At 40.1% G+C, this 115,343-nt stretch carries 101 protein-coding genes (1 of these 101 running past the window's edge); 47 read left to right on the top strand and 54 right to left on the bottom strand.

All coding sequences use genetic code 11. From position 1 onward, the window contains the following. The 4 genes in view from MHN81_RS19400 to MHN81_RS19385 are tightly spaced (at most 18 nt apart) and all read right to left on the bottom strand, a layout consistent with a single transcriptional unit that may run on beyond the window. Window positions 1-784, bottom strand: the 5' end (the start) of a protein-coding gene (locus tag MHN81_RS19400; RefSeq protein ID WP_239426464.1) for a hypothetical protein. Its footprint begins 1,778 nt before the window's first position; the window shows 784 of its 2,562 coding nt (coding positions 1-784); its start codon is at window positions 782-784; the stop codon falls past the left edge of the window. Beyond that, the gene (locus tag MHN81_RS19395) at window positions 777-1,256 is read right to left on the bottom strand and encodes a response regulator (protein ID WP_023397503.1); all 480 of its coding nucleotides are present in this window, start codon (window positions 1,254-1,256) and stop codon (window positions 777-779) included. Before MHN81_RS19395 ends, MHN81_RS19400 begins: the two co-directional genes overlap by 8 nt. A gap of 18 nt (window positions 1,257-1,274) precedes the next feature. Further along, entirely contained in the window at window positions 1,275-4,115 is a 2,841-nt protein-coding gene (locus MHN81_RS19390) for a HAMP domain-containing sensor histidine kinase (RefSeq protein WP_023397504.1), read from the bottom strand. Then, window positions 4,116-5,417: a P-loop NTPase fold protein gene (locus MHN81_RS19385; protein WP_239426463.1), complete on the bottom strand. Its 1,302-nt coding sequence runs from the start codon at window positions 5,415-5,417 to the stop codon at window positions 4,116-4,118. It lies immediately after the preceding gene. 219 nt (window positions 5,418-5,636) lie between these two features. Here MHN81_RS19385 and MHN81_RS19380 point away from each other — a divergent pair, with 219 nt between their 5' ends. The 3 genes from MHN81_RS19380 (at window position 5,637) to MHN81_RS19370 (ending at window position 10,207) form a co-directional block, all read left to right on the top strand. Further along, window positions 5,637-6,083, top strand: a complete 447-nt coding sequence (locus tag MHN81_RS19380; protein ID WP_239426462.1) for a hypothetical protein — start codon at window positions 5,637-5,639, stop codon at window positions 6,081-6,083. Between the two features lie 253 nt (window positions 6,084-6,336). Further along, window positions 6,337-8,487, top strand: coding sequence for a PQQ-dependent sugar dehydrogenase (locus MHN81_RS19375; RefSeq protein WP_239426461.1), 2,151 nt, complete (start codon window positions 6,337-6,339; stop codon window positions 8,485-8,487). A gap of 889 nt (window positions 8,488-9,376) precedes the next feature. Beyond that, window positions 9,377-10,207 carry a GGDEF domain-containing protein gene (locus MHN81_RS19370; protein ID WP_052027329.1) on the top strand — a complete coding sequence of 277 codons (831 nt, stop codon included), beginning with the start codon at window positions 9,377-9,379 and terminating at the stop codon, window positions 10,205-10,207. A 164-nt stretch (window positions 10,208-10,371) separates the two neighbouring features. On the opposite strand, the gene MHN81_RS19365 is transcribed toward MHN81_RS19370, so the two are convergent. The 4 genes from MHN81_RS19365 to MHN81_RS19350 form a co-directional block, all read right to left on the bottom strand. Further along, on the bottom strand, window positions 10,372-10,719 hold the full coding sequence (locus MHN81_RS19365; protein ID WP_023397509.1) for a response regulator: 348 nt from the start codon (window positions 10,717-10,719) through the stop codon (window positions 10,372-10,374). An 85-nt stretch (window positions 10,720-10,804) separates the two neighbouring features. After that, window positions 10,805-12,958 (bottom strand): EAL domain-containing protein, encoded by a 2,154-nt coding sequence (locus MHN81_RS19360; RefSeq protein ID WP_239426460.1) that lies wholly within the window; start codon window positions 12,956-12,958, stop codon window positions 10,805-10,807. Then, complete coding sequence (locus tag MHN81_RS19355) at window positions 12,958-13,563, bottom strand: hypothetical protein (RefSeq protein ID WP_023397511.1); 606 nt, start codon at window positions 13,561-13,563, stop codon at window positions 12,958-12,960. The genes MHN81_RS19360 and MHN81_RS19355 overlap by 1 nt, the downstream gene beginning before the upstream one ends. A 299-nt stretch (window positions 13,564-13,862) precedes the next feature. Then, the gene (locus tag MHN81_RS19350; protein WP_239426459.1) at window positions 13,863-15,224 is read right to left on the bottom strand and encodes a hypothetical protein; all 1,362 of its coding nucleotides are present in this window, start codon (window positions 15,222-15,224) and stop codon (window positions 13,863-13,865) included. Between the two features lie 535 nt (window positions 15,225-15,759). Here MHN81_RS19350 and MHN81_RS19345 point away from each other — a divergent pair. Next, window positions 15,760-16,068, top strand: coding sequence for a hypothetical protein (locus MHN81_RS19345; RefSeq protein WP_023397514.1), 309 nt, complete (start codon window positions 15,760-15,762; stop codon window positions 16,066-16,068). A 100-nt stretch (window positions 16,069-16,168) separates the two neighbouring features. On the opposite strand, the gene MHN81_RS19340 is transcribed toward MHN81_RS19345, so the two are convergent. Next, a complete protein-coding gene (locus tag MHN81_RS19340; protein WP_023397515.1) occupies window positions 16,169-16,354 on the bottom strand; it encodes a hypothetical protein in 186 nt (61 codons plus the stop codon). 300 nt (window positions 16,355-16,654) lie between these two features. Here MHN81_RS19340 and MHN81_RS19335 point away from each other — a divergent pair, with 300 nt between their 5' ends. Together MHN81_RS19335 and MHN81_RS19330 are read left to right on the top strand one after the other, a co-directional pair. Continuing rightward, complete coding sequence (locus tag MHN81_RS19335; RefSeq protein ID WP_239426458.1) at window positions 16,655-17,614, top strand: ABC transporter substrate-binding protein; 960 nt, start codon at window positions 16,655-16,657, stop codon at window positions 17,612-17,614. A gap of 16 nt (window positions 17,615-17,630) precedes the next feature. Further along, window positions 17,631-18,377 (top strand): transporter substrate-binding domain-containing protein, encoded by a 747-nt coding sequence (locus MHN81_RS19330; protein ID WP_239426457.1) that lies wholly within the window; start codon window positions 17,631-17,633, stop codon window positions 18,375-18,377. A gap of 120 nt (window positions 18,378-18,497) precedes the next feature. Here MHN81_RS19330 and MHN81_RS19325 read toward each other — a convergent pair whose 3' ends face one another. The 3 genes from MHN81_RS19325 to MHN81_RS19315 all read right to left on the bottom strand — a co-directional run bounded on the left by MHN81_RS19325 (window position 18,498) and on the right by MHN81_RS19315 (window position 20,564). Continuing rightward, window positions 18,498-18,704, bottom strand: a complete 207-nt coding sequence (locus MHN81_RS19325; RefSeq protein WP_239426456.1) for a hypothetical protein — start codon at window positions 18,702-18,704, stop codon at window positions 18,498-18,500. A 410-nt stretch (window positions 18,705-19,114) separates the two neighbouring features. Beyond that, complete coding sequence (locus tag MHN81_RS19320; protein ID WP_023397519.1) at window positions 19,115-19,912, bottom strand: dermatopontin-like protein; 798 nt, start codon at window positions 19,910-19,912, stop codon at window positions 19,115-19,117. A 514-nt stretch (window positions 19,913-20,426) separates the two neighbouring features. Continuing rightward, window positions 20,427-20,564, bottom strand: coding sequence for a hypothetical protein (locus MHN81_RS19315; RefSeq protein WP_196764410.1), 138 nt, complete (start codon window positions 20,562-20,564; stop codon window positions 20,427-20,429). Window positions 20,565-20,905: 341 nt separating this feature from the next. On the opposite strand from MHN81_RS19315, the gene MHN81_RS19310 reads away from it, so the two are divergent. From MHN81_RS19310 to MHN81_RS19285, 6 genes are all read left to right on the top strand, one after another. After that, a complete protein-coding gene (locus tag MHN81_RS19310) occupies window positions 20,906-21,880 on the top strand; it encodes a DUF1852 domain-containing protein (protein ID WP_023397520.1) in 975 nt (324 codons plus the stop codon). 284 nt (window positions 21,881-22,164) lie between these two features. Beyond that, window positions 22,165-23,373: a cyclic nucleotide-binding domain-containing protein gene (locus MHN81_RS19305; RefSeq protein ID WP_023397521.1), complete on the top strand. Its 1,209-nt coding sequence runs from the start codon at window positions 22,165-22,167 to the stop codon at window positions 23,371-23,373. After that, a complete protein-coding gene (locus MHN81_RS19300) occupies window positions 23,370-24,254 on the top strand; it encodes an SAM-dependent methyltransferase (protein ID WP_023397522.1) in 885 nt (294 codons plus the stop codon). Before MHN81_RS19305 ends, MHN81_RS19300 begins: the two co-directional genes overlap by 4 nt. Window positions 24,255-24,489: 235 nt before the next feature. Then, window positions 24,490-24,939, top strand: coding sequence for an Lrp/AsnC family transcriptional regulator (locus MHN81_RS19295; protein WP_023397523.1), 450 nt, complete (start codon window positions 24,490-24,492; stop codon window positions 24,937-24,939). Window positions 24,940-25,014: 75 nt separating this feature from the next. Continuing rightward, window positions 25,015-26,547 carry a serine hydrolase domain-containing protein gene (locus tag MHN81_RS19290; protein ID WP_023397524.1) on the top strand — a complete coding sequence of 511 codons (1,533 nt, stop codon included), beginning with the start codon at window positions 25,015-25,017 and terminating at the stop codon, window positions 26,545-26,547. Between the two features lie 270 nt (window positions 26,548-26,817). After that, window positions 26,818-27,150, top strand: coding sequence for a hypothetical protein (locus MHN81_RS19285; protein WP_155250708.1), 333 nt, complete (start codon window positions 26,818-26,820; stop codon window positions 27,148-27,150). A gap of 82 nt (window positions 27,151-27,232) precedes the next feature. Here MHN81_RS19285 and MHN81_RS19280 read toward each other — a convergent pair whose 3' ends face one another. The 8 genes from MHN81_RS19280 to MHN81_RS19245 form a co-directional block, all read right to left on the bottom strand. Continuing rightward, complete coding sequence (locus tag MHN81_RS19280) at window positions 27,233-27,706, bottom strand: peroxiredoxin (protein ID WP_239426455.1); 474 nt, start codon at window positions 27,704-27,706, stop codon at window positions 27,233-27,235. Between the two features lie 147 nt (window positions 27,707-27,853). Beyond that, window positions 27,854-29,524 (bottom strand): asparagine synthase B, encoded by a 1,671-nt coding sequence (gene asnB / locus MHN81_RS19275; RefSeq protein ID WP_239426454.1) that lies wholly within the window; start codon window positions 29,522-29,524, stop codon window positions 27,854-27,856. A gap of 201 nt (window positions 29,525-29,725) precedes the next feature. Further along, window positions 29,726-30,388 carry a pyroglutamyl-peptidase I gene (gene pcp, locus MHN81_RS19270; protein WP_239426453.1) on the bottom strand — a complete coding sequence of 221 codons (663 nt, stop codon included), beginning with the start codon at window positions 30,386-30,388 and terminating at the stop codon, window positions 29,726-29,728. After that, window positions 30,381-31,403 (bottom strand): DUF979 domain-containing protein, encoded by a 1,023-nt coding sequence (locus tag MHN81_RS19265; RefSeq protein ID WP_239426452.1) that lies wholly within the window; start codon window positions 31,401-31,403, stop codon window positions 30,381-30,383. Before MHN81_RS19265 ends, pcp begins: the two co-directional genes overlap by 8 nt. Then, window positions 31,400-32,131, bottom strand: a complete 732-nt coding sequence (locus MHN81_RS19260) for a DUF969 domain-containing protein (protein ID WP_023397530.1) — start codon at window positions 32,129-32,131, stop codon at window positions 31,400-31,402. Before MHN81_RS19260 ends, MHN81_RS19265 begins: the two co-directional genes overlap by 4 nt. Then, complete coding sequence (locus MHN81_RS19255; RefSeq protein ID WP_239426451.1) at window positions 32,128-33,066, bottom strand: biotin-dependent carboxyltransferase family protein; 939 nt, start codon at window positions 33,064-33,066, stop codon at window positions 32,128-32,130. Before MHN81_RS19255 ends, MHN81_RS19260 begins: the two co-directional genes overlap by 4 nt. Beyond that, the gene (gene pxpB, locus MHN81_RS19250; RefSeq protein WP_023397532.1) at window positions 33,060-33,716 is read right to left on the bottom strand and encodes a 5-oxoprolinase subunit PxpB; all 657 of its coding nucleotides are present in this window, start codon (window positions 33,714-33,716) and stop codon (window positions 33,060-33,062) included. The genes MHN81_RS19255 and pxpB overlap by 7 nt, the downstream gene beginning before the upstream one ends. Before the next feature lie 163 nt (window positions 33,717-33,879). Next, entirely contained in the window at window positions 33,880-35,394 is a 1,515-nt protein-coding gene (locus MHN81_RS19245; protein ID WP_023397533.1) for a leucyl aminopeptidase, read from the bottom strand. Between the two features lie 390 nt (window positions 35,395-35,784). On the opposite strand from MHN81_RS19245, the gene msrA reads away from it, so the two are divergent. Then, on the top strand, window positions 35,785-37,002 hold the full coding sequence (gene msrA / locus MHN81_RS19240; protein ID WP_155250710.1) for a peptide-methionine (S)-S-oxide reductase MsrA: 1,218 nt from the start codon (window positions 35,785-35,787) through the stop codon (window positions 37,000-37,002). Window positions 37,003-37,226: 224 nt separating this feature from the next. Here the strand turns inward: msrA and MHN81_RS19235 are convergent, their stop codons facing one another. After that, window positions 37,227-37,448 carry a hypothetical protein gene (locus tag MHN81_RS19235; RefSeq protein ID WP_239426450.1) on the bottom strand — a complete coding sequence of 74 codons (222 nt, stop codon included), beginning with the start codon at window positions 37,446-37,448 and terminating at the stop codon, window positions 37,227-37,229. Between the two features lie 462 nt (window positions 37,449-37,910). On the opposite strand from MHN81_RS19235, the gene MHN81_RS19230 reads away from it, so the two are divergent. Both MHN81_RS19230 and MHN81_RS19225 read left to right on the top strand, forming a co-directional pair. Further along, window positions 37,911-38,222 (top strand): hypothetical protein, encoded by a 312-nt coding sequence (locus MHN81_RS19230; protein ID WP_023397535.1) that lies wholly within the window; start codon window positions 37,911-37,913, stop codon window positions 38,220-38,222. Then, window positions 38,219-39,838: a PepSY-associated TM helix domain-containing protein gene (locus MHN81_RS19225; protein ID WP_239426449.1), complete on the top strand. Its 1,620-nt coding sequence runs from the start codon at window positions 38,219-38,221 to the stop codon at window positions 39,836-39,838. Before MHN81_RS19230 ends, MHN81_RS19225 begins: the two co-directional genes overlap by 4 nt. A gap of 37 nt (window positions 39,839-39,875) precedes the next feature. On the opposite strand, the gene MHN81_RS19220 is transcribed toward MHN81_RS19225, so the two are convergent. After that, entirely contained in the window at window positions 39,876-41,648 is a 1,773-nt protein-coding gene (locus MHN81_RS19220; RefSeq protein WP_239426448.1) for a diguanylate cyclase, read from the bottom strand. A 105-nt stretch (window positions 41,649-41,753) separates the two neighbouring features. Continuing rightward, the gene (locus MHN81_RS19215) at window positions 41,754-42,278 is read right to left on the bottom strand and encodes a TetR/AcrR family transcriptional regulator (protein WP_239426447.1); all 525 of its coding nucleotides are present in this window, start codon (window positions 42,276-42,278) and stop codon (window positions 41,754-41,756) included. A gap of 133 nt (window positions 42,279-42,411) precedes the next feature. On the opposite strand from MHN81_RS19215, the gene MHN81_RS19210 reads away from it, so the two are divergent. The 5 genes from MHN81_RS19210 to MHN81_RS19190 all read left to right on the top strand — a co-directional run bounded on the left by MHN81_RS19210 (window position 42,412) and on the right by MHN81_RS19190 (window position 48,212). Then, a complete protein-coding gene (locus MHN81_RS19210) occupies window positions 42,412-42,630 on the top strand; it encodes a hypothetical protein (protein WP_343224734.1) in 219 nt (72 codons plus the stop codon). Between the two features lie 190 nt (window positions 42,631-42,820). Continuing rightward, complete coding sequence (gene purE, locus MHN81_RS19205; protein ID WP_023397540.1) at window positions 42,821-43,303, top strand: 5-(carboxyamino)imidazole ribonucleotide mutase; 483 nt, start codon at window positions 42,821-42,823, stop codon at window positions 43,301-43,303. Window position 43,304: 1 nt separating this feature from the next. Then, window positions 43,305-44,453: a 5-(carboxyamino)imidazole ribonucleotide synthase gene (locus MHN81_RS19200; protein ID WP_239426446.1), complete on the top strand. Its 1,149-nt coding sequence runs from the start codon at window positions 43,305-43,307 to the stop codon at window positions 44,451-44,453. A 57-nt stretch (window positions 44,454-44,510) separates the two neighbouring features. Next, window positions 44,511-45,449 (top strand): putative sulfate exporter family transporter, encoded by a 939-nt coding sequence (locus MHN81_RS19195; protein WP_239426445.1) that lies wholly within the window; start codon window positions 44,511-44,513, stop codon window positions 45,447-45,449. A gap of 279 nt (window positions 45,450-45,728) precedes the next feature. Beyond that, complete coding sequence (locus MHN81_RS19190; RefSeq protein ID WP_239426444.1) at window positions 45,729-48,212, top strand: prolyl oligopeptidase family serine peptidase; 2,484 nt, start codon at window positions 45,729-45,731, stop codon at window positions 48,210-48,212. A gap of 246 nt (window positions 48,213-48,458) precedes the next feature. On the opposite strand, the gene rrtA is transcribed toward MHN81_RS19190, so the two are convergent. Then, the gene (gene rrtA, locus MHN81_RS19185) at window positions 48,459-49,055 is read right to left on the bottom strand and encodes a rhombosortase (protein ID WP_239426443.1); all 597 of its coding nucleotides are present in this window, start codon (window positions 49,053-49,055) and stop codon (window positions 48,459-48,461) included. 90 nt (window positions 49,056-49,145) lie between these two features. On the opposite strand from rrtA, the gene ggt reads away from it, so the two are divergent. The 4 genes from ggt to MHN81_RS19165 all read left to right on the top strand — a co-directional run bounded on the left by ggt (window position 49,146) and on the right by MHN81_RS19165 (window position 55,320). Then, entirely contained in the window at window positions 49,146-50,909 is a 1,764-nt protein-coding gene (gene ggt, locus MHN81_RS19180; RefSeq protein WP_239426477.1) for a gamma-glutamyltransferase, read from the top strand. Window positions 50,910-51,081: 172 nt separating this feature from the next. Next, a complete protein-coding gene (locus MHN81_RS19175) occupies window positions 51,082-52,776 on the top strand; it encodes an NAD-dependent malic enzyme (protein ID WP_023397546.1) in 1,695 nt (564 codons plus the stop codon). Between the two features lie 408 nt (window positions 52,777-53,184). Beyond that, entirely contained in the window at window positions 53,185-54,003 is an 819-nt protein-coding gene (locus MHN81_RS19170) for an ABC transporter substrate-binding protein (protein ID WP_239426442.1), read from the top strand. A gap of 510 nt (window positions 54,004-54,513) precedes the next feature. Further along, the gene (locus MHN81_RS19165) at window positions 54,514-55,320 is read left to right on the top strand and encodes a hypothetical protein (protein WP_023397548.1); all 807 of its coding nucleotides are present in this window, start codon (window positions 54,514-54,516) and stop codon (window positions 55,318-55,320) included. Window positions 55,321-55,392: 72 nt separating this feature from the next. On the opposite strand, the gene MHN81_RS19160 is transcribed toward MHN81_RS19165, so the two are convergent. Next, on the bottom strand, window positions 55,393-59,574 hold the full coding sequence (locus tag MHN81_RS19160; protein WP_239426441.1) for a hybrid sensor histidine kinase/response regulator: 4,182 nt from the start codon (window positions 59,572-59,574) through the stop codon (window positions 55,393-55,395). Window positions 59,575-59,815: 241 nt separating this feature from the next. Between MHN81_RS19160 and MHN81_RS19155 the strand changes: the two genes are divergently transcribed. From MHN81_RS19155 to MHN81_RS19140, 4 genes are all read left to right on the top strand, one after another. Continuing rightward, window positions 59,816-60,514, top strand: a complete 699-nt coding sequence (locus MHN81_RS19155) for an SIMPL domain-containing protein (RefSeq protein ID WP_023397550.1) — start codon at window positions 59,816-59,818, stop codon at window positions 60,512-60,514. Between the two features lie 69 nt (window positions 60,515-60,583). Continuing rightward, on the top strand, window positions 60,584-60,958 hold the full coding sequence (locus tag MHN81_RS19150; protein ID WP_023397551.1) for an MAPEG family protein: 375 nt from the start codon (window positions 60,584-60,586) through the stop codon (window positions 60,956-60,958). Beyond that, the gene (locus tag MHN81_RS19145; protein ID WP_023397552.1) at window positions 60,955-61,590 is read left to right on the top strand and encodes a sulfotransferase; all 636 of its coding nucleotides are present in this window, start codon (window positions 60,955-60,957) and stop codon (window positions 61,588-61,590) included. Before MHN81_RS19150 ends, MHN81_RS19145 begins: the two co-directional genes overlap by 4 nt. A gap of 73 nt (window positions 61,591-61,663) precedes the next feature. After that, complete coding sequence (locus tag MHN81_RS19140; protein ID WP_023397553.1) at window positions 61,664-62,236, top strand: tRNA-(ms[2]io[6]A)-hydroxylase; 573 nt, start codon at window positions 61,664-61,666, stop codon at window positions 62,234-62,236. Window positions 62,237-62,525: 289 nt separating this feature from the next. Here MHN81_RS19140 and MHN81_RS19135 read toward each other — a convergent pair whose 3' ends face one another. The 4 genes from MHN81_RS19135 to MHN81_RS19120 form a co-directional block, all read right to left on the bottom strand. Continuing rightward, window positions 62,526-63,488 carry an endonuclease/exonuclease/phosphatase family protein gene (locus MHN81_RS19135; protein ID WP_023397554.1) on the bottom strand — a complete coding sequence of 321 codons (963 nt, stop codon included), beginning with the start codon at window positions 63,486-63,488 and terminating at the stop codon, window positions 62,526-62,528. Window positions 63,489-64,018: 530 nt separating this feature from the next. Further along, window positions 64,019-64,435 carry an aegerolysin family protein gene (locus MHN81_RS19130; RefSeq protein ID WP_239426440.1) on the bottom strand — a complete coding sequence of 139 codons (417 nt, stop codon included), beginning with the start codon at window positions 64,433-64,435 and terminating at the stop codon, window positions 64,019-64,021. A 601-nt stretch (window positions 64,436-65,036) separates the two neighbouring features. Beyond that, window positions 65,037-65,246 carry a hypothetical protein gene (locus MHN81_RS19125; protein WP_023397605.1) on the bottom strand — a complete coding sequence of 70 codons (210 nt, stop codon included), beginning with the start codon at window positions 65,244-65,246 and terminating at the stop codon, window positions 65,037-65,039. A 5-nt stretch (window positions 65,247-65,251) separates the two neighbouring features. Further along, window positions 65,252-66,847 (bottom strand): tetratricopeptide repeat protein, encoded by a 1,596-nt coding sequence (locus tag MHN81_RS19120; protein WP_239426439.1) that lies wholly within the window; start codon window positions 66,845-66,847, stop codon window positions 65,252-65,254. A 492-nt stretch (window positions 66,848-67,339) separates the two neighbouring features. Between MHN81_RS19120 and MHN81_RS19115 the strand changes: the two genes are divergently transcribed. Beyond that, a complete protein-coding gene (locus MHN81_RS19115) occupies window positions 67,340-67,711 on the top strand; it encodes an SMI1/KNR4 family protein (RefSeq protein WP_239426438.1) in 372 nt (123 codons plus the stop codon). Window positions 67,712-67,830: 119 nt separating this feature from the next. Next, window positions 67,831-68,058 (top strand): hypothetical protein, encoded by a 228-nt coding sequence (locus tag MHN81_RS19110; RefSeq protein ID WP_239426437.1) that lies wholly within the window; start codon window positions 67,831-67,833, stop codon window positions 68,056-68,058. 471 nt (window positions 68,059-68,529) lie between these two features. Here MHN81_RS19110 and MHN81_RS19105 read toward each other — a convergent pair whose 3' ends face one another. Continuing rightward, complete coding sequence (locus tag MHN81_RS19105) at window positions 68,530-68,940, bottom strand: Mor transcription activator family protein (protein ID WP_239426436.1); 411 nt, start codon at window positions 68,938-68,940, stop codon at window positions 68,530-68,532. A gap of 4 nt (window positions 68,941-68,944) precedes the next feature. After that, a complete protein-coding gene (locus MHN81_RS19100) occupies window positions 68,945-69,145 on the bottom strand; it encodes a DUF1737 domain-containing protein (RefSeq protein WP_239426435.1) in 201 nt (66 codons plus the stop codon). 359 nt (window positions 69,146-69,504) lie between these two features. Here MHN81_RS19100 and MHN81_RS19095 point away from each other — a divergent pair, with 359 nt between their 5' ends. The 3 genes from MHN81_RS19095 (at window position 69,505) to MHN81_RS19085 (ending at window position 72,317) form a co-directional block, all read left to right on the top strand. Then, a complete protein-coding gene (locus tag MHN81_RS19095) occupies window positions 69,505-71,202 on the top strand; it encodes a BBE domain-containing protein (RefSeq protein ID WP_239426434.1) in 1,698 nt (565 codons plus the stop codon). Window positions 71,203-71,421: 219 nt separating this feature from the next. Further along, the gene (locus tag MHN81_RS19090) at window positions 71,422-71,637 is read left to right on the top strand and encodes a hypothetical protein (protein ID WP_023398764.1); all 216 of its coding nucleotides are present in this window, start codon (window positions 71,422-71,424) and stop codon (window positions 71,635-71,637) included. A gap of 323 nt (window positions 71,638-71,960) precedes the next feature. Continuing rightward, window positions 71,961-72,317 (top strand): DUF1428 domain-containing protein, encoded by a 357-nt coding sequence (locus MHN81_RS19085; RefSeq protein ID WP_023398765.1) that lies wholly within the window; start codon window positions 71,961-71,963, stop codon window positions 72,315-72,317. A gap of 71 nt (window positions 72,318-72,388) precedes the next feature. Here MHN81_RS19085 and MHN81_RS19080 read toward each other — a convergent pair whose 3' ends face one another. The 3 genes from MHN81_RS19080 to MHN81_RS19070 form a co-directional block, all read right to left on the bottom strand. Next, window positions 72,389-72,784 (bottom strand): hypothetical protein, encoded by a 396-nt coding sequence (locus MHN81_RS19080; protein ID WP_239426433.1) that lies wholly within the window; start codon window positions 72,782-72,784, stop codon window positions 72,389-72,391. A gap of 406 nt (window positions 72,785-73,190) precedes the next feature. Beyond that, window positions 73,191-73,748 carry a hypothetical protein gene (locus MHN81_RS19075; protein WP_239426432.1) on the bottom strand — a complete coding sequence of 186 codons (558 nt, stop codon included), beginning with the start codon at window positions 73,746-73,748 and terminating at the stop codon, window positions 73,191-73,193. Then, window positions 73,748-74,251, bottom strand: coding sequence for a sigma-70 family RNA polymerase sigma factor (locus MHN81_RS19070; protein WP_023398769.1), 504 nt, complete (start codon window positions 74,249-74,251; stop codon window positions 73,748-73,750). The genes MHN81_RS19075 and MHN81_RS19070 overlap by 1 nt, the downstream gene beginning before the upstream one ends. A gap of 207 nt (window positions 74,252-74,458) precedes the next feature. Between MHN81_RS19070 and MHN81_RS19065 the strand changes: the two genes are divergently transcribed. Together MHN81_RS19065 and MHN81_RS19060 are read left to right on the top strand one after the other, a co-directional pair. Continuing rightward, window positions 74,459-74,737, top strand: a complete 279-nt coding sequence (locus MHN81_RS19065) for a hypothetical protein (protein ID WP_239426431.1) — start codon at window positions 74,459-74,461, stop codon at window positions 74,735-74,737. Between the two features lie 20 nt (window positions 74,738-74,757). Then, entirely contained in the window at window positions 74,758-74,991 is a 234-nt protein-coding gene (locus MHN81_RS19060; RefSeq protein WP_239426430.1) for a hypothetical protein, read from the top strand. 185 nt (window positions 74,992-75,176) lie between these two features. On the opposite strand, the gene MHN81_RS19055 is transcribed toward MHN81_RS19060, so the two are convergent. The 3 genes from MHN81_RS19055 to MHN81_RS19045 form a co-directional block, all read right to left on the bottom strand. Further along, window positions 75,177-75,731 carry a DinB family protein gene (locus tag MHN81_RS19055; protein WP_023398772.1) on the bottom strand — a complete coding sequence of 185 codons (555 nt, stop codon included), beginning with the start codon at window positions 75,729-75,731 and terminating at the stop codon, window positions 75,177-75,179. 253 nt (window positions 75,732-75,984) lie between these two features. Next, window positions 75,985-77,985: a hypothetical protein gene (locus MHN81_RS19050; protein ID WP_023398773.1), complete on the bottom strand. Its 2,001-nt coding sequence runs from the start codon at window positions 77,983-77,985 to the stop codon at window positions 75,985-75,987. Between the two features lie 137 nt (window positions 77,986-78,122). Continuing rightward, a complete protein-coding gene (locus MHN81_RS19045) occupies window positions 78,123-78,461 on the bottom strand; it encodes a hypothetical protein (protein WP_023398774.1) in 339 nt (112 codons plus the stop codon). 664 nt (window positions 78,462-79,125) lie between these two features. Between MHN81_RS19045 and MHN81_RS19040 the strand changes: the two genes are divergently transcribed. Beyond that, a complete protein-coding gene (locus MHN81_RS19040; protein WP_023398775.1) occupies window positions 79,126-79,443 on the top strand; it encodes a hypothetical protein in 318 nt (105 codons plus the stop codon). A gap of 81 nt (window positions 79,444-79,524) precedes the next feature. Here MHN81_RS19040 and MHN81_RS19035 read toward each other — a convergent pair whose 3' ends face one another. Further along, window positions 79,525-80,433: a hypothetical protein gene (locus MHN81_RS19035; protein ID WP_239426429.1), complete on the bottom strand. Its 909-nt coding sequence runs from the start codon at window positions 80,431-80,433 to the stop codon at window positions 79,525-79,527. A gap of 238 nt (window positions 80,434-80,671) precedes the next feature. Here MHN81_RS19035 and MHN81_RS19030 point away from each other — a divergent pair, with 238 nt between their 5' ends. Beyond that, window positions 80,672-81,013, top strand: a complete 342-nt coding sequence (locus MHN81_RS19030; protein ID WP_023398777.1) for a hypothetical protein — start codon at window positions 80,672-80,674, stop codon at window positions 81,011-81,013. Window positions 81,014-81,305: 292 nt separating this feature from the next. On the opposite strand, the gene MHN81_RS19025 is transcribed toward MHN81_RS19030, so the two are convergent. After that, window positions 81,306-81,818: a peptide-methionine (S)-S-oxide reductase gene (locus MHN81_RS19025; protein WP_239426428.1), complete on the bottom strand. Its 513-nt coding sequence runs from the start codon at window positions 81,816-81,818 to the stop codon at window positions 81,306-81,308. A 173-nt stretch (window positions 81,819-81,991) separates the two neighbouring features. Between MHN81_RS19025 and yddG the strand changes: the two genes are divergently transcribed. Continuing rightward, window positions 81,992-82,927 carry an aromatic amino acid DMT transporter YddG gene (gene yddG, locus MHN81_RS19020; RefSeq protein WP_239426427.1) on the top strand — a complete coding sequence of 312 codons (936 nt, stop codon included), beginning with the start codon at window positions 81,992-81,994 and terminating at the stop codon, window positions 82,925-82,927. Between the two features lie 46 nt (window positions 82,928-82,973). Then, a complete protein-coding gene (locus MHN81_RS19015) occupies window positions 82,974-84,182 on the top strand; it encodes a tyrosine-type recombinase/integrase (RefSeq protein ID WP_023398780.1) in 1,209 nt (402 codons plus the stop codon). Window positions 84,183-84,480: 298 nt separating this feature from the next. Here the strand turns inward: MHN81_RS19015 and MHN81_RS19010 are convergent, their stop codons facing one another. Beyond that, window positions 84,481-86,031, bottom strand: coding sequence for a PAS domain-containing methyl-accepting chemotaxis protein (locus MHN81_RS19010; RefSeq protein WP_239426426.1), 1,551 nt, complete (start codon window positions 86,029-86,031; stop codon window positions 84,481-84,483). 226 nt (window positions 86,032-86,257) lie between these two features. On the opposite strand from MHN81_RS19010, the gene hemH reads away from it, so the two are divergent. After that, complete coding sequence (gene hemH / locus MHN81_RS19005) at window positions 86,258-87,277, top strand: ferrochelatase (RefSeq protein WP_239426425.1); 1,020 nt, start codon at window positions 86,258-86,260, stop codon at window positions 87,275-87,277. 37 nt (window positions 87,278-87,314) lie between these two features. Here hemH and MHN81_RS19000 read toward each other — a convergent pair whose 3' ends face one another. From MHN81_RS19000 to MHN81_RS18990, 3 genes are all read right to left on the bottom strand, one after another. Continuing rightward, window positions 87,315-89,879 carry a GGDEF domain-containing phosphodiesterase gene (locus MHN81_RS19000; protein ID WP_023398783.1) on the bottom strand — a complete coding sequence of 855 codons (2,565 nt, stop codon included), beginning with the start codon at window positions 89,877-89,879 and terminating at the stop codon, window positions 87,315-87,317. A gap of 273 nt (window positions 89,880-90,152) precedes the next feature. Beyond that, complete coding sequence (locus MHN81_RS18995) at window positions 90,153-91,559, bottom strand: TIGR00366 family protein (RefSeq protein ID WP_023398784.1); 1,407 nt, start codon at window positions 91,557-91,559, stop codon at window positions 90,153-90,155. Window positions 91,560-91,680: 121 nt separating this feature from the next. After that, window positions 91,681-93,261: a sensor domain-containing diguanylate cyclase gene (locus tag MHN81_RS18990; RefSeq protein WP_239426424.1), complete on the bottom strand. Its 1,581-nt coding sequence runs from the start codon at window positions 93,259-93,261 to the stop codon at window positions 91,681-91,683. A gap of 228 nt (window positions 93,262-93,489) precedes the next feature. Between MHN81_RS18990 and MHN81_RS18985 the strand changes: the two genes are divergently transcribed. The 5 genes from MHN81_RS18985 (at window position 93,490) to yfaE (ending at window position 98,390) form a co-directional block, all read left to right on the top strand. Further along, window positions 93,490-93,687: a hypothetical protein gene (locus MHN81_RS18985; RefSeq protein WP_023398786.1), complete on the top strand. Its 198-nt coding sequence runs from the start codon at window positions 93,490-93,492 to the stop codon at window positions 93,685-93,687. 41 nt (window positions 93,688-93,728) lie between these two features. Next, complete coding sequence (locus MHN81_RS18980; protein WP_023398787.1) at window positions 93,729-94,196, top strand: nuclear transport factor 2 family protein; 468 nt, start codon at window positions 93,729-93,731, stop codon at window positions 94,194-94,196. 182 nt (window positions 94,197-94,378) lie between these two features. Continuing rightward, window positions 94,379-96,355 (top strand): hypothetical protein, encoded by a 1,977-nt coding sequence (locus MHN81_RS18975; protein WP_023398788.1) that lies wholly within the window; start codon window positions 94,379-94,381, stop codon window positions 96,353-96,355. Window positions 96,356-96,987: 632 nt separating this feature from the next. Continuing rightward, complete coding sequence (nrdB, locus tag MHN81_RS18970; RefSeq protein ID WP_023398789.1) at window positions 96,988-98,118, top strand: class Ia ribonucleoside-diphosphate reductase subunit beta; 1,131 nt, start codon at window positions 96,988-96,990, stop codon at window positions 98,116-98,118. After that, window positions 98,118-98,390 (top strand): class I ribonucleotide reductase maintenance protein YfaE, encoded by a 273-nt coding sequence (gene yfaE, locus MHN81_RS18965; protein ID WP_023398790.1) that lies wholly within the window; start codon window positions 98,118-98,120, stop codon window positions 98,388-98,390. The genes nrdB and yfaE overlap by 1 nt, the downstream gene beginning before the upstream one ends. Here yfaE and MHN81_RS18960 read toward each other — a convergent pair. Then, window positions 98,382-98,906, bottom strand: a complete 525-nt coding sequence (locus tag MHN81_RS18960; RefSeq protein WP_023398791.1) for a YaeQ family protein — start codon at window positions 98,904-98,906, stop codon at window positions 98,382-98,384. The two genes, yfaE and MHN81_RS18960, sit on opposite strands and share 9 nt — an antisense overlap. A gap of 149 nt (window positions 98,907-99,055) precedes the next feature. Between MHN81_RS18960 and MHN81_RS18955 the strand changes: the two genes are divergently transcribed. Beyond that, complete coding sequence (locus MHN81_RS18955; RefSeq protein WP_239426423.1) at window positions 99,056-101,629, top strand: TonB-dependent receptor; 2,574 nt, start codon at window positions 99,056-99,058, stop codon at window positions 101,627-101,629. Between the two features lie 262 nt (window positions 101,630-101,891). Here the strand turns inward: MHN81_RS18955 and MHN81_RS18950 are convergent, their stop codons facing one another. From MHN81_RS18950 to MHN81_RS18940, 3 genes are all read right to left on the bottom strand, one after another. Next, entirely contained in the window at window positions 101,892-102,077 is a 186-nt protein-coding gene (locus MHN81_RS18950; protein ID WP_023398794.1) for a YqaE/Pmp3 family membrane protein, read from the bottom strand. Window positions 102,078-102,420: 343 nt separating this feature from the next. Further along, complete coding sequence (locus MHN81_RS18945) at window positions 102,421-103,314, bottom strand: hypothetical protein (protein ID WP_239426422.1); 894 nt, start codon at window positions 103,312-103,314, stop codon at window positions 102,421-102,423. Between the two features lie 181 nt (window positions 103,315-103,495). Beyond that, on the bottom strand, window positions 103,496-104,425 hold the full coding sequence (locus MHN81_RS18940; RefSeq protein WP_239426421.1) for an alpha/beta hydrolase: 930 nt from the start codon (window positions 104,423-104,425) through the stop codon (window positions 103,496-103,498). 918 nt (window positions 104,426-105,343) lie between these two features. Here MHN81_RS18940 and MHN81_RS18935 point away from each other — a divergent pair. After that, the gene (locus MHN81_RS18935) at window positions 105,344-106,555 is read left to right on the top strand and encodes a serine hydrolase (RefSeq protein WP_239426420.1); all 1,212 of its coding nucleotides are present in this window, start codon (window positions 105,344-105,346) and stop codon (window positions 106,553-106,555) included. 330 nt (window positions 106,556-106,885) lie between these two features. Here MHN81_RS18935 and MHN81_RS18930 read toward each other — a convergent pair whose 3' ends face one another. The 7 genes from MHN81_RS18930 to MHN81_RS18900 form a co-directional block, all read right to left on the bottom strand. After that, window positions 106,886-107,365 (bottom strand): hypothetical protein, encoded by a 480-nt coding sequence (locus MHN81_RS18930; RefSeq protein ID WP_023398798.1) that lies wholly within the window; start codon window positions 107,363-107,365, stop codon window positions 106,886-106,888. Window positions 107,366-107,881: 516 nt separating this feature from the next. Further along, window positions 107,882-108,055, bottom strand: coding sequence for a hypothetical protein (locus tag MHN81_RS18925; protein WP_023398800.1), 174 nt, complete (start codon window positions 108,053-108,055; stop codon window positions 107,882-107,884). A gap of 285 nt (window positions 108,056-108,340) precedes the next feature. After that, a complete protein-coding gene (locus MHN81_RS18920; RefSeq protein ID WP_239426419.1) occupies window positions 108,341-109,345 on the bottom strand; it encodes a hypothetical protein in 1,005 nt (334 codons plus the stop codon). A 5-nt stretch (window positions 109,346-109,350) separates the two neighbouring features. Then, the gene (locus MHN81_RS18915; RefSeq protein WP_239426418.1) at window positions 109,351-110,277 is read right to left on the bottom strand and encodes a hypothetical protein; all 927 of its coding nucleotides are present in this window, start codon (window positions 110,275-110,277) and stop codon (window positions 109,351-109,353) included. 54 nt (window positions 110,278-110,331) lie between these two features. Further along, window positions 110,332-112,026: a thiamine pyrophosphate-binding protein gene (locus MHN81_RS18910; protein ID WP_063383330.1), complete on the bottom strand. Its 1,695-nt coding sequence runs from the start codon at window positions 112,024-112,026 to the stop codon at window positions 110,332-110,334. A 36-nt stretch (window positions 112,027-112,062) separates the two neighbouring features. Beyond that, a complete protein-coding gene (locus MHN81_RS18905) occupies window positions 112,063-113,556 on the bottom strand; it encodes an NAD(P)/FAD-dependent oxidoreductase (RefSeq protein ID WP_239426417.1) in 1,494 nt (497 codons plus the stop codon). A gap of 42 nt (window positions 113,557-113,598) precedes the next feature. Continuing rightward, window positions 113,599-114,441 (bottom strand): alpha/beta hydrolase, encoded by an 843-nt coding sequence (locus tag MHN81_RS18900; protein WP_239426416.1) that lies wholly within the window; start codon window positions 114,439-114,441, stop codon window positions 113,599-113,601. Window positions 114,442-115,343 lie beyond the last annotated feature (902 nt).

Genomic DNA, 115,343 nt, shown 5'->3' with positions numbered 1-115,343 from the left:
AGCGTTCCAGTAAAAGCTGCCGCCAAACGGTTAATAAAATAGGAATACTAATGTCCGCCCAATACTCTATTGGGAAGTCCATACCAGCCCAAACTTTAAGCTTTTTGTTGAGGCTTTCAAATTTTGTTATAGGCCAAGGTACAGATGAGTTGTATTTCGAAAGCGTATAAGTGCGTATTGCGGGTGCGATTTCGGGCCACTTTCGAGCTTTATAAGCTCGCCAAAGCAGATTGGTAATCTCGATATCTGTATTTAACTTATCTTTTAAGTTGTTGGCTATTTCAGCAGCGTTATTTTCATCATAAATTTGTAGCTGTAAACAGGCGGTCAATCGTGGTGATTGGTCGCTGGGATCAGAAGTAAGCAAGCAATTAAGTACAGATAGGTTGCTGTCAACGATAGACTTAGTAACATACCATTTAAAATAAATTGACTGACCGCCCTCTAGCATATGCGTAGAAGCGTCATCCTCAGATGCGCTATTGGCTTGTTTGTATGACTTTTTGAAATAATCAAAGAAGTCGCCTTTGATTGTTTCCAAATGGTATTCATTGGGGTAGAGCTGTTTTGCTTTTCCGCTTATAAACGAATTAATCTTGTTACGGAGTCCTGGCATTGAGAAAGCGACGGTTGTACTTATGATCTGTCCAGATATTACCGAACATAGCACTTTCGCTAGTTGCAACTCAAGATCAGATTTTTCGTAATTTTGCAAAAAATTGTTGTTTAATGCGTGAGTCAACTTTGCTTTTAAATCGTACGTTTTAATCATCTGCTCAGTCATGGTGTTTACCAATTTCTAGGCTACGTGTGAAATTTAATAGCTCAGCTTCTTCAAGGGGTTTGGTTGTGCGTTTGATTCTCCCGTCACAAAGCTGATTAATTGTTTTTTGAACGTCACTGTCGTAAAAACCTGAGATAATAAGTATGGGTGTAGTTGTATTGGACTCTTTTGGTACAGGACAAGTTTTGAGCTTTTCTAGCAGCTCCAGCAGTTGCTGATCCAAATGTACTCGTCGGTTTTTTAGCCAGCAAATAAATAAAGTCCCCATCCAAACCACTAAGTCAGAATCAATGGGCTGGCTGATATCCTTGATTTGCTGATCAAGTAAAATACCATCGTAATAATGTTGATTGAGCAACTTAGCAGCTTCGGGTATGGTCGTTGCCCAATCAAGAGTAAAACCTTCTTCTTCTAGCAACATGGTTTCGAAGAAAAAATTGTCCTTTTCATCATCAATCCACAATAGTCGCATCGTATTCTCCTTAAATTGTTATCCGCGCCAATAATGTAAAAAAGTGGCTTGGGCAGTTACTACCGCCTTATTGTTATCGCTTCTCAATGGTGTGCTTTTTAGGGTGAGTTGACCGTCAGGGTGAGCGTTGATAAGCGATGTAGCCAATGGCAAACCTATACCTTGCCCGCTGATGTTTCTGTGCATGTTATCACGCTCGCCAAAACGCATAACTTGCTTCAACTGGTAGTCGCTTAATGCATGACTTACGTTACTTATCTCTATAATTAACTTATATTTAATCGTCGTGACCCTAACAAAAATATTATGGTTTGCAAGGGTGTACTTAACTGCGTTATCCAGTAAATTGCCAATGGCAATGTCCAAGCTTAGTTCATCAAAAGTGAACTGATCTGGTGCAGTATATTCAAATTCAATCTCAGCGCCTTTGTCCGTCGCCCAGTCTCGGTATCTGTCTATCCAGCGCTCAAAACACTCTCTGAGATCTGTTTCTTTTCTATCGAGCTCTATCTGTTGATCCATCAGCACACGTTGAAACTCTTGCCAACTTTTTACTAGAAACTCGTCTCTTTTTAATAACCTAAGCTGTTTTTTAACGGCTTTGTCATCGGGTGTATGCTTGAGGATCAAATGCGCAAAGCCTTTTGCTCTGGACACCAACCCCTGCGAAGGGGCCAAAATAGCATGGCGAAAAACCCCCATATCGGATCGCCATTGAATTCGCATTGCCTCGTGGTAAATCACCTGCGATAGCTCTCTGACTATTCGGTATACTTGCTCCGCTTCCCATTGTGTGAAAGCGCGATTGTGTGATGTAACAACTAAAAAGCCGTGAACAAGCTGACTACCATGGATAGCGATACGGGTGACCATACTGTGCATACCCAGTGCGATTAATTTGCCATTTGCTCTTTGAAAAGCATTCTTTTTAGGCTTAATAAGAAAATAATTATTGTCGCTGGGGAATATACGTTCCAAGTATTTAACTGTTTTAATGTAATCGGCAGATGTCATTTGCTGGGTCTGTTTGGAAGAGCCTGACAATATTAGCTGGCCCATTTCATTATTCACCATAAGCTCTACGTGACAGTCTCGTCGGATATAGGTATCGACCAAGTGTTTTGTTCGTTTTATAAGACTGTAATTGAGGTCCTGCCCAGAGAGCTGCATTAACTCGTCCATAACCTCAGGCAACTTTGCAAACAAATGATGCTGCTGAAATTCACACCATTGAATAGCTGTGGCGGCCAGCAGCTTGTCTGCTAGCTGCTGTTGAAATAATCCAATAACTCTGGTTTGAGTAAGAAGTTTTATCATGCCAATCAGAGCAACATCACTTTGAGTAGACTTGATCTTTGGTTCAAAAAATAGGGGATGATATAGCCAAGAACGAATTTGCTTCCAGCCCAACTCATGGCTCAGGCTATCTAATTTGCTTTTATCAAGACTACGACCAGCATCTTCGTCTGTTTTTGGGATAAGGCAGGCTTCACATTTATTGATTAAATAAGCTGATGTAGATCCTTGCGCAACACCAAAATCGATTAAGTTATGTATGTCATTTCCACTTTGACAGCGCGCTTGTGTTACTTTGCCTGATTTAACCGGTTCATAGAGCAGTGCCGCTTCTGCACCAGTATACTTGCAGAGTTGATCTAGGGTTCTTGAGTGCAAAGATTCGAGGTCTTGTTCTTGGTTTTGTGCAAAATCATGTAACTCGCTGCTGAACTTTTGTACACAATAACTTTGGTAATCTTTGAAGTACTCATAAAATCGCTTACCCGATGCTTGTATAAAGGTCTCAGATTTTTCCCTTGCAGCAGAGCCTCGCCATCTGTGTAATGCATTAAAGTGAGGTTGATAGGCTTTATCAAACACAGCTAACCAGAGTGAACTGTTTTTGATGTATTTGCTGACATCGTTACGTTTTTCGGGCTCCCACATTTTAAAACAGGCACGAAGTAGTAATTCAGATTGCTTAGTTTGAGATATACCCAAGTCTTCAATCAGGAGGTTTTGTATCTCTTCCTGTTCGATTGAATCAATATAAATATCTGAGATCTGTTGTTGTGTTGAGCCGTCGCAGCTCCAATGGCTTATAGTGTACAAACGCTTTTTGTCGGCGTCGTACTCCATTAGGTTAAGAGAGTATGCTTGGATGAATTCACCAATATGCTCTAGTAGTAATGAGAGCGTTTCAAAGAATGTTTTTTTTACTCTTGGTAAGCCAATGAGGTCCTTATATGCATTTTCTGCAACATCTTTGCGTTTGAGTGCCCGAGAATGTTCGTAGGCAATATTGATGTGCGCAAAATCACTTTGATATTTGGCTATATCACAGAGCAAGAACCTGTCTTTAGCATTGTCTTCACCAATGTAAAAGCAGATAAAGCCAATTAACTTTTGCTCTAAGTTATGAAGAGGCCAAAATAGTCTGCATTTATCTTTATTGTTTAACTCGCCACACTCAATACGTGTGGTAGGAATTGATTCAGGGTCGCCATACCCCGAAGTTTTTACGGGTCTAGTTGCGAGGTCGCCGGTTGTACAACGCCAGCTATCACTGTGCTTAGCGCGCTCGGCAATGACCCACTTTTGGTGCTCGACCAAACGAGCGGTTAAATGAGGTTCTTGCTCATCGCACAGGTAGCGCCTAGTTGCTTGTGTATCTTGCTTTTCTTTCGCTGCGCATTTGAGTTTGACGTAGGGCCCATTTTTGTTTGAAAAATCAATGCCAAAAATACGCCAATAATCAGCGCCAAGCTTGTAGCATAGGTTATCAGTGAGTTGGCTTAATGTGTCTTCTAGTTTATCTGGACTGAGCAAGGCCCAGACGTCATGTCTATTATCCTCTAGCATTTAAATACCCTTACTACTGATAAATTCATCGAGAACTTTATAGTCTTGAATTCGAGTCTGAAGCCTGTATTCGTATCTGGCGCCGCCTTTGGTTGGGCTTTCGTTAAAAAACTCTCGAATATAGGGCTGTTCTAATAGTTCATCTACTGTTGCGTCTTGATTTTCTGAGCGGACACTATCGTGTTGTAGAGCGTTTTCCACTTGCTCCCAAAAAACGTTAGACTTGGCATGTAAATAGTCCCTGAGAGTCGGCCAGCGGTTGATGGCGGCAAGCCATTCCATAAGAAGTGCCGTGTCAAAGGAGGGGGTGTGGCTTTCCGGCTCATTAGACATAAGCCATTGATAGGTGTTTAAACAGCGTTTTATTAGCCTTAAATTTGCAAAACAAGGCGTTGAAAAAACGTCTTTCCACTTTTCATCAAATCGCAGTCCGCTATCAGGGTTATCTTGATCATCTTGATATCCACCTTGGCTCAATAGCTCTTGATACAATGTATTATGTGTAGCCAAAGAGAATCGCGGAATTTGCAGCATGATCGGAAAGAGTTTCTCTAAGTACCTTTGGCTATCATAGCTTGAAAGCGATGAAAATTTGCTTCTGATAGCTTGTTGCAAGGTGACCTTGTCCATTGCGACTACAAAGCGACACCCTGTATGTGTATGACTGCTTACCAATAGCCGTATTTGATCTAGTAATTCAACAGCGCTTTGCGGTGAACACCTGTCCAAATCATCAATGATGATAATTGGCTTATTATCTTTCCAAAGGGTATTAATTAACTCTTCAAATTGCTCGGTGAGTAAATCTGTCTGAGTTTTCGAAGGAGGCTGTGTTTTAACTTGGCTAATTGTGTCGAAGTCTTTTTGAATATCAGTCAGGTTACCTTTAATTCCGATGGCACCAAGCATCCCTCTGACACCCAAAGATGCAGCGGTTTTAAGTACAGCCATAAATGCATCTAAGGCTTGCTGATTCACTTTATTCTTTTCTGGCTGGCTGTTCCAAATACAGTGCAGCAGTGCGGTCATTAAGCTGCTTTCTGCTTCATAACGCCAAGCGTCAAGCCAAACAACATTTTTGTCATTGAGCTCTTTTTTTAAGCACATTAATAAACTGGTTTTACCTGATCCCCAGTCACCACTAAGCAAGATGGGCGCTGTGTTGATGAGTTCTGTGTTTTGATGACTTTGCTCAAAGTCATCGAGTTTGTTCAGATTTTCTGCAAGGTAATTTGCGAAGCCTTGCAATTCAGGCCAATTTTCTAAACTTGAAACTGGGGTATCACTAAGAAATCCTTTCATCTCATTACCAAGGGTGAATTCAATGTAAAGCTCATACTCCTAAAATAACATTTTTTTTTCAAGTTTATTTTCTATTTAACAATCAACAGAGTGGCCAAAAATACAGTTTGGATGACTCAACGTAAATAGTGGAGGGTTGATCTCATCGAAGCTTGCTTTTATTCTGGGACGTTTTTGATTTGTGGGGTTTAAAATAATCTACTCCAATAGGGATGCATTATGCATATAAAACATATAAAGCTTTTACTCATTTCTTTGCTCGTTTTAATTAGCCAGCCGTTAAAATCTAGTGAGCTTGATGTGTCCACTTTAAACCAAAGCTTCGATTCTGTTTCTATTTACGCCTTATTATCTAATCCTGCTAAGTACCATAATAGACATGTGCAGTTTGTTGGATTCTTAAATATTGAACATGAAGGAAATGCTGTCTATGCCAGCAAGTTGGATTTTGATCAAATGATTACGAAAAATGCAATCTGGATAGATGTTACAAGTAAGCGCGGTGAGGGTTTAAGTGACGAATACGTACTAATTAAAGGCACATTCAAAGCAGATGAACAGGGACACTTTGGTTTATTTTCAGGTGCTATTGAAGATGTGTTGCGCTTAGAACTTCACAAAAATAGAAAGCAGCTTGAAGCCGAGTTAAAAGCCTCCTCTAAATAATCACTGATAATCGCTTTTCTGCAAGGAGAGGAAATAAAGATGAGTATGTTTATGGGCAATATTTAACATAATGTTTAGCGGCATGCTGACGCAGTGACCGAAGATCTAACGTGCTGACGAACCGGTCTATTTCTCCTAACCAAAGAAGAGAGTTTCAACAAGAAAATAAAAGACAAAAATTATTCTATAAATCGAAATTAAATTGACTATATTTTGGTCTACTTATCACACCTCATAGTAAAGGTATCATGTCATGTATAGTCTGATCCGATTCATGCTCTGTTGCTGGGTGTTGTTTGTACCCAAGCTATATGCTGCAGATGTCTCAACCACCTTTCCAACTGACCAAACCTCAGGAACCTTTACTTTGGGGACTCAGCCCAAAACAGTTACCTTTAGCGGTGGCGAAGTGAGGATCGCAGGGATTTCCTCATTATATCGAAGTGGTAGTAGGGCATTTATGGTCCGTAATACGACGGCAACGATATCGTTTGGTACGCCAGCTGTCGAACTATTATTTTACATTCGCGGGCAATCGACGGGTAACGCGTTTGTTAGACTGTTAGATGCGGATGACAATGAGCTATTAAGAGTCGAGGCAAACAGCAGCGATTGGAGCCAAGTATCGTTGCGCCGCGACAATGGTATAGCCAAAGTTGAGTTTACCAACAATGCGAGCGATTTAGCTGCCATGGAAGATTTTGAATACACGGCAATGGCAGAGCAAAGCACCGAACCTACTCCCATCACAGATCCCATTCCCGCTATGATTGAGGAGGGGGCGTTGAAGGCAAATTTGATTCCATTGGTATCGGGCACCCTAACTTCACCTGTGACCGGTGCGACGATAAATGGACAAGATAATTTCGTATATATCGTTGATCAAGTGGGTATTTTATACGGTTTAAACCTTAGCAATAATCAGCTGAGTCAAGTTTTAACCGTAACAGATAGACTAGTCGAGATTAACCCTAATTTTGATGAGCGCGGATTTTTAGGAGTCGCATTTCATCCAAACTTTAACAGCAATGGACTACTGTATACCTATACGTCAGAGCCCGCCGCGGGAAGCGTTGATTTTTCTTTCTCTGGTAGCGTAGACCATCACACAGTGATCAATCGCTGGCAGGCGACATTGGATCCGGATATGGGTGTCAATATAAATAGTGATTCTGCGACGGAGATAATGCGTATTGCACAGCCTCAAAGTAACCATAATGGTGGTACTCTTATATTTGATGGTGAAAACATGTTATTGATTTCGCTGGGCGATGGAGGCGCAGCGGATGATCAAGGGAATGGACACAGTGACGGTGGAAATGGTCAAGACACTCAAACACCACTAGGTAAGTTATTACGGATAGATCCCCTCGGCAACAACGCCGAAAATGGCAAATACGGTATTCCAGCGAACAATCCGTTCATTGATAGTAATGATGTACTGGATGAAATATGGGTCATAGGAGTTAGAAATCCGTACCGTATTGTTGCGCATAATGATCAAGTATATGTGTGTGATGTCGGCCAAAATAAAATTGAAGAAGTCACCTTAGTGACTGGCGGAGAAAATTTGGGCTGGTCTTTAAAAGAAGGATCGTTTGCTTTTGACAATAACGGCAGCGACAGTGGATTTGTGTATGATCCCAATCTTGCAAGTTTGCCGTCTGAGCTTGTTGATCCAAATTGGCAATACGATCGAGATGAAGGGGTTGCGGTGATCTGTGGCGCTGTATATGAAGGCAATATTGAAGTTTTAAAAGGAAAATTTTTATTCGGAGACTATCGAACACCAGATCTAGATAGAGGCAGACTATTATATACATCGACGTCAGATCTGATCGCTGAAATACCAATCGAAGCGGGCATGGACGGCGAAAAGTTACTTGGATTTGTTAAGCTCAACAGTGGTGATGTGCTGGTATTGACTAATGAAACAGGTACGCCACAGGGGTCAACAGGTAAAGTGCTACGAATCGAAGCGATACCGAACAATGCACCAGTGGCAGAGGTCGCTGAGTCCAATATAACTGTCAATGAAGGCGAGTTGGTTACGCTAAGTGCATCAGGTTCAAGCGATCCTGATGGTGATACATTGTTGTATGTTTGGACTCAAACATCAGGCGCCACTGTGACTTTGAACAATGGCAACACTGCAACGGCCACATTTACAGCCCCTAATGTCGAACAACAAGCACTGTTAGAGTTTATGGTTGAAGTCTCAGATGGCCATTTAGCTCAAAGTCGAGAAGTCAGTGTAACGGTCAACAATATCAGTAGCACCAATAGCAACACTACTACTGGCAGTGACTCGGGCGGTGGTGGTGGTAGCATGTCAGTACTTTTACTATTGCTACTTGTTTGTTTAATTTACTCATATAGTAAGCGTTATAGGGACTATGATTGAGCAAAACCAGTGTCGAACATAGTCGGTTTTGTAATGAATAGATTTTTGACAAGTTTTGAAAGGGTGCTTTATAAGCTAAGCACCCTTTAATATCTGAAGCATTAATTTGTAGCTACCGTGAAATGCGCTGAAACTTTGGATACAGGACATTGACAAGCTACTTCCTTTTTTGAATATAGCTAGAGGGGAGGGAGCGTTGTCGACAAACAACATGTTGCATCCCAAAGCTTACTTCATCAAAATTTGCGGACTCTTCCTTTGAGTGGAGATTGTAATTGTAAGCATTGGCCAGGAGAGCGCTAAAACTAAATGTTCCTTCTGTTATGCCGGTTGATACCAAATTGGCACCTTTAACCGTTATGCTATCTCTCGCCTTAATATTTACTTTGAAAGAATATGAGTTTTGATCAAACGAGTTGAAAGGGCAACTGGCAAGCAAAATCGCTAGTATCGAAATAACTGAAAATGCATTGTTCAACAAACTATTGCACGGTATTTTAGAGATTGTTGTGTATTAAGCAAGGCCCTGAAATTGCCTATTTTTAAGGGGGTTAGTTAAATTTCCGCTATCAAATATGCTCAACCTGGTCATATTCACCTATACTAAGCATGTCCGGCTTTGGTAAATTTCCTTATGTATAAACGTCTTAAGTCTGTGTTTAAGAGGGTTATCAACATTGGTTGTGATGGCGATGACTACAATGCACACAAAATACGTGTGTGTAATACTTTTGCACTTTTATCTTGTTCTATCGTTTTACTCGATGCCTGTCTCTTTGTTTTTTTCTATCAATCCTTAACTGCAGTACTTATGAACATGCTTTTAGTGGTAGCCTGCTGCTCAGCGCTTGTATTGCAATATTATAGGAATCATTACATCGCGGGATTAATGTTATTTCTCAGCGTTATCAGCTTTATTTTTATTCAGGCTTATGGGGTTGTTGGAAATGAAGTCGGTGTTCAAAATACCTTTTTAACCTTGTTACCCATGCCGTGGTTGTTACTAGAAGGAAGTCGAAGAAGCACAAAAATATTGCTGTCTGTGCTTTGTTGTAGCTGTTATTTTTTTATTGAGTACCACCAGCCGATCCAACAGCTAATTGCGCTAGAAGACACCCATAAAGGTGTATTGCAAATCCTGTACGAATTACTTGCAATGCTGGTGTTAATCTTGATCGCCATTACATTTGATAATGACCGCTATAAATTCGAGAAAAAGCTCAAAACAATGGCGACGACAGATGGACTGACAGGGCTCTCTAATCGAACCAAGCTTTTCATTGAGGGAGATAGGGCACTTTGTGCCGTAAAACGGCATAAATTACCATTTTGTGTCGCATTAATGGATATCGATCATTTCAAAAAGGTAAATGACAACTATGGGCACAGTCATGGAGATGCTGCACTTCAAGTAGTCGCAAAGTTATTAGCTGAAAACACACGAGAAAGCGATATCATTGGCCGATATGGAGGCGAGGAATTTGCACTGATTTTACAAGGTACGGATCTGTCATCAGCTATCGATAAGTTGAATTCTATACGTGAAAAGATAGAAGCAGAACCCATTTGCTACGGAAGTGTTTGTATCAATTGTACTGCAAGCTTTGGAGTCACTCAGTTGACTAACCCAGGTCAAAATCTAACGGATTTATTTGACCAAGCTGACTCAGCTTTATATGACTCAAAAGACAAGGGAAGAAATTGTGTGTCTGTTTACTAGCGTATTTACTAAGGTGATCACTAAATTGGGTTTGAGAAACTGATGTTTTAACTTGATTGGAACGATCTCTTTCTACTTGTATTTATCTGAAGATAGTTTGCAACTTCATTTAAGAGATAAAGATCGTTCAAATGATATCACTGTATTTTTTGGTTTTGGTGTTGTCAGTGTAGTAGAAAGTCGAGCAAAGCATTTTTAAAGTGTGGCTTTTCAAGTAACTTTACACCCCATTCTTGGCACTTATCTTTCATAGGCAGCTGTTTATTCGCAGTAAGTAAGGCAATTTTTGCATCAGGGCATTTTTCTTTTGCCTTTACAATGACTTCATCGCCGGTGCCACCGGGCATATTAAAGTCAATGGTGAAAATGTCGTAATCAGTTTCGGTTAGCAGAGTAATTGCATCCGCAGCACACTTAGCTTCATCAATTACTATATCAGGGTACTCTTCTTTCAAGACTTTTTTTATTTGTGCTCGGGCTACTAAGCTATCGTCGACAACCAGTGCTTTCATTTAGGCTCTCCCGTTTTATTTATATTATTTAGTTTAGGATAAATCCCGGCTTTCGTTAGGAAAACGGTTTAAGTTTGCAGTGTTTTTAATCTTCTTCTCCATTTAGCGTGTCTAACCAATTCACAAACTCGTCGACTGGCATAGGCTTGGCAAAGTAGTAGCCTTGTATTACGTCACAGTTTTCAGCAGCTAAGAAATCATTTTGTTGCTGTGTTTCTACGCCTTCTGCAATCAATATAAGTCCGAGGTTTTTGGCAAGACCAATAATGCTTTTGCATACCAAAGCGGCTTCTTCATCATCCGGTAAATCAACAATAAAACTTCTGTCTATCTTTAGTGTATGTAAGGGAAAGCGAGTCAGGTATGCTAAGGAAGAATAACCCGTACCAAAATCATCAATCGAAATGACAAAGCCTTTTTCAACCAAGCTGCGCAATAGTGCAATGGTTTTATCGGTTTGTTTCATTAACATGCCTTCGGTTAATTCAAGTTCGAAGTAGCGTGTTTCTAATTGATAGCGCTCAAGCACGGTCATAAAGCGTTGGGTGAAAGTCTCGCTTGAAAATTGCCTGGGTGAAATATTCACACCCATTCGAAAGTGTGGTGGAAGTATTTGCTTATACTCTGCTAAAAATTGACATGCTTGTGTGAGCACGGTATCGAATATTTGTTCAATAAAACCACTGTCTTCAGCGATTGGGATAAAGTCCACGGGTGAAATAAAGCCTTTGGTAGGATGGTACCATCGCACGAGTACCTCTGCTCCGTGCAATATCTTGTTATCTGGTGATAATTGCGGTTGCAATACGATGGAAAACTGTTGTTCCTTAAGTGCGACCCTTAATTCAGCTTCAAGCTCCAAACGTTTCTTGGCATTCTCATTCATTTTTTCTGAAAAGAACATGTAATTATTGCGAGATGAATCTTTTACAGCATACATTGCGGTATCAGCACATTTGATCAAGTCATATGCTGTTTCGCCATTTTCTGGGTAAGTGGCAATACCTAGACTGCCCGTTACAAAAAGTTGATGGCCGTCAATGTCAAAAGCTGATTCAAAAACGGACACGATTTTTTCGGCAACATGCGCTGCATGCTCTTTATGTTCCAAGTTTTCTAATAAGATGACAAATTCATCTCCACCCAGCCTAGCAACAGTATCTAATTCTCTGATCCCTTTACTGAGGCGAGTAGCGACAAGTTGCAATAATTTGTCCCCAGTGTCATGACCTAATGTATCGTTGATTATTTTGAAACGGTCTAGGTCTAAAAATATGATCGCTACATTATTATCAAACCGCCGTGCCCGACCAATGGCAGACTGAATTCTATCCATTAGCAGTGTGCGATTAGGCAGGCTGGTTAATTCATCAAATTTAGCCATGGTTTCGAGTTGTTGCTCATACTGTTTGCGTTCCGTGATATCTCGTAACACAACTACAAAGTGTCGTTGTTCCGACAGCTCAACGGTATTAACTGAAAGCTCTGCAGAGAAGCTACTGTCTTTGCCATGTGGTGTAACCTCCAGTTCTATTGAGTCGGCATATTTTGCCCAAAGAGGCAGCATGGCAGCCATTTGGTTTGCCCCTCCGTTTGCCTCAGACAATGGTTGGTTTTTCTCCTTGAGAAACTGATGCAAATTTATGTTACTGAGTGTGCCTGTAGCGCTATTTAACAATTCATTTGCAGTGTGATTAAACATTTGGATTAAACCGCCAGCATCGACAATGATAATTGCGTCTTTGACACTTTCAAATATGCCTCTAATTCGTTTCTCTTGTGCTTCTATCTGATCGGCCTTGAGGTTGGCCTCGCTGGCGAGTTGATGTAGGGCGGTTTCCCGATTTACGCTTTCCGATATATCTATGATTTCAATCAGGCAAAATTGTCCATCAACATTGATAGGTTTAACCTTAACTACTTGAGAAATTAAAGTTCGCTCTTTTGTTGATTGCTTGTCTCGGTAAAAAGGGAATGGTGCAGGATTCAATTTATTCGATAATATGGCAGCGCGCCTGAGGTTGAGTGCTTTTTCCATAGCTCTGTTCAAACGCGAGGGAAGTTCGGGAAAGACTTCGGTGATAGGCTTACTATCGATGTTGCCTTCGACAATACAATGCGCCTTTATCCAATCATTAATAAAGACAATCTCGCTGCGACAATTAATTACAATCATGCCAACGTCAGTGCGGTTAATTGCCTCAATTAAATACCCCGGTGGGGTGTTACCTTGCGCCATTAAAGTCCCAGTTCAGACAGCATTTGGTTAGTCTTTTCTAAAAACTCTTCGATAACTCGGATGTCTTGTACAAATAAAATATCCCCTCTAACCTGACTATCTTTAATTTCAAAGTGCATACCAACAGACATCACAGTATCACCGGCATAATACTTGTCGACGAGATCTTGAAATGTGCCTGAGTAGGCAGTTGGCATTGCCGTGCTGATTGATACATGCATCATATCGCTGATTGAGGTGATGATAGCATCTAAAATGATACTAGATATTTCTGTAAGAGATTCGACCTCCAAAGCTGTCAGGGTATCTGCACCACTGGTTTCCTTGAGAACTTTTCGAACCAAATTAAGACTATGCTGGGCGGGGAACAGCAATATGCCATTACATTCCATCTCCCCTTTTATTGGCAACACGACTGCTGTGATATTACGACCTGACTCAATTTGAAGTTTGTCAAAAATCGCATTTTTTTCAAACAAGTCAAAGCTTGGGACTGACATTAAAATTTCTTCATTAATCATGTCGTTAAGCTCAACAATTGCCTCACCTAAACCGACGTTGAAAAGTTCTTTTATGTAGTCTATTTGTAATTCTGAAAGCTGCATCCAAATACCTGCTATGCGTGGATATCTTTGATATGCCAATGAGGTAACCTTATATAGCAAGCCTAGCAAACATTTGTACTAATACCAGTCTACTAGATAACAATCAGGTTGGTAATTTAATTTAAATAACCTGAAATTGTCATACAATTATATGGTCAAGTTTAGCTTGGTGGTTGTTAGCTAATTGAAGCTCCTATTAAATAAACTCAAAGGTTGCTAGTGTTCATACTCTGAGGTGTACTAGTACTATTGAGTCAAAAAGCGACAATGTAAAATTATCAAAAAACCACATCTATTTTCTATTTATTTGCTAACCACTTATACCAAGCGTTTTGTTGGGTTTTGGCGTTCATTCTTTGCTGTATCAGGGCATCAATTGAAGTGGAGTTTAGAGCTGCGCTAAATTCAAAATCTGGACTGCTTTGCTCTAAAGTAACGCCATTCTCACGGCCTTTATCTGTCACTTCACAGTGACCATTTTTACAAACTACATCTGGCTCAGGTTTGTTAACGACAGTGTCGGATTTCGTCATGATATAGCGTTCACTTACATTAGCAGGACTGTGAAATTTGCTGAATTCACTTGCAGGTATACTTGGATCAGTTTCTGCGGTTACTTCTACCATATGTTGTAAAAACTGAAAACTGCCTTGATGGGATAAAGCACTTGTACCGGGCTCTGTGATAAATGAAATAAACCCTTTATCAATTGATGAAGCAGAGAGTGCGTCACTTGCAAGTAAGTCAGTGATTGTTGCCTGATCTTTCTGTGTAAACTGGACGGTCAGCTGGTGGCCATGCTCATCGAAATGACCCTGGTTAAAATTGCTCAGTAGTTTACCATCATTGTGTTTTCTATAATTGCCCAGATCGTTGGCAAATTGGTGAATAAATTTAAAATCTACGTTATTTTGCTCACCATATTGATACATCTCAGACAATAAGTTTCTATCTTCTTTGGTTAAGAATTCATAAGGGTGAGTGTTCAAATTAGATAAAGACATGCCATCGACTTTGCTGCTAACATCAGGTTCATGTCCACCAAATAAATCTTCCACCATGAGTGCATAATACTTGTTTGACTGGACAGAACCTACCGTAGTGTCACGCTCAAGACGAGTTACGTTAGATGCAAACTGTGATAGTGCTTGTTCTTTGTATTGGTTTGAAACCATTAATTTTCCAAGTGAAGAAAACCCCTCGTAATGGGTATCTAGCGACTGTTTAAACAGTGCTTTTGCATCAATATCACTGTCCATTTTAACGGCATCTCTCTTAAATTCTGTTTGAACATTCTGATCATGCATATGCCACATTTGATAAGCCGCTAGTTTCTCTGAATCGGAAAAAGTGCCGCTTGGGTCGAGCGCAATGATTTCCAGTTGTTGCTGAGACAACTTTTCAAACTCTCTTTTTGCTGATCCAACAGCTTTCTGGCTGATATGTTTAGTTGTTGGGTTGTTTTGCTGGGTCCAGCTCTGAGTTAATTGGTTTAGTTGCTTTCTATCAATGGCTTGCTGTGCGCCTCTTAGCTTTGATGCTAGCGATGATATTGAAATGTTGTTATGAGAAACTGATTGATGTGTGTTTGTGTGCTTTTGCACATAGGCTTTTGGAGGTAGTGTCACATTTGCATTCAATTTAGAACCTGAAATATCCATATTATCCGCTCTCTTTGTGGCAGGTTAAACACGCGATTGACTGCGAGTACTAAAGAAGAAGCCATGTCCATTCTCTGGCGTAGTACATTTGTCGTATCTAATATGGTAACAAAGTAAGAGGGTTGAAGCTCTTTGTCAAGTTGTGGACTTTATTTTAGAGATAGGTTTATTGGTAGAATAAAGCATTATTTATGGTCTGTTTTCATTCGATATAATCAGTTGCTTTTTTATCAAATATCTCGGCGTTATAAGCCGAATTTTATAGAGTATATTGTGGTTTAAATCGCAACTATTATAATTTCTCATTTGGTTTTTGTTGATCGCTTGTGAGGTCAGTGTTAAAAAATGTTCGCTTTGTCGGCTGTTGTGACAAGTTATTATAATTTCTTATTATTGTTGATAATGCCATTTATAAAGATCCTGTTACGAGTGATATTGTCTTTAAACTTGCCTTAGTAGATAAAGCTGACTATTGAATGAGCTATCAGGAAATAGCTTATACCTGTTAATACGTAATAAAACAAAAGGAGTTATTATGAAAGTTGCAATTATTTTATTATCTAGTTTGCTTGCCTTGTCATCTATAAATGCGAATGCTGCGATGGGATTTGATGAGTTTTTTGAACTTAGTAGGAGTAAATGGTTTGAACCTTGTATGTTTCAGTCAACTTTGAGTTTTTCCGAATATTTGGCACTTTTGGTGGCTGATGGTGCAATTACGCCAGAAGTCGTACCTTATGCACTTAGCAACGGTTATGTTCCCGAGACTGCTTGGCCTTTTGCACCGGAGATAGTCGTTGATATATGTAAAGCAAGGAGTCGGAACTTTGCCTCTTTGGATTGATAACAAGGGCGACACGCAACTGTAAGCTATTTCAATATAAGGTTGCCTTGTATCTGGCAACCTTTTTGATTGCAATTTATCTTCGACCTAAAGGTGTTTATTAAATGCAGCGATTCTGTGTGTAGCAATCAGCATCCCAAGTCATACAATACTGCTTTTGCTCTGTCCAGCATGCATAGTACGACACGTATCCAGCCCCCGCAACCTGAGGAGTCTGCCCTTGTTTTAGTGTATTGTTGGCACTGTCTAAGCGTTTAAGTGACTTTTTGTTAAAGTGAAGTTTCATATCGCCTCCTTGTTCTCATTTTGGTGAATTTCACCCTGAATCCTATTAGTAATCTATGACGATTTAATTTAACTTTTATTTCACTGTTTAGTAACTGGTGAGTTGTAAAGTACTTGAAAGCTGTGGGAATCAAACTGCTCTAAGCCTAAATCGATACTTAATCAAAATAATTGTATTGCAGATCTTAATTGTCGTGATCACATCTATACTTGAAATAGTGAACTCGTTTGTCTGCCATGAGGGAGAAGCACATAGGCAAACTAATAAGTTTTTGTCGTTTGATAGAGAAGATCGATTTATATGCGCTTTGTTGTCAAATTTACAAATTGGTTATTGTTAGTGTATGTTGTTTTGTGTTGTGCTCATGCTAATAACAAATCAAATGAAATTTCAATTCCACTGAATAACTGGACTAGCCAGCGAGTATTGTCATACGCAGTTGGCACTATGATTCAAAAGTATGGTTACAATGTTATTTACCATGATATGCCTGCCAGTGATCAGTGGGGGGCAATGAAAAAAGGGCTCGTACACTTTCAAATAGAAATTTGGCAACAGTCGATGTCTGGCCAATTCAATAGAATGATAGAAAACAACTATATAGTAGATTTGGGTGTCCACGATGTGGTGGTTCGAGAAGAGTGGTGGTATCCAAAATATGTCGAGGAATTGTGTCCGGGCTTGCCTGACTGGCAGGCGTTAAATCGATGTGCAACGCTCTTTTCCAGTCAATCAGGTTCTTCTAAAGGTGTTTTTTACACGATAGATTGGGACTATCAAGATGCGGATCTTATCCGCGCATTAGGATTACATTTCACCATTGAGCGACTCAGCAATGAAAATGAGCTATGGCGGTTACTTGAGCAAGCTTGGGAGAAAAAAGAGCCTGTGTTGATAATAAACTGGACACCAAACTGGACGGATCTTCATATGCCAGGGAAGTTTGTCCAATTTCCCAAATACTCGCCAGCTTGCGAGGTAGATGCAAGCTGGGGGCAAAATAGCAATTTAGTCAATGATTGCGGAAATCCACAAAAAGGTTGGTTGAGAAAAGCTGGCTGGACAGGTCTGCAAAGTACCTACCCATGTGTATACAATTTACTAAGAAAGCTTAACTTCTCAAAAAACATGATAGCTGATGCTTCAGCACTGGTTATCGTAGATGGGCACTCAGAGCAAGAAGCTGCAAAAAAGTGGCTGGAAAAGTATAACCTTGATATAGCCCATTGGCTCGAGTCGTCCTGCGTATCAAAAACATGAACAACTAAGGCTGAGTATGAAGCACGCTTTAGTGTGTACTTTACTACTATTTAACTCAAATTATATTGCAGCTTTAGAAGTTGTATTTGAGCACAACCCTCCATTTCAAATGGTTGACGAGAGTGGTACGGGATATGGTCCCGTTTACTTTTTCGCTAAGAAACTCTTAAAAGCGGCAAACCTAAATGCTAAGTTTACGGCCAAACCTTGGGCTAGGATCATGAATAAAGATGCTCAGAGGCAAAATGTGATGATCTTGTCGATGTCAAAAACTCCACAAAGAGCCAACCGTTTTATCTGGCTAACATCAGTGTATACAGGGCAACAATATTTTTGGAAAGTTCGGTCTAGAGCTGAGCCTAATAACGGAGTTATTAACGTCGCGATCGAAAGAAATTCTCACAAGATGAAGAGTGTCATTTCTCATTTTCGTGAAGATAACGTGTTGCAAGTTATCAATTCAACACAAGCGTTACAGGCATTAATTAAGGGTCGTGTGAATCGCTTTGTGGGAACGACTTTTGCTGTATCGGGAAAGCTTGCAGATCTAGGTTACGATATGTCGATTTTAGAACGTCTGACTGTGTTTGATGAAGCGGGATTTGAAAGCAAAGGCTTATATTTAACCCTCACGCTTAACACACAACAGAAATATGTGTCAGCTATCAAAGAGGCACTAGCAAGTTCAGAAATTAAACGTGCGAGACAGGAGTTGTTTACAGGTTTTATTGAAGCCGAAAAAGCTCTATTAGCGCAGCAGTAAATTGAGGGGTTATTATTTGTCCTGATTGTATATCGTTGGCTTATTTAACTACAATGGTTTTGGACCAATAGGCGGCATGGTGACTTGTATTAAAATAAAAGTTAAAAACGTATTCTTATCTTAAAAATAGACAATTTTAGGTAATCCACCTTCATCGACACAACGATAATAGGCTGTTTGAACAGAGTGCGGGTTATAGTGCTCTTCGCTCCAAGCGACTTTACCGGCCTTGTAACACAAAACATATGCTGTTGTTCTTGCTTCAATTGCAGATGATACGGACATTGCAACAAGCGTTACTAATGCGATGAGCGTTGCCTTTTTCATTTTGAACCTTTGTTATTGTGTTAAATCGCTTTGAAAAGTACTCCGACGCATTCTCATACAAAACGAATGTGTTGTAAATGTAATTGTTAAATATTTTATTGGGTTTGTTATTTTTTGAGTGCGTATGGCAAGGAGGTGTCTTTAAATCGCTTTGAAACATCCCTTTGAGTTATTTTTTGGCATTTCAGTCATAACTTAACTCTCTTCGTAAGCTAATAATTAAGCCGTAAGGCCACTGTGCCTTTTCATTAAAGTTACACTTATCTTTATATAAAATATAAGCAGTGTAAGCGAACCTATCATTTTTAGTAAAATAAATAGCAAACCAAAAAGCCACGCCTAGTATTATTGTTTATAAAAAAAATTTAGACGTGACTTGAACATTTAAAAAAATAAAGAATAACCGTTTATTACCAGCCGCTGTTTGCACTCATACAGTAAGTGACAGTCGTTTTTCTGTCTTCAGCCCAGTTTACATGTTCGCTTTTCATACCGATTAAAGCGCCACGAGAAGAACCTAAATCCCACGGGCGGTCGAGTGAAGAAGGACCATCTTCTAGACATTGTTCTGGCTCTAATTGCGTGCCGTATGCAGAACCTTCGTTCATTGCTGCGCAAGCAAATTTGAATCTGCGATCTTCAGCCCAGTTTTCATGCTCAGCATAAACACCAACTAAAAACTCACCATAGCGGCAAGTGTAATTTACCGCATGATCAAATTCGTTTGCATAGCCAGACCAGCTTACGCGGCCGCGGTATACTTTGCTACCAGAAGCGGTTTTAAACTTTGCACATTCAAAGCTAAAACGGCGGTCCTCAGCCCAATTTGCATGGTAGCTAGATACGCGTTGTAAAAACATGTTGCTCGGGCAAGTAAATCTGAATGTTGCGTCAAACGCGTTGACGTCAGTAGCGCTGTAACCACTAAAAACAACCAAATTTCCAGACTGAATGTTGAATGATGAACTAGATACTTGTGCGCTTTCTAATTCGAATGTGTTTACGCCGAATTCAGAGACATCATTGTTAGAGTCAATTAACTCGAGTATTTTATCGACATTATCTGATTGGCTAGAAGGGATTTTATATACTTTATTACCTAGCTTATATTCCATGTCTCCAGCACTTTTTAATTCTTCAGAAAATGCGAAAGAAGAAGTGATTAAAGCTGATACCATAGCAGCGCTGAAAAGTAACTTTGTATTCATTTAAATATTCCTTTTAAATTTAAATAACAAATTCGGCTTAGAACTAAGTGTGAAAGAGCCGATTATGATTATATATACTTGGTTCCGATACAGCTTTATATTTCGGAGTCCTATTTATAGGTGTTGAATATTTCAGCTAAATGACGGTTATTTATATTAATTTTAAGGGTGTTGCGCTTAGTGCAATTCGATTCACTAAGGTAGTAATTTAGTTCTGTATGGTAAAAAATTCCCCAAAATAGTGATGTTTTGCTCAGAACGAGCAACCATATTTGGCTAAGTTACGATTTAGGAACAGCTATATTTTTATCGTTATAAAACTTTTCTACGAATAATGTTCTATGTATAAACACGATACTAGTGCAATTCATGAGATAAAAATTTTTAAAATTTTTTGAGGGTGCTTGTGCATTTTAGACTTTGTACTGTTTGGTAGCATCTTTAGAAAAGGCAGCTCTTAGCGCCTAAGGAGGCGGTAAACCAAGATATGCATACAATGCCTATCAATTGCAGACTACCCGCCAGTGAATGCTGCAAGAGTTGTCAATAAGCCTTTATTGGCATTTGCTTTTCTTCTAAGTCGTTTTTTTCGTGCCGCTGTATCACATTTTAACCGCAATTGAGGGGCACTGACATCGAATCGAATTCCCATTCCAATTTCTTACGGGAGTAGAGTGGCTAAGAAGCCAGTGATCAATGCGCCCAGTGAAACACTTGTCATGCTCCACGGTGCTAGCTCCCAAGGAGCATTACCATTTTTACTGTTATGAATTTTATTCACGTTCAATTTGAAATAATAACATTTTTATTTACTTAGCTATCCAAGTATAAATAGTTCATCGAAAGCTATAGACGTCTAGATTGCTAAAATAATTTTAGGCTAGTTAGTAATAATTGCTCGAAGAGGTTAATAAGGTCTTGAATTAGGGAAACAAACCTAAGTAGAGCAGGAATTACATTTAGGGTTTACCTAAAACATTTGGATACCAGATCATGAAAAAAGATTTTACATTTACTATCAAGAACCTTCGCCTAGACGAGAACTATCACCCGTCAAATAACACGCGTATTACGACGAACTTTGCAAATTTAGCAAGAGGCGAAAGTCGCCAATCTAACTTGCGCAACGCGTTGCAAATGATTGATAACAGTTTTAACGCGCTTGCGCATTGGGATAATCCGCAGGGTGATCGTTACTCAGTTGAACTAGAAATTATCTCAGTAGATATGGATATTGATGGTAGTGGTGAAACATTTCCGTCAATTGAAGTACTAAAAACCTACATTATTGATAATAAAACAGGCGAGCGCACCGAAGGTATTGTTGGAAATAACTTTTCTTCTTACGTAAGAGACTACGATTTCAGTGTACTACTGTTGGACCATAACAAGGACAAACCGCAATTCAGTGTTCCGGAAAATTTTGGCGAGTTGCACGGAAAACTGTTTAAGTATTTTTTAAACTCAGACACATACAAGCGCAATTTTAGTAAACTACCGGTTATTTGCCTGAGTGTTTCGGATAACAAAACGTACCACAGAACTGAAAACCAACATCCAGTATTAGGTTATGAGTATCAACCGAATGAGTCTTCATTAACCGAGCAATATTTCAAGAAAATGGGCTTGCAGGTACGTTACTTTATGCCACCAAATAGTGTTGCACCGTTTGCATTTTACTTTTTTGGTGATTTGCTAAATGACTACTCAAACCTAGAGCTGATCAGCACAATTAGCACCATGGGGACGTTCCAAAGAATTTATCGTCCAGAAATTTATAATGCTAATGCAGTAGCAGGAGCACGTTACAAGCCAAATTTAAAGAATAAAGACCATTCGCTGACACAAATTGTCTATGACCGCGAAGAGCGTAGCCGTTTAGCAATTGATCAAGGCAAGTTTACCGAAGAGAACTTTATCAAACCCTATCAAAATATTTTGCAGCAGTGGTCGGCGAATTACGCTTAATGTCTAAAAAACCAATAAAAACAGATAGAAAGCATCAGCTTTTGTGCTTTCTATCTGTTTAATGAGATACAGTCGTGAAGTAATTGAATGACCTAGGTGCATCTCACGGCATCGTTGGCTAACTTATATACTAGGATGCACACGCTTTTAGTCCACTCAGTTAGCATGCTCTTTTTTGGCATGCTAAAAACAAAGTCTAACTTTATAATTATTTAGGTTTTGCTGATTGTAATAAAAAAGGGCTACAATCGGACTTTATAATAATTAATAAAAAGTTCCGATCAATGTCTATTAGAGTAAAAGTTGCTTCCACCCCGGTTGAGCTCAACCATGTTTATCAACTCAGATATCAGGTATATGTAGAAGAGTACGCATACATGCAGGCCAACCCGCAACGTATTATTATGGATATGTTTGACGGTATGCCTGATAGTTATAATATCATCGCATATGATGGCGAAACGCCAGTGGGTACCATACGTGTTGTTATAGATGGTGCTCTGCAATTGCCAGCCGACCAAATGTACGACTTTAATCAATACCGTAGCCAACTGATCTTGCAGAATCACTCTCAAAATTTACCTCCGCCGTTATTAGCGAATTCTGGCATGTTTGCTATTGACGCTAATTGGCGAAACCGTCGTGACTTATTTAGAGCGTTATTTAAATTGAGCTGTGATATCGGTGAATCCCGAGGTGTGACAGATATTATTACTACTGCCAATATAGAAACGCTTGCTATATACAAAAGAATGGGTCTAAAAGCACTTGGTGCGAAAATCCAACATGAGCATATTTCGGTTTCTATGATACCTATGCATTGCTCTATGCAGCAGATCACCCAATGGGCTTTCGGTGGGCCAAGAGCTCGTACTAAACTGACAGAGTTATTTTCTGAGAGTTTCGAATATTTACTGGTCAGTGCAGGTACGCCAATCTTTAATGCGTCAGAAGAGAATGCTGAAGAAGCGTACCTGATAAGTAGTGGCGCGATAAGTATTGCAATGGACAGAGCAGATCAACAACAGCAGTTTGACTTAGCTACATTGACCGCAGGTGAACTGTTCGGTGAATCTTGCCTTTTTGATGAACAGGGGCGTACAGTCAATGCCGCTGCTATAGTCAATACCGACCTTCTAGTGCTAAAGAAGGATAATTTTTGGCAAAAGGTAAATAAAGATCCAAGCTATATGAAAACTATCCTTAAAGTTATGGAACAGAAACTACGGGATGTGGGGCGCAGGGCACTTATATATGCCCATGCATCACAAGAAGAAAGACTGGAGTTTTTTTTGGATCAGCTGTCAAAGACAGCCAAGCCTATGTTGAAAAAGCCGCATCAGCGAGTAGTTAGAATGGGAGGACACGCATTCTCGGTCATTTCGGGTGTTGAACGGGATGAAAGTCAAGCATTCCTTGAACAACGAGCACTAACAGGCAATATTGGATTAACAGATAAGAGCATTATTTTCTACAGTGAGGCAAGCTCATGAAAGACAACGAGGCCAGTTCAACCGCTTTTACCGTCGCCCAAGGCATTTTGTTTGCAGCAAAAACCTCAAAATACAGCGATTTGGTAGATGAGCAAGTCATCTCTGTATCTCGCCAAATCTTACAAGGTAGTGAGCAAGGTAAGCATAGACTAAAGCAGCTTGACAGCTGGTGGTTTTGTAAACTTGCCAAAGTCAGAGAGCGCCTGCTACTGCCGGGCATATCACTACATTATGTTTTGCGTAAACGTCATATCGAGCAGTTAACATTAAAAGCCTTATCTGAGGGGGTAACTCAAGTTGTTGTGCTGGGGGCTGGGTTTGATTCACTGTGTTGGCGCTTGCAGCAGGCATTTGTTGACGTTAATTTTATCGAAATTGACCACCCAGCCACGCAGTTGCAAAAAGTGAAAGCGTTAGAAGAAGATACGCTTGATAGCTCGAACATGCACTTTTTGGCTGTAGACTTTGAACGTCAACAGCTAAAAACAGCACTATCTGAATTTAAAGGTTTTAGCCCAGAAAAACGAACACTGTTTATCTGCGAAGGTGTTTTGATGTATTTAAATCAGCAGGACGTAGACACCGTCTTTGAATCAATTCGGGCATTAACTGGAAGCGGTACTCAATTTGTCTTTTCGACACTGGAGCCTAGAGAAAGCTCCAAAAATACAGTTCCCAAGCTACTTTATCGTCACCTTGAAAAACTCGGTGAACCGATTATTTGGGATATCGACAGCAGTCAAATGCAGGCTTATTTACAAAAGCACCAATGTCAGCTTCACTCTATAGCAGGCGGTGCAGAGCTAGTAGAGCAACAGATAAAGGAAAAATTGAATCAAAAAATGTATCAAGGCGAGTATTTTGTTCACTGCTCTTTTTGATTAAGTCGACCGCTGATTTAGTCAGTGGTCAGGTTTTTTCAACGGTTGTATCGCTTACTCTTTGATGGCAGCCCAAAATAGTTTGAGGCGGTGTATTTTTGTTGGTTTCATGCCTATTCTCAGTTCCACAACACCCTAATTAACTCTCTTTTCAGAGTACTTCTTCTTGTGCTCTGGCGAGATGTGTCATTGCTTTGAACGAATGAGTCAGTTTATTCTATTCACGGAGGGAAAAATGAAAATAGATAAGTTTAATCAAATCATATTGCGCGAATTGTCCAAAGATGGTCGCCTGTCAAACGTAGAGCTTGCGGAAAAAATAGGGCTTTCTCCCTCTGCGTGTTTAAGACGTGTTCAAGATCTGGAATCACAAGGGCTGATCAAAGGATATCGTGCGGTGTTGGATTCAGAAAAACTTGGAACAGGATTCATAGCGTATGTTGGTGTTGGACTGAGGGAGCATTCAACCGAGTCTCAAAAATCGTTTGAGCTTGCGATTGAACTGGCCAGTGCAGTAAAAGAGTGTCATAACGTCACCGGTGAGTTTGAATATTTACTGCGAGTAGAAACAACAGACTTAAATGCTTATAAAGCTTTTCATGCCGATGTACTTGGATCTATTCCACAAGTTCGAACTATTACGACGCACGTCGTCATGGAATCGACAAAAGACGAAAGGGCCTAAAACGAGTTCTTAATAAATTGGAGAGTTTGTTCGTCTAATAAATCTAACCATAGTGAAAATCAAAAAAGGAATTTTATGGCATCTTACCCACGAGTTTTGTTTATAGCTCCATTTGCGTTTTTAATGGCTATAAGTACAAGTAGCAATGCAAATGAAGATAAATCAATAAATGCTAAAGTTCTGATGATGGAAAATGGACTAAGAGATTCAGTCCTCAACAAGTCCAATCCGACAACATGGTCTTTATCTCAGCGTATGGCTCATTTTAATGTACCGGGTGTGTCAATTGCGGTGATAGACAATTACAAAGTTGTCTTTGCTAAGGGTTATGGTGTAAAAGAAGTCGGTACAGTACAACCTGTTGATGAAAATACAGTGTTTTCTGTTGGCTCGTTAAGTAAAGTTGCAACAGCGGCAGCAGCACTCAACTTAACATCCCAAAAACAGATAGAATTGGATACGGACATCAACACCTACCTAAAGCAGTGGCGGGTTCCTGAAAGCCAATTTACAAATAAAGATAAGGTTACTCTGAGAGGGATCTTGTCTCATACGGCGGGGCTTTCTCTATGGGGCTTCCCTGATTTTAACCCTCACGAAGACACACCGACTGTATTAGACACGCTAAAAGGGACAGGACTTTCCCGAACCAAGCCTGTACGCACGTTTTATCAACCAGGAACAAGCTGGCGTTATTCTGGCGGCGGCACCACGATTGTTCAGCTGTTATTTGAAGATGTTTTAAATCAGCCTTTTGAAACAGCCAGCGAAGATTTACTGTTTAAGCCACTTAACATGACTCGTTCTACTTTCGAAAACCCTTTACCCAAAGCATTTGGCAATATTGCAAAAGCACATGATGCATCTGGACGATTAGAAGCAAAACCGCGCGGGTGGCATACCTTTCCAGAAATGGCGGCATCAGGCCTTTGGAGCACACCAAGCGACTATGCTCATTTGATGATCGCACTGATGCAAAGTTATCAAGGCAAACATACTTATCTAGAACACGATTTAGCGCAACAAATGATGACTGAAGTTGGATTCGGCAAGTTTGGATTAGGCCCAAAAATGTCAGGAGCTGGGGAGTTAAGGCGCTTTCGTCACGGAGGCTCAAATCAATCATACAAAGCTTGGATGGAAGGTCATTTAAATCTAGGAACTGGGCTGGTGATATTCACCAATGGGAGTAACGGCGATAACTTGTACGAAGAAATAAGAAGAGCTGTTGCCGATGCCTTCGACTGGCCGTTTTACAGACCATTCTATCGCTATGAGCCTGCTATTAACGCTAAGTGGCTTAGCCAATTTACGGGTCCATTCACTGTGTCGAGAGATAAATATACAGCGTTGGAAAGGGGCTTTATCAGTGCAGATGAACCTCGGCCAAAAACAAGGCATTTCTCGCTTAAAAATAACACGCTTTATGTCGGTGAGCGTGCGTTGGCGCCAATAGCCCCCAATCAATTTGTACTTCAAGGTGATGATGCAGAAGAGCAAACCTATGTCGAGTTTATACAAAATACGCAAGGGCGATTCGAGACTGTAATTATAAGAGAGGGTGCTAACAGTGTTGTTGCCAAAAAGGAAATGGCAAAGAAACTTTAATAACCAAACAGGATTTAAGGCGCTAACGCCGTAAACGACTTTGAGTGCTCTGTGTTTTATATCCACAGCTGAACGTTTTTCAGATTTGTTTGATGGGTCCAATCAAATCTGAACAGCATTTATAGTTAAAACCCATAAACTAGTGAGATCCCAGCTCTGCAGGAGTTTGGCCTTAGACCTTTACGCCCTTTTGCTGTCTTGGACACAAATATAAGGGGGCCTATACCTGAACAGGGCAATTTAACCTTTGTGCCAAGCGTAGAAAATTTTGTGCAGTTTCATCAAGACGCTAGATTTAAAAAAGCTAGGCCGATCCGTGATGAAGGGATGGAGTTTTTAACCGATGGAAACCTATTTGAATCTATTGAAGAACAAATAACATTGGATTCAAATTCAGACTACGCATTGATTCTATCTAGCAATCAAATTGCTAAAAGCGCATCATTATTTGAACTAAATCTCAGCCAAAATAGCCCTAGCCAACGATTTAAAGGTCAGTTATTAAGATTGTGCCCTTGGAGTGAAGATACTGAGGGCTTGTTACGTGCAGTTACCAACGAAGCAATAGTATTAAAGATCCGTTTTTTTCCTGAAAGCAGCTAATAACGTAAGCTCGAAGAAATGCTTTAATAAACTCGCTCATAACTGTTGGATAGAATAGTTATGAGCGAAAATACCTTTGTGATTACAGCGCTTCTAAAATTACTTCAGCTTTACTGATCTCAAAAGTTTTTGGTGCTTCAACGTTCAACTGAGTAACTACACCGTTTTCAACGATCATAGCGTAGCGTTGAGAGCGCACACCGCCAAAGCTTGCCGTGTCCATATCTAGGCCCAGCGCTTGCGTGAAACTTGCATCGCCGTCTCCAAGCATTAAAATTTTATCTGCGTTTTGCGCATCACCCCAAGCTTTCATCACAAAAGCGTCATTGACTGAAACACAAATGATGCTGTCGACACCTTTAGCTTTGATTTTGTCTGCCAGTGCAACAAATCCTGGTAAATGTGCTTGCGAGCAAGTTGGTGTGAAAGCACCTGGCACTGCAAAAACAACGACTTTTTTGTTTGCAAAAAGCGCTTCAGACGTATGGTTTTGCATGCCATCAGCTGTTAACTCAGTTAATACCGACTCTGGAATGCTTTGTCCTTGTTCAATCATTGGTTTTTCTCTTTTAGATTAGAATGCTTGCAAGTGTAGTATGTAAAATGGCATATAAAAACCGATAATTATTAGGGTTATTAAAGTGGCCTCAAGATGAGGGTCTGTAGACCACTTTAATCATTACCCTATGATGTTTTTATTATATCACTGCTGTTTATACGCATCGTTGTGCACATTTGCGGCGCGACCCGACGGATCCGCATTGTTTTCAAAACTCTCGTCCCAAGCTAGTGCTTCAGGAGTAGAGCAGGCGACAGACTTGCCATGAGGTACACACTTAGCTGCAGCTTCTCCAGGAAAGTGCTCTTCAAAAATGGTCCGATAGAAATACGCTTCTTTGCTATCCGGGGTGTTAATTGCAAAGCGATAGTGTGCATTGGCCATATCTTGATCAGATACTTGGGCCTCGGCATAGTCACGAAGCGAATCTATCCATGAGTAACCTACACCATCCGAAAACTGTTCTTTTTGACGCCATAAAACATCATCGGGAATGTAACCACTAAACCCTTCACGAATAACATGCTTTTCTATTCGACCGTCTTTACACATTTTGTATTCAGGGTTGGTGCGCATGGCGATATCAACAAACTCTTTATCTAGAAATGGCACTCTTGCCTCAACGCCCCAAGCGGCCATCGATTTGTTCGCACGCAGACAATCAAACATGTGTAATTTAGAGACTTTTCGGTTAAGCTCATCATGAAACTCTTTACTATTTGGGGCCTTATGAAAGTAAAGGTATCCACCAAATAGTTCATCTGCGCCTTCACCGGATAGCACCATCTTGATACCCATAGCTTTGATATACCTTGCCATCAAATACATAGGCGTGGATGCGCGAATGGTTGTAACATCATAGGTCTCTAAGTGATAAACCACTTCTTTCAAGGCATCTAACCCTTGTCGCACTGTAAAATGAATAGGGTGGTGAATTGTGCCTATTTGATCCGCTACTTTTTGTGCAGCTGCTAGATCTGGTGAGCCTTCTAGACCAATTGAAAATGAGTGAAGTTTAGGCCACCAAGCATCACTGGCGTCATTATCTTCGATACGCTTTGCGGCAAATTGTTGGGTTATAGCTGAGATAACTGAGGAATCTAGCCCGCCGGAAAGTAATACGCCATATGGTACATCACACATCAGCTGCCTTTTTACTGCAGCCTCCAAACCATTTTTGACATCAAGGGCGCTTGCTGAGTTGTTTTTCACCGCATCAAAACTTTGCCAATCTCTTTGGTAATATTTGTGATAAGAACCTTCTTTGGAATACAAATAGTGTCCTGGGGGAAACTCCTCGATGTGATTACATATAGGTGTAAGCGCTTTCATTTCACTGGCAACGTAGAAGTTACCGTGCTGATCCCGGCCCGTGTACAAAGGTATAATACCGATATGGTCACGACCGATTAAATAAGCATCTTGTTCTTCGTCATACAGACAAAATGCAAATATGCCATTTAAATCATCTAAAAACTCAGGCCCTTTTTGTTTGTATAAGGCTAAAATGACTTCGCAATCAGACTTTGTTTGAAACTCAAACGGGACTTCCAATTGCTCTGCAAGTGTCTTGTGGTTGTATATTTCACCATTTACTGCAAGTACGTGGGTTTTCTCTGGGTTGTACAAGGGTTGAGCGCCACTGGCAACTCCAACAATAGCGAGTCGCTCATGCACTAAAATTGCTTTTTCGCTAGAGTATACACCGGACCAGTCAGGCCCTCGGTGTCTTAATTTTTTCGACATTTCGATAGCTTGCGCTCGTAACTTATCAGCCGAGCCTTGGATTTCTAAAACACCAAATATTGAACACATAGTACCCTCATTCCTGTTGCGCCCGTTACCTGTTAGCCGTCGGCCACGGGCTAATCACTGTCATAAATATAGTTATTTTTGTATAAAACTAAGTCTATAACTAACAGAAAATTATGATGAAGTCACACGGAAAATACTAAATATCGTTGGGGGGAAGGGTGTAAATTTTGGTGCATTTCTGCACCAAAATATTGCAAGATATTAGTGAGTTGTTCCTGCCGCTATGGCTAAATCCTGATCATGGCTTAAAGCCGAGGCAATCATGGATTTTAGCGCTGCAATGACGGTTGACTCAGCCATACTGGGTGCACCGCTATGGTGCACTGCTTGCTCAGGCAAATATGGAATATGGATAAAGCCACCTTTTAAATTGGCTTTGTGTGTTTCTATGTAATGACATAGACCATACATGACATGATTACATACATAGGTACCGGCAGTATTGGAAATACTCGCTGGGATCTGCGCTTCATGCAGGTCCCAAAGCATATGTTTTATCGGTAACTTTGCAAATACCGCCGCTGGACCGTCTTTAACAACTGGCGTATCGATAGGCTGGTGGCCTGCATTGTCTTTAATTCTTGCATCATTAATGTTTATCGCAATACGTTCAATTGTAATATCGCAGCGACCGCCTGCTTGGCCAACACATAATACGAGGTTTGGTTCATGCAGTGCGATATTGTTGTAAAGTGATTCCAAAGAGGTGTCAAACTCACAAGGAAGTTCTCGCGTTACGACTAAATGACCTTCGATAATAAGGCCTTCTAACTTCTGAACCGCTTGCCATGAAGGGTTAATTGCTTCGCCACCAAAAGGTTCAAATCCAGTGATTAACACGGTAGGGTGATTAGGTTTAGTCATTAAAAATAACCCCATACATTAAAAAGATATTGATGATTAATAGAGCGATCGCAGTTGGTATTTGCACCTTGATCACCTGATATTTGTCTTTTAAATCGAGTAGTGCGGCTGGGATAATATTAAAATTAGCAGCCATTGGCGTCATTAACGTGCCGCAGTAACCGGAGTACATACCAATCGCTACCAGTGGCGCAGGACTGGCGCCATGTCCTTGAATCAAGAATGGTACAGCAATACCCGCTGTCATGACTGGGAAAGCCGCAAACGCGTTGCCCATGACCATAGTAAATAAAGCCATACCGACACAGTAAAGTACAACGAGCATAAAACGGTTATCCGGAGATATAAACAGGGTTACAATATCCTGTATCGCAGTGCCAGTATTTGCCACGATGAAAACGCCGCCCAGCATGGCCAGCATCTGTGGTAAAATTGCTGCCCACCCGATTGAGTCTACAAGGCGTCTAGATTCGCCTATCGCCTGAATAGGGCTACCTGAAGTGAACTTCCATGCAACCAATAAAGCACCGCCACAAGCAAGTGTTAGCGACGCCAATGTTAAATGGTTTTGGTCAAATAAATAGGTCCCACCAATATTAATACCACCTAAAAAAAGTGTACAAACCACAGTTATAACGGGGATAAGTACAGCTGGAATAAACAGCTTATTGCCGATCGTCTGAGCGCTTTTGTCTAGCTCTTCTTCGCTTGGGGTATAGTATGTGCCCATTGAAACCTTGCCCATACCAGCCAATAGGGCGATGGCGATAACACTGACTCCCACCCACTGGTAAGTTAGCGTTTCACCAATGAGCGAAATTGATAAATCACCAAACAAAAATACGTTGCCAAAGAGCATCCAAAATAGGGCTGTTGTGAGGCGTTTTGGGTGTTGCTTGTCTTGTAGAGTTTTAACAACTAAAAACAGAACCAAAAAGCCGATGAGTAAATAGATATTGTCAATAGAGAGTATTGCAGGTTGTTCTGAGTGTGTAGATTGGCTTACTGCGCTCATGCTAACTCCTCAGTACTAACGGATTTGTTTTGTTGCTGCTTGATCTCAGCAATTTTGTTGCAAATTTTTGCTTCGAGGCGAGCAAGACGGAAAAGGTGTACGATTAATGCAAAAATTGCAGTGGGTATGGCCCAAAGACCAATGTGTAATGGCTCGATACCTTGGATCCCATTTTCTTTTAAAAATGCATCCATTAATAAAACGGCTCCAAAAGCAATAAATATGTCTTCGCCAAAAAATACGGCAATGTTGTCACATGCGGCTGAATGTGCGCTGATCATGTCTTTGACTTCTTTGGGAAGTTCGCCATGAATATTTGCAGCAGCACCCAATGCCATGGGTGCTAGCAAGGGCCTAACGGTTTGAGCTTGACCAGCTAAGCTAAGCAGACCCAAGGCTGCCGAAGACTCACGCACCACGAAGTACACGCTAAGAATTCTCGCGGTAGTGGCTCCTTTTATATTGGCAATCCAATTTTTTGCGCGATTTTGCAGCCCGTAGCGCTCCAAAATTGCAATAACAGGCAAAATCAACAAGAAACTAGCCAGTTGTCGGGAGTTCATAAACTTTTCACCAAAGGTGGCTAGCAGTTCAGCAAAATTCAAGTCAACTGCCCAGCCGGTGATTAATCCTGCCGCAGTGACTACTAATAAAGGGTTAAACCGCAGGGCAAAGCCGACTACGACAACCAATATCCCGGTTAACGGGAGCAAGTTTAGTTCAGTCATATATTTTTCTTATCATGATGTAGCACAGCAATTTTCAATTGTGCTAGGTGTTGTTGTTGTTGGTCTAATGCTTGTTGAGCTTGCTGTCTATTTACGATTTGAAATTGACAGCGTGCTCCTGCATGCAATTGGCCTAAATGACGTAAATCAGCTTCAATTACATGAGCGATAATTGGGTATCCCCCTGTTGTTTGGCAGTCATTAAGCAATACGATAGGTTGGCCATTGGGTGGTAATTGAATCACACCAGGACTTACTGCTTGGCTAGTAATACTTAGGTTGTGGCTCATATCAATATCACTTGCGACTCTTAACCCCATGCGATTACTGTTTGGCTGTACTTGCCATTGTTGGTTGTACAAACGCTGTTGATTGTCTTTGGGTAACAAATCGATGTGTGGCCCTGGAATAACGCGAATTGTGTTCACATAATCTGGCAGAGCAGCGCCAATGGAACCGAGCGGGTCAAACTGAGTGTAGGGCAGTACGTCACCGTCTTGCAAAGCCCTGCCGCTGAGGCCACCAAATCCCGCTTGTACATCTGTTGCCAACGAATTCATCACCGGGGTGACTTCATTGAACCCACCTTGAACCGCAAAGTAAGCACGCAAACCATTTTTGCTCGACGCAAAAGTTAATGTGTCGTTAGCTTCAGCGTAATATCGCCACCCTGTGGCTACGCTTTTTCCATTAAGTTTTGCACCAAGCTCCGCACCAGTGATCGAAAAGTTGGTTGGACGGTCAAACTTAAACTTACATAAGCCGACGGTTATCTCAATAACAGCGGTATCTGGGGAGTTATTAAGGAGTATGTTAGCGCTTTTAGCTGCTAGTGTGTCTATCACGCCAGCTTGTGACACGCCTAAATGTCTGAAACCACTTCTTCCTAAATCTTGTATGCACGTTTGAATACCAGATTTTAAGATTGTTAGCATATTCCCTCCGTGCTTGGTATGAACTTTACAACATCTCCTGGTTGCAAAATACTTGGTGATTCTAATTGATGATTAAACAAAACGGTGTCTGTGTGACCGATAAGTCGCCATCCTCCTGGTGATTCACTCGGATAAACTGCCGTAAGGTCTTGTGCTATCGCCACTGAACCCGGCGGCACGTGTGTTCTAGGTGTATCAAGGCGAGGTAAATGTAGTTTTGGGTTTAGATCCCCCAAATAGGCAAAGCCAGGTAAAAATCCTAAGAATTTGACTTGATAACTTTGTTCACTGTGTAGCTCAACCACTTGAGATGGGTTCAAGCCGGTTAGAGATGCGACGGAATCTAGGTCTGGTCCGTCACTTTTTCCATAGCGTGTGATGATTTGGTGAACAGTTGGTTGAAATGCCTCTGGTTCAATGTCTTCCCAAGCCTCTCTTAGTCTATCTAACCAGTATTCTGGATCTTGAGAGTGCATTAAGTAGCCTGTGATGGTCGTTTTGGCCGGTACGATATCTATGAAGACTTTTTGTTCACGCATCCAAGCGTGTAACGCAAACAATTTATTTTGTTGGTGTTGCGAAAGATTAGTCTGAAATATTTCTAAAACGAGTGCACGCTCGCCCAGAATATAGGTCTTGTTGTTTGTCATTATGTTGTCTTTATAATAATTTGAAACACGACTTTTTTATTATTTATAGTGTTGTCATTACAGGTGCTGTTGCGTGTTTAATATACATAGTAATAGTGTGGGAGGCCACATAAATAGAAATAAGAAAAAGGCCATGCAATGCATGGCCTTTTTATTGGAGGGGTTAGTTACCGCTCAATAACCATTCACTAAGAATACGGACGCCGTATCCAGTGCCACCGGCAGGAACTTCATCTTTGGTTTTTTTAGAGATTGCATTGCCCGCGATATCAATGTGAACCCAGCGTGTATCGCCAACAAACTGTTGTAAGAAGGTCGCTGCTGTAGTCGCACCTGGACCGTAAGAGCCAATATTAGTTAGATCTGCTATGTCAGAATTTAGCGCGTCTTTATATCCAAGAGGCAGACGCCAAACTTGCTCGTTAACTGTTTGACCTGCGATCGTAAACTCTTTAACAAGCTCATCGTCTTCTGAGAAAATGGCCGAGTAGTTATTACCAACTGCACGGATTTTAGAACCAGTTAACGTTGCAAGATCAATCATAATTTCTGGTTTGTAGTACTGACGTGCATACCATAGCGCATCACTTAAAATAAGTCGGCCTTCAGCATCTGTGTTAAGTACTTCAACACTTAAGCCTTCAGCTGTACGCAGAACATCGCCAGGCGCGAAAGAGTTTTCAGATACCATGTTGGCAGCCATTGGCATCACTGCAACCACGTTTACATCTGCTTTTGCTTTGGCCATCGCTTTAACTGTACCAAGTACGGCAGCTGCACCAGCCATATCAACTTTCATTAGCGCGATTGACTTACCAGTTTTAACGTTATAGCCACCGGAATCAAAAGTAATGCCTTTGCCTACAAGCGCGATTGGTGTGTCGTTGTTACCTTTGTAATGTGCAATTACAAGTCTTGAGCCTTGTGCACTGCCGCGACCGACAGCTTCAAGGGCGCCCATTCCAAGCTCTTTAATTTCAGCTGGCTCTAATACTTTTACTTCAACACCATATTGCTCAAGCTGTTTTGCAGCCTTTGCAAAATCGACTGGTGTCATTTCAGAAGCAATTTCAGAAGTTAAGTCACGAGCAAGAAACACACCTGATTGAATATGCTCAAGCGGGATGTATTCTTTGGCAGCTTTGCGTTTACTGTCTACATCTATGCTGTAGCTAATATTAAAGTTATTTGGTTCTTTTTTATAAACTTCAAAAGTGTGGTCACGTAAGTTAATACCGTGAGCAAGCTGAGCAGCTAGCTGAGAGTTATTAATTTCACCATCAAAGTCTTCAAAAGCAACAGCAACACTTGCGGACTTTTTATCTTCCAACTTTGCGTGCAGATTGCCGCCAAGTTTAGTCATTTTACTTGCGTTTAGTTCATCTTCTTTGCCTAAACCCACAACGATGATGCGCTTATAGTCAGAGGATACAGGCGCTAGCACTTCAACGGTTTTTCCAAATTTGCCTTGAAAGCCTTCACTTTCTAACGCTCTGTCTAATTGCGCTCTAGTCGGCTTGTCTAAAAATTTGAAAGCAGCTTTTTTGTCTTCTGCTTTGAAAATTACGAGTGACTCAGCGTTTTCAAGCTTAGATGTGAATTGGATGTCCGCAGCTTGGGCTGAAATTGAAGCACCAAGTGCAACTGCGATCGCTGAAAGGCGAGAGATAAAAGACATTTTTAAAAATCCTCTGGATATTGCGTGCCAACGTTTTACCCTATTTTCAATGGCATATTAATCTAATGTCGTTGAACTGCTTGGATTCTAGGGTGAGTTGCAATTGCAAAGGGTGTGGTATCAGTGTAGCAAGTTGGTGCACAAGGTGTTATTGCGTTTAACTTTCTTGGTAAAGCAAGATTATTTGTATAAGGCGAGTGGTGCAGCAATGACGAAGTTTTTACTAACATTGAACAAGTTTGCCAGCTTGTTATGCAAAATTTTGAAATTGTTTTATTCGAAGCTCGGTCCAAATGGATAGATAATTATTAAAGGAGCACTTACGTGAAGAAGCAGCTTAACTTTACTTTGTTACTCGGTCTGTTTTCAGCTATTTCTTTCGCCGCTGATATGCCGAAACCTGAGATGGATAATGCAAGTGTAAATATCAAAACACTTGTATTAGGATCTGGCTGCTTTTGGGGCCCAGAAAAGCGCTACGAAGCAATGATTGGCGTGATTGATGCGGAATCAGGGTATGCCGATGGTAGGGGCTTTAAAGCCACCTATAAAAATATAATCAGTCCTCGTCGTCGTTATGATGAAAATAACTACGCTGAAGTGGTTAAGGTGACGTATAACGCAAACTTACTGTCCACTGAGTCATTAATTAAGTCTTATTTTGAAAGCCATGACCCGACTCAAAAAAACAGACAAGGTAATGATGTAGGAACACAATACCGTTCCATCATTTTATTCGATACAGAGAACCAAGCAAAAGTGGCCCATCAGCTCAAAGGGGAGTATCAGCATTTGCTGCAAAAAGCAGGATATGGTGATATCCAAACAAAGATCAAGCCGCTTGAAAAATTTGTGTCTGCCGAGGAATATCACCAAAATTATTTGGCGAAAAACCCTAATGGGTATTGCCCTGATCATAGTACGGGTGTGACTTTTGACAAAGTGGATCAAAAGAAAGTGAGTAACGCTGCGCTTTTAAGAGGTAAACATATAGTAGTGTTAGATTCAAAAAGCTATTGCCCCTACTGCGAAAAGTTTAAAAGTACAGTTGTAAATGATTATAAGGGCTCAATTCCATTACATTACAGATTTGCGGACCAACTGCAAGGCATTGACATTATGTCTGCTACTTGGGCGACGCCAACTATTTTACTTATTGAAAATGGAAAAGAGGTTGCTGGATATCAAGGCTTTATGAATCGAGAAACCTTTTACAAGGTACTGGGAGCGTTTAAGCTTGGCAAAACAGAAGCTTACAAAATTGCCTTTCAAAAAGGCACTGAACGTCCATTTTGCAAGCAATATGATATTTTCAAAAACACAGGAGAGGGCGTTTTTGTTGACAAGCTCAGTGGTGCACATTTGTTTGATACCAAAGATCGCTTTAACTCGGGCACAGGGTGGTTGTCTTTCAAGTATCCAGTCAAAGGAAGCGTCACCTACCATCAAGATTTAAGTCACGGTATGGTACGAACAGAAATCAGATCCAAGTCGACGGGTATCCACCTTGGTCATGTATTTAAGAATGAAGGACCGAGAGGCACGGATAGGTATTGCATCAATGCGACTGTTCTAGATTTTATTCCTAGCCAAGAGCTTGTGAACTGAAATTGAGCTACATACTTAGCTGTTTAAAACACTAATATCGGTCATCGTTGCACATCATGTCGAAACCGTCATTGAGGGCTTGCCCCGCAATCCATGTTTTAGATGAATTTGAAGGAGATATAACTTTAAGATCCTAAATGGACCCTGAAGTAAATTCAGGGTGACGGGTTTTGGGGTGGCCAGTTTGTGAGGCGGTGGCTTTGTGAGGCGGTGGACTTGTAGGCTCACACTTCATGATTTAATGCCGCCCTTGTTTTGCAACAAATCGATACCTTGTTTTGCAACAAATCGGTACCTTGATTGCTGCTCAACAAGTCAATACCGTCGTTTTTACTCAACACATCCATACCGTCATCGTTGCACATCATGTCGAAACCGTCATTGCGGGCTTGCCCCGCAATCCATGTTTTAGGTGAGTTTGAGGGAACTACAACTTTAAGATCCAAAATGGACCCTGAAATAAATTCAGGGTGACGGGTTGTTGGAGGTGATAGGTTTTTGGTCGACTGGTTTGTGGGAATACGGCTTTATTCTCTCCCACCTTATGTTGAAAACAATTCTCATTACAATTTAACGTGTAATGTTGTTCCTATTATGTTTATAATCTTGCTCCCACAACTCTAATTAGCTAAGGACAGGAGCATAAGTTTGTACTCTTTTCTAATGGTGCTATTGATAGGCATCGGTACACTTCTTTTATATTTATCAAATAGACATCAACGACTTTTGGATAAGCCTTTAGCAAAACCAATGCAAAAGGTGGGGTATGCGTTTGCGGCCATAGCTATCGTTATTGGTGCATATTACTTTGTTGGCTCGGCTGGATTTTTTATCTGGCTTCTGATGTTAATGGTCGCACTATTTTCACTGCCTTTACTTATGCTCTGTCTTAATAGGAAGTAAAATCCATGACTCAACATAATAAAATTCAACCCCATTGGTGGAGTAAAACATTTGCGGGAGTGATCGGTGGGTTTTTCTTAACGCTTGGGCTTGTCGGTATTTTTGCGTGGTTGGGGCCAACGGGGTTAACTGAGCAGATCACAGAAGAACAAAGGCTTTGGAAAACGCAATTTAACATGTGGATCATAACGCCAATTTGGCTTTTAATCCTGTGTTTTGTTTATATGTTTAAAACTGGGCGTCAGGCATGGTTGTACTTAGGTGTTAGTGCTGTTATTTCCAACGCTATTGTCTATGTATTAAGGAGCCAATTATGAAAATTAGAAGCGATATTCTAAGGACATATCAATCACTGCATACATGGACTGGGATCACCGCCGGGTTGTTACTTTTCATTGGATTCTTTGCAGGCTCACTGACGATGTTTAGTGATACAATTAACGATTGGGCTACGCCTCCAAATTACCAATTGGATCAGGTTCATTCAGATAAACACGAGTTGTTACTTAAACAAGTGTTATCACAAAACCCGGATTCACTCAAAGCTGTCACGGTTAGTTATGATGAAAATAGCTCCCCAATTCACTGGTATGGACAAGGTTCTGCTCGCGGCTTTTCAATGGATGACCAAATCTGGCATGGTACGTTGAATGAGCAAGGTGAGTTGGTAGCGGAGTTACGACATGTCAATGAGTTATCAATGTTAATAGATTACTTGCATCGTTCAGCTGGGATTATCGGAGAGATTGGACACGATCAAGCTGGTGTGTATGTGCTAGGTATTGCCGCATTTTTGTATTTTCTTGCTCTCGTGTCAGGTGTTATTTTTCTCTTACCGAGCTTAGTAAAAAGCTTTTTTGCGCTTCGCAAAGAAAAGGGAGCAAATCGCTTTTGGCTAGACTCACACAACTTAGTTGGTATCGCGAGCTTACCTTTTCATATCATTATTGCGATCACCGTGGTTGTTTTTTCATTTCATGACTTGTTTTACGGCGGATTAAGCCAAGTATATGGAGACAAACCCATGTTTGGTGGTGGTGAAAAACATGAAGAGGTTCGATACGATATTCGAGAACTTGCGACATTAACTGAAATAAAACAAACCATTCATGACTATGCACCAGGCTATGAAGTAAATAGCATCAGGTTAAGCGGGTTGTCATCGGCCCACCCGTCTGCAAGCATATCTATCATAAGCGATAGAACTTTGATGCGTGGCCCTCACAATGACTATGTTTTTTTGAATCCATTTACGCTAGAAATTGACTCCAGCACCGTGAGGAATGAAAGTGGTGAGCAAAGTATATGGGCTGCCGTTGTCACGAGCTTTTTTGGACTTCACTTTGGGAGCTACGGTGGTGAACTTGGTCGATGGTTATATTTCGTTATGGGCTTAGGCGGTGCATTTTTGTTTTATAGCGGTAACTTGATATGGCTAGAGAAGCGACGCAAAAAGCAGTCATTAAAGCAAAGTCGTTCAAGCCACTTTATGGCTAATCTGACTATAGGTGTATCTTTGGGTTGCGCTATAGGTATTGCAGGCGTATTTGCAGCAAGCAAATGGCTAACGTTAACCAGTTGGAACATCAACATAGCCTATATGTGGGTTTATTATTTGTTGTTTTTTGTAACACTGGCTGGTGCATTTGTTTATGGTGCTGCAAGGTTTAGCATATTGAGTTTACAGATTTTAGCTGTTCTGTGTTTGATCATACCGACAAATTCTGTGATAGCGTTTGTACTCCCTTCAATTGGTATTTGGGCGCCAGACTCTCTTGGTGATCTAGGGATTGAACTTGGCGCAGTAGGTTTTGCTTTAGCTTCATTGTATGCCCTGAAACATGCAAAACGCCGTGTATATCACGGTGAAGAGAACAGCATTTGGTATTGCTCTAAACTCAGCAAAAAAGAGGTTGTTGAAAGCTTCAGCTAATGTATAAGTGGTCAGTTGAGTGCTGACCACTTCAATTTCACGAGTCTAAAATTGAGCCGAGTGAGACTTGGTTTCTGCCATGTTGTTTGGCGAAATAAAGAGCCATATCTGATTGCTTTACAAGTTCATGAGGCTCTAAATCAACTCCCCACCTAGTTGCTATACCAACACTGATTGTCAGTTTTATAATTGAGTCTTCGAACTTAACTACAGAAGCTTCAGTATGTCTTCTGATCAGTTCTGCTAGGTCAAATGCATCTCCCTCGTTGCACTCAGGTAGCAAAATACAAAACTCTTCTCCGCCGTAACGTGCCACAATATCACCCGCACGAGTACAGGTTTTTTTTAATACGTTGGCTATATGTGTAATACACTTATCACCACACTGATGGCCATATGTGTCGTTGATTTTTTTAAAATGGTCAATGTCGACCATTAATAAACTAACAGAGTGACCAAAACGCTTTGCTCGCAAGCATTCTGTATTTAAAGCGTCATTTAGGCTTCGCCTATTGAGCACTTGAGTGAGCTCGTCAATTCGAGAGATATGTTTAAGTTTGTCATAGGCAGTCTGAAGTTCCTGTGTTCTGTTGATTACTTCAGTTTCGAGCTGCATATTTGCTTTGCGGATTTCGGTCATACTTTTAGCTTGAGCTATGAAACGTTTTTTTCTCTCTGAATTGATTCTCTCTGCCATTGCGAATGACAAGCATGCTACCTCTATTGAGGTGCCTATTGTCAACGCATGTTCAGTAAACCAATTATTGGGTATAAAATTCAATTTGTTGGCCGCAAGGATTATTCCCCCGCAAAGTGCGGCGTTCCAAGCTAATGAGTAGTAAGTCGAAAAATGTGTACCCTCAAACAGTTTTATTGTTCTCGTGATCACGCCCCACAAACAAGCTATTGACGCATACAGAATTATGACTCTGATCATTGTACCGTAGGAGAAGTACATTGATGCAAATAGCAGACAGACTCCGATTACGAAAAGTGACAAGCAACCTCTATACAGAATTTTACTATTTTTCTGTAATTCGAGTAATTTTACGATAAAAGAAGTGCCTGCAAGCACAGCCGCGAGTAAAAAGAATAATATTGATTGATCATTCCACCATAAGCTTCCTTGCCACAAGTATCTAAACCCTAGACCTGACAAGCTAAAATAGAAGGCGATAATGGCTGAAACGTACACAACATAGTAAAGAAAAGTTGTATCTCTTAGAGAGAAATACATGAGTACATTGTATATGGCCATAATGCTCATAAGGCCAAAATAGATCCCTAAAAAAAGTGTGGCTATTTGGTCGCTTTCGTAAAAGCTTGGTTGACTCCAAAGTCGGATAGGTAACTGTAGGGCACTGGTCGAATTCACTCTAACATATAGGGTGAGCGGTCCTTGGGTGTTTTCGTCTATAGGGAGGATAAAGTTATGGTGTTTGATCTGCCGATCTTCAAAATGCTGTTTATCGCCCAGTTTTGAATAACTGAGTACTTCATCTCCTTGCATCAAATAGAGTTTTATACTGTCCAGAACAGGGTAGGCTATTTCCAAAAAGTAACCGTTTGTGTCCCGAGGCAAACTAAAACTAACTTTTACCCAATAGGTCTCGGGGGTGTATCCAAGGTTAAAGTTGTCTGTTTCATTGATTTTCCAGTGATTGTCCGGTAAGGACATTACGTCGACAATGCCAAATTGGTTATCTTGTAAATAATAGCTACCAGCACTTAAATTGACATACTTTTCGTGTGTCAGTGTTAAGTCCGGTGCAGCGCTATGAGCAATTGAAGCGTAAAAAAATATAAACACAAACAGGGTTTTCACAAGCGTTATATGCGTATGGTGATTCTATATAAAGCTTAGAAGTGTATAGAAGATAGAGCAAAGTTATATAAAAGAACACATCATACAGCTTTATGTATGTATCATCTGGAGCTTAGCGGTAAGTAATGACACCAAGTCAACAGGGGATAGTTGTTCGTTGTTAAGTCCGTATATTAGAGTCATAAAGTAGCAATCCATCATAGCTGTTGCTTTGATTTCATCATATTTATGGCCTTCAAAGAGCATATGTTTAAAGTCGTTCAATTGATCTTCAAAAAAGGCACTGTGCCACATTAAATCCTGTAATAGCGCTTTACTAAAAGGGCGGTTCTCGCAGTAAAAGCGGTAAAGAAATTTTGCGTAATGTCTGAGTCGTAGTCGAGGGCTCGTCTGCTCATTTTCTTGATGGGCTAATCTCAGTACCTCATCAATTCGTTGGTGCATCGCCAATTTTAATATGTCGATTTTATTTGGAAAGTGACTGAACACAGTGCCTGTAGCAACAGAAGCCTCCGCCGCTATTTGGCGAGTAGTTGTCTCGGCGTACCCATGTTTTTGGAATAATTGCCAACTAACGTCAAGTATTTTTTGGGCTGTAATTTCTCGTTTTTTCATACTAAATCAACATATTGAGCGCACCAAAGAGCTTACCACAAAATACGATACAGTGACAAAGTAATCTACACACTTGACAAAAATGAGCGCGCTCATTAAATTAATTGAGCGTGCTCAATAATTAAGGAGGTGTATGATGCTTACGCGGTTAATTGGTTATATTCTGTTTATTCCATTTATTGCTTTTTATAGTTACGTATTGGGGCCAGCACTGAAACTCGTACTGGTGCCAGGCGGTATGATGCTTTTCTTTTTTATTCTCGGTCCCGATGAGTTTTCAAAGCATTGGCAAAAAGCATTTTCCAATACTCAAAATGGGTGTAAAGATATGGCTGTAAAACAAGTCAATTAGCAAGACTCGTAGTCAGCTCAAAAAGCCATTGCTTGCAATAAGTTATATTTCTAGATAAAAGCCGCTATAAGCGGTTTTTTATGTATTGAGGCTCGCTTTCAACTATCACTCGGGTATAATACTCACGATTTCGGCGCAACCCCTTTAGCGCTGTAGTAAGTATCGTTTAATTTAGAATTGAGGAATTATTATGACGGTTGGCATTATCATGGGTTCTAAGTCTGATTGGCCTACAATGCAACATGCGGCAGATATGTTAGATAAGTTTGGCATTGAGTATGAAACAAAAGTGGTTTCGGCGCATCGCACTCCTCAATTATTGGCCGATTATGCAACAACGGCAGCAGAGCGTGGTATCAAAGTGATCATCGCCGGTGCGGGCGGCGCAGCACACCTTCCTGGTATGGCTGCTGCTTTCACAAGTTTGCCTGTATTGGGTGTACCAGTAAAATCGAAAACTTTAAATGGTGTTGATTCATTACTTTCTATCTGCCAAATGCCAAAAGGTGTTGCGGTAGGTACATTAGCGATAGGTGATGCAGGCGCAGCGAATGCCGGTTTATTAGCAGCACAAATATTAGGTTGTCAGCAACCGGAAATATTTGAAAAAGTTGAAGCGTTTAGAAAAGCTCAGACTGAAACTATCTTAGCTAACCCAAACCCAGCTGAATAACATGAAAGTATTAGTACTAGGCGCGGGTCAGTTGGCCCGAATGATGAGTCTGGCTTCTACTCATTTGGGTATAAATGTTTTAGCTTACGATGTAGGTTCAAAACAAGTAATTAACCCAGTTACTTTTGAAGTGAAGCACACAACACTCGAACAGGAAGTAGAGCAAGCATATGCGATTACCGCAGAATTCGAGCATATTCCTGAAGACGTACTCGACGTATGTCAACAAAGTGGTAAGTTTTATCCTGGTGCAGAGTCAATCTCTAACGGTGGTGACCGCAGTAAAGAAAAAGCTCTTTTAGACAATGCTAAAGTTCCGTGCGCTCCTTATGCATTGATCACAGAGAAAAGCGCTTTTATTGAAGCAATCGAAAAGCTTGGTCTACCACTCGTAATTAAAACGTGTCAGGCGGGTTATGATGGTAAAGGCCAATGGCGTCTTAAATCAGCTGATGACGCAGAGCAAGTATGGTCTGAGATGAAAGGCTTTCTAGATACTGGCACTGAGGCTGCACCACACTCAATCATTGCTGAAAAAATGATCCCATTTGATAGAGAGGTTTCTATCATAGGTGTGCGTGATAAAGATGGACAATGCAAGGTGTATCCATTAACTGAGAACCAGCACACAAATGGCGTTCTGACCTTATCTATTGCTGGAAAAGAAAAGGCAGCGATACAAGCCCAAGCTGAAGCTGCATTTGAAAACTTGGCGTCAGAGCTAAATTATGTGGGTGTATTGGCAATTGAGTTTTTCGACGTTGACGGTAAATTACTAGTGAATGAAATTGCGCCTCGCGTTCATAATTCAGGGCATTGGACACAACAAGGTGCACACACCAGCCAATTTGAAAACCATATGCGCGCTATCACTGGCTTACCAATTGGCAGTACTCAACTTGTGCGACCGACTGCGATGGTAAATGTATTAGGTCAGCCTTCAATTCCTCAAGCGGTATTGTCTGTCGCAGATTGTACTAGTCACTGGTATGGAAAAGATGCTAAGCCAGGCAGAAAAATGGGCCATATTAATGTCTCAGCTGCTAATTTGCATCAGCTAGGAGAGCGGTTGGCAGAGCTGGCAGAACTACTACCTGAAGAAGATTACCCAGGAGTTAGCGCAACCAGCCATACATTAATATTAAATTAGAAAAAGCCGAGCAACAGCTCGGCTTTTTTATGCAACATATACGCTAGAAGTTTTTATATGGTTAATATTAATTCAAATGTACTTAAGCTCTTGTTTATAGCTTGTTTCATTGCGTCAATTACTCCTCTAATTGGCTCCGCGATGGCATTGTTTATGGGGATCACTTTTGCTCTTTTATTTGGTAACCCATTCGACTTGCAAAGTGCACAGCTATCAAAGCTACTTCTCAAAGTATCTGTGATTGGGTTGGGTTTCAATGTAGATGTCATGCACGTCCTAGAAGTAGGTAGGAGCTCAATTGTATTAACGATTGTGAGTATTACCGCAATTATTGGACTTGGTGAAATATTGACCCAGCTATTCCGTTTGAATAAAAATACTGGCACGTTGATCTCTTTTGGAACGGCAATTTGTGGCGGTAGTGCTATTGCTGCGATGGCGCCTGTGATTAAAGCAAAACAAGATGAGATAGCAGTAGCATTAGCAATCGTATTTTCATTGAATGCGGTAGGTTTACTCATATTCCCATGGTTGGGGCACTATTTTGAGCTGACCCAAAGCCAATTTGCGCTGTGGAGTGCATTAGCAATTCATGATACGAGCAGTGTTGTGGGAGCTGCAGCTGCTTATGGTCCGGCTGCGTTAGCCATGGCTACAACCATTAAACTTACGAGGGCAATGTGGATAGTGCCATATACTGCACTGGCTGGGGTATTCTGGCGCTCGGAAGAGAAGGCGAGTATCCCTTTATTTATTGTTGGCTTTTTACTTGCAGCAGCCATCAATACTTGGCTTCCGGAATACAAGCCGTTGTGGCAAATTGGTTACGAGTGCGCAAAAGCTTTGCTTGTAGGTACTCTATTTTTAATTGGTGCGGGTATTTCAAAAAAAGTGCTTAAACAATGCGGGTGGCAACCCTTTGTTATGGCGATAATTTTGTGGACGATTGTAAGCGCGGTCATACTTTTATTAATTATTGACGGTTTTATTCAATAAATTTACTAAATTTTTTTGAACCTTTTGAATAAGCGTCAGTCTGATTATTTGAGGCTTGGATATGCCTCATTTCATACTCGTTGTCCATCAACGACTATGTGAGCGCAGAGAGTATTTGGCCAGTAGCTTTACTGGCCTTTTTTTATACCTGTATGTTACTAAATTGTGTACACCTCCGCCACCAAGCTAAAAACTTTGGGTGTTTATCTAAAACCTGTCGAATATTGTTCTATCTTTTGATTAAATTGCGCTGATTAATAAATTAAAAGAAGAGCTCTGATGAAAAAATCCCTATTGAGCATTGCCGTCGCAGGCCTGCTGCTGACTGGTTGTCAAACAACAAGCAAACAATCAAACACTGAGGAAGCGAATAGTAACTCAGCTATTGTTTCGCAAGCCGTACAAACTCCGCTAGATTTTGGTAGTGAAAATATCACTCTAGAACAAGCGATGGCAGATCCGGATTGGATTAGTCGCTCTCCGGAAAGTGCATTTTGGGGTGCAGATAGCAATACCATTTATTTCAACCAAAAGCAGGTTGGAAATCAACTCAGGGATACATTTTCAATAAATAGCCAGGGTACAGAGCAAGTCGCCTTGGCTAGCTTGCACGAGATTGGCAGTAACAATGCTACTTTTTCTGCAGATGGCAAATACCAAGCATATACATTCCAAGGCAATATTTTTGTCAAGAACTTAGCTACCAAACAAATTAAGCAGATCACACGTTCAAGTGAAAAAGAAACGATTATCCAGTTTATGGTTTCTGGTGAGTTAGCATTTCGTGTTGCCGATACCTTTTTTACTGTTAATGTCGAGACTGGCTTGACCAAAGAGCTTGTTAAGATAAACGAGGGCAATACACCACAGGGTACACAAGAGCCAAGCACTTATATTGCCAAAGAACAACACAAGTTAATTGATTATGTGGCACTTACACATAAAAACGCGCTAGACAAAGAAGGTCGTCAGGCAGAATTAAAATCTCAAAATAAAACCATCGCTGACAAGCAAATTTATATTGGCGAAGGGAATAATCTTGTTGAAGCAAGTATCTCTCCAAGCGGCGACAAACTTATTGTGGTTGTAAGTAAAGATAACGTCTTTTCTCAATCAACGAAAAAAGACATGATGCCAAATTACATTGGTCAAGATGGCAATATTGTACCAGTGCCAGCCCGAAGTCGTGTGGCTGACAATAAGCCTGTCGAAGTTGAAGTGCTTTATTATGATTTAAAAGCTGATACACACAAGTCAATTAGCTTTGATGCATTACCTGGCTTTGACGAAGATGTGTTAGCAGACGTTAAAAAAGAGAATGCGGCAGCTATTGGTGAATCATACACATCTAAAAAAGAACCAAGAGCGATTAAAATGATGCGCGACTGGTATTGGTCTCAATCACCAATTCAGTGGAATAGCAATGGTGACCAAGTAGCCATGATGTTTAAAGCGTGGGATAACAAAGATCGCTGGATTGCTACATTAGATTTCGAAAACGGCGAACTTGAGCCTCAACATAGATTGCATGACAAGGCATGGGTCAACTATGCATACAACGATTTTGGTTGGTTGAACAACGAAGATGCATTATTTTTCCTTTCTGAAGAAAGTGGTTATAGCCACTTATATGTAAAACCAATTGATGGTAAAGCTAAGCAAATCACGTCGGGTAAGTTTGTAGTCTCAGATCCAAAATTGACAAAAGACAATAGTAAGTTTTTCTTTAAAGCGAATGTAGAGCACCCGGGTATCTACGAAATCTATTCAGTTGATGTCAATACGAAAGAGAAATCTGCTATTACAGATTTAAATGGTATGACGGACTTTGTATTAAGCCCAGATGAGTCAAAAGTGTTACTAAAGCACTCAAAGATCATGATGCCAACTGAGCTTTATGTTGCAGATGCAAAACCGAACGCACAACCTAAACGATTGACAAATACGGTCTCAGATGAGTTCTTAAATAAGAAACTAATTGCACCTAAAATTGTAGCCGTTCCATCAAGCCATACTGATGAGCCTATCTACGCAAAAGTGTATTACCCAGCTGATTACAAACCAGGCGAATCAGGTAAAAAACGAAAAGCTATTATCTTTAACCATGGCGCAGGTTACCTGCAAAACTCGCATATGGGTTGGTCTGTGTACTTCCGTGAATTCATGTTCCACTCATTACTTGCAAGCGAAGGCTATGTAGTAATGGATATGGACTATCGTGCGTCTAAAGGATACGGCCGAGATTGGCGTACAGCAATTTATCGCCAAATGGGTACGCCTGAAATCCAAGATTTGGCCGATGGTGTTAAATGGATGACGCAAAATGCCAATGTAGATGAAGGCTCTGTAGGTACATATGGTGGCTCTTACGGCGGCTTCATGACATTTATGGCTTTGTTTACCCAACCTGAGTTATTCCAAGCCGGTGCTGCGTTACGTCCGGTAACCGATTGGGCATATTATAATGACCCATACACGTCAAATATTCTTAACAGACCTGATGTTGATCCAATTGCCTATAGAAGAAGCTCACCAATCTACTTCGCAGAAGGTTTAAATAAACCGTTGCTTATTAATGCGCCAATGATCGATGACAACGTATTTTTCCAAGACGTTGTGAGATTGGTACAACGTTTTATCGAGCTAGAAAAAGAAAACTTTGAAACAGCCATCTATCCAGTTGAGCCTCATGGATTTGTGCAGCCTTCTGGTTGGTTGGATGAATACCGTCGTATTTATAAGTTGTTTAAAGAAAATCTTTAGAAACTAGAATTTAAGGCCAGCGTCAAGCTGGCCTTTTTGGTGTTGTGTAACTTTCGGTTACGGCCTGAGTTACACGTTCTACTGCGCAAAACGTTACGTGAATTAGCTCTGTTTTCTAAATGATATATTTAACGCTTAATTTTTGTTGAAGATCAAAAACATTAAAAATGCAGATAGGGCGTGAATGTACAGTAGATTGCGTTTGTGGATTACGGCCTGATATATTACAGGCCGCATTTTAAGACTTTACTGTTTGACAGCGAATCCCAGCTTATCTTTAAACAATGGCAATGCTAAAACTAAGCCTCCTATAGCGCCAATCAAGTGGGATTCGATGGCAACACGTGAGTCGATAAGATTGCCAACGTCAGCACTTGGCCCTGCATATTGTTCCCAAGCAAGTTTTCCAGCTATGCCCAAGAATAAAAGAATTCCTGTTGGCTCTTTAACCTGAATATCTTTTAGCGCGCCCCAAACAATAATTCCATGTAGCAATCCGCTTAATCCTGTGTATACTCTGATGTCGGGACAAAATAGCCAAATACCTATCCCTGTCCACAAGCCAAGAAATAAAACATGAATAAAATAGCGGCGTATTGAAGTATGCTCCGCGTGTAGTACCCATATAAATAGAATACCCACAAGGTTTAGGGCCAAATGAGTCCAATTGGTATGTATATATTGACTACTCCATATCCGCCACACTTGACCTTCACTGATCAATTGGCGGTGAAACTCTAGAGTATCTCGCATATCGAATGCCATTAACAAGGTAGCAATTGTTGCTAAAACAATTGGTGGGACAATATATTGGCGGCTTATTGGAAGGTTGAAACCAAACATGCTATGTCTACAATAATAAAGGTATTTTTGTATATTGTGCCTGTTAACTTTTATGATGCCAACGAAGATTGAAAAGAAATAATGAATACATTGAATTTTAAGCACTCATTAATTGCGTTAATATTCGCATCTAGCTTACCTGTTGCGGCGGAACAGGCAGACCCTAAAAAGCGAGAAGCGCGCGAGCCTGAGGCCGCTACTGGTTTTACGGAAAAGAAAGACAAAATCTCAGAAAAATACATGGTGGTTGCAGCTAACCCTCATGCAAGTAAAGCTGGTCAGATCATGTTACAACAAGGCGGTAGCGCTATCGATGCCGCAATAGCTGCTCAACTTGTTCTAACATTGGTTGAACCTCAATCTTCAGGTATTGGTGGGGGAGCGTTTATCCTCCACTATGATAAAAGCAATGATTATCTAACAACATTTGACGGCCGTGAAACTGCCCCTAAAAAAGCAAATCATAAGCTATTTTTAGATAAAGAAGGTAAGCCTGTTAGGTGGATCGAAGCTGTTGTCGGTGGCCGATCTGTTGGAGTACCCGGCATTATACATGCGATGAAACAAGCTCATGACAAGTATGGTGTTTTAAAATGGCGCCAATTGTTTAAACCGGCAATTGAGCTCGCCAACAAAGGCTTTAAGGTATCGCCACGTTTGCATATGCTCCTTAAGAAAGAGTTTAATCCAGGTTTAACAAAGCTATCCCCAGCAAAAGAGTATTTTTACCCAAATGGCAAACCCTTGGCTATTGGCACTGTTGTCAAAAATCCACAACTGGCAAAGTTGTACAAAGAAGTTGCTGAGTATGGACCAAAGGCCTTCTATGAAGGTAAATACGCCGAAGATATGGTCAAAGCTGTACAAAACTCAAAAATTGCACCTGGCCGTTTGTCCATGACAGATTTAGAAAATTACCAGAGTAAAGAGCGTCACCCTGTCTGTACTTCTTATCACGGCTATAAGGTTTGCTCTATGGCACCGCCAAGTAGTGGTGGTTTGACTGTTTTACAAATTCTAAAATTGCTGGAAGGTAAAAAGCTAGCGCAATACAAACCAAACGACCCTCAAGCGATCCACCTATTTACCCAGGCTTCTCGCCTTGCCTTTGCGGATAGAAATTTTTACATTGCAGATCCGGACTTTGTAGATGTTCCAACACAAGGATTATTAAATCCGGTTTACCTTAAATCTCGAGCTCAGCTTATTGGTGAAAGAGACAACCCTAGTTTTCCGGTGGGTGATCCATCTATGGGCAAGCTGTCCTATGCACAAGATGATAGCTATGAGTTACCTTCTACAACACACCTTTCGATTATTGATAGCAAGGGCAATGCTGTATCTATGACAAGCTCAATTGAAATGGGCTTTGGATCAACGGTTATGGTAAATGGCTATTTGCTTAATAACCAATTAACTGATTTTTCATTGTCACCAAAAATTGGTAATAAATGGGTGGCAAATAGGGTTGAGCCGAATAAACGACCTCGCAGCTCCATGGCACCTGTCATGGTATTCAACAAAGATGGTAGTTTGAAGCTTGTAGTGGGCTCGCCAGGTGGCAGTCGCATTATTAATTATGTTGCTCAAACCGTCATCGGTGTACTCGATTGGGGGTTAACGCCACAGCAAGCGATTAACCTTCCACGTGTGACGAACAGAAATAAATACACCACGCTTGAAAAAGGTACTAACTTAAAGGCAATAAAGCCTTGGCTTGAGTCAAAAGGACACGTCGTACGCATTTCAGACCTAAATTCAGGTATTCATGCAATAGAAATAAAAGAAGGCCTTTTATTTGGCGGAGCTGACCCAAGAAGAGAGGGCATTGCGCTTGGAGAATCTAGCGAGTAACCATAGGATATTACAGATTATTCAGTTATAATGTACGACCCTGTTTACGGATCTCTCATCCGTTTACAGGGTCGTTTTATTGGTCTGATGTGCATTAAATATATTGAAAATTTGTGTACTTAGACAATAATGATCCCTTATATCAAAAAATTAAGAGTCACAGCTTGTAAATATGACTAAACAAACCGATCCTAATTACCTCTACATCCCATATTCTGGCCCAACGTTATTAGAAACGCCTCTTCTAAACAAGGGAAGTGCATTTAGCCAGCGTGAGCGTGAAAACTTTAACCTAGCAGGTTTAGTTCCTCCTCGTTATGAAACCATTGAGGAGCAGGTAGAGCGTTGTTATCAACAGTTTTCAAGTTTTAAAGACAACCTCAACAAGCATATTTATTTACGAGCTATTCAAGATAACAATGAAACGCTTTACTACCGCTTAGTAAGAGATCACTTAGAAGAAATGATGCCTATCATCTACACGCCAACAGTGGGTGACGCATGTGAAAAGTTCTCTGATATCTATCGTAGTTCTCGCGGTCTATTTATTTCCTACGAAGACCGTCACAACATAGATGATATCTTACGCAATGCTACAAAAGGCAAGGTAAAGGTTATCGTTGTTACTGATGGCGAGCGTATTCTTGGTCTTGGCGATCAGGGCATCGGCGGAATGGGGATCCCAATTGGTAAGCTTGCGCTGTACACTGTATGTGGCGGTATTAGCCCAGCTTACACGTTACCTGTTATGTTGGATGTCGGCACTAATAACGAAAAGCTGCTGAACGACCCAATGTATATGGGCGCGAGACACAAGCGTATTAGCCAAGAAGAATACGATGAGTTTTTAGATCTATTTATAAAAGCCGTAAAACGCCGTTGGCCAAATGTGTTGCTACAGTTCGAAGATTTTGCACAGCCAAATGCTATGCCACTTTTAAAACGATACCGCGATGAGATCTGCTGTTTCAATGATGACATTCAAGGTACTGCATCTGTTACTGTCGGATCATTGCTAGCCGCTTGTCGGGTTAAAGGTTCTAAGCTATCTGAGCAGAAAGTGGTCTTTGTGGGTGCGGGCTCTGCAGGTTGTGGTATAGCAGAGCAAATCATTGCGCAAATGGTGTCAGAAGGTATCTCGGATCAACAAGCTCGTAGCCAAGTATTTATGGTTGACAGATTCGGCTTGCTTACCGAGGGTATGGAAGGGCTAAGAGATTTCCAAGCTGCGTTAGTTCAGTCTTCAACTAACTTAGAAAGCTGGAACTACAGTGGTGAATTTGCTTCTCTATTGGATGTCATGCACTGTGCTCAACCAGATATCCTAATTGGTGTCTCTGGACAACCTGGTTTGTTTACTGAACAGGTTATTAAAGCGATGCACGCTGGTTGCTCACAACCTATTATTTTCCCACTAAGTAATCCGTCTCGCCAAGTTGAGGCACATCCAAAAGACGTGATTGAGTGGACTGAAGGTAATGCAATTGTTGCGACTGGCAGCCCGTTTGAGCCAGTAGAATTTTCAGGTAAAACACATGTAATACCGCAATGTAACAATAGCTATATCTTCCCAGGCATTGGCCTAGGCGTTTTAGCAGCTAAAGCATCTCGTATTACGGAATCTATGCTCATGGTTGCCAGTGAAACACTTGCCGAGTCTTCTCCATGGGCGAACACCGGCAAAGGAAGCCTACTGCCGTCATTAGTTGAAATTGAGCAGCTAAGTAAGCGTATAGCTTTTGCTGTGGCTAAGAAAGCAATGGAAGAAGGTGTGACTTTAGACATGCCAGATGAGCGAATTTGGGCTGCGATAGACAAAAATTATTGGATGCCTGAATACCGCAACTACAAACGTTGCAGTATCTAGTCTAGAAAGTTTGCATAAAAACATAACGCCATGACTGAAAATTATTTGGTTATGGCGTTTTTTTATATAAGCCGTCAAACAAGTCTCATGCCCAAGTAGGCCGTCAATCTCTTTTATAAGTGTCAAAGTACGATTTGTTATTAGGTTAGGTGATTTACCCATCCATGAACGCAATCTAAACGTCAGACCTTCATAAAACAGAAACAATAAACCCCTCGGATTACATAGTTAACAAAAGTTAGGTACACTCATTCAAATCAAAATTATATTCACTTTTTTAATTGCTTGTTATTAATCGAGTTTCCTGTTTAAGAAAGCCGTTATTTCCGTTCTACATAGAAAACTAATTTATAAAAGCTATACTCAAGAGATAACTTTTCGCAAGGACTGCATACAGTAGGAGTAGCTATGCTGTCTAAATTTGCGTTTGTTGTATTTGTATTTTTGTCTTTTTCCGGCTTTGCCAACCCAATAAAAATCGAGATTGTTTCAGACTATAACCCTTCTTTTGGTGAAGCGCCCGGAGACTTGGCGACTCAGTTGCTGCTTATCATTACGCGTAATCTAAAAAATGATATGAAAATTGATTTTGTCCCAGCGAGTAGGGAACGTGAATGGAGGGAGCTGAAAAATCAAGAAAACGTGTGCTTGTACAATAAAGTAAAAACACCAGAGAGAGAAGCTATGGGCGTATTTGTGTCTTTTCCTCTAATGGCTTTCCCTTCAAACAGGTTGATTTTGCGAAACAAGAAATTTGTTTCAATCGAAGTTTCTCTAAAAGATGCCTTGTCTATGGGTCTGAGGATCGGTGTGACACAGGGCCGCTCGTACGGGTTAGAAATTGATGATTTTATTAAAGCTAATGCGGACAGACTGTTTATAAGTGAAGGCAATGACAGCGCATTTCGATTACGACAGATGTTGGTGCAAGGCAGGCTAGACGGTATTATTGAATACAGTTCGGTGTTTGTGACTGATTTCCCCTCAGAGGAGGTTCTTAAAGACATATCTTTTCATGCAATTGGAGATACTACCGCAACTATTTTTGGATATATTGCTTGCTCTGATACTCGAACAGGCCGAGCAGCAGTGGACTTATTCGAAAGAACACTGCAAAAGCGTACAATTCAAGACTTGATCATTCAAGCACATGCAAACCTATTCTTACCTCAAGAGGAAGTCTTTATCAGTAATTCACTCAAATCCGCGTTCAATATTAAAAATTAGCCGTATAAAACAAGAAATATCTTACAAAAAGGTGATTTGTATTGATGAAATAAATTATCAAATCACAATGCTTAATTATTAATAGTATTATTATTTAATAGTGTTGTTTTAATACTATTTAGCTGTTTAGTTATACTCCATTATGATTCATTTCGATTCTCCATACATTCATTAGTCTTGCCTCACCATTAATTTACCATATTGAATTCTTATTTATTTTTCAAGTTATTGAAAAATGGTGTTTTATATTAATTTTGGAAAAGTCCGAACGCTTTTAACCCAGTTGTTTTTTAGTTTCAGAATGCTCATACACATTCAAGGGGATTACTGTTTTTATACTGAAATGACGATATTTTACGCATTTACAAGGCCAATTTTAGCCACTAACTTATGTTGCGAGAAAACGACGGGGTAGATAAATAATTTTACGACCCCCGTTAAAACAAATTTATATTTTCCTTTCAATTAGAGAGGAAGTTTTAATTAAACCAAAGTAAAAAAGGGATCAAAATGAAAATTAAACTTCTCGCAGCTGTAGTATCTTTATTTGCTATGAACAACGCAGTCGCAAGCGTTACAGTTAACGATGTAGATGGTTATGATCGTGAGTCTAACTATACGGGTGGATTTATGGACCGTATCGTAACTGACTCAGATCACTCACGTACTTTTGGCGCTTGGGCTTTCCGCGCTGATACATATGGTTCATGCTCTACTGGTGCTGTTTATGATGAAGTTTCAGGCGAGTTCATCGCGAACGTAGCGATTGCACCAGCTGGACATAACACTTGGCACATCGATAGAATCGTATTACAAGGCCAGTTTACTGAAGCTCAGTTGCAACGTACTCGTGTTCTATCTCTAAATTGTGAATCAGAAGCTGGTGAAAGCTTCACTGTAAAACACAAAATCCCAGCGGTACCAAAAATCACTTGGGATGCAACTCTAACGGGTGTTGGTGAATGGCAATCACCGGCTTGTGGCGGTCAGTCTTCACACTGTGGTGGTGCAGGTTGGTACGAGCAACTTAGCTATACATCATCTATTTTAGTTAACAATGGAACTGAAGACGGTTTCTGTACTTCTCAGATTAACGACGGCTTAGTCTCTAAAGTATTTAACGGCTATGATTCAACTCCTTTATTCCACACCAATCACTATGCCTTGAATAATGAGGTATATAACTACAACGGTCGTGTATTTAGACAAACAGTTTCTTGCCAAAACCCAGCTGGTACAACTGAACATGTAACTATTTGGGAAGTTACTGGTGAAAATGACATCAACCTAGTTATTGACCAAGTTAACTACAAATAAAATTGAACACCGATTAGAAAGCGATAAATAAATGGGCCAATAGGCCCATTTTTCGTCGTGGGGGCAAAAAACTCAGGCCGAACGATTACCGTTGTTGTTAATCCAATATTCTAGCTTCTCTATTACCTTGTCTGTTTCAATAGGCTTCGTTATGTAGTCATCCATACCCGCATCAAGGCATTTTTGCCTATCACCTTGCATAGCATTGGCAGTCATCGCAATGATAGGTATATTCGAATGAATTGCCCCGGCATTGGCCGCTCTAATATTTTTGGTGGTCTCATAACCGTCCATTTTAGGCATTTGACAATCCATTAAGATAGCTGTGTAGGGCTGTTCACCTTCCGCAGCTTTAATTTTATCAAGTGCTTCGAGTCCATTTTCCGCAATATCAACCACTAATCCGATGCTATCTAAAATGCGCATAGCAACCATTTGATTTACTTTGTTGTCCTCAACAAGCAAGATCCTCGTTTTCGCAGCCCAACTTCCTTGATTTTTACCACCTTTGTTACTTTCTTCAATGATCTTTGGCCTGTCTAAATAATGCCTAATATCGGCACAAATAGTTGACAATGCATTAAGCAAATCCTGTTTGGTGGTCGGCTTAGAAAAATAACCGTCTAACTTAACCGTGCAAGATTCAATAGCTGTGTATTGTTCTTTTAAGAGCGTCATCATAACTAATTTAACATTGTTATTTTGCTCATGCTTTCTTATCTCTTTAGCCAGTAATTCACCATCCATGCTCGGAAGAGATTTGTTAAAGAAAACAATATCAATTTGCCGTTTAGAGATCACGCGAAGTGCTTGGTCGGCATTGGTTGCGTCAAAAACAGTGACACCCCAAACCTCCAATTGCCTGCGAATTGCTTTGTTACTAGATACGATAGAATCAACAAGTAAGGCAGTTATGTTATAGCCCGATAAATTCACCGTGGTTGGGCTTAGCTCATCACTTTTGGATACGGCACAAGTTACCTCAAAGCAACTTCCAACCCCAACAGTACTTGAGACATTAACGTCCCCATTGAGCAGTTGGCATAAATTTTTGGTGATACTTAACCCAAGGCCAGTGCCACCGTATTTCCTTGTTGTAGAAGCGTCCACTTGTATAAATGAATCGAAAAGAGTGGTTAACTTTTCTTCGGGGATCCCGATGCCGGTATCTTGGATTTTACACGTAAAGATATAGCCTTGAGCTTCTTTGTCTGGCTCAAGCGTCGCGGATAGCACTATTTCGCCTTGATCGGTAAACTTGATTGCATTACTGACGATATTGGTAATAATTTGTCTTATTCGGCCAGGGTCCGACTTCACAATTGAACTGTCAAGATCAGCAAAATCCAGAATGATGCTTACGCCTTTCGTCTGAGCTGATAGAGCCATCGATTCAGCTAAATTTTCCAATAACTGACGAAGATCAAAATTGACATACTCTAATTCAAGCTTATCTGCCTCAATCTTGGAGAAATCCAATATATCATTAATCAAAGAGAGCAATGAGTGGGCACTGGTACTTGCAATATTAACGGAATGAGCTTGAGTTGAAGATAAACCGCTCTTTTTAAGCAGCTCAAGCATACCTATCACTCCGTTCATAGGTGTTCGTATTTCATGGCTCATATTAGCGAGAAATTCAGATTTTAACCGTGTCGCTTCCTCAGCCTTTTTCAAAGCTTCTTCGAGCCTTCTTGCCTGAGTTTCCAATGAGGCAGTTTTCTCGGACACTTGCTCTTCTAGTTGGACAACAAATTGTTTTTGTCTGCTAATTTCTGCTTTTTGTAGTTTGGTCCGTAAATATATGACCGCAAAAATACTGCTGGCAACCAATAAAACATAAAGTGAATAGGCCCACCATGTTTTCCAAGGGGGAGGAGATACATGCACATTAATAGATAAAGTTTTAGATCCCCACTCACCGTTACTATTGGTCGCTTTCACTTGAAATTTGTAGGTGCCACCATCGAGATTCGTAAATGAAGCGGTATTTCGATTACCTATTTCTATCCAGTTATCATCATAGCCTTCAAGTTTATAAGCATATTGATTCTTATTTGGTGAAAGAAAGTCCAGCACAGAAAACTCAAGAGAGAAAATGTAGTCGAGGTATGAAACATAAATGTCTGTCACGTAGGAATACGGGGTATCTAAGTTGATTGGTAGGCCCATCTTGTTAAACCCGGTGAGTACAATGCCGGGATCGTTAAGCGTAGACTGCTGAACCAATGTACTGAAATACTCAACACCTCGCTGGCTATTTGTAAACAGTGTGTCATTTTTGCCTTTGATAAGGCTACTTGGGTAGTAATTTAAGCCGAGCAACCCGTTTCGGCTATCGAAGTTTATGACTTGACCAGAGGAAGGGGAAAACTTGGTTACGCCTTTGTTAGTGGTTAACCACAAATTGCCTTGCCGATCATCTGATATTGCTCTTATTAGATTGCTTGGTAATCCGTTTTGCATGTTAAAGTGAGTAAAGTTGTCTTGATCTGCTTGGTATAAATTAAGCCCTTGTTGCGTCGCTACCCAGATACTACCATCTTTAGTTTCATAGATATCTTGAACAATACTGCCTAATAAACTATTGGCCTGATAGGGGCTATTTACAAAAGATTGAAACTCTTGACTGCTTTCAACCCAACGGTTTACACCATTTCCAGTTCCAACCCAAATATTTTTGGAATTGTCTTGATAGATCGTGAGTACTTCCAAGTGAGACAAGCCAAATGAAGTACCCATATGCTTAAAAGTCTTTTTTAAAGGATCGTATAAATAGACCCCATTTTTGTATGTGCCAATCCATAGTATTCCCTGATTATCGACACATAAAGCTCTGATCTCGCGAAATTGTTCATGATTCATCGCTGTTTTTGGATAGGTAATAATTTCGCTTTGTTTGGTCTCTAGGTTAATTTTAGCTAAACCTTCATCCTGAGCCATCCACAGTGTGTTCTCCTGATCTAAATACAAAACAGGGCGCTCCAACAAGCGATTTTCACTAAAGCCTTTTTCAGAAGTGAAAACTGCGGGAATTAACATATCTAAAGTTTGGGACGCAACGCTCCACTTAAACAATTCAGATTTAGAATTCGCAACCAGAATATCTCCTTGATGGTCAACGGTAATCCCATTTGGAGTGGTTAATTCAGGGTTGTCGATGGACTTAAACTTGCGATGGGGCACAAGTTTAAAGATCCCCTGAAGTTCGTTTGTTATCCAGATCGTATTTGCATTGTCTTCGAATATAATTCGTAGTCCACTGTTATGTTCCAAATCAAGTTGAACTAGCTGCCCATTGCCCTGAGATAGTCTAAAAGCTCCTCTGCTTGTGATAAACCAGATGTAACCTTCATGATCTTCTATCATTGAGTTGACCTGACCAAGATGTTTACCATCCACAACGCCGATCTCTGAAAATGTTCCTCTTTTGTGATCAAGAATAAAAGGTCCTTGCTGGGTGCCGACGTAAATGTGTCCCTTTGAGGATTTCAATACATGCCGTATTTCGTTGGCGCCCGTTGGCGTGCTATTTTCAGGGTCTGGAAAAAAGTAGCGGTAAGTATTATTTTCTTTGTCGTATAGATTAAGCCCGTAGCTTGTAGCAACCCAAAGGCTCTGTATGTCGTGATTTTCAATATCCCAAATACGATTGTGTGATAGACCCAATGAAGTATTTGTGGTTTTCTTTATGTGTTCAAATTTATCGCCACCTAAATACCGACTCAAGCCATTATCATAAGATCCTAGCCATATTGAACCATCCAAGTCGTGAAGCAAAGATTGTATCCTGTTCGCTGCTATTGAATCGGTCCTTTTCGAATCGTGAATAAAGTTCTCAAACTGACCAGTTTTTGGGTCATACCTATTTGCGCCACCTCCCCAGGTACCTATCCATATATCGCCATTTCGATCTAACATCAAGTTACCCGCGTCATTGTGGGACAAACCGTTCATCGTCTCACTATCAAATTCAAACAACGTGACTTTTCTGCCATCATAACGCATTACGCCGTTCTCAGCGGTTCCGAACCACAGCAATCCTTGTTGGTCTTGGATAATAGAATAGATCTCTGATGACACAAAGCCATCCTCGGCAGTGAGTTTTTTGACTGAATATTGATTTGACAGTACAGGGATATTCCCAAAACAAATAGAAGGGGCTGCGGTTACTATCACCCAAAAGGTGTACAATACTATAAGCCGTTTACCCATAAGCAATTTAATTAACCGGAGAGAGTTAAGTCTACTCATATTAGGCTAGTTTATATCGTGAACAATTTCTACGCTCAATAATGAAATTCGTTAAAAATTAAGTGTCTAATTTACCTGTGTCATTGAGTGGGACAGCGAAAATAGGGTACTGATAGTATTAAAAGACAAGTCAAAATGTACTGCTCATTCAAGAATGAAATATAGCATTCAGTAATGATTAATTTTAATATGGTTCAATAAGCCCGTTACCAACATCAGATTCAGGAATTTTGGAGAGTTTATGCGTTTACTCACAGCTGTTTTCTCAGTTTTATTAAGCACTTCTGCTGCTGCGGGAAGTATTCCGAATACTCCCCATTTATATGTGAAAGGCTATTCGGAAGTTTCGGTACAGCCGGATACTGCAATTATCAATGTAGCGATAAACGAAAAAAGTAAAAACCTTAAAGACGCAAAATCAAATGTCGATCGTGTTGTCGCCAAAGCGTTAAATATAGCAAAGAGCTTTGGTGTTAAAAGCAATCATATTCATGCGGAGCAACTGAACGTATACAAGCAAACAAGGTACAATAGAAGTACAAATGAGGAAGAGTTTACTGGCTTTAAAGTTTCGAGAAACATAACGTTGAAGCTAAAAAACATCGATAGATATCCGGAGTTACTACAGGCATTTGTTGATAGTGGTATCAACCAGTTCAACAATACTCAGTTTGTTGTAGAGGACAAAGCCGAAATCATGAAAGAACTCAACCAAACAGCTATTAAGCAAGCACAACTGGGTGCACGAGAGCTGGCAGAAGGGTTTGGTGTGAAAGTTGGGGGACTATACTCAGTGTCTTTTTCACCGATGAATACGCCTACTCAACCTTATGCAAGAGGTAAAGTAATGGCTGCAGAATCTATGAGCTTGCAAGATGCATATAGCACCGGGGATACCAAGCTTACAGCTGAAGTTTACGCTGTTTATTACATTGATTAAACGACACTTTTAAAGTCCCTTAAAAACAACGTATACTGTCCGGTATAAAAAGGAATAGGGGACTTTATTATGTTCAGCGGATTGTTTGCTGCAATTTGTACACTTTTCTATATCAAGCTCAGCCTCGATGTTATAAAATTGAGGAAGGGTCACCAGGTAGGCTTAGGTGATGCTGGGCATAAAGATTTGCAGGCCCGTATTAGAGCACATGCAAATTTTATTGAGTACACACCACTTGCCGTTATTTTAATTTTTATACTTGAATACCAATTGATAAGCGAAGCAATATTGCTCCCTTTTGCTGCGCTATTTTTAGCTGGAAGAGTTTTACATGCGCAGGCCTTAGCCAAAGCTAATATAAAAATGAGAGTCGTCGGTATGGGCTGTACATTCTTATCTTTGATTGGAATGGCGTTAATGAACGCATATTTATACATAATATGAACAAGAAATTTTTCGTTTTAGGTCTACCCAGGACCGGAACGACGAGCCTATGTGTCGCGAGTCTGGATATTGGGCTTAAAACGGCACATACGGCATATACCCAGCACACGTTGAAAACCGCTGAATTTATTGCAGACACCCCAGTCTTTAATGATTACAAACAGCTTCATGAGAAGTTTCCTGACGCCAAATACATCTATTTGGAGCGTGAACATGAGCTATGGGTCCCTTCCATTCGTCGCTTGTTACTGAGAATGTTGCCTAAATTAACAAACCAAAGTGGCGGCTTTAACGATACTCTAAAACGTTGCTATTTCGACGTTTTCCCAGAGCTATCTGAAGGGAAAATTCATTGTGATGAATACTTAATCGAGAGCTACAACAGACATAAAAAGAAAGTTTATACATTTTTCGAAGATTCAAATGTAGAACATATTTCAATAAACTTGTCTGATCCTGTGTCCTGTGAAACATTTTCACGGTTTATGTCTGTGCCAATGGCAAATATTCCTCATTTAAATAAAAAGGGAAAAGTAACTGCTTGGAATGATATTAAACATCCACTAAAGATTGAGTCAACAAGAGTTGGTAAAGTTGATAAAGACGTCAGCTTATACGATTTTTGTAAGTAATAATGTCCGATATTAAATAATTAATAAAGTTCTGCTTTACATAGCAGTTGTAGTAAGTGAGATAGAAATACCTATGTTTGAATTGAAGTATCACACTCCATTCGAGTGGACACACAAAGTAATGGATGATTTTGTAACATTTTTACAGGATCATGCAGCCGCAGAGAAAAAAGCCTCAGGAATGGCCATGTCAATGCTAGGGCATTACCCTGATAGAACTAAGCTTGTAAAAGCGATGGCTGACCTAGCGATAGAGGAAATGATTCACTTTAAACAAGTGCTTAAACTTATAAATGAACGAGGCTTAGCACTTGGAAATGATAAACAAGATCCTTACATCAAAAAGATGCGCTCTTTATTTCGACAAGGTAGCGATGAGTTTTTAATTGATAGATTACTTGTTGCTGCTGTTATTGAAGCCAGAGGACATGAACGATTTTCTTTGGTTGCGCAGGCATTGCCTGAAGGTAAAGATAAAGACTTCTATGTTGCGATTGCCAAGTCAGAAGAAAAACATAAAAACTTGTTTGTTGAATTAGGTTATGAATATTTCGATAAAGATATAATCGATGCGAGACTGGAAGAGATATTGATAGCAGAAGCACAAATATGTGAAAGTATTCCATTTAGTGCCGCATTACATTAATCTGGTTTCAAATAAAAGCACTCGTTATTAGAGTGCTTTAAATTATGTTAAATTGAATCGTTTATTAAATCCATCTAGAACAAAGTGGTAGAAATAGATCCACAACGAGGCTAAATCTAAACTTGTAAAGCGATTTTGATCGTCGTCTCTTCTACTTAAAAACACACAAGCGGCAAAATTATTTTGACTAAATCTAGTCATTAGCTTTTCAGTTCATAGGTTGGCTGAGATCTCAGGGTAGGGGCGATATCAGCCAATCAAAAGAAATATGGTTTGTACGCTTTAAACTCTAAACGTCGCTACCGATAATATTATCGAGCCTAACTTGATCATTATTTGTTTTTATCTGTAACCAAAGAGGAAAGTGGTCGCTGAGTTGAAATGTTGCCTCTTTGAAAGTTAACTCAGGAAATAAGACTGTTTCCATGAATTGGTCCTTAGAAAAATCAATTACGCCACCTCTACCTGAAAAGCTCACTTGATCACAGCGATGTAAAATTTGGTCATAATTTTTAGGTGTCCCTTGAGCTGCTGCAGTATCATTTATTCCTTTTAAGTTGTCGGGCATTTTCAATTTACTTTCGACTGTCAAAGCTTGATAAAAACGATCGTCATTAGAAGGAATATTGAAATCGCCAACTACAATTAAATCTTTATCAAATACTTTATCCTCATTGTCTTCCCATCGTTTTTTTATCCAGTTTCCAAACCCATTTAATTCGTCGATTCTGCCTTCGGTAGTTCCCCAACGAGCATGCATGGCCATTAAGATAAAATCAAATTGACCGGCTGAAAAACTCGCAAAGTAAGGGGAGCGCCACCAACTTTGGTTTGTATAATAGTCGCCATCAATTTTTTTTCTAGCTGGTGCTGCTTCAGCAGCCAAACCGGTAAAATTTACCATTCGTTCATCGTATAAGAAAGCTACACGCTCTCGATTTCCAGCTCTATCAGGTTGCCAGTCATTGATTACAAATTTCCAATTGGGGCCAAGTAAATTTAAAACTCGCTTAAAATCAGTTAAATCATCTCTAACCTCAGTGATTGCTATCAAGTCGAATTGGTAGAGAATTTGGGCGATGAACAAAATCCCGTCATCTGAACGACGCGATTTACCAAAATCTCGAATGTTCCATGTTGCCACATTGAGTGATTCATCTAGTGAAGATGAAGGTATGTTGGCCAACTCAATACGATTATTGAGTTGCCGAAGTTTGATAGCTTGATCTTTAGAAACTTTTGAATAGTCCATAACGGTTTCCTTGCTGTTTAGTTAACAACCATGTAGGTATAACACGAGATTTCCATATTTCAAGATGAGCTACGCTTAGGTTAATTGAGAAGTAAGTTGGTAAAATATCTAGAAGAGGTATCTCACGTTCACATCAATACAGAGTAGCTGAGTACACCAATAGCCTTGAAGCAATTAGTTTATTTACAAAGATACCGTACTTAATGTGAAAAAGTACTCATGTTATCTATCATATAGAGAATCAGGTAAATTATAAAAATCAGGAAGAGTTAACACTCAATGTCGTTAATGGATTGACTTTCAAGCTATTGAATTTATACAGATAATTACGAAGTAAGAGGTACGGTATTATCAACTGCCCAAGGTATAACAATCATTAAATATATCCCATAATTTACGTTATGTTAAATAGGGTTTTTATCTAAATATCAAAGATAACACCTCTGCTTTTGTGGGGCTGTGAACGTCAAATCCAAGGTATGTCCAATACTAGACGGTATCGGACATATTAAGATTTCTAAAGTTCTCTCTTATTTTTCTGTCACTTCCCACGTTACATACAACGGATGTCCGCCACCAGGCACATAACCAGGGTTGGCAGTTTCCATATCTTCAAACCCGTCGTCACCAGACCCAGCTTTGATGATGACGTCTAAAGAATTGTCTGAGACAGACGCTTTTGCAAAATTACTTTGTGCATACCCGCATTGAAAATCTATTTTTACTGTCGTTAGAGCTTGGTTACCAACAACCAAAGAAATACTACCTTCTGAACCAAGTGCTGCGCCAGTTGGATCCTTTTGTGCAAACGAACATACGTCACCGGGTTTGATTGTTGTTGGCGTAGGTTGTTTTGACCAGCTTCCATGCGTCGCGTGAAAATTGGTAATTTTGATCGTTGAACTTGTGGAGTTTTTTATATATCCGTAAGTAGAGAAATCGGCCATGATACTTTCCTTTTCTTGTTTAATATATGCCAGCAGTTACAGCGCTAGCTCAAACCTCAAAAGAAAGTTTAGATAGGAACACCTAAATAACTATTACACAGTATTACCGTATAGTAAGTTATTGTTTTCAGTAAATTTCAATAGCCAGATTTGCCATAGTTTTTAATTTTCATATCAAAGATATTGAATCGCTGTTGCCATAAGAGCACAAAGCATTGATAAAAAATAAAGTTAGGCTCCCTATCAGCTCAGGCTTTTATGGAAATAGAATTTAACACAATAACACTAAGCAGATCACCAACCAAACCCCAATTTTGTATTAAATATATACTGTCACTGACCAACACTCAAGGTTAATCTACTAGTAATTTTTACCATAAAAATTACTTACTGCTTTTGTCATCTACCTAAAAAAGCCTATTTAACATAACTTTAAACCTGTGTGCTTTGCTCTGTTTCCTGGTTTTACAGCGGATGTATTCCAATAGCGGATTATCAAAACTTCAAACCAAGTGGTAATAATATCGTTCAGTACGGAACGGATAAATTGTTGAGCCAGGATAAAGTAAAAACAGTTTGATTTAACATAAAATGGTAGCTGCTACTTTTTCGGCAGCTCACCTTTGTTATCTCCGCCTATTTGTACGGCGTTTTTAATATTGTTACCCGATATGCTCTGGTTAACGGATTTTAGCGGCTCACAGCGCCCTGACTTTTTGAATATAGCAACAAGTACCCCGACAATGCTCACCAACAGCGTCGATGCACCAATTTGCTCACCAGTACCAAGTGAGGTAAACCACTCAATCATAGCTCTTACTCCTTTGTATTCTCTAGTTCTGCAAGCCAGATAGACACTTGCTCAATTTGAGGTTGTGCGCCCACTTGCTCGAATAATGCCAAGGCCTTTTCCCAATGCGCTTTTGCTTGATTGAGGTCGTCCTGTAGTTCAGATAATATGCCCATATTGGCATACTGATTTGCCATGCCTTCTTTGCTGCCAAAAGATTCATTGATTTCAAGGCTTTTTTGGTAATACTCAAGCGCCTTATCCAATTCGCCTTTTTCTAGGTAAACGTTCCCCATATTACCATACTGGCGCGCCATGCCTTCTTTGCTTCCTAGAGGTTCATAGACTTCAAGGCTCTTTTGATAATACTCAAGCGCCTTATCCAATTCGCCTTGTATTTGGTAAACATTACCCATATTGCCATACTGGCGCGCCATGCCTTCTTTGCTTCCTAGAGATTCATTGACTTCAAGGCTCTTTTGGTAATACTCAAACGCCTTATCAAGTTCACCTTGTGTTTTGTAAACAACCCCCATATTCCCATACTGGCACGCCATGCCTTCTTTATGACCCAAAGGTTCATCGATTTCAAGGCTCATTTGGTAATATTCAAGCGCCTTATCTAGATCGCCTTGTGTTTGGTAAACTGTCCCCATATTACCATACTGGTTAGCCATACCTTCTTTACGACCTAGGGATTCATTGATTTCAAGGCTCTTTTGGTAATATTCAAGCGCCTTATCTAGATCGCCTTGTGTTTGGTAAACTGTCCCCATATTGCAATACTGGTTAGCCATACCTTCTTTACGACCGAAGGATTCATTTAATTCAAGACTCTTTTGGTAATATTCAAGCGCCATATCTAGCTCGCCTTGGATTCGGTAAACAACCCCCATATTACCATACTCATTGGCCATACCTTCTTTACGACCGAAGGATTCATTTATTTCAAGGCTCTTTTGGTAATATTCAAGCGCCTTATCAAGTTCGCCTTTTATTTGGTAAACATTCCCCATATTACAATACGATACAGATTTACTTTCATTATCACCTGTCTTTTCAGCCAAGTTTAAAACATGTTGATAAGCTTGCAATGCGTTGCCTAATTCACCAATGCGCTTATAAATATGGCCTGCCCGATTCCTGGCACTTATATGCTCAGGGTTTAATTGCGTTGCCCTGACAAAATCCTTTAGTGTTTGTTTAGACTCATAAAGATACGTTAACGAACCGCGCTGATAATAATACTCGGCCTGTTTGAGAATGATGTCTTCGTTATCGTCAATCAGCTTTGAAAGTAGCGCTTTTGCTTTATCGACATCGCCACTACGTATGATTGCTTGTAATGCAGTATCAACATCCTCGGCGGGTAATTCATTATTCTGTTTGCTTTGGCTTAAATTAGATATGATGTCTAGATAGGTTTGAAGCTGCTGCTTGTATTCAGAAATTTCAATGTGCTTTTTATCTAATTCAGCTTTTAAAGCGTCGAATGCTTTCACTGCTATCGGGTCATTAATGACAATATCACCTGAATTATTTCCAGCAATTTGGACCACAGTTGAGCCATCTGTTTGCACAGTCTGTATTATGTCATTGGATTTTTTAATCAGAGAGTTCATCAACGTTATATCCTTGTATTGCTTCACAATACAACTCTACTTAACTGTTTACTAAAATCAATGCAAACATGAAAGAATTAATGCAGATATGAAATGGTAACTGAGGAAAGGTTTCAACTCACTTCGGGATGTCTAAAAACAAATGTAATTTTATCCAAAATCGAAACGCGCGTTACATTTACGGTGCTTTGAAGTAAAGCCGATATATTAGGCTAAAGTAAAAATTTAGCAGCCGCAACACTAGTTTTTTGAGAACGTTGCTTTTTAGTTCCTTAGCTAGCAACTTGCCCCTATAGACATGGAAACGACCAAATGAGTCTTTTTTATATTTGGTAAAACATCATGACCACAAATGGTGATATGTAGTAACATGTTATTATTTATGTTAAAACTGGACCAATCAGATAAACGACCCAGCTAGTCTAGTGGTAGAAAAACGACCAATTGGGTCGATATTAAATTGTTAGTTGTACTCAACCCGAGTCAGAGTAAATGAAAGAATTCGAAGTGAAAATACCTACCGACATTGAAATTGCAGAAGCTCAAGAAAAGCTAGGTTTCACTTTTCCACCCGAATATGTGGCATTCATTAAATCTGGATATGATCTAGGAGATGCTCCACTTGAAGCATTGGAAATCGTCGATCCTCCTAGTTATGCTGACATATACGAAGCATTGGTGAGTGCTCGAAAGTTTTATGATTTACCTGTTGAGCTTATGCCTATCTGTGAAGACAACTCTAATTACTATTGTATCAATAAAAATGGTGAGGTGGTGTTTTGGTCGTACAATGGAACTACCAATGAAAAGTGGGCAAACGCGACCGCATGGGCTAAGCAAATGACTCTAGAGGCTGGCGAGTAACGTACAACTAACAAGGTTGTAAACGCGGACAAATAACAGTTGGCTTTGTTCGTGCCTCACAAATTTTAGCCAACTATTATTAGCCGGTTACAACGGCGTTATATTTTTAGGTGGTTCACATGGAAAAAGTAGCAAGCCTTGAAAGTCATTTAGATATGTGGATGGCTGATACTTGTAATAGGTATTTTCATATACTTACCGAGCTGGGCGTCGTGGATAAGAAAAAAGCATCCAAATTGACTAAAGAAATATTGGAACAAAGAAATGAGATGCTAGATGAATACGTTCCATTTTTCGTAGAAACTATATTTAAGCTTCTTGAAGATGACGATAATAAAAAAACATAACAAGGCCATCAAAACCGGACGAATAAAGGTTTGGCAACGTTATATGCCAAGGGGGGATGGGCTAAATGTTAAAGAATATTGTTGTAATCATATTATGCTTACTATCTTTCTTTGTAGGTTCAATGTGAGGTAAGTTTAATTTTATTACTTCTAATATATTTCAAACTACAAAGCCTATAGCTGTATCAACAACAAATGGATCACAAAGAATAATTCCAGAAGGTACAGAGTTGCATTTGCACTCATCAGCCCACAAAAGAGAAAGATACTTCTTGTTCATAGATGTACCTGAAAGTGAATCTGAACTAAAAGTTATACCTAGTAAACATGATAAATACAGTGGAATAAAGTTTCTGAAAAGTGCTGCTAAATAGGCACATAACAAACCGCTTCTGGCACACAGCTGTCCTTCATCTTTCGAGAATGAAACAAACTAGCCCCCACACCTAACAATGAAGGCTGATCACAAACCTACAACTTCAACTCCATCTGCTTGTGCGCATCGCCAACTAATATCGGTGTGCCATTGACTTCGGAGGTCACTATTAAGTTGATCATTTGCCTGGTCAACTTATAGCGTCTTACTAAATCTTGGACTGAAGCGCCCTGCTTAAAATCCTCTCTTAATTTAATGTTCCGCAGCTGAATCATGATTTTGTCTAGCTTTGGTATTTGGTATGTGCTGCCAGCATGGTTATACAATGCCCTTGCCATATCATCGCTAAACCGCTTACAAAATTCGTGATTAGGCGTTGGCTTGTCGGGAATAAAAAACAAGTTACCCTGCTCTTCACTTAAGGCGTTTACTGCATCATCCAGCCCCATAACCTCTAAAAACAACTGTAAACCGTGTGGCAGCAAAGATGCATCAGGATGAAACATCGTTTCAGTATGACCTTAAATTAATCCCATCATGAAATTCTTCATCAGGCACATCTTTGACTAAAGCCTGACCCGCTATCGGGGTTTTTCCGTTGAATGTTATGGTCGGACTACCGTGCAACTGCCAGCCATCGTTAAGTGATTTTGATACGCGCATACAAAATCCTTCATCATCAGGCCCGGTAACGAGTCTATATAGTTTCATTTGGAATTTCTCCTATTCCAGTTATTTTTTGCTCACTTAAATAAGTGAACTTTGAAATGTTATTTTGTATATTATATATTGTATTCAAAAAAGGTAAAGATCAACCTATATGTCATGAGTCGCTGTAAAGCAGCTTAACGCTCGCAAGTTCTTTGGTGTTTTAAAGCTTCAATGCTAGATCCCTAGATTTGCTTCTATAAATATATTTCTTACTGTACTTTTACGTCGGGAAGGTTCAGATAAATGGAGGCAATCAACCGCGTAATATCTGTGTAATGGACTTCAACCCTCCTCTACCTATTCTAGAGTTCTGTATGGTTTATAAACAAATAAATCATTAAACTCGTGAAGGAGACGTTATGAATAAAAATGATCGAATGGCTCAACCAACTCTTAGTGATCGACAAGGTTTTAACCGTCGTTGGTTTGCAAATAATGCAGATTTGAAGGTTTATAGACCAACAAGTCGTGCGGAAGTCGTGTTGGCTTTTCAAGATATTATTGATGCTAAAGACATTGAGTCACATGAAGTTCAAATTACTTGCGGCCGTCACTGTTATGAAAGTTTCGTATATAACGGCGAAACCAAAGCGATTATAGATGTAGGGAGCTTAAACAGTTTCGAATACTCCAAAAAGTCCGATACTATTGAAATGGAAATTGGCCTCAGTAATTGGGAAATGTATCGCGTACTAAACAATATGTATAAGCGTACCCTACCCGCCGGAAGCTGCTACTCTGTTGGCTTGGGAGGCCATGTTACGGGTGGTGGTTACGGTTTATTGTCTCGAATGTATGGTCTTGCGATGGATTACTTGGTTGGCGTTTACATCGTTGTGCAAAACTCGAGCGGTGATGCCGAAGAACTTTATTGTGACCAAGATCAGCACTGTGACTTATTTTGGGGAGTTAAAGGTGGTGGTGGTGGACAATTTGGTATTATCACAAAATTGATATTTAAAGATGCACCGCCTTCACCAGAGAGAATGTACACAATAAACTTTTCATGGGATTGGCAGGACGAAAACGGCGACTATTTGTCTCAAGAACAGTTCACACAAATTATTCGCTTATTTGAAAAGTCTTTTTGTGACCAAGACCCACAAACATGGCATGTTTGGGCTAATATGCTTCTCAATCATAAAGATGCAAAAAACATTTCAATCACTGCTTTTGTTTACTATATTCCAGAGTATCATGGCGATTGGGCTGCATTTGAATTAAAGGAGCGCAATAAGTTTAGTGCGATCCTCAAAAAAGCGAATCAAATAAAGCTATTATCAAAAGGTGATTTTACTCTATTTGGCCACCCTCACATTCCAAGCTCGAGAGGGTTAAATAGCTATGCAAACAACTTAAAAGACAACTTTATTGATTATACTTTAAGAGATTACACCTATCTCAATGGTACACAGCAAGTTAGTCCCTCTGGTGCCAATAGTTTTGGTAAATACAAATCAGCGTATCTAACCAAATATTGGACTGAAGACATGATCAATAGTGCCTACGCATTTTTAAGAAAACCTATCTCTTATCAAGATGGCGATCATGCTACACGGGCAGATATGGCTCGCTCTTTAATACAGGTCGACAGCTATGGCGGAAAAATAAACACCGTAGAGCCAAAAGATACCGCAATTGTTCAACGCTCTTCTATTATGAAGCTGCAATATCAAACCTACTGGGATAACAAAATGCCTCCTGGTTTGGATAACACAGCGCAAGCTGATGCACACGTGAATTGGCTAAACGACATGTATAAGACGATATATGCCGTTTCTGGTGGTGTACCAGATCCTAGGTTCTCAGACCGTGTGGATGGATGTTATTACAATTATCCTGATGTGGATTTGGGTTCAATTAAAAACGGCCCAGAAAGTTTAGAGCATGCACTAATGTTGTACTTCGGAGATAATCTACCGCGCTTAAAACAGGTTAAAGCAAAGTACAACCCCCAGGGGTGGTTTGGCAATGTCCAAAGTGTCCAAACATATTGCCAAGAGATAACAACTGAAAATGCTCAAAGCAAATCTAAAAGTAAGGCTAAAAATATGTAAGTAAACTAAGGGCTAATGGCGGTTAGGTGTATTAGCCCTTTGAATGTTTGATGATCTGTCTCAGACGCAGTGAGTAGTTAAGTGTACTTGCTAGGATTTTTATTAGCTCCTTTATTTACAGAGGAGTTTGCTATAGGATCCCCACTCTCTCGAGTGGGCCAAATAAGATGGCTCGCTCATCATTGCAAATAAGCTCTAAGCTATTAAGAGGATTTTTCAGTGTCACCTGAATCGATGACAGATTTAATCATAACTTTAGTTTTACTTTTGGTTTCAGTAGGCATGGCATTTCAAGGCAAAGTTTTGAAGGCAAATATGGCCGATAAAGATGCGGAAAATGCGAAGAAAATTGAAAAAAAAGCAAACCTGCTCGTCATGTGTGGGTCGTTTGTTGCAATCATACAAGTTATTAAACTTGGTTCATTTTTGCTATAGATATACAGCTTAAGTTACGTAAAAAAATAAGGCCGTCGGAAAAAAGTAAAGTCCGACGCCTACTACTGCTCACCCATTCTCGCTACTTATATTTATCGTGATTGCTCAAACGGCTAATCTACATTCAATATCTTCCTCTTATAACATGCACTTGTGTGCGCAATTGCTTGTGCGGTTAATGGCGCATTGGCGTCAACTCAGAAATATTCGTGTCACGGTTTACTGTATTTCAGAAACCTTTTAACGGTAATACATGATGTGGCAAAGCAGGTGATTTGCACTACGATTAGTGGACCTATAGGTAAAAACTAATTGGAATCAAAATGGCTTATGTAGATGGATTTGTCTTGGCAGTGCCTAATCAAAATAAAAGTGAATACCTACGCATGGCGCAGCTTTCTGCTGAGATATTCAAAGAATATGGTGCACTTAGTGTGGTTGAATGTTGGGGAGATGACGTACCCGATGGCGAACAGACATCATTCCCGCTAGCAGTAAAGTGCGAAGCCGAAGAAACAGTGTGTTTCTCTTGGGTTTTTTGGCCTTCAAAAGAAATCAGAGATGAAGGTATGGCAAAGTGTCATAATGACGAACGAATGAAAGCCATGTGCGAAGGTGCAATGCCATTTGATGGCAAGAGGTTGATTTATGGTGGGTTCGAAGTGATTTTGAATGCTTAAGCCGGTTGTCGGATATAAAGCCCGAACTCAGTTCTAAACTAAGTTCGGGATGTGTGTATATCTCTAGAATTCTATGAAATTTCCACTTCTTTAAACTCGTCGCAATTGCGAATAAGCTCATGAAAAAATATAAAACATGGATCTGTCAGGGACATTTTATTTTGACCAAAAAGCCTTTGTTTTAAACTTTGACGTTTATCTATTTGGAGCACCCACTCTAGTTCCGGTGCTGAGTCTTCTTCAGGTGAATAAAATACACTTGCACCGATCAAATAGTGATTGTCTTCAAATGTTAGAGTACTATACCACCCCCAGTCTTCAGCGGCTGGATAGCAGATATCTAACTGTCCGTTTAATTTACTTTTTAACCAAATTAATAGTGATTCACCATAAATTGGATTAATAGGATTTATCTGCTCTTGTGTAACATCAAACTTTGCGGTTTTAAAGTGAATTGCCAGATGCATTGAGTATCCTTACAAAAAATTGGACAAAAAACAGTATAATGCTAAGGGTTAATATTACCAATAACCCTGCAAGTTTTGGGCTAGAAAGCCCTTCTACGCGAGGGGTTGTAGAGCGAGTAATAAAATTATAGATATGCTCTGCGCTAAATAATACAAACACTGCTCCTAAAGCTAATGCAAATGAACTTGCTTCTAAAAATATAGCCCAGCCAAACAACATCGTCAGAATAAAGGCGATAAGTACATTTGCATATTTGCTTATTAAACTATTGATAATAAATCACCTCTGAGGGTAAAAATATACCCATTTGTATACCAAAAATTAAATTGAGCACATTGAAGCGCCAATTTTAACCCCTATCAGTACCTTTGAGGCTGACGCTATTTGCCTAAAAGAGCCTATTCCCTACTGTTCCAATGCAGACAACACCTCTTTGGCTTTTTTGTTTTTGCGAGCAAAGAATACAATAGATGCAAGTAAAACCAGAAACGATATGCCAATATTAAGCATGTCTGAAATGTTACAATTCAAAAAATAGCATCTAGCTATAGCAAATACCATGAGCGCTGCAACGAATATCCAAGTCGCTTTCACACTTAATGTCCATCTAAATATTTCGTTTTTTATTAATTTGGTGTGTACTTCGATAGAAGTGCTGATCTGTTCACTTCTAAGTTGTCTTAAGCTACTTAGCCTGCTTTTGTTCATTAACACAAAGATAGTAATACCCCATACGGTTGCAAAACCTACCCAGAGCTGTTTGATTAGATCAAAGCTTTTGAATAAAGAGAGCACAAAAAACACGCTCACTGCCAGAATAGCCAACAACTCAATACAAAAGTTGACCTTCAAAACGAGGTGTTGCCTTTTGTGCCGTTTAAGTAAAGTGTCCATTTCAGGTAATTCTTTTTGCTCTGCTGACTGCCAAATTGACGATAATTGTTCAAACTCTTTATTATCCATTATTTCATTCTCGCTAATAAATTTGCTAGTTGCTCTTTCGCTCTATGTAATCGGATCCCGACATTCGAATCGCTTATTCCCAAAACATCGCCAATTTCTACATTGTTTAAATCTTCCAGCTTAAGCAGCATAACTTGCCTTAAGCTCAGTGGTAGCTTATGAATTGCAATCAATAGCTGCTGTTGTCTTTGAGCTTGCAATGTATGCGACTCCGGCGAGTCTCGCTCACATACCGTCGTATCATCAAGTTGATCTTCTGATATGCGGCTATGACGCCTGATATGATCAATGGCTGTGTTGTGTATTACTCGATAAACATATGTATTGAGTGAACATTGTTCACTAAAACCATCGAGTGAACGCCAGATTGAGAGCGCCATCTCTTGTGCCAACTCATCTGAAAGCGCTGTGCGATTTTCATACCCTGTTGCAGCTCGGCTTATTTGCGGCCAATACTGCGAGATAATGCTGTCTTTATCTAAGTCCTTGGTGGGTGTTGTCAACGCTTTATACCTCCAGTTTATTTTTATTATTAGTCGATGCAGATACCGGATCATTACACTTTTTTTGAATTATTTTTTTCTGCTTAAATTTTGATTGTTTTTGCAATTTTATAACGAAAATAAAAATCAAAAAAATATGTAATGGACTCATTTTTCTATCGACTAATCAGTACAAACTACACATTTTTAACATAAAAAGGGGTAAGCATGTCATTGCTAAACAAGATTAGGTTGCAAAACAAAACACGTTTGTTGGGTGCCGCATGGGCATTGGTTGCATTTAGTTGGCTGACCATGTTCATTGTAATTTTTATATCAGAAACTAAAAGTATTGAAATAGCCGTAACGACATTTGCAGCAGTCACTACTGAAGCTGCAATTTGGTGTACCGCGGCTGTCCTTGGGGTAAGCATTGCTGAAGGGCGAAAAGTTGCGCTACGCACTATTAAAAATAAACTGTTGGGCAAAAGCCGCCAACAAAGTTAACCTAAGATTGAGGTATTACCATGAAAACAAATAAATTTAATGACAAAACAATGCTAGTTGCTTGGCTATTTACCCTATTATGCTGGGGTAATACAGCACTGGTTATGGTTTTTTCACCATTTGTTGTGTTAGAAGTGACGGCACTTTGTTTTGCTATAGTTGCAACACAAATCACTTTTTACGTCACTAAACGCGTCGCAGAACAAAACCCATTGGTCGCGTCAGTTTATAAGAACTTATTCGGGGATTGTTAGACAAGATAAACTAAAGCCCTATTACCTCGAAAAATGTGCGCATGGTTCATTTTGGTTGTCATTTCACCATGCGTACACTGTATCAGTACTTGTATTTCATACTCAATATTGTGTAAATGTATCTTGAGCTTTGTACTCTACTTAGTCAAAACGACAAAAAATAGAGTCTCTATATTTAAATGTTGTCAGGATCCGCTTTTAAATTGTGCATCAGGAATATCAATCAAAAAATCTGTGATACCTATGTCTATCCCAAGTTGGCTAAGTAATGTTGAAAGTTGACCTCTATGGTGGGTTTGGTGATTGAATAAATGAGCTACTAATTCACTAAACTCCCTCTCACTGGTATGGCCTTTCGTATCACTATATACCAGTGTTTCGTGGAAATCAGACTCGTCAACTTCATTGTTTATCCAACAAAGAATTGCATTATCAATGCGGTTTCGTACCGGTAAATACAACTCAAAGTCTTTATAAAGTATAACATCAAGATCTGTTGGGACTGGTAGGTCATTTAAATCAGCTAGTGATTGATATCGCTTCGAATGCTGAGCAAATCGTAACAGCCAAATCATATCACCAATTAAGATATGATTGAGAGTGCCTAAGATAGAGTCAAAAAATGCTCCCCTATCTGATGTTATTTGTTCGTGGCTCAACATACTTGTGGCTTCATTGAGCTGTGTATTCATCCGTAGGTTATATTGCGCCATCAATTTAAAGTGTGACAGATAGTTCATTTCTTTGCCCCTATTTTGTATATCCATAGCTTCAGCGACTACTTTGCTACTCCTATAACCTATCGCCAGTACGCAATATATCAAACAGTTTTTATTGTCTAATGAATATTAAAGCATCATACAGAGAAAGCGGATGTATGGAACAAGCTAAGAAGTGATTGAGCCAATAACAGAGGTTTCCGTTTTAAGATAAATGGCTGAGTGAGCCGCTCAGCCATGAAAGTACCCTATAAATATTTTTGTAGACTGCTTATTAAATTAATTCTTCATTGATGAATGCTGCTAAAACACTTTGTAACGTACTCGCGTTATCGGCGATAGCCCATGCCCACATTTGCGATAGTGCATTCGACTCTTTTGGCTCTAAACCTATTTTCAAAAAGGTACTGTAGTAAGGGAAGTTTGCAAAAGGCATTGCTGGTTGCTTCAATAACGCCAAAGCCTTTTTTTCCAACGTAGGATCTGAATCCCAATACAAGCCGGACATAGCTTCTGCAAATAGTTTGGCGTCATCTAAATCAGACGTAACAGTATCTAGGCCTTTTTGCCCTGCCAAAATCTGGCTCTTAAGCGCTTCGTCTTGTAAGCTGTTTTGCCAGTCGAGCATTTTCGCGTTTTGCACATATAAGATCTCAACCTTACGCCCTGAACTTACGTTTGCCAGTGTGTTTTCCACCGTAGTTAATGTCATTTGATGAAATGCAGGCTGAGAATTGGCTGTGTTGCTGTTACCCTTGTTTGTCTCATAAAGACCACTCACAAGCTGTGAAAACGGCGTATTTCTCGCGCCATTTTCGCTATTCTCAAATACCTGTAATAAGCTTGTTGCCTTGAAAGCTGGGTGCGTTGGATCTTTTTGACTGTCATTGAATGCGTGATATTCCCCTGACTTGCTATCGAAATCAATTCCAAATAGCGGTGCCGCTTGTCCGCCTGCAATAACTTTTTCTTTTTTCACAAGCGGTGTACTAGTATTGTCAAAGACAAGCAGTTTTAGCGGTGCTTGTTCGGAATCACCAGTATCAGTTTGAGAGAGAATGCCAATAATGCCAGTGTTATCTAATGTACCGCCATCCGTGTAAAGCGTGTTTGGGTAATTTTGGCTATTCACCCCAATTGGCCAATAGTTATTCCTGGGAATAAAATCAGCAATATCGTTGAGCTTATTCTGAGCAATAAAACCTTTAAACTTACTGGAAATGGCCCTTGCCAAATCTGTAGCTGCGTCTTTTTCAATATTATTTTCGAGTTCACCAAGCAAATTCTTTCGGTCTGAATCGGATAGTAGTGGCATGACCTTATCAATTAGCTCGGCCAAGCTCACTGGGTCGTTTACCTTAGCAGAAAAAGCACTCGCTATTGCATTTGCAAAAAATGAGCTTGAAGTGCTCACAATATCCATCAAAGCATAACGCTCAGAAATTGTGACTTTAACAGGTGATTCCGATGCACTGTCTTGTTGCAAGGTAGACGCGTACGCATAGGATTCAACTTGCCCTCCACCGACTAATGCGTCATCAGGCGTTTGCCCCTTCGCACCTGCCGAAATAGCCGTTGCTTGATTTGGTAGTTGCACAATATTGGTTTTATTCCCTTCCACAGAGGCTACAGGGTGCATTATGTTATTGTTCATAATGATAAATGGTCGTTCTGCTCGCAAATAAAAAAAGTTTTCATCGGTGGGCTCGAGTTCTGGAAACGATTGCTGTGCATAACTCTCAGATAAAGAAAATGACTTGGTAGAGGTCCAAGTTTTCTCCCCTTGCGCCCGAAGATTGAATACCGACAATACATGCTGGCCAACAATATCAGTCCACAACCATTGATGGTCTTTAGTCTTATTTTTCGCGATAAATGCACCTGCGGTTACTAGCAAGTTATCAAGCCCCATTCCGGCAGGTACCTTGCCAAAACTGTGTTCTGAGAGCTGATTAATATTAAATTTACCAGTTTGGGCGCTGATAGATAGATTTTCAGGAGCAACATATTCACCCAGTAAATCCTCATCTGAATACTTTTGTGGCAAGAAGGAATATATTGACGAAGCCCACGTACCACCCGATACCGATGAAATATAACGTGCTTTTTGAAGCAAGTTTAAAGTGTTTAGGCCTAGCATCTGTCCCCAAGCACAGGTTAATGCTCGCGAACCTCCCCCGGAAAAACATATGCCTAAATTAGCTTTATTTGAATCAGAATGTTCAAGTGTCGGGTTACTTTTACCGTTCGGATATATCTTAACTTGTTGAACCATGGAGTCGTCCTCAGATCCGTATGAAGTTTGTCAGTGGGTGGTAAGCATATTGCACGAGGTGGGCGTTTCCCATTACGCCACTATTACATAACATCAGATTGATTTTGAGTCTCAATGGTGATCGAGACTCAAAATGATCAAGCTAACTCAACGGGTCCGTGATCATCACAGTGGTCACCATGTTGATGTTGAAGGCGACCATTCACAAGATAATCAACATGATCGCCATGTTGAATTGCTTCATGGCCGCATCCTGGTCCATGAACATGACCATTTCCTGAAACAGCATGATTGCATTCATTTGGGTTAGCGTCGTTAACTTCAATCACGTGCTCATCGCAATGATCGCCATGTGGGTGGTGCAGTTTCCCTTCAACTAAATAGTCGACATGACCGCCATGTCGAATTGCGGTGTGTCCACAGTTTGGGCCGTGAGTATGGTGATCAGCATGTTTGTGGGATTGTGAGCAAGACATGTGTCTATTCCTTCTGTTTATAAAGTCCGATATAAATCTAGCTCAGCCTAGTGTCAATGCAAATTCCATTAGGTCATATATAAAGGAATGATTTGATCAAGGTGGCTATAGAGTTAATCTACTTTCAAAGAAAATAAATATAACTAAATGTTTTTAATAAGCATTCTTCCCGTAGAACGTTTGGAAGATATACAACTTCCTTCCCAGCTTGCTTCAAAACAATAGCAAGAAGCGTCTTAGCGATATGACAGTAGAAATTGACAAATCGGCTTAAAAATCAGATGAGTTTGATAGAATAGCATTTAAAGTTGAAGCGCAATGAAGGTGTATATTTGTATGAAGTACAATAGTGGCACCTACTCCCTATCATGTTAAGTTTAGCGGATCAGCCTCGCTGTTTATCAAAAACACAATCATCTAATCCTTGGGCACCAACAATGTTTCCACATAACAAAGCGCTTGCTTAAAGCGTTTTCATTACGAGATATTAAATTACTAAAGCCATAAAATACAAATAAATTCATATATTACTTCATAATTATTTACTGAGTCATAAATAAATTAGCGTATCTTAAAATATATTATACTGAAATGTCATGCTGAGCTTGTATGTTATTAGTGCACTTATTTCAGTGCTCATAAATAATATATAAGGATATCAAACATGAAAAAAATAGCCCTACTTTCTCTTTTATTAATGACGAGCTTTGTACAAGCGAAAGAAGTAACTTGTTCTGACAAAATTGACAGTATCAGTTTGCAATCTAGTGGTTCTGTTTGGATTTGGCCAGACAGGCATGAAACAATTGAACTTAAGCCAACTCATCCAAAATTTTACGAATTTCTTGGCATCATGTTTTACGCAATGAAGTCCGGAAAGACAGTTGTATATAAGTCTGACAACGGCGAGCGCTACTCAAACAAGTGCCATGATACAGAAACTAGTCTTTACCCGCTTTATGAAATTTTAAGAGTAAACTAAGCAACATTTGATTACACCAATGCACTTGGTTAGCGAGTGCATTTTTTTTCAGACAAATAGATATAAACAATATTCCCTAGTTTAATCCCATAATTTGTTAAATTTCACCTCATCAAAAAATGCAAAATTCAATTCTAGTTGCTCGCGGTATTGTTTTTTATTCACAGCTAAATCTTGTATTTTTATATTGTTTTCTCTGCTGTAGCTTTTCATAACTTCTTCTGCCGGCCCTTCTTTATTTACTATATATCTAGCAAAGTGGTCCATATCCAAGGTGGCTTGCATTTTAGCTGTTGCAGGCAACGTTGAATGTTGTTTTAGGAGAATACTCCGAATCTCCGGATCGAGCGTTGATGGATTGACGCTTACTTGCATTACAACTCTTCCGTAAGCCAATTCTCTAGAATCAAGGGATTGTCTGACATAATCTTCTTTCTCTTTATCAGTCTTCAAACTTTTCCATATTGTATCGACTTGCTGTAAACCCCGCTTAAGATAATTAGACAGGTTCAAACTTCCTTGCGCTATCTTTTTTCGATCGTCTTCATTAATGACGGGATGAGGTTTACTTAATTCTTGTTCAATGTGTTTTAGGGCTTCCAACTTTTCCGCTTCACTATGTGTGTTCTTGTTATAATATTCTTGCCATCTATCCGAGGAATCGGAGATTCTTTTTAAGTATGCAATATTGCTTTTAGCCATAAGGCTTTCTAGGTCATGCTCTTTAATAAATCCATAAATATTATTTACTGTAGATTCGAATTGGTTATTAGTCCGAAATTTAGATTTGGCTTTTTCATGTTTTTTTGTGTGTGCCTTTTGCTTGCCTTTTCCCTCGCTGCCAAGTATTTTGCCTTGCAAGCCAGTTTTTGTGACAAAACCTTTCTGAAACCTTGGCGCTGTGCCAAACCCCACTGAACTTTTTGACTGCTTGATTTCAGAGTTTTGAGCCGAAGTAGTTAATTTATTGTTCTTCATACTTTTAAACATACCCAGAACCCTCTAAGAATTTGTTTTTGAGTTAAAATACATAATCAAAAGGCGTGGCTTTGCTCACAAAGCAATTACGTCATACTCCGTCTGTTGATTTGCACAATGCATATGTTAAAGAACGTATTTGCCATTCTATTGTGAATAAAATTTAGCAAAGTTCAGTACGCAAATTAGGTTGCTAAAATGTTAATTTTATTCTAGTTTAGTATCTGATACTCACAATCGGAGAAACTCTATGAAGGAAATTATTTTAGTTCTATCGCTAAGTTTGAGTGGCTTGGCAATCGCAGATGAACATAAGTCGCATGATAAGCATGAACATAAACATGGATACAACTGCGGTCATGCCGCTGAGTGGCATGGAGACCATTTTGACTATAATCATAGCGGTCATGACCATCACAACCATGCTGGTGAAGTTCATGAAGCGAAAGTAAAAGTGCATGAAAAGCACAAACACGGACATGGATTAGACTGTGGTCACAAACGGCGAATTGAGCAAGGCCGAGTTGAATACAATCATGATGGTCACTGGCACCATCAACATGGTGAACATTTTCACGAAAATCATGGTTAGGGTTAAATAACTAAATAAGATAAGCTGCCCTTCCCTTATAAGAGGCGATGTGAGGGTAGCAACAAAACCCAATCTTGTTTATTTCCTTGATTGGGTTTTTACTAACTCTATTTTAAAAACCGCGCCCAATCCCTGCAATAAAACAACAAAAAGAATAATTTAACATAATTAAAATCTAATAATGTTTTGATATTCAACCTGAAAAATATTTGCACTAATCTTTCTGATTATGAGAATGTATGTATAGATAATTACGGGATTTTAAATCTTATAATTCTCATAAATAGAACATTTACTTATCTAGAGCTTTATTGATGATTTTATGGTCGACTTTGTCATTGAATTGTTCTATCAATTTAAGTAACTTGGGTGCTATTTGATTTTGACAAAATGGTTTGCTCGGGTCACTGTAATAGTAATTTTGGTATTGCTCAGGAGATAATTTGAGTTCGTTTAGCAGTAGCGGTTGTGTAATTATCGCTTTACCAAAATCGCCTTGTAAACGAGCTATAATAGATTTTGTTGCCTCAATTTGTGCAATACTTTCACAATACACCGCACTACGATATTTACCCCGACGACTATGGTTTGATGTAGCGCTGTGGGTCTTCAAGTGAATTTCAATCAGATCATCTAACTTAATTAATTGGGTATCAAACTGCAGTAAAACTCCCTCAGAAAACCATTCCTGATCATCGAAGCTATTCAACCAACCCTGCTGTACGTTTTTCACACCAATCAATGAACTAAATATAGCTTCTGTACACCAATAACAACTCCCGCCTAGACCTACTTTTTCCAGCACTGTTGTACACCACTTCTCAAGTTGCAAACTGAATAAACTTTATCATAGCTCTAAATTTTTAAGATTTATTGAGAAAGGATAATTTATTTGTTTTCAACCTTATTTCTTGACTAAATATGATGCACGAAACAACAAATTCTATATAATTGGACGTTTTTTGTGGAGCCTAAAATTTGCAAACCCAGGTCAAATTTACAATATTTGGTGTATTCGCCGTGCTGCTATGGAGCGCCGTATTACATATCGTACGTATTGTTAGCGAAGACTTTGGACCAATTGGAGGGGCCGCACTTGTGTATTCATATGCAGCGCTCTTTCTCGTCGCGTTTTCGGGCCTACCAAAAATCAAAAACTATCCTAAACGTTATATACTTATCGGCGGCACACTGTTTGTTTGCTACGAACTCTGTTTATCCCTTTCTCTAGGCTTTGCCAATTCAAGAACTCAGTCCGCCCAAGTGCTAATCGTAAACTACTTATGGCCACTTTTTACCATAATCGGCACCCTGCTAAGTAAACAAGCTAATGCCAAACCGATGTTACTTGTTCCTGGCAGCCTTTTGGCTTTCATCGGTGTATGTTTGGTCGTATCTGGTGATTTAAGTTACTTGTTCAATGGTGTGTTAGCAAACGTCGTTAGCAACCCTCTAGCTTTCTTTCTTGCATTTAGCGGCGCTATCATTTGGGCTATATATTGTAATTTAACAAAATCGATGGCCAACGGTGAAAATGCAATCAGCCTGTTTTTTATATTTACCGCTTGCACATTGTGGCTTAAATGGTATTTACTCGATGCGGGTTTTGCGTCCGGTTTTTCATTTAGTAGTGTATTTTTATTAGCGCTAGCGGGCGGAGGAATGGCCTTGGGTTATGGACTATGGAATAAGGCCATTATCGGTGGGAATATGATTTTACTCGCTGCAATTTCTTACTTTACTCCTGTTTTCTCAGGTGTGTTTGCTGCCTTGATTTTAGGTGTCAATTTGCAGCAAGGGTTTTGGCTTGGGGTCATCTCAGTTACAATTGGCTCGCTTTTGTGTTGGCAGTCGACACGCCTTAAAGATCAACAACCTAATTCGGTACAATCAGTGCTAGACAATACTGAATAAATATACATATAATTTGCTACAAACATGCCGATTGGATCAACAATATATGACGCCGCTAGTCGATACATTAAGACAACTTAGGTATCTCATTGCACATTTGGATGACGATACATTACATAGCGAATACCCTGCTATGTCTGAGTTTTTAAATAGCAACCGACTTGGTGATCAGATATGTTTAGACGAACTGAAGTTTTTATATCAATTTCTTTATGTGTATGGCCGAAAGTCTGAAGCAACTTTCAATCGCTTTAGGAACGAAATCGAACGTTTCCATCTTTGGAGTTGGTTAGTCCAAGAAAAATCCGTCTTTGAGCTTAAACGAGAAGACATTGAGGCATACGTAGACTTTGTTGTTGAACCGGATAAAGCATGGCTCGCAGATTCGGTGCAGTGGCGTTTTAAAAATCATCAGGGCACAAGGCAAGTTAACCCCAATTGGAGACCATTTGTTCACAAGGAAAACGGTGTTAGCCAACAAACACTTGCTTCTATGTTCACAGCCCTAAACGTCTTTTACAAGTTTGCGATATTAGAGGAGAAATCCTTTGCAAACTTTGTCCCGGTAGTTAAAAAGAATTGCCCTTATTTGGTTGTACAATCACAAATAAAGTTACCAGATACACTGAGTGATCTTCAGTGGGAATATGTATTTGGCGTAACGAAAGATCTTTGTGAGGAAAACCCAAAGCTGGAAAGAAATCTATTTACCCTAGCATGCTTAAAAGGGTTATACCTGAGGATTTCTGAGCTTTCAGAGCGACCTCAGTGGTCTCCTGTAATGAGTCATTTTTGGCAAGATCAGGATGGTTTCTGGTTTTTAAGAATTATGGGTAAGGGTAATAAACTACGTGATGTCACTCTTAGTGATGATTTTGTTGAGTATTTGAAACGTTATCGTCAATCCCGCGGCTTAACTGCTCTGCCCCGTGTCGATGAACCTCACCCTATCATTCACAAATTGAGAGGCCAAGGAGGCATGAATGTACGTCAACTAAGACGCATTGTTCAAGAAAGCTTTGATTTGGCGATTGATAAACTAAAACAAGATGGCTTTAGCGAAGAGTCTGAAAATTTGGAAGCTGCAACCAGCCATTGGTTAAGGCATACTGGCGCAACCCACGATGCGCAGACTCGACCGTTAAAGCATTTGTCAGAAGATTTAGGTCACTCAAAAATTGCAACAACCGACCAAATCTATATTCAAACCAATATTAAAGAGCGCGCAAAATCAGGTGTTAAAAGAAAGCTCTAGCTGGTACTAGTAATCTGGAGCCTAACATTTATGAAGTAGGTTAGGCCCAACTAAACTTAGATTATCCACTACCCCACTAAATATAATTTATAACGGCATCAACTGCTATTGTGTTTGAACGTTTTTTAAGGAAAAAGCCCATTAGAAGAGCGTCATACAGCAGCAAAGAAGCCCTTCTTTCGGTAGAAAATATATAAAACACACAACAAAAGCTGAATACTGTTAACCCAAACTCATGTATGATGTGTTCTTTATAATGTATATTAAAGGGCCATTTAGGCCCCTTATAAATTTTCAGTTATCTTTTGAATCTTACCACAAGTTCATGCATATCATTAGCTACGCGGGTAAGTTCCTCACTGATCTCTTGGCTTTCTAATGAACTAGTAACACTAGAGTTAGCCAATGAAGCTATATTCACCACCTGCTTGTTAATGTCTTCTGAAACGGTGGCCTGCTCCTCAACCGCGGCAGCTATTTGCATACTGTTTACGCTCATAGTTTCGATCAAAGAATAAATATGCTCTATTTTTTGTGTCGAAGCGTTTAGTTTTTCAATACCAAGTTGGGATTCTGTTTCACCACGTTGAGCAATCACTTCTGATTCTTGAGTGCTTTGCGTCAATTCATCAATAATGGCGTGGATCTCTTTCGTCGACTCCTGTGTGCGCTGCGCTAAATGTCTTACTTCATCAGCTACAACGGCAAACCCTCGACCTTGCTCGCCAGCTCTTGCTGCTTCAATCGCTGCGTTTAAGGCTAATAAATTAGTTTGCTCTGCGATCTGTTCAATAATTTGCGCAGCGTCTGCGATTTTACTCGTTTGCCTTGCAACTCCCAAAACAGAATCTTTAATATCGATAACAGTTGAGCCCAGGCTCTCAATTGATGCCTTGGTTTCCTCTGAACTCTTTGCACCTTCTTTAGCCAGCTCAAGAGCGTCAGTAGCGTCAGCAGATGTCGACTGTACATTTTGAGAAACTTCATGAATAGTGGCAGCCATTTCGTTCATGGCTGTAGCAACAAGTTCCGTTTCTTGCTGTTGTTGAGTTAACTGTTCCGTGGTCGAACGACTCTTGTCTGCCGTTTGCCCGGCACCGAATGTGACTTGTTTAGAAGCATGTTCAATTCGCGTGATCACAGTATCTAAATGAGCGTGCTCACTTAGTAACTTCACGTGCAGTTCGGCCATTTTACCCTGCCATGGAGAATAAACCTGTTTGGACACGTCATCACAAAAACTATGTTTTAAGATTTGGTTAATTCGCTCTAACTGCTCATGATCTCGATATCGATTGTAGCCAAAAATAGCGACACTATTGAACATTAACCAAGCAAACGCAGAAGTCTCAGCGCCAAATGCGTACAAGCCTAAAGCACTTGCAAAAGCAGCGATTGGCCAGATGGTTCTGAGCTTTGGCAATTTAAAATTACTTTTACCACCACTTTGGATAGAACCATAAAGAGCCTCAGCTCGCGCAATGTTTTCTCGACTAGGACAAGTTCGAACAGACTCATAGCCAATCACTTGACCATTTTCGGTCATCGGGGTTACATAGGCATCTACCCAATAAAAATCACCGTTCTTACAACGGTTTTTCACCATGCCCATCCAAGGCTTGCCCGCCTTAAGTTGGGTCCACATAGTTTTAAAAGCAAGCTCAGGCATATCAGGATGCCTAACTAAATTGTGCGGCTGTCCTATTAGTTCTTCTTTTGAATAACCGCTTATATTCTCGAAGTGCTCATTACAGTCAGTAATTATTCCTTTCAAATCAGTGACTGAAATGAGTTTATCTTCTGGTGCAAATCGTTGTTCACGATTTGTAACTGGTTGATTAACCCGCATTTAACTAAAACTCTCTGCAAATTACATTAAAACTCGACGCTGGATAGTGGAACATACGACTTCTATCGCGTTTAAGCAACTTATTTTCATCATATCGCTACAATTTTAAGACGTATAAGCATGATATAAGTTAAAAATATGCAAGTTAGATCTAAATATCGATTTTGTACGTATACTCTTTACTGTAAAATATTGCCCGTATAAAAATGCCATCAAGGAGCGCTAAGTGTCCAGATTTTCAGCAATTACTGATAACCCCCATGAAAATCGATTTAACAACAAAGTCGGTGTATTAGTTACCAACTTAGGCAGCCCTGATGCCGCTACAACAAAAGCACTTAGAGTGTATTTACGAGAGTTTCTATCTGATCCCCGCATTGTAGAGATCCCTAGATTCGTTTGGATGTTGATCCTGCACGGGATAATTTTAAGGGTCAGACCAAGCAAGTCTGCAGAAGCTTATCAAAGCATTTGGACCGAACAAGGGTCGCCTTTGATTGACATAACTAAAAGACAGTGTCAAAAACTGCGAGAGTATCTAGCTGAACATAATCATGATGATGTAGAAGTCGTCATGGCCATGCGCTATGGCAATCCTTCCATTGAAGCTGGTCTAGAAGCGTTACGCGAACAAGGGATCACTAAAATCGTCGTACTTCCTTTGTACCCTCAATACTCGAGCGCAACAACAGGCTCTACGTATGATGCTATCTCACGTGTGCTAACTAAGTGGCGCTGGGTACCTGAATTGCATTTTATAAATGGTTATCACCGCAATGCAAAGTATATCGAGGCATTAAGTAACTCTGTACAGGAGTATCTTGATAACAACCCAACACCAGAAAAAATCTTATTTTCATACCATGGAACTCCAAAGAAGTTTTTAACAGATGGCGACCCATATCACTGCTTTTGCCATGCCACCACCAATGCAGTGGTGTCAAAACTAGGGCTAGACAGTGATAAGGTCATGACGACATTTCAAAGCCGCTTTGGGCGAGCTGAATGGCTAAAACCGTATACTGACTTTACTTTGAAAGAGCTAGCACAAGCGGGCACAAAGCATATTGCGATTTTAAGTCCAGCATTTAGCGCAGACTGTTTAGAAACGCTCGAAGAGCTTGAGGAAGAAAACCGCGAATATTTCGTTGAAGCTGGCGGTGAACAATATGATTACATCCCTGCGCTAAATGATAGAGATGACCATATAGTTGCTTTCTACGATATTTTGAAGTCTCACCTTTGATACAAAAAAAGCCACCTTCTAGGTGGCTTTTTCCTAACTATACTCTGCCTTCCTTCACCGCAGATAATTCATATTCAGCTTTGTTTTGACTGTTGAACTCTTCAAGCAATTGAATACAAGCTCCTACAGGCCTAGCTGGACTGTAGTAGTATCCTTGGATGTGGTCACAACCGAGATCATTTAATACGTTTAGCTGGGTCTCTGACTCGACACCTTCCGCAATCACTTTTATGCCAAGCTGTTTTGCCATTTCAACTAAGCATGAAATCATTATTTGCTTACTTTTATCTTGCAGCAAGCTGTCGACAAAAGACTTGTCTATTTTTAAGTAATCAACTTGGTTTTCTATCAAGTGACTTAATGAAGAATAACCGGTACAGAAATCATCCAGTGCAATTTTGACACCTTTCCCCCTTAAATCCCTCAACAGTTGCCATGTGTAGTGGTTTGTCGCCATAGACTCTGTTACTTCAACGGTGATGCTGCTATATGGAATATCGTATTTTTCAATCGCTTCTGAGATCAGGTCAAATTGGTTGTTACTGACCTTAAACTCATTGACTGATCTGTTTACAGAAATACTGATATCAGTATACCCGACTGATTGCACCTTTTTTAAATCCATACAAGCACGTTCTAATACAAACTGGCCAATCTGTTGTATTAAGCCAAACTCTTCAGCGATGGGAATAAAAGCACCAGGGGATATCATGCCCTGCTCTTCATCAAACCAGCGCACCAACGCTTCAAACTTAACAATTCTACCACTCGATTGATCGACGATTGGCTGATAATAGACGCTTAGCAACTCATATTTGATGGCATGCCTTAGTTTGTCCCGCAGTGCGATTTTGTTGAGATACGCATTTTGAATTGCTTGATTGTGTAGCGCAACCGACCCTCTGTTAGTCTTTTTAGCACTTTCCAATGCATGCGCTGCGTTACGGATAAATTTAGCCGCAGTAACTCGTGACTGGCAATCCAGCTGGGCAACTCCCACACTGGCCGTCAGCTCAATTGTGAGTTCATTAAATACATAGGGCTGTTTAAGTTTATCGCATAGTTTTGAGGCAATATCATGAGCACTTTGTTGGTTTGTTGCATCTAATAAAATTGCAAACTCATCCCCACCGTAGCGCGAAATGGTATCGGCCCTTCTCAGCCCATTTTTAAGCCGCTTTGCGACCGATATAAGTACTTTATCGCCTATTTCAGGGCCATAAATGTCATTGACTTCTTTAAAATGATCGAGGCCGATAAATAGTAATGAACAAGGCTGTAGTGTGCTTCGAGATTGAGAGATTCTGGTTTCCAAAATATCCATAAAACATCGACGGTTAATAAGGGCGGTCAATGGTTCATGGTTGGCGTAAAAAGTCAGCTGCGCTTCATTTCTTTTCCAATCCGTGATATCGCGAAAAATAGCTACATAGTTGACGATATCGCCTTCTTCATCTCTTACTATATTAAGAGTCAACTCTTCAGGGAAGATTTGACCGTTCTTTCTTCGGTTGTAAATTTCGCCTTTCCAAGTGCCTTCTTTACATAGCTTTGTCCACATTTTGTCGTAAAATTCAGCACTGTGTTTTCCCGAAGAAAGCACTGACGGGTTTCTGCCAAGTAGTTCAGTATCTGAGTAGCCAGTCAACCGTTCAAATGCTCTATTCACCATCACAACTCGATTTTTATGATCGGTTATCATGATGGCCTCAGTAGCATGTTCAAATACAACATTGGTGAGCTCTAATTGCTTGTTCAACGCATAGATATACGAAATATCTTGCACAGACGCACAGAAAATACGTTCATCCTCTTGCTCATCAGAGCGCTCAACATGCCCGATTACTCGAAATAGTCCTTTAAATTGGCTTCTGTCACTGTGAGAGACGTTTATATCGATGTGATTTATTTGCCCATTGCGGATTTTTTGCATTAAAACACGAAGTGATTTCTGGTCTTTCTCTTTTAAGCTGTCGCAAAATAGTTCAAACCCAATGTCCTGATCAGGCAGGTTTATCAAGGTTTGCATTTCTTGGCTAAAACTATGTATGTTTCTGCTGATATTCCAAGACCAAGAGCTTAACCTTGCAATGCGCTCGCCTTTGGCCAGCTGCTTAACGAGAATTTCCTGTGCGCTTAGCTCTAAATTGTGATTCAGCTCTGCGCCCACCAGCAAACTTAGTTCTCTAAACCAATGTTTATCGTCACTAGATATCTCTATTTTTTCGTCGAAAAGACACACCATAATACCGATTGGAGTGTGATCTAACGCGCGCAAAGTCACGCCTAGGTAACCATCTATATCGAATATCTTTAATATTTCGTCTTCAGCATACATCTGTTGTAAATTACAACTAATAGAACAAACACTTTGGCTGTCTTTAGCGTCTTTACAAGGCGTCCCTTCTAAATCATATATGATGTAATTGGACTTTTCTCCATTGACCGAGTAAGCCACTGTTTTTACTCGCGTATCTGAGTCAATGAATTTACCTATTAAACAATGAGCAGGCTGAAACTTCTCGTAAATCAAGTTTAATGCCAATTCGTAACGAGCTTCGCTGCTTGGCAAATTATAAAAAGTACTGAATGATAGCGTCATCGTTTAACAATCTTGTAATAATTATAGTTATTAATATGAACCGGAATGAATTCAACTAGCAATGATAATTAATCACCATTTAAGAATATGAAGATAGATCAATAAAATATCAATAACAAGAATCAGAAATATATAATCAACAATATCTCAACACTTTTATTCCAGCTCTACCACTTATAGATACAGACAATATTATGTCTGAAATAAAAATGCCATTTAAAAAAACAAAAAAGCCGTCTTATAAAGACGGCTTTTTGTAACTAAAAGTCTAATTTATTCAATAATTGGCTGAACATCTAACCCATAACCAAAGCTAACTGCAAGGACCAAAACAATTGATGCCGCTAATAATAGCTTACCAATCAGAGGTAAACAGAATCTAAACCAATGGGTATAAGGCACACCTGCCATCCCTAATATGCCCATTAATACTGCATTAGTTGGGATAATCATATTAGAGAAACCATCACCAAACTGGTACGCCAATACTGCTACCTGTCGTGGCACACCAACCAAGTCCCCAACCGGAACCATTAATGGCATAGTCACGTATGCTTGGCCAGAGCCTGATGGAATAAAGGTATTTAGGAATGTTTGGATCACTAACATGCCTACAGCAGAAATCTCTGCAGCAACATGAGATAATGGTGAAGAAAGGCTATATACCAATGTATGCAGAATCTGCCCGTCTTCTAAAATCAGTGCAATACCACGCGCTACACCGATTAATACAGCTGTTGTTACTAGTTCTGAAACACCATCAATAAAACGCTCAGCCGTTTCATCTGCTGATAGTTTGCCGATAATTGCGATTACAACACCCCAAGCAACAAACAAACCGCCTAGCTCATATAAATACCAACCTTTTGTAGCAATACCCCAAACCGCAATACACAGCGTGACGATAAAGCTAAACAAAACAGTTTGATGGCGCTTATTCAACTTTGGATAGTTAGGTTTTGCCTGCCCTTCAAGTGGACACGGCACACCAATCATCATGGACTGACTAGGGTCATTTGAGACTTTTTTAGCATAGCTCCAAACATGATGGAAACCGATCAGCACGAAGGGCACAAATATTGCCAACCTAAGTTCAATACCTGAGTAAACTGGAATATCAGCTATTTGTTGTGCAATTAACACCGTAAATGGGTTGAATGCAGATACACCGTAACCAATACCGTAGCCTGCTACGATCATACCAACTGCCGTCATGGCATCCAGTTTCATCGCTTTACAAAGGGCAACTAATATCAGTACAAATGGGATATATTCGCCAGCCGTGCCTATCGTGCTAGACGCTAAAGCAAAACAGAACACAACCATAAAGATCAAGCGCTGTGGCTTAGTGCCGTGTTTTTCAAGTAGACGACCGATCAACGCATCAACTGTACCTGTTGCACGAGCGATACTCAGTACACCACCTACAATTAATACGAAGAAAATAACATCTTGGGCTTGAGCGAACGCTTTAGGAATGGCAGTGAGGAGATCCCACGGAGTAAGAAACTCTTTTTGCTCAACAAGTTGATATGTACCCGCGACCACCATTTGTCTGCCGCTTTCGGTAACGCTAGTCTCAAAAAAGCCCTGAGGCACCACCCATGTGGCTAACAAGGCCACCACCATCATGCCGAGCAACAGCACGAGTGTGTGTGGTACTTTCAAAGTTTGTCCCATTTACTGCTCCAAATCAATAATATTATAATTTGGCGCGCATATTACCCACATTTAAGACAAAGATCATTGTCTAAGCTAAAAGTTTGTAAACGATATGCGTTTTTATGCACAAAAAATATGCTTAAGCCGCTTCGAAGCAACAACTTTTGTTTCTTCCGGTCCGTTTTGCTTCGTACAGCGCTTTATCCGCCATCTCAATGGCGGCGTCTATCCGCATGGCATTATTGCACCATTGAGAGACTCCGATTGACACTGTGATATTGATGCCTGCTGGCATAGGGTGTTTAGATACTAGCTTTCGCAAACGCTCTGCCGTTCGCATAGCTTCAGTAAGGGTTTGACCAGGCATAAAGATTAAAAACTCTTCGCCACCGACGCGACAACAAAAATCATTCGCTCTGGCGTTTTGCCGCATTAGCATAGCGAGCTCTTTTAATACTTTGTCACCAGTACGATGCCCATAGTGGTCGTTAATCATCTTAAAGTGATCTATGTCGATTGCTAAAACAGAAAAACCAACTTCTGAATGTATACTTGACTCTAACCAGAACTCTAACGACAAGCGGTTATGTAAAGAGGTAAGTTGATCTGTTTTTCTATCCATATCCAACGATTTAATTACCTGCCTAACCGCTCGATTGCTTTGCAATAACGCATATTTGAGATTGGCAACCTCATAATACCAAGCACTTACATTCGTCGCTGGAAAGTTCGGCTTGTCTAAGGCCGCTAGTTGTTTGGCCAACAATGCCAGAGGCTTTGCTATCAAAATCCCAGCGCTCAGGATTAAGCCTAAAATAACCAATGTAAATGGGATGCTGGAATACACCACAGATTTATATGTTAGCGCCAGTTGTTCCAGTATGGAATTGAGAGGTCTTTGACTCACAACGCCCCAGCCAGTCATAGGTATAGATGCATAACCTGCCAACATTGGTTTGCCAACGCTATTGACTAGTTCCGTGGAGCCGGCTTGACCACTCAAGACAAGATCAATGGCAATGTTATTTAGTATTTTTTCACCAATCCGTTCTGAATTTGGGTGGTAAAGTATTTTCTTATTATTATCTATTACATAGGAGTATGAGTCATCCGTGTAGTGATGTTTACCTAGTAGCGTGTTCAGTATGGTTTCACCATGAAGATAAATACCACCAGCGACAAAACCTAAATACTTTCCTTGATTAGAAAAAAGCGGATATGTTGGGCTGATCATTAAGTTGCCTGCAGGAGAGACAAACGGTTCTAATACCACGGGCTTTTGATGGCTAACCTGATTTAGCTGGGGTGTTGATATACGTTTGCCAATGATTGGTAAGCTCGGCTCGACAGCAACTATCTTGCCTGTCGCATCAACAACCGCCAACGAATCAAAACTATTTGTTTGTGACAATAGACGTTTCAACTCTTTATTTACTTTTGTCCCTTCTTGAATGTGTCCTGCTATATGATAAGAGCTGACATTAAGCTGACTATTAACTGATTGTAAGAATAGTTCGGTAACATCAGCAAGTTTCGTCGCATAGACCCTATTTGCATGCAATGTATCTTGAATGAACACTTTTCTGTGAACATGGTAACTAGCAACCAAGGTATTAATGGAGGTTAAAACAACACCACAAGCCGCTAATGCCAATATTAATTTTTTTAAATCAATTCTAAAAAGGCGTTTTAGTATTTTCGATAAATTTGCTTTATCCATATAAAGTTATATGTTTTCCCTGCAATTGCTATATTTTAGATCTGCCGTAGAGGTAAAAATTTAACCTAAGTCAAGAAGCCCCTAAATAGTTCAATTCAAGAGAAAATAACCTGAACCACTGCATTCTAGTCCTCTGGCAAGGCTTGGAATGCAAAACTGAGTCAAATTCTGGTTAATGCCATATTTTAACTTTATAATGAGCCTTCATTTTCGGTTTTGGGACCTTTGATGTCTAAAAAGAGTAAAACGAACCCTTTAGTAACACGCATCACGCTTGCCGCAATTGCGCTCGCCTTTTTGTGGTTGTTTGCAGAAGATAAAGACGTATTGGTGCTCGGCAATTCTTTGGTATTGGTGTATGTTGTGTACGCACTGGCTTCTAGCTTTGTCGCCATTAAGAAAAAAAGTAAACATACTTCCAAATAAGGGCGATCAGGAAGCCACAGTAGAACAACAAGGACTATCTAATGAAACAACTTATCGCTTTGCCGCTAATTTTATTGACAGGCTGCTCTTTAGCTCCGTCATTAGATTTAAAAACGCAACAACTTTGCGAACAAACACTCTATCAATACACCGAGATCAGAGACAAAGGAACGACCAAGCAGTACACAGATTTGTTTACTCAAGATGCAACATTCAATGTTAAAGCATTGAATGTATCGCTTTCGGGCCACGAAGAATTAGCACAGCGCTTCGACTCAGCTAGAGCCAAAAACAAATCGATCCATTTACTTACCAGCAGCCGTGTATTTACTGGTGCAGATCAGAGACTAAGCGCATCCTCAAATTTCATTTTATATTTGAAAGAAAAATCGAGTGACAGCGAAACTAAAGTACTTGCAGGGCGCTATCTAGATACATTAGAGGTGAGTGGCTCTACTTGTAAATTTAAACACCGTGAAGTGCTGGTTGACCGTGTAGACATTCTTTAGAGACATGTTTTTTTCACATTACTTCTAAAATAGCAATTTTAGGCTACATTCTATTAAGCTATTGGATCGCGCAGTCAACATTGGCTGGGAGCAAACAGTGGTTGTGAAAGTATATTACAAGGATTTAGCAGGTTGTTAGATGCAATAGCAAAACTGTTTTGAATAACCTTGTAGGCAATGCTATGAACATGTATAAACCACTCCAAGGATTGTGCTTGGGTTTGGCCCTGATGTCACTTTCTGGCTGTTTAAATAATGACGATGACGATCCAGTTACCACTCCGCCCCCAACCGATCAAAGTACTAAGGTCACCGTTACACCCTCATTAGGTTTAATAAAAAATGCGGATGTGCAGCTACTTACACTTACAAATAAGCAAGCGGTAGAAGGTGCAACAGGCTCAACCGGCGAATCTGGAAGCGCAACAATAACAGTGCCAAACGGCACCACAGGGCCATTCATTGTTGAAGTGAAACCAACATCAGAATCTGAGTATTTTGATGAGTCAAAAGGCCAGTTCATGGCACTTCCTGCATCGACTACATTACGTGCTGTTATGGCGACACTACAAGATCAAGTTGGCGTAACCACATTAACTGAAATTGCTGCGAACTCGATTATTTCAGCCAACGTAAGTGATGCCGATTCAGTTAATGCTGTTAATGAACAGATCAAAAAAGCGCTCGCGCCGGCATTAGACAATATTTTACAAGTACCACAATTGGTCTCGGAAAATGCCGCGGGCACTATTAACAACGACCAAGCTGGGATTTACGCTGCGACACTAGCTGGACTTGCCAAATTAGGTGAGAGCCAAGACAATCCTGCTATTGCTATTCTCAACAGCCTAAAAGCAGACTTTTTAGACAATGTGCTAGACGGAAAAGTTGGCGATAAAGCATTTGAAAACCCAATCTACAATGCCGATACATTTGTTGCGGATTTGTCTAGCCAAATTACCTCTTATGCAAATAGCTTTGGAGTATCCGCCCTATCCGCAGATATTGCCGGTATATTTTCACTAGATGAGATAAAGAAAACACTAGAAGGTCTAGATGACATTCTTAAAGACCTTAATCTGGACGATTTAAACTTTGATTTCATACCTGGCGGATTACTACCAGGTGGTGGAGATGATGACGATGATCAAGATAATGATGACACAACACCAACGTTAACCATCACAGGTACTTCTACCACTGCGGGAATTTCAGTGGATATACCTGAAATTAAACTTGAAAATATCCCAGCCCCCAACCCTGAAGATTTAGCTGACATTGAAAAGCAAATTAAATCCCAAATTGAATCCCAAGGAATTACTGTTTCAGATTTCTCTTTCAAACTTGTCAGCGCAGATGAAACCAAAGTCGTGGTCAGTGTGCAATACACCATCTCAACACAAGGTGTGACGTCAACATCAGATCTAACTTACACTTGGATGCCTGGATATTCAGGTGATAGCGACGACTCTGATAACGATACCAGTGACACATTACCCGAAGCCCTTAAGAGCAAATCCTTTACCCTGACCTTCACTATGAGTACAAGCGGTTCATCGTATAGTGATGGGCAAGTTGTGCAGTTTACCTTCTCAGGTTCTGGTGCGCTATTTATCGACCCTGATCCAGAAGCAAATAATGGCTCTGAAATCACAATCAATGAGTTTGAAAAAGTCGATGAAGAGTATGTTTATGAAGATGAGGAACGAGGATTTAAATATAAGGTCTCTGTGCTTAATGGTAAGTTCCACGAAATAAATTTAAGTGCTTTGGAAAGTAATACCTTATTAGGTCAGTTTACAGAGAAAGCGACTGACGGCAACATCCCTAACCTTGAGCTAGTGACTGTATTCGCAAATACTTATGCTGTAACTGGTGAGGGCCACAGCCGCAATACGGTGATTATTGAATCAGATGGTACGATTGACTTTGATTCAGGCGTTAGCTTTGCTCCTTCGATGATTGTCGAAATTTTTGATAGAAAATCGATAGAAAATGAACCAAGGATTCAAATTAACTACGGAAGTGACGATGACGGGCCAGTTATTATGTTATTCCTAAATGAAGATCAACAATCTATTAAGATGATCCAACACAGAAATAACGGTGAGAATATCGACGTAATTACCACGGTAGTTTCCGGAACTGGCGCTAATTAGCTAGTCTATCTACACGTATTGCAAAAAGGCCTCAGTGCCTTTTTGCACCTTCTCGCTTCATTAAAAAACTATTACATAGGAAAGTCGCAGAACTAAGCACATATAAATGCAATTTTGCCTCTATTGCAGTAAAGAGCCCGTGTGTTAAGCAACTTGATTTTTGTACAGACTTTTTGGTGAAATTGAAATTTTGAGCTTCATATCCACATCTCACTGGGGTGTATGCAAAACCACACTTTTTTTCAATTTGAATTATAATTTTTCCTAGCTACAAAATGTCATAAGATGGCAAAAAGAAAAAAGTAACCCGCTGTAATTAAAGAGTAAATTAACGACTTCTGGCTAATAGCGATACATTGTTACACTTATCAATGCTCTTTTGTCAAGATACATAAGCGTCAATTGTCTGAAATATATTTGCGGTGAAAAATCTATTTCTGTGATACATTCGTATATTGAAAAACACGCTCTGGGTTTAATGACATGAAGTGGTAAGGAGCTGATTTGGGTGCAATATCAAAATCATCGCTTTGACCGATTCACACCACTTCAGGTCATGATAAATTGTAAACTTTTCCGCGGTTCTAGCTAATTTTAGCTGCCGCCATATTTTTTGGTGTCGAGTATTATTTATGTCGTATTCTACGTTTAACAGAAAACATAATGACCAACTAAAAGAGCCAATGTTCTTTGGCCAATCTGTTAATGTATCTCGCTATGATCAGCAGAAATATCCGATTTTTGAGAAGCTAATCGAGAAGCAACTCTCTTTCTTTTGGCGTCCAGAAGAAGTCGATGTAAGTAAAGATAGATTAGACTTTCAGGCACTGCCTGAACACGAAAAGCACATCTTTTTGAGCAACCTAAAATATCAAACACTGCTAGACAGTGTTCAAGGCCGCTCTCCTAATGTTGCATTATTACCAATAGTCTCAATCCCAGAATTAGAAACTTGGATTGAAACATGGGCGTTTAGTGAGACGATCCATAGTCGCTCATATACGCACATCATTAGAAATGTAACGAAGCAGCCAGAGCTCATTTTCGACGACATCGTTGAAAACGACAAAATCAGCGAGCGCGCTGATTCTGTTACAAAATACTATGATGAACTGATCGAGAAAGTCTCAATTTACAATATGTACGGTGAAGGTAAACACCAGATCAATGGTGAAACAGTGCACATTAACTTGTTCGAACTGAAAAAGTTACTGTACCTTTGCATTATGTCTGTAAACATTCTCGAAGCGATCAGATTCTATGTAAGCTTTGCATGTTCGTTCGCTTTTGCTGAGCGAGAGTTGATGGAAGGCAACGCTAAAATCATCAAGCTAATTGCTCGCGATGAAGCTCTTCACCTTTCTGGTACACAACACATGCTGAACATCATGCAAGAAGGCAAAGATGACCCTGAAATGTCGATCGTTGCAGCTCAGTGTGAGCAAGAAGCAATTAAGATGTTTGTGGAAGCTGCAGAGCAAGAAAAAGAATGGGCAGAATACCTATTCAAAGACGGTTCAATGATCGGTCTCAATAAAGATATTTTGTGTCAATATGTTGAATACATCACAAATGTTCGAATGACTGCGGTAGGTTTACCAGCTCAGTTTGAAAGTAAGAGTAATCCTATCCCTTGGATCAATGCTTGGTTGGTATCAGACAACGTACAAGTTGCACCACAAGAAGCAGAGATCAGCTCATACCTTGTAGGTCAGATTGATTCTGAGGTCAGTGCTTCTGATTTTGGTGATTTCGACCTGTAATGGAAGAAAGACCACAGTTAAAAATTTCAATAGAAGACCATGATGAGCCGCTTAATTTTGCGGCTCAGTCACCTTCGCTACTTTGTACGTTAGAAAAAAGCAATATTGAAGTCCCCTACCAATGCCGCGAAGGTTATTGTGGTGCCTGTCGCGCTAAACTACTCGAAGGTCAGGTCGCCTATAATCAAGAACCATTGGCATTTGTAAGAGATGGTGAAGTACTTTTGTGCTGCTCTAAGCCACTAACTGATATTGTTATCAAATTAACGTAATCTCACGACATCACTTTGAAAATACTCGTCGCCGTTACTAATACTAATGGCGCCATTTTCAATAATGACATCCCAATGCAAGCTGCCGGTTAAGGCATCAACTAGCTCATCAACGAAGCGTGCTTTAATAGCAAATATTTTAACGTTATTAAATGCGACAAGATGGGGCTCAATATCTTGAAACCATTCTGTATTCTCTACATTAAAAATTATCGTTTTCGAATACAGTTTGGTGTACTTTTGTAGCGCACTGAGGTCTGGCAGCTCGACAAATAATGCATTTTCGATCTCGCCGCTTTCCAGTTCATGCCACACGTCTGGATGATGTTTCTCCCGGCTGTTAAGCCAGCGCACTTCATCTTTATACGACAATGCACAATAGCCTATTAACTTGAGCACGAAGTGCTGCAAGGTCTCGGTTTTTTGTAATGCCGTCGTAAAAGACTCTAGATGATTTGCTTGGTGGAACAAATCAGCAATCTTCAACCTTACTTTAAAGACAAATGGCCCTGTCATATCGCCGTCTTATAAACACCATATTATTTTAAATATAGGAACAGCCAACCATAATTCAAATATAAAGTTATAGTATAACATCATTGTTTTATGCTTTTTGCAGTGTTATATTATTACACGTTCACAATCACATATAGAAAAGAAGTATAATGTTTAAGCAATCTTTGATTTCTCTGAGTGTCAGCGCAATTATGCTGTCAACATCAGCGCATGCTGGTGAGTTAAGCGGTAAAGTCGTCGATAAAAACAATCTCCCTGTCAGCAATGCAAGCGTCCATCTGCACGGTAAGTCTCAAACTATCAAAACAGATGAAAATGGCAACTTCACCATTTCGGTGGATGCTGCTTCTGAGCTTCATGTTTCTAAAAACAATTTTATCGATGAACGTTTGAGCGTTAATCCAAACTCTCCTTTCGTTACAGTAACGCTTACACCTAGTTCTATTGAAAGTATTGTTGTGTACGCATCAGCGCTTCACAAAAGCAATATGGAGATGGCCTCTCCGGTTACCGTTATCAGCGGTGATAAGCTAAAGAATTCTGCAAAGCCAACACTTGGCGAAACACTAAAAGACCTTCCGGGCATTAATGCGAGTTACTTTGGTCCAGTATCATCAAGCCCTATCATTCGTGGCTTGGATGGCCCTCGTGTGAAAATCACACAAAATGGATTAGACAGCAGCGATGCGTCACGCATTGGTCCTGATCACGCAAACACAAACGACGCCCTAAGTGCTGAGCAAATCGAAGTTCTACGTGGTCCAGCAACCCTACTCTACGGCTCAGGCGCAATTGGCGGTGTTGTTAACGTTGTTGATAACCGTATTCCAACAGATATCGTTGAAACACCAAATGGTGCTGTCGATTACAGCCATGACACTAATTCAAATACCAACACGGTTGCTGCGTTATTTGAAGCAGGTCATGACGGTTTCAACTTCCACTTTGACGGTGTAAAACGCAAAGGTGGCGATTACGATACGCCAAACTTTAAACTGCCAGGCGATCATGATGAGCATCATGAAGATGAACATGGTCACGAAGAAGGCGAAGAACACGGTCATGACGAGCATGAAGGTGAAGAGCACGCCGCTGAGTATGCGGAAAAAGTAGACAATACATTCATTGATTCTGAAGTATTCAACATTGGCACTAGCTATGTGTCAGATCATATGACTGTTGGTTTTTCTTACGGCAGCATCGAAACAGACTATGGCATTCCAGCTCACAGTCACGATCACGGGCATGACCACGATCATGATCACGGCGATGAGCACGATCACGATGAAGAACATGGCCATGACGAACACGGACATGATGAAGATGGTCACGATGACCATGGTGATGAAGATGCACACGGCCATGAAGAAGAAAATCACAACGTGTTTGCACGCGTTAAACAAGACCGTTGGCAGGCACTATTCAACTATTCACTTCACAATAACTGGTTAGAATCGATTCAAATTCGTGCTGGATACACAGATTACGAACATGCAGAAATTGAAGCTGGCGCAGTTGGCACTGTATTCAAAAATGAAACTACAGAGCTAAGAACTAACTTCGAGCACCGTATCGGCCAGTGGCATGGTATCTTTGGCTATCACTACTCTGATAGCGACTATGAAGCACAAGGCGCGGAAGCATTTACTCCAGCAACTAGCACCACAACACACGCATTCTACGTATTAGAAGAGCGTGAGTTTGGCGACTTTACGCTCGAGTTAGGTGCACGTGTTGAAAACTATGAGTTAAGCAGTCAGATCACTGAAACGCACATTGGTCACGATGATGATCATGATGAGCACGGTCATGAAGAAGACGAGCACGGCCACGACCATGGTCACGAAGAGGAATTAGTCAAAACAACTCAAATTACTGACTACACATTAGATATGACCAATGTCAGTGCTTCTGTGGGTGGTGTATATACCTATGCACCGGGTCACAATGTTGCGGTTAGTTTGTCACGTTCTGAGCGTGCACCTCTTACAGCTGAGTTGCTGTCTAATGGTTTGCACATCGCGACTAGCACATATGAGTTAGGTCTAGGTTACCATATCGAAGGTACTGAAATTCACTTTGAACCTACTGATATCGAAAAAGAAACTGCGACTAACTTAGACATTAGCTTCCGTCGTTTTGTTGGAGATTTTGGTTACACGGTAAACTTCTTCTACAACGACATTGCAGATTTCTACTACCAAGAAAAAACTGACTACTTCTTCACATCAGAACACGGACTAGAAGTAGCCGACCACGAGCACGAAGGCGCGCGCGATGTTTATCAGTTTGTTAGCCAAGATGCAAAACTATACGGTTTAGAGTTTGACGTACACTATCAAATCAACGAATTAAACCGCGTTAAGGTATTTGGTGATCATCTACGTGCTGAATTAGACAACGGACAAAACTTACCACGTATTCCAAGTAATAAACTCGGTGTGAGTTATGCCTATGAGAGAGGCCCTTTCTCAGCTGATATGACTATCACACGCTACCTAGAACAAGATGAAATTGCATCATACGAAACCGTTACTAAAGGTTATACATTAGTTGATGCAAGCATGAGCTACGATTTCGATGTACAAGGTGTCGATATGGTAGGTTACTTGAATTTAGAAAACCTTACTGATGAGCTGGGCTTCGTACATAGCTCTTTCATCAAAGAACAAGCGCCTCTGCCTGGGCGCAATGTGAAGCTTGGTATTAGAGCTTACTTCTAACCAGTTCCTTTCTTTTATAGAGACCCAAAATGCTGTCCTTCGTGGCAGCATTTTTATTTATAAGCCCCCTACTTCACTGCACAGCAGATTTAGTAAATCTCCTTGTATAAATTCATAGATTGTTAGGCTAACTAGGTAAATAAGAACGCGACATTTTAAGCGAGAAGGAAAACTGGTTAAATTAAATGGCACGCCCATCCACAAAATCGTAATTGGCGAGTTAGGCATTTAACCTGACTCACCAATGTTAACAAAAATACTTTTAGTCACCTGTTTTATTCGTAACAACCAACCAAATTGCATGGATCATACCAGGTAGACCGCCCAGTAGAGTAAGCACAATATTGATAAAAAAGTGCAAACTAAATCCGACCTGTAAAAAAGCGCCAATTGGTGGTAGAAAAATAGCAAAAATTAGATTCACAATACTTACGTTGTTTGAACTCATGTCTACTCTCTATTTTCAATATAGTTATCATGGCTAGGGTATATCCAACCAGCCATCTGTCATCTCTCCAACTAGAGTAGCTGTAAACTATGACTTTTTTACATACACTCGTTATAGAACCCAATGAACGCTTACAGCTACCGTTATAAAAGATAGCTAAAAACGCCAAAAATACTAACCTTTAACCCTCAAATAAATTACGATATTTATACATTAGCACATGCCAAATAATGAGGTGAACATTGAGCTTTACCGTTCGCCTTGCCATGTACTTTGTACATTAGATAGAGTCCATCACCACCTTTGAACTGGCATGTTATGCTGAAAACGTGATAATACTGGTTTATATTGCGTAGAGACTACCAAGGTGCCTGATATTTACCCAGTTCCCGCCTTCAACCCAGCTCGTCTCATTGGACGCAATATGCTGAAAATCAATTTTTGATGGTTGAATATGCTGAGGTACGGCCATAAATGCGTTACCTTGAGCCTCATCTAAGATCACCTCTTCTGCTTCGAGATCAACTTTTAATATAACGATATCATTTTCGAACTTTCGAAGCCTTTTGATATAATCTGTTCCTTCATTCTCAGCTCTGTGACGGTCGAAAAAATAGATATGCGTAGAGCACACAATCTCCTCAGAGTCGTAATAGAACTTGGTATACGCAAGCGCCAATGCTTTTATCCACTTGTAGAGATGGTTTTCTGACTCTAAGAACAGCCCTGCTAACGCCTTTTTGGTTTGAGGTTTAAGTGTAAAACGCTTGGTACTGGCGACCATATCTTTTTTGAATAACGATGAATGAGATATCTTATCGACCACTTCTATTTTTAGTAACAATAATGCCAATTCTCTCGCCATATTTTTTGCAGGAGCAGAGGTGTGATATACCTGTTCGAGTAAGCACTCAAGATTCATTAAATACTGTTTGTGTAGTTGAATAGGGTCCAATGCTAAGCTACTTTCTAATAGTTCAGCTTGCTCTTTTGCAAGATGCACCAGCGCTGCGTGTAACCCCATTGGATCATTGCTCTGTGTTTCTCTGGCTATAAAGCTTGCAAAATCGTTCAGTTGGCTAGACACTCGTTTATCAAAGTTTTCCGCCTTATCTATATCAAAGCTACCACCGGCAGTTGCTCTTTTTTTATTGGTGCGAAAATAATTGGTAGACAAACCACCGTCTTTAATTTTTTCAGCGAGACTAAGTGTCGTATAGTGATAATAAGCCGTCATTTAATAACCTCATAAAATTAGTTACTACAAAGGATGTGATCGGCTTACAGATTAAGAAGTTACGCAGTATAAAACTCGCCCGTTTTTACTCGATTATAAGTTAAAGCAATTGTAGATTTTGGTGTTATCGTAACATGCTCATTACATGCTATACATTCACCTATGAATGACAATACACCTTTTAACGTGTGTAACTCTCTCGTTTTATTTGGTTTGCAACTGCTACAATGCAGCTTTGTGCGGAACTGCTTACACCACTGAGCTGGAAAAAGCCGTGGATGACACCCGAGTAGCGCTCACAATACGCTTCAACACCATAGCTGCGAATTAACTTGTAGAGCTTTTCTCCTTCGTCACGTAAAGGGTCAAACTCAGCAGTAATAATGGTTGTACTAGGCAATCCACTCAAGTCGCAATCTAGTAAGTTTAACTCGGGCTCGTTATTCAACTCTTCTTCACTATTTGCGTATAAATGGAAACCAGATAACAGCATATTTGCTGTGATTATATAGTCTGCTCCATTTTCCCTGTAGCTATCGGAATTTCCTTTGGGATCTAACATCGGATAAATAAGAATTTGACTACGTGGTAACCACTGCTGATTTTGCTTGAGCCTAAGCGTTGTAGCTAGTGCCAATTGTCCACCAGCACTATCACCAACAAATACTATTTTCGCTGGATCGCCACCATATTTTTGTCCAACTTCCTTAATACCAATCACCGCTTGGTAAACATCGTCATGAGCCGCAGGATACCTATGCTCCGGTGCTAACCTGTATTTGATGCAGATAACAATGGAATTGGACATATGCGCTATTTGTCGCAACTGAATATCGTGAGTTTCAAAACCGCCACTAATAAAACACCCACCATGAAAATATACTGTTATTGGCAAATTAGTCTGTTCATTCGGCTTGTATATCTTAACCTGAACACCATTAATAACATCTATAAACTCCTCTTCTATCTTAGGGCTTTGACCCGCTAGCACAGTGCTCGCTATATAACCTGCTCGTCTTTCCGAGATAGTTTGCGTTGAAGGGCATGACTTTCCGTTGGCATGAAATTCGTCGACTAGCTCTCTAATCCCTGCTTCAAGACAATTGGTCATTATTTAACTCTTTTACTAATATAATCAATAAATAATATACCACTTTAGCTAAATATATTGATAGTTAAAGTATTACCTTAAATTGCACTCTAAGCATTTGGAAAATGTCTTTCTTTTATTTATTACGAGTAAATATAACTTTACTCATATTGTAGCAGCTTAACGATTACACCAAACCTACTTTTTTCATTTTGCTTTGCAACCATCAGGTTGCCGCATTTTTTCAACTTGCCACATACAATAGTGACAGTGCTAGTAGTACGTATCATTGCTTATATGCTGAAGTGACCTTTTCCAAATCGGTATACTATAAGGAAGCCTCAAAAACCCACCTTCTTTCAATGTGCAAAACCCAGTATTATCTCCCGGTGCATTGTCATACTTGTCTTTTGTAATACCTGTAAGTTGCGAACATCAATTGACGTCGTGCCCACGAACTGAGCAGCGACGTATACTGCAGTAACTCCTGTCGGCAGTGCTCGTTCTCGCCAACCATCAGCCCAATAGATACTATCCCAAGCTAGAGAGATGCAGGAACCAAATTATCTTTGTTGCTTTGCTCCTGACCCGGGAAGTTCAATTTGAAGGCTTCATAAATGTTGGGCGTACTTTTCCAGTTAGTACACAATACTTTTAGCGTTTTTTTTCTACAACGCTACAAATTCAGGATTCACAACATCCATAATATCCCAGAGGTAAAACACAGGCTCACCACTAAAATTCACCACCACCTCATTGATAAGTAATGAAATAATAATTTATCAGATTGAAGTAAACTAAAAATCATAGGAAACACAAGCATCCAATTTTTACTCGGTTACAGTAATAGCCAGTAGATAATTTGAATTCGCTACTAGCTGAATAAATTGACTGAATACAGCTTATGTATTGATTATAAACACAACAATAGGAAAACCTATGACCATTAGATTAACAGTGACAAGCTTAGTTGTTGCCGCTCTCGTTTCCAATTACAGCAGTATCGCTTTTGCACATAGCGGACAAAGTAAAAATCAAGCACCAGAAATTTCAACCGCTGAAGCAAAGCTAACTTATACTGAGATCCCCTATCTCGAAAATGCTTTTATCGATGTTTCTCCTGCGAGTAGACACGATGGAATACGCGTTGGTAAATTAGGCACAGATGGCGGCAATAAAAAAATGATCACTGAATTTGCTAAAGAGATTGCAGCTTACAAACATGGGACATTCGACAGCCTGCTCATTGCTCACAAAGGTAAACTTGTTTTTGAATCATATTATGGTAAAGGTCGCTTAAACTTGCCTCATTACCAAGCATCTGCGACCAAAACATATTCAGGCTTAGCGCTCGGCCGTGCTATTCAACTTGGCTACCTTTCAATGGATGATTTGGACAAACCGTTTATTAGCTTTCTTAATCAATTAGACAAAAGCAAATTAGTTGAAGGCGCAGAAAAAATAACACTACGCCACGCATTAACGATGACTTCCGGTATTCGAGTAAGCGATGAGCAAAAAACTAAGATTTACAAACTTCCAAATCAATTAATGGGACAAAGGGAAATTCAGACAATCCTTGAGAATAGCGCGCCGATCACTGCACAATCTCAAACGTTCAAATATGGCTATGGACCAGCCTTAGTGATGCAAGTTGTTGAGGCTGTAGTTCCAGGATCTGCAAAAGACTTTATTAAAAAAGAACTGCTTAACAAAATGGGGATCACAAATTACAGATGGCGCACAAATGGCTCTACGGGCCTGCCTGAAGCTGGTTGGCGCAGTAGCATGACGTCACGCGATATGATTAAGTTTGGTATCCTCGCGATGAACAAAGGTAAATGGCAAGGTGAGCAGCTAATCCCTGAAGAGTTCATTACTGACGGTACAAGCAGGCTTTTATTAACGGGAGATGATGATGTCCATTGGGGCGGACAAGACGTCTCAAAACAAGGGTATGGCTATTTCTGGTGGGGAGTCGATATGAAAGTCGGCGATAAAAAATATTTAGGCATGTCAGCTCAAGGTGGCAACGGTCAAATCATCATGATCGTTGAAGAACTAGATCTGTTAATCGTACACACAGCGCACGATAACAAACCCCAATACAAACAGATTATCGCCGAAAAGATCCTACCTGCATTCATTTGAGCAACTTATTGATAAACTTGGTTTGTGAGACAAAGTAGCGTATAAAAAAGCCCTTTGTATAACGATTGGGCTTTTTGTAAAATTTACCCAGCTCTGTTGATTTAACTGCGGGCATTTCTAAAATTTTTCCCTTGAAGTTTATTTAAGTACCTCAGTTGAGATTGGCAGTCATCAGTTCAGAAATAAGTAGAGACTAGTTTTTAAACAAAGCTCAAGCGGTCCAAAAAGCCTATATCAACGTCCTTTTAAGCTGATTTAGTCATACGGACTTGTTACAACAGGCTAGGAAAGTAACTTTTAAATAAGTTCAAAATTTACTCATTCTATCCACTATGACCCTTTAATCTTAAACAAGCGTACTGGTTTTGCACTAGGCTGATTAGCTGCTTGGGCTATTTCATCGTAGTTTTGCTTAATATCAACGATTAATGCATATGGCGATTTACCAGCTACCCTAGTCCCAATCACAAATGTTCCCATATTATTTATGTGCTCATCTGAGATAACAAAACATATTTTATTCTTTATTGGTACTCGCTGAGATTGAGATATAAAAACTGAAGCAAAACAATAATTTCCAGGTTCAAGATAAACGCTTTTTATCTTTTTATTTTGATAAATTGTCTTCATTGACTGGCTTTCTAGGTTAAAAATTTGAAACCGTTCGCCTTTTTCATAGTACGGTCTTTTTTTTGCTTTGTTTTGATCATTTAACGTTACACTATGAACCACAAACAGCGTGTTTGGCTCTTTGGCAATTCCCTGCCCGCAAAATATCATTAAGCCCACTGCTAATATCCACTTTTTCATTGTTTTTCCCCGTTGTCTTTACTGCATGTTCGACTGATACTGCACGCTGCATATCAGTGTAATCAAGAGGCAAATTATAACTGAAAAGTAAAAATAGAAAAAAGTGTTCCCTTTAGATAGCATAGAATATAAGCAAGTATATTTTCGCATGACTTTTTTAAAGTTTTCGTTTAAGTCATTGTTAAGTCGGGGATCTGACAGTTGTATGCATCCAAAATTCACCACAATGAGATTTATAGAGGACTTTACTGGTAACTTAAGAGAAAACTCAGGGTTAGTAGATTTTAGCATGGGTACCGGCGCAATACTTATAAAAACAATATCAAAGCCTGATTACTTCAAAGGCCTATATACAACTTTAAAAAAATTTTTGACTTTGACACAACTTAGAGAAGGTGCTCTGAGCATGAGTCTAGTTTCTGAATATTAAGAAAAACAAGTGCTGTTTTGTATTGTTTGATTTGCTCGTTGTACTGTTTCAATGGAGCATATTGCATGCCCCATTTATCATCTCGATTATCGAGGGCGACAGGTATTCACAGGAAAGTAAGAGAAATAAGGACAACCCTTTTGCACTCTGGTCGGTGGGATAGCACTACCGCCGCCTGCGATCAATGGCGTCTGCTCCGAGTCTACTACTTTCTTGTCGCATAAGTTTTTTAGATTTTTTTTATTTAGGTGTAATTTCATTTTAGTTTCCTTCACATGATTAAAAAGTGTTCAGTTATATTTTTTACACAAAGCGCTTTGAGTGTAAATTGAAAGAATCTAATGTGAAAAATGCCCTAATTTACCTGAGCAAGGTATGACGGCAACGGATGCTTCAGTAAGACATAGACGGAGTTAAGGTTTATCGTAAACCTTGTAAGCTGAAACCTTAAATAATTGGAATTAAATGGCGACCTACACCATGAGTGTCGGTCGCTTTTTAGTGAAGCCTATAAAAAGCAATAGCTTCTCGCAATAACTAATGACTTACACAAGCTCTATTTTGCTCAAAGAAACACCTGATTTACGTATTGTCTTCTCTATATGCGCTATGGTCATAGGATCACGACTTACACCAGATTGAAACCAAGTAAGCTCTTGTGAGTTATGCTTTGACTCTGGCGTTGTATTTAGTACGCTGTGTAAATAGTTTTCAGCAAATAATTGATGGCTTTTAACGTCATTTGATATAGCAAGTATGCCCGGATGGACATGGTGCATTTGTACATCAGACATCGAAGATTTCGCAATAAAGCGTGATGCATTGTAAGCAAGTAAACGTACCTTTTTCGAGATAGCGTTTTGTATTTCGTTCATATTAAATAAGTCATCACACTGATCACTATATTTGCTAAATGACTGGGGGTCGAATACAACTTTAGCTAAGCCTTTTAATGGGCAGTTTAAAGAGCCATGTTGATCTGTTAGTTGATCTAAATAAATAATATGATCGGCACTTTGGGCCTGCTCCAGTACTTTCACTTTTGGTAATGGTTTTGGCATTTCGAGCGTTAACCATGCATCGCTATTGGCAACGTTAACGAGCTGCGCGCTGTCTTTCTCAGGCATTGTCATAGCCTTGACCAGTGGTGAATTACTCGCTAGTGCATTCGGGGCGTGATATGCAACAGTTATGTCCTTGTTACTGCAACCTCTTTCGTACAATTGTGCCAAACAAGCATTGACTAACTTATGATCAACGCTGTGCGGAAATGCCTGAGTACTAACTTGACCTAGTACTATGAGCACTTTCTCACTTTTAGATTGTTTAAAGTTAAGCGCGGAAGTCAGTTGGTTGAACAGTGAATTTGTTTGCGTTTGCTCTAGCAACCCCGCATTTTTTAATTGGCCTGTAGCAACTGCACCATTGTGGTTATTAAAAACGTTTTCTAATGCAAAACTTGGCATACTGCTGGCCAAGATCCCCATACCTGCGCCCGTCCCTTTTAAAAATGAGCGCCTTGATAGTCCTTTGTTATTTAATGGTTCCATAATGTTTAAACCTTTTCGTAAATACTGAGATACTCAGGAAGCATGGTGTTTTCATCGAGCGGAATAACTGCATGCACTTTATAGCCATATACCTTCATTTCTTTATGCCAAGCAGTCACAGATTGCAGCCGATCTCTTTGAGCTTGCGCTGCGTGCCAAGAACGGCCATGCAACAAGTTTTTCCAATCATTAAACACTGATACCACATGTTTATGCGCAGTTTGTTGCACATTAAATAGCGGCATTACTAACTTACCTCCTGACGGCATGACCTGCTTTATGCGTAACATCATGCTCGTAAATTCAGCGCTTGAATAGCTGTGAGGGCCATCGTAAATAGCAGCCAACTCTACGCTTGAAGCGTTGATTTTTGGTGTTTTTCCGATTAACTCTGTTGGTTGTACTACACCAGAAAAGTCAGCTCTTTGTAATGGAGAATATGACTCATTGAGTGCGTGCGTCATGGTATAAGTTTGGCCATTAAAAAATGGAAGATGATTAATCGGATCAAACTCACTATCAGGTAATCCAAAACTGAGATACCCAGAGAGTTTTTGCATTTGAGTAAACTCGGTTAAATATTGACTGAAACGCACTTGCAGATCTTGCAAGCGGTGCATATTCAGTAGCTGCATGTTGAGTTTACTATTGGCTAAAATAGCTGATAAACGCTGATAAATTACCCCTTCATCCTGCACTTTAGACACACATTCAAGCGCTTGAGCGTGTACATCAGAGTCTTGGTATAGGTGGAGTTGTTTCGCTAGTAAAGCTGTTAAATCATTAAATAAATATTTATTGAGATATAAAGCGTGGTAACTATTTGACTCATTGAGCAACGCCCTTATCCAAGGCGAAGCAAATGCATCAACACTAGTCAAACCAGCAACAGCAAAACCGCTTTTTAAAAAAGCGCGTCGCGACAATGTCATTATTTTACCCTTGTGTTAGCGAGGCCGGCTGTATGTTGTACCGGCCAACTTTGGTTAAATACCCAAAAAGGCACGGTTTTCTGCGGGGAGGTCTTTCATCGGGATCTGTGCCGCAATTACACAAGGTTGATCAGGTCGCGCATGCGCGTGTTGTAAAGCACCTAACAAGTCTTCATAGGTATTTACTCTTAACCCTATACCGCCGTTGTAAACATGTGGCATATTTTCGTACTTCCAACCGTTGAGCATTACGTAATCCAGCGGAGCTTTGCCCGGCTCTGTAAAGAATGAGCCGTCAATCAAAAATTGCTCAATCGCATATGAACCATTGTCGACAATAACGATTATTGCCGGAATATTGTTTTGTACAAACGACGAAAATGCCTGAGAGACCATCTGGAACCCACCGTCACCTGTGACAATGAGCGGTCGTTTACCCGTAGCAAAATAACTGCCAATAGCTGCTGGTGTGCCTTGCCCGATGGAAAGCCAAATTGGGTTTGCTAAGAAGCATTGAGTGTCCATAACGGGAATATCCGCTCCAGGAAAGCTCGCCAAACAGGTATCTAAACTGATGTAGTAAGGAGATTGAGTGGTATTTAAAAAATCTCCGATGGCTGCAAAAATACCATCATGGCCCAAAGTGCCTGAGTACGGATCATTTTCGAATTTTGATTGCCATTGTTCACGGCGTTGTTGATAGTTCAAGCCGGCGACACTGGGTATAGCATTTTGCTGCGTATTAAGTCTTGGGAGAGCATTGATGGCTTCCAATGCTGTGCCTAAAGAGAGTTTACGTAGGACGTTGCTGCCCACCATCGCTTTATTAAATGCAACACGGATCAATTTGTCTTTGAGGGAAACTACCATAAAGCGATGATCAATCCCAAACAAACAACCGAGTGCAATTACACAATCTGATGACTCGACGCCTTGTGTTATGGTGGAAGGTGCCAAATCACTGTCGTATACGCCGCAAAATAACGGATGTGACTCACTCACTAAAGATTTCGAAAGTAGCGTTGTATAAAATGGCAGTCCTTGCGACTCAACAAACTGCATCGCCTCATCAATTAATCCAAAGCGGACGAGCTCAGCACCAAGCAATACGACGGGCTTGTTGGCATGAGTCAGTGTGTTTTTAATGGCGCGAACAAACTGGCGTCTACCTGCCCTATGGCGTCTTGCTGTGTAATTTAAATTTGCAGAAAAGTGTCCGATTGGTTTTTTCCATAAATCCTGAGGGATCTCGATATAGACAGGGCCAGATTGTTCTAATGCGGTAATGAGCAATTGATCGATACGGTCAGCAGCGCCGTCTAAATCGCGAATTTCCTCAGCTGCCAGAGTCAACTCTTTAAATACATGTAAATCGGTTTTACCAAACCCTGTTGAATGAGAGAATAAAACATCGTACTCGGCCTCAAGGCTGAGATCTTTATCAGTTGGACCACCATTAATAACCGCCAATGGTACGCGCTCAGTTAATGCGCTTGCAATGCCATTTGCCATGCTCAATGTACCAACGCCATAAGCTACAGACACGGCGCCAAGTGCACCTTGCCGACCATATCCATCTGCAGCATAACCAGCTTCCAGCTCGTTGACAGTATTAATAAAGTGCATATCCGGATCGGCGACCAAACTGTCGATAAAATCAGAACAAGAAGTACCTGGTACACCAAAAACATGGTGGCAACCCAACTGTTTAAGTCTGAGTGTAATAAACTCAGCGACTGTATAAGACATCATATTTCCTTATTACAAAAGTCAAATTTAAAATTCTTAAGCTTGTTTGTGAATGTATTGAACGGCTTCAAGGGCTGAAACCAGTGCACCTTGGATCCAAGAATGGTATACAGAGCAGTGCTCTCCTGCAAAACATAGGCGATGCTCGGGCTCGCTCATTAACGCGTAGTAGTCTTGATGATCTCTAGGATTGAAAAACGCGTAAGCACCTGCTGAATGGGTATGATTGCTCCAGCTCCAGCGCAATACACTTAAAATGTCATCCCGTTCAATATAGGGATGCACTTTCTTAAGTTCCGTATAAAGTAGCTCTTTAAGTTCAAAGTTGTTAAGGGTATCAACACGTCGTGCGTGTTGGCCCCAAGTATAGGAGGCTAATAGATAACTCGCAGAGTTCGATATGGCATGATCCTTTGCTACCGCATTGTCTGCAGGGTACCAAGTATGGCCAAGACCAGCATCATATATGGTACTGCCACCATAGATCTTTTCTTTAAGCTCCCAAAAGCGGTTTTTGGTTCTGATCAATACCTTAGTTGCAGAATCATAGTGTACCTGTGCAAATGCGCGTGCTTTTTTAGGGTTTATGCTGTTGTGAAAGTCGATTTTACCCAACACACCAAATGGGAGGGTACAAATTGCGTAATCAGACTCTATAGTGTGTTTGCTTCTATCTCTCGATTGATAACATATAGACACCTTGTCTGCTTGGTTTTTAACTTCTACGGCTTTAGCTCCAACCAAAAAGTTCACTTGACCAGCAATACGTTGGTGTAGATGTTTTGCCAATAAGTCGGTGCCACCCACTACTTCGTCAAAGCCTTCAAACCAAACGCGCTCAAGTTGCTCTCTTAAATGTTCAGAGAAAGCGGTATGCAGTAAAGTTGAAACACCATAAATAGAAGATACATATTCGAGTGCTTCTGAGCTCAACCCTGCCTGCTTGAACGCATCTTTAAGCGACATTGCATCAAGCTCTTTGAGTTTTTTAGTGGTTAATTGTTTTTCATAAAGTGCCTGTTTTTCTTTATCAGACAATGAATTCAACACCTCGGTGACAGCAAGGTCCCACATATTATCTGCGCTCATGCTCCGTTCTTTAGCGGTCAGCTCAAAAGCACTTTTTAAAAGTTCAAAGCCCTCTGGACTACGCGCTACTTTTTTACCTCGGATCATTGCGTGAGTACGCACATTATCTTGAACAAACGGACGTAATTTTAAGCCCATTTCTGCTATGTATTGACGAGTTACTTGATGATGCGTTGGAATGCGCATAGCACCCAACTCGGCATACAATGCATCTGACTCGCGTAAAGTTCTTACACGGCCTCCAATATGACCAGGATCTGCTTCTAGAATGGTTACTTTTGCGCCAAGCCTAACTAATTCGTATGCGCTAGTTAAACCAGCAATGCCAGCCCCTATAATTGTTACAGATGGTGCGCCCTTTAAACTTTTGGCGCCAAGTGCCCTGACACTGTTTAAAAGCGTCATCGGCTTGCCACTATGGGCAAGAGTATTGTTCTTCATTAAAAAGTCCTTTTAACGATAGATTAAATTTTTATTGGAAATTTAGTGCCTTAAAGCAGATTTTATTGCGTCAGCCAAAGCTAGTGGTTGTGTGATCATAGGCAAGTGGCCCGACTCAATGCTATAGGTTTGTGTCGCGCCGATAGACTGAGCAATTTTTTGCTGTGTTGCATACGAAATAATCTTGTCTTCTTTTGCAAAAACATACACTTTTGGAATAGCATCTAACTTGGATTTATTTAAATGCACTTTACCTTCGCCTGTCACCGCAGGTTCATCGACTGATTGTGACCAAATCTTTGCTTGCATCGATTTTGATTTGGTATTGGTAAATGAAGCAACATATTCCGATTGGTTGGTGATTTTCATCCAGCCGTCTTCGTACGTCACACCTTTAAAGTAGTTTTTTTCATCTTCTTTATTTAGTAGTGCAAAAGGTTTAGCACCTTCGAATGGCGCAACCGCACTGACATAGATTAAATGACTCACATGAGCTCTATTGCATGAGGCAAGTGCTTCGTGAGCCACCGCTCCGCCTTGACTATGCATAACCCAAACTTGTGGCTGTGGTAAGTCTTTTGTGCGCTTACACAATGAATTAGCTGCGTGGTTTAAGGTGATGGTTTTTGGTGCCACCTTATTATCACGTCCAGGCAAGTCTAAGATATATGGAATGATTTGAGCATTTTTCAATTCCGTTACCACAGGTTGCCAAGCAGAGCCTCGCAAATGTGCACCATGAATAAATACCACTGTTGTTTCAGTTTCAGCTCGCTCAGTTGAAAGACTTCCTGCAGAAAGTGGTTTTGAGTCTGAAGAGATACTATTACAAGCAACCAAACTTGCAACAGCGCATAAAGATATGAATGTATGTTTTAACTTCATCCTAAGTCCTTCCTAATTCTGTAAGTAAAAAACGGGGGCATCTTAGCAAGAAAAAATACGAAAAATAACATCAAAACAACGAGGCGATCCTAGGTTTGTAACTCATTAATTGAAAAAACAAAAAAGTCATCGATAGCGGCAAAAACAGACCTGAATTTTTATTCAAAACAGAAGACTAAATACCCACAAATACACAAGAAGCTGATTTGTTATACTTTTGTAGAATAAAAACGACAATTTTCTTCTCTATCTCACTTAAGCATGTGATTTGTTCATTAAAAAATTGAATAAAACTATAAATGGTCCGATTCATTGCTCTAAATATAATTATTACAACACTGTCAACTATTAATTATTCTCAACTTGAGCTTAAATTTATGCATTTTTTAATATTTTAGCCTCGAAAGACTGTTGAGCAGTATTAAATAATTATTTTTATAAAAATTTTATTTTTTATTGAATTCATTGAGTAAGAATGATTAAAAAATGCACTTTTTGAAGCTTTATCTCATTTGATATGTTGGGTTTAAGTAATACCGTGGATAAAATTTGGGTGAACCGATTGAGGAAATAAAGAAATAAATAAAGAAAAAATGGAAGGGGAAAAATGGGACAGGAGGAAAAAATGGGACAGGAGGAAAAAATGGGACAGGAGGAAAAAATGGGACAGGAGGAAAAAATAGAAAAAATGGGACAGGCACATTTTGCAGGCTGATAAACTGTACAGTCATGGTTAGTAGTATTGACGCCATGTAATTTCTTATAAACGTCCCAATAACTAGGAAAAACTGTCGAGTTACATTTGCCGAATTCAACATGCAAGTGCACCAAGTATAAAAACAAGATAGAAATAAGGCACTTCTCAGCTTCTGCTAATGTAAATGTGCGACCACTTACATTTT

This window comes from Pseudoalteromonas sp. Of7M-16, from assembly GCF_022347805.1.
GTDB classification, from domain to species: domain Bacteria; phylum Pseudomonadota; class Gammaproteobacteria; order Enterobacterales; family Alteromonadaceae; genus Pseudoalteromonas; species Pseudoalteromonas luteoviolacea_F.
This window is presented reverse-complemented; position numbering and strand designations above follow the sequence as displayed.

Coding starts and splice junctions, on each gene's coding strand:
- MHN81_RS19395 (WP_023397503.1), bottom strand. CDS start 1,256: ATGCGACTATTGTGGATTGATGATGAAAAGGACAATTTTTTCTTCGAA.
- MHN81_RS19390 (WP_023397504.1), bottom strand. CDS start 4,115: ATGCTAGAGGATAATAGACATGACGTCTGGGCCTTGCTCAGTCCAGAT.
- MHN81_RS19385 (WP_239426463.1), bottom strand. CDS start 5,417: ATGAAAGGATTTCTTAGTGATACCCCAGTTTCAAGTTTAGAAAATTGG.
- MHN81_RS19380 (WP_239426462.1), top strand. CDS start 5,637: ATGCATATAAAACATATAAAGCTTTTACTCATTTCTTTGCTCGTTTTA.
- MHN81_RS19375 (WP_239426461.1), top strand. CDS start 6,337: ATGTATAGTCTGATCCGATTCATGCTCTGTTGCTGGGTGTTGTTTGTA.
- MHN81_RS19370 (WP_052027329.1), top strand. CDS start 9,377: ATGTTATTTCTCAGCGTTATCAGCTTTATTTTTATTCAGGCTTATGGG.
- MHN81_RS19365 (WP_023397509.1), bottom strand. CDS start 10,719: ATGAAAGCACTGGTTGTCGACGATAGCTTAGTAGCCCGAGCACAAATA.
- MHN81_RS19360 (WP_239426460.1), bottom strand. CDS start 12,958: ATGGCGCAAGGTAACACCCCACCGGGGTATTTAATTGAGGCAATTAAC.
- MHN81_RS19355 (WP_023397511.1), bottom strand. CDS start 13,563: ATGCAGCTTTCAGAATTACAAATAGACTACATAAAAGAACTTTTCAAC.
- MHN81_RS19350 (WP_239426459.1), bottom strand. CDS start 15,224: ATGGATATTTCAGGTTCTAAATTGAATGCAAATGTGACACTACCTCCA.
- MHN81_RS19345 (WP_023397514.1), top strand. CDS start 15,760: ATGAAAGTTGCAATTATTTTATTATCTAGTTTGCTTGCCTTGTCATCT.
- MHN81_RS19340 (WP_023397515.1), bottom strand. CDS start 16,354: ATGAAACTTCACTTTAACAAAAAGTCACTTAAACGCTTAGACAGTGCC.
- MHN81_RS19335 (WP_239426458.1), top strand. CDS start 16,655: ATGCGCTTTGTTGTCAAATTTACAAATTGGTTATTGTTAGTGTATGTT.
- MHN81_RS19330 (WP_239426457.1), top strand. CDS start 17,631: ATGAAGCACGCTTTAGTGTGTACTTTACTACTATTTAACTCAAATTAT.
- MHN81_RS19325 (WP_239426456.1), bottom strand. CDS start 18,704: ATGAAAAAGGCAACGCTCATCGCATTAGTAACGCTTGTTGCAATGTCC.
- MHN81_RS19320 (WP_023397519.1), bottom strand. CDS start 19,912: ATGAATACAAAGTTACTTTTCAGCGCTGCTATGGTATCAGCTTTAATC.
- MHN81_RS19315 (WP_196764410.1), bottom strand. CDS start 20,564: ATGGGAATTCGATTCGATGTCAGTGCCCCTCAATTGCGGTTAAAATGT.
- MHN81_RS19310 (WP_023397520.1), top strand. CDS start 20,906: ATGAAAAAAGATTTTACATTTACTATCAAGAACCTTCGCCTAGACGAG.
- MHN81_RS19305 (WP_023397521.1), top strand. CDS start 22,165: ATGTCTATTAGAGTAAAAGTTGCTTCCACCCCGGTTGAGCTCAACCAT.
- MHN81_RS19300 (WP_023397522.1), top strand. CDS start 23,370: ATGAAAGACAACGAGGCCAGTTCAACCGCTTTTACCGTCGCCCAAGGC.
- MHN81_RS19295 (WP_023397523.1), top strand. CDS start 24,490: ATGAAAATAGATAAGTTTAATCAAATCATATTGCGCGAATTGTCCAAA.
- MHN81_RS19290 (WP_023397524.1), top strand. CDS start 25,015: ATGGCATCTTACCCACGAGTTTTGTTTATAGCTCCATTTGCGTTTTTA.
- MHN81_RS19280 (WP_239426455.1), bottom strand. CDS start 27,706: ATGATTGAACAAGGACAAAGCATTCCAGAGTCGGTATTAACTGAGTTA.
- asnB (WP_239426454.1), bottom strand. CDS start 29,524: ATGTGTTCAATATTTGGTGTTTTAGAAATCCAAGGCTCGGCTGATAAG.
- pcp (WP_239426453.1), bottom strand. CDS start 30,388: ATGACTAAACCTAATCACCCTACCGTGTTAATCACTGGATTTGAACCT.
- MHN81_RS19265 (WP_239426452.1), bottom strand. CDS start 31,403: ATGAGCGCAGTAAGCCAATCTACACACTCAGAACAACCTGCAATACTC.
- MHN81_RS19260 (WP_023397530.1), bottom strand. CDS start 32,131: ATGACTGAACTAAACTTGCTCCCGTTAACCGGGATATTGGTTGTCGTA.
- MHN81_RS19255 (WP_239426451.1), bottom strand. CDS start 33,066: ATGCTAACAATCTTAAAATCTGGTATTCAAACGTGCATACAAGATTTA.
- pxpB (WP_023397532.1), bottom strand. CDS start 33,716: ATGACAAACAACAAGACCTATATTCTGGGCGAGCGTGCACTCGTTTTA.
- MHN81_RS19245 (WP_023397533.1), bottom strand. CDS start 35,394: ATGTCTTTTATCTCTCGCCTTTCAGCGATCGCAGTTGCACTTGGTGCT.
- msrA (WP_155250710.1), top strand. CDS start 35,785: ATGCCGAAACCTGAGATGGATAATGCAAGTGTAAATATCAAAACACTT.
- MHN81_RS19230 (WP_023397535.1), top strand. CDS start 37,911: ATGACTCAACATAATAAAATTCAACCCCATTGGTGGAGTAAAACATTT.
- MHN81_RS19225 (WP_239426449.1), top strand. CDS start 38,219: ATGAAAATTAGAAGCGATATTCTAAGGACATATCAATCACTGCATACA.
- MHN81_RS19215 (WP_239426447.1), bottom strand. CDS start 42,278: ATGAAAAAACGAGAAATTACAGCCCAAAAAATACTTGACGTTAGTTGG.
- MHN81_RS19210 (WP_343224734.1), top strand. CDS start 42,412: ATGATGCTTACGCGGTTAATTGGTTATATTCTGTTTATTCCATTTATT.
- purE (WP_023397540.1), top strand. CDS start 42,821: ATGACGGTTGGCATTATCATGGGTTCTAAGTCTGATTGGCCTACAATG.
- MHN81_RS19200 (WP_239426446.1), top strand. CDS start 43,305: ATGAAAGTATTAGTACTAGGCGCGGGTCAGTTGGCCCGAATGATGAGT.
- MHN81_RS19195 (WP_239426445.1), top strand. CDS start 44,511: ATGGTTAATATTAATTCAAATGTACTTAAGCTCTTGTTTATAGCTTGT.
- MHN81_RS19190 (WP_239426444.1), top strand. CDS start 45,729: ATGAAAAAATCCCTATTGAGCATTGCCGTCGCAGGCCTGCTGCTGACT.
- rrtA (WP_239426443.1), bottom strand. CDS start 49,055: ATGTTTGGTTTCAACCTTCCAATAAGCCGCCAATATATTGTCCCACCA.
- MHN81_RS19175 (WP_023397546.1), top strand. CDS start 51,082: ATGACTAAACAAACCGATCCTAATTACCTCTACATCCCATATTCTGGC.
- MHN81_RS19170 (WP_239426442.1), top strand. CDS start 53,185: ATGCTGTCTAAATTTGCGTTTGTTGTATTTGTATTTTTGTCTTTTTCC.
- MHN81_RS19165 (WP_023397548.1), top strand. CDS start 54,514: ATGAAAATTAAACTTCTCGCAGCTGTAGTATCTTTATTTGCTATGAAC.
- MHN81_RS19160 (WP_239426441.1), bottom strand. CDS start 59,574: ATGAGTAGACTTAACTCTCTCCGGTTAATTAAATTGCTTATGGGTAAA.
- MHN81_RS19155 (WP_023397550.1), top strand. CDS start 59,816: ATGCGTTTACTCACAGCTGTTTTCTCAGTTTTATTAAGCACTTCTGCT.
- MHN81_RS19150 (WP_023397551.1), top strand. CDS start 60,584: ATGTTCAGCGGATTGTTTGCTGCAATTTGTACACTTTTCTATATCAAG.
- MHN81_RS19145 (WP_023397552.1), top strand. CDS start 60,955: ATGAACAAGAAATTTTTCGTTTTAGGTCTACCCAGGACCGGAACGACG.
- MHN81_RS19140 (WP_023397553.1), top strand. CDS start 61,664: ATGTTTGAATTGAAGTATCACACTCCATTCGAGTGGACACACAAAGTA.
- MHN81_RS19135 (WP_023397554.1), bottom strand. CDS start 63,488: ATGGACTATTCAAAAGTTTCTAAAGATCAAGCTATCAAACTTCGGCAA.
- MHN81_RS19130 (WP_239426440.1), bottom strand. CDS start 64,435: ATGGCCGATTTCTCTACTTACGGATATATAAAAAACTCCACAAGTTCA.
- MHN81_RS19125 (WP_023397605.1), bottom strand. CDS start 65,246: ATGATTGAGTGGTTTACCTCACTTGGTACTGGTGAGCAAATTGGTGCA.
- MHN81_RS19120 (WP_239426439.1), bottom strand. CDS start 66,847: ATGAACTCTCTGATTAAAAAATCCAATGACATAATACAGACTGTGCAA.
- MHN81_RS19115 (WP_239426438.1), top strand. CDS start 67,340: ATGAAAGAATTCGAAGTGAAAATACCTACCGACATTGAAATTGCAGAA.
- MHN81_RS19110 (WP_239426437.1), top strand. CDS start 67,831: ATGGAAAAAGTAGCAAGCCTTGAAAGTCATTTAGATATGTGGATGGCT.
- MHN81_RS19105 (WP_239426436.1), bottom strand. CDS start 68,940: ATGTTTCATCCTGATGCATCTTTGCTGCCACACGGTTTACAGTTGTTT.
- MHN81_RS19100 (WP_239426435.1), bottom strand. CDS start 69,145: ATGAAACTATATAGACTCGTTACCGGGCCTGATGATGAAGGATTTTGT.
- MHN81_RS19095 (WP_239426434.1), top strand. CDS start 69,505: ATGAATAAAAATGATCGAATGGCTCAACCAACTCTTAGTGATCGACAA.
- MHN81_RS19085 (WP_023398765.1), top strand. CDS start 71,961: ATGGCTTATGTAGATGGATTTGTCTTGGCAGTGCCTAATCAAAATAAA.
- MHN81_RS19080 (WP_239426433.1), bottom strand. CDS start 72,784: ATGCATCTGGCAATTCACTTTAAAACCGCAAAGTTTGATGTTACACAA.
- MHN81_RS19075 (WP_239426432.1), bottom strand. CDS start 73,748: ATGGATAATAAAGAGTTTGAACAATTATCGTCAATTTGGCAGTCAGCA.
- MHN81_RS19065 (WP_239426431.1), top strand. CDS start 74,459: ATGTCATTGCTAAACAAGATTAGGTTGCAAAACAAAACACGTTTGTTG.
- MHN81_RS19060 (WP_239426430.1), top strand. CDS start 74,758: ATGAAAACAAATAAATTTAATGACAAAACAATGCTAGTTGCTTGGCTA.
- MHN81_RS19055 (WP_023398772.1), bottom strand. CDS start 75,731: ATGAACTATCTGTCACACTTTAAATTGATGGCGCAATATAACCTACGG.
- MHN81_RS19050 (WP_023398773.1), bottom strand. CDS start 77,985: ATGGTTCAACAAGTTAAGATATATCCGAACGGTAAAAGTAACCCGACA.
- MHN81_RS19045 (WP_023398774.1), bottom strand. CDS start 78,461: ATGTCTTGCTCACAATCCCACAAACATGCTGATCACCATACTCACGGC.
- MHN81_RS19040 (WP_023398775.1), top strand. CDS start 79,126: ATGAAAAAAATAGCCCTACTTTCTCTTTTATTAATGACGAGCTTTGTA.
- MHN81_RS19035 (WP_239426429.1), bottom strand. CDS start 80,433: ATGTTTAAAAGTATGAAGAACAATAAATTAACTACTTCGGCTCAAAAC.
- MHN81_RS19030 (WP_023398777.1), top strand. CDS start 80,672: ATGAAGGAAATTATTTTAGTTCTATCGCTAAGTTTGAGTGGCTTGGCA.
- MHN81_RS19015 (WP_023398780.1), top strand. CDS start 82,974: ATGACGCCGCTAGTCGATACATTAAGACAACTTAGGTATCTCATTGCA.
- MHN81_RS19010 (WP_239426426.1), bottom strand. CDS start 86,031: ATGCGGGTTAATCAACCAGTTACAAATCGTGAACAACGATTTGCACCA.
- MHN81_RS19000 (WP_023398783.1), bottom strand. CDS start 89,879: ATGACGCTATCATTCAGTACTTTTTATAATTTGCCAAGCAGCGAAGCT.
- MHN81_RS18995 (WP_023398784.1), bottom strand. CDS start 91,559: ATGGGACAAACTTTGAAAGTACCACACACACTCGTGCTGTTGCTCGGC.
- MHN81_RS18990 (WP_239426424.1), bottom strand. CDS start 93,261: ATGGATAAAGCAAATTTATCGAAAATACTAAAACGCCTTTTTAGAATT.
- MHN81_RS18985 (WP_023398786.1), top strand. CDS start 93,490: ATGTCTAAAAAGAGTAAAACGAACCCTTTAGTAACACGCATCACGCTT.
- MHN81_RS18980 (WP_023398787.1), top strand. CDS start 93,729: ATGAAACAACTTATCGCTTTGCCGCTAATTTTATTGACAGGCTGCTCT.
- MHN81_RS18975 (WP_023398788.1), top strand. CDS start 94,379: ATGAACATGTATAAACCACTCCAAGGATTGTGCTTGGGTTTGGCCCTG.
- nrdB (WP_023398789.1), top strand. CDS start 96,988: ATGTCGTATTCTACGTTTAACAGAAAACATAATGACCAACTAAAAGAG.
- yfaE (WP_023398790.1), top strand. CDS start 98,118: ATGGAAGAAAGACCACAGTTAAAAATTTCAATAGAAGACCATGATGAG.
- MHN81_RS18960 (WP_023398791.1), bottom strand. CDS start 98,906: ATGACAGGGCCATTTGTCTTTAAAGTAAGGTTGAAGATTGCTGATTTG.
- MHN81_RS18955 (WP_239426423.1), top strand. CDS start 99,056: ATGTTTAAGCAATCTTTGATTTCTCTGAGTGTCAGCGCAATTATGCTG.
- MHN81_RS18950 (WP_023398794.1), bottom strand. CDS start 102,077: ATGAGTTCAAACAACGTAAGTATTGTGAATCTAATTTTTGCTATTTTT.
- MHN81_RS18945 (WP_239426422.1), bottom strand. CDS start 103,314: ATGACGGCTTATTATCACTATACGACACTTAGTCTCGCTGAAAAAATT.
- MHN81_RS18940 (WP_239426421.1), bottom strand. CDS start 104,425: ATGACCAATTGTCTTGAAGCAGGGATTAGAGAGCTAGTCGACGAATTT.
- MHN81_RS18935 (WP_239426420.1), top strand. CDS start 105,344: ATGACCATTAGATTAACAGTGACAAGCTTAGTTGTTGCCGCTCTCGTT.
- MHN81_RS18930 (WP_023398798.1), bottom strand. CDS start 107,365: ATGAAAAAGTGGATATTAGCAGTGGGCTTAATGATATTTTGCGGGCAG.
- MHN81_RS18925 (WP_023398800.1), bottom strand. CDS start 108,055: ATGAAATTACACCTAAATAAAAAAAATCTAAAAAACTTATGCGACAAG.
- MHN81_RS18920 (WP_239426419.1), bottom strand. CDS start 109,345: ATGGAACCATTAAATAACAAAGGACTATCAAGGCGCTCATTTTTAAAA.
- MHN81_RS18915 (WP_239426418.1), bottom strand. CDS start 110,277: ATGACATTGTCGCGACGCGCTTTTTTAAAAAGCGGTTTTGCTGTTGCT.
- MHN81_RS18910 (WP_063383330.1), bottom strand. CDS start 112,026: ATGTCTTATACAGTCGCTGAGTTTATTACACTCAGACTTAAACAGTTG.
- MHN81_RS18905 (WP_239426417.1), bottom strand. CDS start 113,556: ATGAAGAACAATACTCTTGCCCATAGTGGCAAGCCGATGACGCTTTTA.
- MHN81_RS18900 (WP_239426416.1), bottom strand. CDS start 114,441: ATGAAGTTAAAACATACATTCATATCTTTATGCGCTGTTGCAAGTTTG.